Origin of the sequence: Cryptosporangium minutisporangium, assembly GCF_039536245.1 — a bacterium.
GTDB lineage: Bacteria > Actinomycetota > Actinomycetes > Mycobacteriales > Cryptosporangiaceae > Cryptosporangium > Cryptosporangium minutisporangium.
Genome location: NZ_BAAAYN010000066.1, coordinates 1 through 92,399 on the forward strand (window position 1 = coordinate 1; position 92,399 = coordinate 92,399).

At 69.8% G+C, this 92,399-nt stretch carries 69 protein-coding genes, 1 tRNA gene and 2 pseudogenes; 25 read left to right on the forward strand and 47 right to left on the reverse strand.

Features of this window, described 5'->3' with window-relative positions:
• The first annotated feature begins 104 nt into the window (after positions 1-104).
• On the forward strand, positions 105-2,219 hold the full coding sequence (locus ABEB28_RS38835; RefSeq protein ID WP_345733306.1) for a hypothetical protein: 2,115 nt from the start codon (positions 105-107) through the stop codon (positions 2,217-2,219).
• A 697-nt stretch (positions 2,220-2,916) separates the two neighbouring features.
• Here ABEB28_RS38835 and ABEB28_RS38840 read toward each other — a convergent pair.
• The 4 genes from ABEB28_RS38840 to mfd form a co-directional block, all read right to left on the reverse strand.
• Positions 2,917-4,806, reverse strand: a complete 1,890-nt coding sequence (locus tag ABEB28_RS38840) for an FHA domain-containing protein (RefSeq protein WP_345733307.1) — start codon at positions 4,804-4,806, stop codon at positions 2,917-2,919.
• Complete coding sequence (locus tag ABEB28_RS38845) at positions 4,803-5,246, reverse strand: hypothetical protein (protein WP_345733308.1); 444 nt, start codon at positions 5,244-5,246, stop codon at positions 4,803-4,805. Before ABEB28_RS38845 ends, ABEB28_RS38840 begins: the two co-directional genes overlap by 4 nt.
• A gap of 28 nt (positions 5,247-5,274) precedes the next feature.
• Positions 5,275-7,017 carry a hypothetical protein gene (locus ABEB28_RS38850; RefSeq protein WP_376981160.1) on the reverse strand — a complete coding sequence of 581 codons (1,743 nt, stop codon included), beginning with the start codon at positions 7,015-7,017 and terminating at the stop codon, positions 5,275-5,277.
• Between the two features lie 249 nt (positions 7,018-7,266).
• Positions 7,267-10,899, reverse strand: coding sequence for a transcription-repair coupling factor (gene mfd, locus ABEB28_RS38855; protein ID WP_345733309.1), 3,633 nt, complete (start codon positions 10,897-10,899; stop codon positions 7,267-7,269).
• A 417-nt stretch (positions 10,900-11,316) separates the two neighbouring features.
• Here mfd and ABEB28_RS38860 point away from each other — a divergent pair, with 417 nt between their 5' ends.
• The 3 genes from ABEB28_RS38860 (at position 11,317) to ABEB28_RS38870 (ending at position 17,150) form a co-directional block, all read left to right on the forward strand.
• On the forward strand, positions 11,317-13,047 hold the full coding sequence (locus ABEB28_RS38860) for an ABC-2 transporter permease (RefSeq protein WP_345733310.1): 1,731 nt from the start codon (positions 11,317-11,319) through the stop codon (positions 13,045-13,047).
• 103 nt (positions 13,048-13,150) lie between these two features.
• Positions 13,151-15,964, forward strand: coding sequence for a phosphoenolpyruvate carboxylase (gene ppc / locus ABEB28_RS38865; RefSeq protein WP_376981158.1), 2,814 nt, complete (start codon positions 13,151-13,153; stop codon positions 15,962-15,964).
• Positions 15,965-16,238: 274 nt separating this feature from the next.
• Positions 16,239-17,150 carry an aldo/keto reductase gene (locus tag ABEB28_RS38870; protein ID WP_345733311.1) on the forward strand — a complete coding sequence of 304 codons (912 nt, stop codon included), beginning with the start codon at positions 16,239-16,241 and terminating at the stop codon, positions 17,148-17,150.
• 42 nt (positions 17,151-17,192) lie between these two features.
• Here ABEB28_RS38870 and ABEB28_RS38875 read toward each other — a convergent pair whose 3' ends face one another.
• Together ABEB28_RS38875 and ABEB28_RS38880 are read right to left on the reverse strand one after the other, a co-directional pair.
• Complete coding sequence (locus ABEB28_RS38875; protein ID WP_345733312.1) at positions 17,193-17,762, reverse strand: YveK family protein; 570 nt, start codon at positions 17,760-17,762, stop codon at positions 17,193-17,195.
• Complete coding sequence (locus ABEB28_RS38880; RefSeq protein WP_345733313.1) at positions 17,759-18,916, reverse strand: hypothetical protein; 1,158 nt, start codon at positions 18,914-18,916, stop codon at positions 17,759-17,761. Before ABEB28_RS38880 ends, ABEB28_RS38875 begins: the two co-directional genes overlap by 4 nt.
• Positions 18,917-19,288: 372 nt before the next feature.
• On the opposite strand from ABEB28_RS38880, the gene ABEB28_RS38885 reads away from it, so the two are divergent.
• Positions 19,289-20,827 (forward strand): sugar transferase, encoded by a 1,539-nt coding sequence (locus tag ABEB28_RS38885; protein WP_345733314.1) that lies wholly within the window; start codon positions 19,289-19,291, stop codon positions 20,825-20,827.
• A 74-nt stretch (positions 20,828-20,901) separates the two neighbouring features.
• Here ABEB28_RS38885 and ABEB28_RS38890 read toward each other — a convergent pair whose 3' ends face one another.
• Positions 20,902-21,696, reverse strand: a complete 795-nt coding sequence (locus ABEB28_RS38890; RefSeq protein ID WP_345733315.1) for a hypothetical protein — start codon at positions 21,694-21,696, stop codon at positions 20,902-20,904.
• A gap of 80 nt (positions 21,697-21,776) precedes the next feature.
• Between ABEB28_RS38890 and ABEB28_RS38895 the strand changes: the two genes are divergently transcribed.
• On the forward strand, positions 21,777-22,673 hold the full coding sequence (locus ABEB28_RS38895; RefSeq protein WP_345733316.1) for a phosphotransferase: 897 nt from the start codon (positions 21,777-21,779) through the stop codon (positions 22,671-22,673).
• Between the two features lie 3 nt (positions 22,674-22,676).
• Here the strand turns inward: ABEB28_RS38895 and ABEB28_RS38900 are convergent, their stop codons facing one another.
• Positions 22,677-23,822: a glycosyltransferase family 4 protein gene (locus ABEB28_RS38900; protein ID WP_345733317.1), complete on the reverse strand. Its 1,146-nt coding sequence runs from the start codon at positions 23,820-23,822 to the stop codon at positions 22,677-22,679.
• A gap of 173 nt (positions 23,823-23,995) precedes the next feature.
• Between ABEB28_RS38900 and ABEB28_RS38905 the strand changes: the two genes are divergently transcribed.
• The 5 genes from ABEB28_RS38905 to ABEB28_RS38925 all read left to right on the forward strand — a co-directional run bounded on the left by ABEB28_RS38905 (position 23,996) and on the right by ABEB28_RS38925 (position 32,504).
• Positions 23,996-26,374, forward strand: coding sequence for a glycosyltransferase (locus ABEB28_RS38905; RefSeq protein ID WP_345733318.1), 2,379 nt, complete (start codon positions 23,996-23,998; stop codon positions 26,372-26,374).
• Complete coding sequence (locus ABEB28_RS38910) at positions 26,371-27,831, forward strand: O-antigen ligase family protein (protein WP_345733319.1); 1,461 nt, start codon at positions 26,371-26,373, stop codon at positions 27,829-27,831. The genes ABEB28_RS38905 and ABEB28_RS38910 overlap by 4 nt, the downstream gene beginning before the upstream one ends.
• Positions 27,828-29,606 (forward strand): oligosaccharide flippase family protein, encoded by a 1,779-nt coding sequence (locus tag ABEB28_RS38915; protein WP_345733320.1) that lies wholly within the window; start codon positions 27,828-27,830, stop codon positions 29,604-29,606. The genes ABEB28_RS38910 and ABEB28_RS38915 overlap by 4 nt, the downstream gene beginning before the upstream one ends.
• A 74-nt stretch (positions 29,607-29,680) precedes the next feature.
• Entirely contained in the window at positions 29,681-30,598 is a 918-nt protein-coding gene (locus ABEB28_RS38920) for a sulfotransferase domain-containing protein (RefSeq protein ID WP_345733321.1), read from the forward strand.
• Positions 30,599-30,659: 61 nt separating this feature from the next.
• The gene (locus tag ABEB28_RS38925; protein WP_345733322.1) at positions 30,660-32,504 is read left to right on the forward strand and encodes an NHL repeat-containing protein; all 1,845 of its coding nucleotides are present in this window, start codon (positions 30,660-30,662) and stop codon (positions 32,502-32,504) included.
• A 44-nt stretch (positions 32,505-32,548) separates the two neighbouring features.
• Here the strand turns inward: ABEB28_RS38925 and ABEB28_RS38930 are convergent, their stop codons facing one another.
• From ABEB28_RS38930 to ABEB28_RS38970, 9 genes are all read right to left on the reverse strand, one after another.
• A complete protein-coding gene (locus ABEB28_RS38930; RefSeq protein WP_345733323.1) occupies positions 32,549-33,292 on the reverse strand; it encodes a 3'(2'),5'-bisphosphate nucleotidase CysQ in 744 nt (247 codons plus the stop codon).
• A 223-nt stretch (positions 33,293-33,515) separates the two neighbouring features.
• Positions 33,516-33,917 carry a hypothetical protein gene (locus ABEB28_RS38935; protein WP_345733324.1) on the reverse strand — a complete coding sequence of 134 codons (402 nt, stop codon included), beginning with the start codon at positions 33,915-33,917 and terminating at the stop codon, positions 33,516-33,518.
• Between the two features lie 93 nt (positions 33,918-34,010).
• Complete coding sequence (locus ABEB28_RS38940) at positions 34,011-34,781, reverse strand: RNA polymerase sigma factor (protein ID WP_345733325.1); 771 nt, start codon at positions 34,779-34,781, stop codon at positions 34,011-34,013.
• 11 nt (positions 34,782-34,792) lie between these two features.
• Positions 34,793-35,191 (reverse strand): hypothetical protein, encoded by a 399-nt coding sequence (locus tag ABEB28_RS38945; RefSeq protein ID WP_345733326.1) that lies wholly within the window; start codon positions 35,189-35,191, stop codon positions 34,793-34,795.
• Positions 35,192-35,291: 100 nt separating this feature from the next.
• Positions 35,292-35,882, reverse strand: a complete 591-nt coding sequence (gene pth / locus ABEB28_RS38950; RefSeq protein WP_345733327.1) for an aminoacyl-tRNA hydrolase — start codon at positions 35,880-35,882, stop codon at positions 35,292-35,294.
• Between the two features lie 68 nt (positions 35,883-35,950).
• Positions 35,951-36,574 carry a 50S ribosomal protein L25/general stress protein Ctc gene (locus ABEB28_RS38955; RefSeq protein WP_345733328.1) on the reverse strand — a complete coding sequence of 208 codons (624 nt, stop codon included), beginning with the start codon at positions 36,572-36,574 and terminating at the stop codon, positions 35,951-35,953.
• Between the two features lie 565 nt (positions 36,575-37,139).
• On the reverse strand, positions 37,140-38,117 hold the full coding sequence (locus tag ABEB28_RS38960) for a ribose-phosphate diphosphokinase (protein WP_345733329.1): 978 nt from the start codon (positions 38,115-38,117) through the stop codon (positions 37,140-37,142).
• Between the two features lie 71 nt (positions 38,118-38,188).
• Entirely contained in the window at positions 38,189-39,688 is a 1,500-nt protein-coding gene (glmU, locus tag ABEB28_RS38965; RefSeq protein WP_345733330.1) for a bifunctional UDP-N-acetylglucosamine diphosphorylase/glucosamine-1-phosphate N-acetyltransferase GlmU, read from the reverse strand.
• A 181-nt stretch (positions 39,689-39,869) separates the two neighbouring features.
• Positions 39,870-39,941 (reverse strand) — tRNA-Gln (locus tag ABEB28_RS38970).
• Positions 39,942-40,233: 292 nt separating this feature from the next.
• Here ABEB28_RS38970 and ABEB28_RS38975 point away from each other — a divergent pair.
• Entirely contained in the window at positions 40,234-41,238 is a 1,005-nt protein-coding gene (locus ABEB28_RS38975; RefSeq protein ID WP_376981152.1) for an acyl-CoA desaturase, read from the forward strand.
• A 224-nt stretch (positions 41,239-41,462) separates the two neighbouring features.
• Positions 41,463-42,062, forward strand: a complete 600-nt coding sequence (locus ABEB28_RS38980; protein WP_345733372.1) for a TetR family transcriptional regulator — start codon at positions 41,463-41,465, stop codon at positions 42,060-42,062.
• Between the two features lie 45 nt (positions 42,063-42,107).
• Here the strand turns inward: ABEB28_RS38980 and ABEB28_RS38985 are convergent, their stop codons facing one another.
• From ABEB28_RS38985 to metG, 8 genes are all read right to left on the reverse strand, one after another.
• Entirely contained in the window at positions 42,108-42,590 is a 483-nt protein-coding gene (locus ABEB28_RS38985) for a hypothetical protein (protein WP_345733331.1), read from the reverse strand.
• Between the two features lie 112 nt (positions 42,591-42,702).
• Positions 42,703-44,553, reverse strand: a complete 1,851-nt coding sequence (locus ABEB28_RS38990; RefSeq protein WP_345733332.1) for an ABC-F family ATP-binding cassette domain-containing protein — start codon at positions 44,551-44,553, stop codon at positions 42,703-42,705.
• The gene (locus ABEB28_RS38995; RefSeq protein ID WP_345733333.1) at positions 44,553-45,533 is read right to left on the reverse strand and encodes a 4-(cytidine 5'-diphospho)-2-C-methyl-D-erythritol kinase; all 981 of its coding nucleotides are present in this window, start codon (positions 45,531-45,533) and stop codon (positions 44,553-44,555) included. Before ABEB28_RS38995 ends, ABEB28_RS38990 begins: the two co-directional genes overlap by 1 nt.
• 136 nt (positions 45,534-45,669) lie before the next feature.
• Positions 45,670-48,687 carry an FG-GAP-like repeat-containing protein gene (locus tag ABEB28_RS39000; protein WP_345733334.1) on the reverse strand — a complete coding sequence of 1,006 codons (3,018 nt, stop codon included), beginning with the start codon at positions 48,685-48,687 and terminating at the stop codon, positions 45,670-45,672.
• A 369-nt stretch (positions 48,688-49,056) separates the two neighbouring features.
• Positions 49,057-49,983, reverse strand: a complete 927-nt coding sequence (gene rsmA, locus ABEB28_RS39005; protein WP_345733335.1) for a 16S rRNA (adenine(1518)-N(6)/adenine(1519)-N(6))-dimethyltransferase RsmA — start codon at positions 49,981-49,983, stop codon at positions 49,057-49,059.
• A gap of 94 nt (positions 49,984-50,077) precedes the next feature.
• Entirely contained in the window at positions 50,078-51,070 is a 993-nt protein-coding gene (locus tag ABEB28_RS39010; RefSeq protein WP_345733336.1) for a resuscitation-promoting factor, read from the reverse strand.
• Between the two features lie 350 nt (positions 51,071-51,420).
• Positions 51,421-52,242, reverse strand: a complete 822-nt coding sequence (locus ABEB28_RS39015) for a TatD family hydrolase (protein WP_345733337.1) — start codon at positions 52,240-52,242, stop codon at positions 51,421-51,423.
• Complete coding sequence (gene metG / locus ABEB28_RS39020) at positions 52,239-54,029, reverse strand: methionine--tRNA ligase (protein ID WP_345733338.1); 1,791 nt, start codon at positions 54,027-54,029, stop codon at positions 52,239-52,241. The genes ABEB28_RS39015 and metG overlap by 4 nt, the downstream gene beginning before the upstream one ends.
• Positions 54,030-54,218: 189 nt before the next feature.
• On the opposite strand from metG, the gene ABEB28_RS39025 reads away from it, so the two are divergent.
• Positions 54,219-55,340: a hypothetical protein gene (locus tag ABEB28_RS39025; protein WP_345733339.1), complete on the forward strand. Its 1,122-nt coding sequence runs from the start codon at positions 54,219-54,221 to the stop codon at positions 55,338-55,340.
• A 10-nt stretch (positions 55,341-55,350) separates the two neighbouring features.
• On the opposite strand, the gene rsmI is transcribed toward ABEB28_RS39025, so the two are convergent.
• Both rsmI and ABEB28_RS39035 read right to left on the reverse strand, forming a co-directional pair.
• Positions 55,351-56,208, reverse strand: a complete 858-nt coding sequence (gene rsmI / locus ABEB28_RS39030; protein WP_345733340.1) for a 16S rRNA (cytidine(1402)-2'-O)-methyltransferase — start codon at positions 56,206-56,208, stop codon at positions 55,351-55,353.
• 20 nt (positions 56,209-56,228) lie between these two features.
• On the reverse strand, positions 56,229-57,410 hold the full coding sequence (locus ABEB28_RS39035) for an FAD-dependent oxidoreductase (protein WP_345733341.1): 1,182 nt from the start codon (positions 57,408-57,410) through the stop codon (positions 56,229-56,231).
• A 63-nt stretch (positions 57,411-57,473) separates the two neighbouring features.
• On the opposite strand from ABEB28_RS39035, the gene ABEB28_RS39040 reads away from it, so the two are divergent.
• Positions 57,474-57,941: a MarR family transcriptional regulator gene (locus tag ABEB28_RS39040; RefSeq protein ID WP_345733342.1), complete on the forward strand. Its 468-nt coding sequence runs from the start codon at positions 57,474-57,476 to the stop codon at positions 57,939-57,941.
• A 6-nt stretch (positions 57,942-57,947) separates the two neighbouring features.
• Here ABEB28_RS39040 and ABEB28_RS39045 read toward each other — a convergent pair whose 3' ends face one another.
• The 9 genes from ABEB28_RS39045 to ABEB28_RS39085 form a co-directional block, all read right to left on the reverse strand.
• Positions 57,948-58,889 (reverse strand): DUF6879 family protein, encoded by a 942-nt coding sequence (locus ABEB28_RS39045; protein ID WP_345733343.1) that lies wholly within the window; start codon positions 58,887-58,889, stop codon positions 57,948-57,950.
• Positions 58,890-59,433: 544 nt separating this feature from the next.
• Positions 59,434-60,183, reverse strand: a complete 750-nt coding sequence (locus ABEB28_RS39050; RefSeq protein ID WP_345733344.1) for an SCO2525 family SAM-dependent methyltransferase — start codon at positions 60,181-60,183, stop codon at positions 59,434-59,436.
• A gap of 180 nt (positions 60,184-60,363) precedes the next feature.
• Complete coding sequence (locus tag ABEB28_RS39055) at positions 60,364-61,335, reverse strand: SCO2521 family protein (protein WP_345733345.1); 972 nt, start codon at positions 61,333-61,335, stop codon at positions 60,364-60,366.
• 42 nt (positions 61,336-61,377) lie between these two features.
• Positions 61,378-62,349 (reverse strand): SCO2522 family protein, encoded by a 972-nt coding sequence (locus ABEB28_RS39060; protein ID WP_345733346.1) that lies wholly within the window; start codon positions 62,347-62,349, stop codon positions 61,378-61,380.
• On the reverse strand, positions 62,346-63,266 hold the full coding sequence (locus ABEB28_RS39065; RefSeq protein WP_345733347.1) for an SCO2523 family variant P-loop protein: 921 nt from the start codon (positions 63,264-63,266) through the stop codon (positions 62,346-62,348). The genes ABEB28_RS39060 and ABEB28_RS39065 overlap by 4 nt, the downstream gene beginning before the upstream one ends.
• A gap of 2 nt (positions 63,267-63,268) precedes the next feature.
• Complete coding sequence (locus ABEB28_RS39070; protein ID WP_345733348.1) at positions 63,269-65,113, reverse strand: SCO2524 family protein; 1,845 nt, start codon at positions 65,111-65,113, stop codon at positions 63,269-63,271.
• Between the two features lie 31 nt (positions 65,114-65,144).
• A complete protein-coding gene (locus ABEB28_RS39075) occupies positions 65,145-65,936 on the reverse strand; it encodes an SCO2525 family SAM-dependent methyltransferase (RefSeq protein WP_345733349.1) in 792 nt (263 codons plus the stop codon).
• 501 nt (positions 65,937-66,437) lie between these two features.
• Complete coding sequence (locus ABEB28_RS39080) at positions 66,438-66,968, reverse strand: GNAT family N-acetyltransferase (protein ID WP_345733350.1); 531 nt, start codon at positions 66,966-66,968, stop codon at positions 66,438-66,440.
• A gap of 203 nt (positions 66,969-67,171) precedes the next feature.
• Complete coding sequence (locus ABEB28_RS39085) at positions 67,172-67,672, reverse strand: MarR family winged helix-turn-helix transcriptional regulator (RefSeq protein WP_345733351.1); 501 nt, start codon at positions 67,670-67,672, stop codon at positions 67,172-67,174.
• Between the two features lie 88 nt (positions 67,673-67,760).
• On the opposite strand from ABEB28_RS39085, the gene ABEB28_RS39090 reads away from it, so the two are divergent.
• Entirely contained in the window at positions 67,761-68,264 is a 504-nt protein-coding gene (locus ABEB28_RS39090) for a methyltransferase family protein (RefSeq protein ID WP_345733352.1), read from the forward strand.
• On the opposite strand, the gene ABEB28_RS39095 is transcribed toward ABEB28_RS39090, so the two are convergent.
• Positions 68,261-68,662, reverse strand: coding sequence for a VOC family protein (locus ABEB28_RS39095; protein ID WP_345733353.1), 402 nt, complete (start codon positions 68,660-68,662; stop codon positions 68,261-68,263). The two genes, ABEB28_RS39090 and ABEB28_RS39095, sit on opposite strands and share 4 nt — an antisense overlap.
• 9 nt (positions 68,663-68,671) lie before the next feature.
• Positions 68,672-69,481: an SDR family NAD(P)-dependent oxidoreductase gene (locus tag ABEB28_RS39100; protein WP_345733354.1), complete on the reverse strand. Its 810-nt coding sequence runs from the start codon at positions 69,479-69,481 to the stop codon at positions 68,672-68,674.
• Positions 69,482-69,558: 77 nt separating this feature from the next.
• Here ABEB28_RS39100 and ABEB28_RS39105 point away from each other — a divergent pair, with 77 nt between their 5' ends.
• The gene (locus ABEB28_RS39105; protein WP_345733355.1) at positions 69,559-70,017 is read left to right on the forward strand and encodes a winged helix-turn-helix transcriptional regulator; all 459 of its coding nucleotides are present in this window, start codon (positions 69,559-69,561) and stop codon (positions 70,015-70,017) included.
• On the opposite strand, the gene ABEB28_RS39110 is transcribed toward ABEB28_RS39105, so the two are convergent.
• Both ABEB28_RS39110 and ABEB28_RS39115 read right to left on the reverse strand, forming a co-directional pair.
• On the reverse strand, positions 69,920-70,621 hold the full coding sequence (locus tag ABEB28_RS39110; protein WP_345733356.1) for a hypothetical protein: 702 nt from the start codon (positions 70,619-70,621) through the stop codon (positions 69,920-69,922). The genes ABEB28_RS39105 and ABEB28_RS39110 overlap by 98 nt on opposite strands.
• A 55-nt stretch (positions 70,622-70,676) precedes the next feature.
• Positions 70,677-71,264, reverse strand: a complete 588-nt coding sequence (locus ABEB28_RS39115) for a TetR/AcrR family transcriptional regulator (protein ID WP_345733357.1) — start codon at positions 71,262-71,264, stop codon at positions 70,677-70,679.
• 100 nt (positions 71,265-71,364) lie between these two features.
• Between ABEB28_RS39115 and ABEB28_RS39120 the strand changes: the two genes are divergently transcribed.
• Positions 71,365-71,922, forward strand: a complete 558-nt coding sequence (locus tag ABEB28_RS39120) for a dihydrofolate reductase family protein (protein ID WP_345733358.1) — start codon at positions 71,365-71,367, stop codon at positions 71,920-71,922.
• Between the two features lie 52 nt (positions 71,923-71,974).
• Here ABEB28_RS39120 and ABEB28_RS39125 read toward each other — a convergent pair whose 3' ends face one another.
• On the reverse strand, positions 71,975-72,610 hold the full coding sequence (locus ABEB28_RS39125; RefSeq protein WP_345733373.1) for a response regulator transcription factor: 636 nt from the start codon (positions 72,608-72,610) through the stop codon (positions 71,975-71,977).
• On the reverse strand, positions 72,610-74,538 hold the full coding sequence (locus ABEB28_RS39130) for a histidine kinase (protein WP_345733359.1): 1,929 nt from the start codon (positions 74,536-74,538) through the stop codon (positions 72,610-72,612). Before ABEB28_RS39130 ends, ABEB28_RS39125 begins: the two co-directional genes overlap by 1 nt.
• Positions 74,539-74,672: 134 nt before the next feature.
• Between ABEB28_RS39130 and ABEB28_RS39135 the strand changes: the two genes are divergently transcribed.
• Positions 74,673-75,254 (forward strand): hypothetical protein, encoded by a 582-nt coding sequence (locus ABEB28_RS39135; protein ID WP_345733360.1) that lies wholly within the window; start codon positions 74,673-74,675, stop codon positions 75,252-75,254.
• 548 nt (positions 75,255-75,802) lie between these two features.
• Positions 75,803-77,188 carry a hypothetical protein gene (locus tag ABEB28_RS39140; RefSeq protein WP_345733361.1) on the forward strand — a complete coding sequence of 462 codons (1,386 nt, stop codon included), beginning with the start codon at positions 75,803-75,805 and terminating at the stop codon, positions 77,186-77,188.
• Positions 77,189-77,921: 733 nt separating this feature from the next.
• On the opposite strand, the gene ABEB28_RS39145 is transcribed toward ABEB28_RS39140, so the two are convergent.
• The gene (locus ABEB28_RS39145) at positions 77,922-78,719 is read right to left on the reverse strand and encodes a helix-turn-helix domain-containing protein (RefSeq protein ID WP_345733362.1); all 798 of its coding nucleotides are present in this window, start codon (positions 78,717-78,719) and stop codon (positions 77,922-77,924) included.
• A 166-nt stretch (positions 78,720-78,885) separates the two neighbouring features.
• Positions 78,886-79,098: a hypothetical protein gene (locus ABEB28_RS39150; RefSeq protein ID WP_345733363.1), complete on the reverse strand. Its 213-nt coding sequence runs from the start codon at positions 79,096-79,098 to the stop codon at positions 78,886-78,888.
• A gap of 10 nt (positions 79,099-79,108) precedes the next feature.
• Here ABEB28_RS39150 and ABEB28_RS43295 point away from each other — a divergent pair.
• From ABEB28_RS43295 to ABEB28_RS39165, 3 genes and pseudogenes are all read left to right on the forward strand, one after another.
• Positions 79,109-79,420: pseudogene (locus ABEB28_RS43295) on the forward strand (histidine phosphatase family protein); the annotation flags it as partial.
• Between the two features lie 83 nt (positions 79,421-79,503).
• A complete protein-coding gene (locus tag ABEB28_RS39160; protein ID WP_345733376.1) occupies positions 79,504-79,641 on the forward strand; it encodes a hypothetical protein in 138 nt (45 codons plus the stop codon).
• A gap of 193 nt (positions 79,642-79,834) precedes the next feature.
• A pseudogene (locus ABEB28_RS39165) lies at positions 79,835-80,422 on the forward strand (phosphotransferase enzyme family protein); the annotation flags it as partial.
• Between the two features lie 24 nt (positions 80,423-80,446).
• On the opposite strand, the gene ABEB28_RS39170 reads toward ABEB28_RS39165, so the two are convergent.
• Positions 80,447-81,655: a hypothetical protein gene (locus tag ABEB28_RS39170; protein ID WP_345733364.1), complete on the reverse strand. Its 1,209-nt coding sequence runs from the start codon at positions 81,653-81,655 to the stop codon at positions 80,447-80,449.
• A 115-nt stretch (positions 81,656-81,770) separates the two neighbouring features.
• Between ABEB28_RS39170 and ABEB28_RS39175 the strand changes: the two genes are divergently transcribed.
• Both ABEB28_RS39175 and ABEB28_RS39180 read left to right on the forward strand, forming a co-directional pair.
• A complete protein-coding gene (locus ABEB28_RS39175) occupies positions 81,771-82,925 on the forward strand; it encodes a DNA cytosine methyltransferase (RefSeq protein WP_345733365.1) in 1,155 nt (384 codons plus the stop codon).
• A 24-nt stretch (positions 82,926-82,949) separates the two neighbouring features.
• Positions 82,950-83,453 (forward strand): very short patch repair endonuclease, encoded by a 504-nt coding sequence (locus tag ABEB28_RS39180; RefSeq protein WP_345733366.1) that lies wholly within the window; start codon positions 82,950-82,952, stop codon positions 83,451-83,453.
• Here the strand turns inward: ABEB28_RS39180 and ABEB28_RS39185 are convergent.
• Positions 83,383-88,785 (reverse strand): DEAD/DEAH box helicase, encoded by a 5,403-nt coding sequence (locus tag ABEB28_RS39185; RefSeq protein ID WP_345733367.1) that lies wholly within the window; start codon positions 88,783-88,785, stop codon positions 83,383-83,385. The two genes, ABEB28_RS39180 and ABEB28_RS39185, sit on opposite strands and share 71 nt — an antisense overlap.
• Positions 88,782-91,883 carry a hypothetical protein gene (locus ABEB28_RS39190; RefSeq protein ID WP_345733368.1) on the reverse strand — a complete coding sequence of 1,034 codons (3,102 nt, stop codon included), beginning with the start codon at positions 91,881-91,883 and terminating at the stop codon, positions 88,782-88,784. The genes ABEB28_RS39185 and ABEB28_RS39190 overlap by 4 nt, the downstream gene beginning before the upstream one ends.
• Positions 91,884-92,399: the final 516 nt, after the last annotated feature.

The window sequence follows — 92,399 nt, forward strand, 5'->3', positions numbered from 1 at the left end:
CTGGGTGCGACCGGCTGGGTGCGGGGCGTGGCCGGCGGGGCCGGGCGCGCGGGCGCGGTCGATGATGGAGCCGGGGTGTCGGACCGAGGCTCTATCGTCGGGGCATGGCGGAATCGAGCGGGTCTCCGGCCGGTGCGGCGGAACCTCCTGCGGACGACGGTGCGCGGCCCGGCCGGGCACCGCTCGCGGCCTTGCTGCGGCCGGGCGAGCGCCTGGGGTGGGTCTTCCGTGACCGCAACCTGTTCCGGCGTCCGTTCGGCCAGCCACCGCCGACGCCGGGCGAGGTACCGGCCGACGTTCTGGCCTCGGCCCGCGCCGCAAACCCGCACCTCGTCCGGAACATCGCAATCGCGCTTCCGGCGGCGCTGATCGTCAGTTTCCTCATCGTCTGCGGGCTGGCCCTGGCCTCCGGAGGCGACGGCGGCGGCCGGATCTTCCTGCTGATGCTGATCGTCGTCGCGCTGGTGTTCGGCGCCGCCGGTGGGCTGGTCTGGCTCGGTGCCCAGCGCGCTCGCGCCGCCGCCTCGCGTCCGACCGCGCTGGCCGCTGAGCAACGCGCCCGCTACGACCGCGAGCTGGCCGAATGGCACCGCCGCAAGGCCGAGTTCGACCACGCCGAACAGCAGCGCAGCGAGCAACTGCCGGAGTGGGCGCCCGCGATCCCGCCACCGCACACCCGCCGCATCGACGTGGTCGGCGGCACGCTGTGGGGGTGGGAGGGCCTGCTGACGGTGTTCGGCTCGTCCACACTGGCCAGTGGCGGTCGGCTCACCGTGCTCGACCTGACCGGCGAAGGTGTCTGCCGGGAACTCGCCGAGCTCGCCGCCGAGGCCGGTTTCAGCGCCGACGTCCAGCTGTTCCCGGACGATCTGCCCACCGCCGACGTCCTCGCCGGGCTCGACCAGCGGCAGTTCGTCGACGTCCTGGTCGAGGCCGTCCACGGTGGAGACGGCGAGACCGGCGGTACCGACCGGTACGGCCGGGCCGCCGACGACCGGGTGCTCGGCGCGGTCTGTGCCGCGCTCGCGCCCGGTGGTCTGACGGTGGCGCGGGTACTCGCGGCGCTGCGGGCGCTGCTGGGCGAACCCACGCGTGCCGACGACGGACTCGCCGACGAAGAGCGGCGGGCGATCACCGAGGAGCTGTTCAGCGCGGACTACCGGCGGGAGATCGGGCCGCGGCTGCGGCAGCTGGAGTCGCTTCTTCATCCGCTGGCACCGCTGGGCAGCGCGGCCCAACCCCGGCCGGTGACCCAGCTCAGCTGCATCGCGACGCTGAGCACCGGCAGCACGGCCCGGGACGAGGTGCTCGGCGACCTGGTCGTGCAGCGCCTGACCAGGGGTGTCGCCGGGGGTGACCGGACCGGCGGAGGGCCGCAGACGATCGTCGTCGTGGGGGCGGACGAGATCGCCCGCAGGCACCTGGAGCGCCTGTCCGACGTGTGCGAGCGGCGTGGGGTCCGGTTGGTGTACCTGTTCCGTCACCTGCGCGGGACGTCGCTCCAGGTGCTGGGCGCCGGGGCGGTCGGCGTGATGCGGCTCGGCAATCACCAGGAGGCCACCGAGGCGGCGGAGTTCATCGGACGACAGCAGCGGTTCGTGCTCACCCAGCTGACCCACCAACTCGGTGGCGCGGAGACGCACAGCACCGGTGAGTCGGAGACCCAGACCCGGGCCAGCGGCGGAGGAATGCCGTCGCTGCGGCGGCCGTGGCAGGCGCTCTCCGGGATGGTGGGGAGCAGCTCCCGTTCCTGGCGCACCACCGCCGGGCATGCCGAGGGCACGAACTGGAACAACGCCGAGACGTACCAGCGGGCGTCGGAGTTCGCGGTCGAGCCCCGGACGTTGCAAGGGCTGCCCGACTACGCGATGTTGCTGGTCACCGCCGGTCAGCAGGGGCCGTCGATCACCGCCGTCGAGTGCAATCCGGACATCGTGTCGCTGCCGCGGGTCGCGGCCGAGCCGCTGCCGCCGGGTACTGCCGGGGCACCGAGCCTGGCGGCGCCGCCACCCATCGCCCTACCGCACGCGGTGCAGCCGCCCTACGGGACGACAGCGGCACGCGGCGCTTCGCAGCCGCACCCTGCACCCGCGACACCACCCCCCGGCGGTTCGCAGCCGCACCCTGCACCCGCGACACCACCCCCCGGCGCTTCGCAGCCGCACCCCACGCCCCCGCCGCCGAGCTGGCCACACCAAGGCCCGCCGCCGCCCCGCTAACGCCGGCTGGCCACCGTTCGACTGGCGCTGGCCGACCACACCGGGTCCGCCACCGTTCAGCTGGCGCAGTTTGACGCCAAATCGGTCTCCACGGGAGCCCGTGGAGACCGATTTGGCGTCAAAGCGTGCGCATCCGAGCCGAGCTGCCGCCCCGCGGCGAGCCGCTCGACCTGGAGCCCGCCCCAGGGCGACGCTGACATCCGCGCCGCCGCCCGACGGCTAGGCGCTCGGCCCTGGAGCCCGCCCCAGGGCGACGCTGACATCCGCGCCGCCGCCCGACGGCTAGGCGCTCGGCCCTGGAGCCCGCCCCAGGGCGACGCTGACATCCGCGCCGCCGCCCGACGGCTAGGCGCTCGGCCCTGGAGCCCGCCCCAGGGCGACGCTGACATCCGCGCCGCCGCCCGACGGCTAGGCGCTCGGCCCTGGAGCCCGCCCCAGGGCGACGCTGACATCCGCGCCGCCGCCCGACGGCTAGGCGCTCGGCCCTGGAGCCCGCCCCAGGGCGACGCTGACATCCGCGCCGCCGCCCGCGGCTCGCCGCCGCTCTAACCTGGAGCCCGTCCAGGGCGACGCTGGCATCCGCGCGCAAGGCCGCCTCGACCTTTGTGTGGTCTCAAGGCCTTGCGCGCGGCTGTCAGCGTTGGTCTGGGCGGGCCGCCCACCGCGGCTGTCAGCGTCGTTCTGGTCGGGCCGCCCACTAAGGGTTGCGGTGGGACTCGTAGCGGAAGCCCCGGCGGCCGAAGACCACGCGGGTACCTGGCGTGAGCGTCACCTTGCGGTGTGCTTCGAGCCGCGTCCAGGACTCGCTGTTCGGCGGCGCGATGTGCGTCCCGTTCGCGGACGCCAGGTCGACCACGTTCACGTCCCAGCCGTCCAGCTCGATCCGAGCGTGGATGCGCGACACGACCCCCTTGGGATCGTCGATGCGCAGCGCTCGCGCCCGTCCCTGCAGCACCGCGTCGTCCCGCTCGGGCTCTCGGCCGACCACGTAGTCGGTGTCGAGCCGGAACGTCGCGCCGTCGTCGAGGACGAGCAGGCCCAGCGGTGGCCGCGGACCGGTCCGCGACACGTGCGTGAGCTGCGCCATCGAGATGCCGCAGACCGCGCAGTACGGCACCCGCGGGTCGTTGAAGTGGTCGTTCTTGCAGTAGATGCCCAGGACGATCGGGCGCGCGTCGGCTTCCTCGGCACCGTCCGCCGGCACCGGGCCGGGCGGCGGCTGCACGTCGGCAGGCGGGAGCGGCCCGGACGTCTGCGACCGCTCCGAGGCCTCCACCTGGTCACCGATGAGCAGGACCGCCTCGAACGGTGCCGCCGGGTCGAAGTCCCCCGCGCCCTGCGCTGCGGGCGGCGCGGACGCCGGATGCAGGGCCGGATCCGGGACCGGCTGCTCCGGCAGCACTGGGGCCGGACCCGTCGGCGTGTGCACCGGCCCGTCGTGCGGCGCGGGCGGCGGCTCGAACGGGGCCGGGGGCACTGGCCGGTCGTCGAACGACGGAACCGGGGGTGGCGGCGGCGGTGGCGGTGACTCGAACGACGCCGGCGGCGCGGGGGGCACCGGAGGCGCCGGCGGGGCCGAGGACGGCATCAATGGGTCGTCGGCCGGGGGCGCCGGGGGCGCGTACCCAGCCGGCGGCACGTCCCAGCCCCGCTGCACGGACGCCGCACCGCGCGACGGCGCGGACTCGGCCGGCTCCGACGACGGCTCGGACGAGAACGGCGGGGGCGGCGGGTCGTCCAGCAGCGACGCGGGCGGCAGCGGGCGAACCGCCGAGTCCGCCGCTCGCGGGTCGAAGGCCTCGGTGCGCTGCAGCGGGTCGCGGTCTTCCGGCTCCGGGTCGACCGGCGGCACCGACGCGAGCGGCGTCACCGGAGCGAGTGGCTCCACCGGCGGAACCGACGGCACGGGCGGCGAGGGCGGAACGGGCGGCGCCGGATCAACCGGCGGCGGCGCGGACGGCATCGCCGTCGTCGGCGGCACCGGGTCAGAAGGGGCAGACGGGGCAGGCACCGGCGATGCCTGCCGCACCGGGGCCACCGGGACCGCCGGAACGCCGGGCACGGACGGAGCCGGAGCAGCCGCCACCGCCGACGGCACGCCGAAGACGAACCCGCCCGCGCGCACCACACCGGCGTCCAGCCGCGACCACGGGTCGTGGCCCTGGACGCCCAGGGTGTCGAGCGCACCGCGGATCACCCGCGCCGGCGCCGGGATCATCCGGTCGACCCACGTCACCGCGTCCCGGCCGTCGAGCACCAGCTCGCCGTCGTCGGTCACGACGGAGACCTGGGCCGCGCCGTGCACGATCACCGCGATCCCGTCACCGACCGGCCCGAACGCCGCGAGCGGTGGGAAGTCGGAATCCTGCGCCGAGATCAACAGGCTCGCGAGACGCCGACCGAGGCGTCGCCCATCGCCACCGGCGGCCGACGCGATCGCGTCCAGCACCTCGGCGGTGCGGTCGTCGTCGCCTTCCGGTGCGGCGTAGAGCAGGACCAGGTCGCCGTAGCGAGCGAGCAGGCCGGAGCCGGCGACCGGCGCGAGCGCCCGGTCGTCCGGCTTCTCATCGGTGTTGCCTGTGGTCACACGAACCTCCCACCCCGGAACCGCCAGTGGATCGAGAACACCCGCATGGGGCCGTTCGCGAATACCCAGACTGCCACCCAGACCAGGATGAAGAGAATCCAGTACGAGAGTGACTGCAAGCCAGTGAGACCTTCGATACCCGGGACGGCGCCGACGAGCAGCAACGCCCAGATCAGCAGCCCCTCGTTCAGGAACGTCAGCAGGCCGAGCAGCGTCGGCCAGTCCTTCTCCCAGCGCCACTGCATGAGGAAGTGGTACAGCAGCTCCCAGAGCACACCGATCACCGTAACCGTGACCAAGACGGTGTACGCAATGCGGTACTTACCGCCGATACCGACGCCCAGCGGCAGCAGCGGCGTAACGAACAGCGTCACCAAGCCGCCGATGACGAGCGTGAACACGATCCGGCTCTGGATCCGACCCCACAGCGTGGGCAGCATTCTTAACTCCAGTCCTTATGTGTGAGGGTCAGATCTGCTGGTTCCGGGCCCACTTGAGCCACTGACCCACCGACCGGCCAGGGCCGATGCGCTTGCAGAACCCGCGCCGGGCCAGGTCGTCGGCGATCTCCTGGGCGGCCACCTGCAAGCCGAGGAACGTATCGACGCCCGGGAAGTACCCGCCCAGCGTCGGAGACCCGGACGCGTACATCCGTCCCTCGCCGTTGGCGGTACCGCGCAGCTCGAACGACCGCTCGACGTCGAGCCGGCCGACGGGGTTGCGTCCGACGCCGCTGTGGTCCATCAGGTCGGCCAACAGCCGGTGCTCCCGGACGTCTGCCTCCAGGCCGGTGCAGTCGATGATGAAGTCGGCCGAGATGTCGGTGACCTGCCCGTTCCCGAGCTTCACGCGGCTGACGGTCCGGCCGTCCGGCCCGATGCTCACGGCCTCGGCCGTGCCCTCCAGCGTGTGGTACCAGTTGCCCTGCCGACCGGCATCCATCTGGGCCTGCCAGCGCCGACGCCACGGGGTGTTGGTGCCGCCCATGTCCTTGTAAGCCTGGGCCCGCTCGGCGCCTTCCAGCTTGCGCATCTTCGCCTTGAGCTGTCCGCCCCAGACCGACTTCGGGTAGTTGAAGCCCTGGTAAGCGAAGCCGTTGCTGCCCGGCCGTCGCAGCCAGGCATTCTTGCCGTGCGGCCCGCGCACATAGGTGCGGAACAAGTGGACGATCTGCGTCTGCAGCCCGAACTTCTCCCGGTCGTCCATGAGCCGCTGTAGCACTCGGGAGGCGACGATGCCGCCGCCCCGGACGAGCACGGTACCCGGCCGGGACCTCAGGAACGTGTAGACGTGCTCGTGGTCCTCGTAGGCGTTGACCACGTGGTGGAAGTCCTGGTGCTTGGTGCGGAAATCCTGCAACTCGGGCAGGAACTTCAGGCCCGGGTAGCCGATCCCGACGTGCACGTACTGGGAGCGGTAGGCGACGCGCTTGGTCTGGGAGGCACCGTCGGGCGGCGTCAGGATCGTGAAGTAACCGCCACCGTGACGGCGGCGCACCATCCGCACCTGGCCTTTGACGAGCATGTCCCACCAGCGGATCCGCCTGGCCTCGCGCTCCAGGTTCTCGAACACCATCCCGGCGCGAGGCGTGTAGAAGTCCGCGAACGTCGGCTCGACCAGCACCTGCCACAGAGCCTTCGGCGACTTGTCCTTCCACGCCTCTTCGACCGCGTAGGACGGGAAGCCCCAGATGTTGTCCGGGCGGGACGCCGAGTCCGATCGGATGCGCTCCGGACGCGGAATCTGCGAGACCCGGGTGAGGTACTCGTACGTCTGCCACGGGTTGTCGATGTTGGACAGAATCCGGATGTTGTTCGTCGGAACCCCGGCGATCCGCAGGTAGTCCACGGTCACGAACGATCCGATACCGCCGCCGATGGTGACGAACGGGACGTCGACGATCGGGATGCCGGCGGCGGCCACGAGCTGGTCGGACCAGACGTCGGTCTGGATCATCTCCGGCGTGAGGTCACCGGCTCCTCCGCCGGCAACCGGGTAGCTCTGCTGCTGCGGCGCACCCTGGGCGGGGTACGACGGCTGGGCGGGGTACGACGGCTGCTGCGCCGGGTACGGCTGCTGGCTCGGCGGTGAGGTCGGGTACACGGACGTCGGCGGGAGCCCACGCTCACTTCCGACGGAAGGGCCCGCCGCATACCCAGGGCCAACACCACCGGCGTGGTTCGGCGTCTGACCGGGGTACGGACTGCTCATAACCCTCACCATCTCCTCGCAGCACAGGAACCACGACGGACGCCGTCCGCCGCGTCGGTGAGGTTAGGGGGTCCGGCCTCGCCCGCGTCGGGCTCTGACGCGAATGCGACTCACCCGTCGGGCGTGGCGTTCTGACCTGGAGCCCGCCCAGGGCGGCGCCGGCAGTCGAGCGCGAGGCTGTCTCGACCTTGCGGTGGTCTCAAGGCCTTGCGCGCGGCTGTCAGCGTTGTTCTGGGCGGGCCGCAGTTATCAGGTGCGGGCGGGCTCTAGGACCATGGCGTCGAGGAAGTCGGCGGCCCAATCCAGCAACGCCGTGTCGCGCAGTGGCTGCCCGCCGACTCGCGCCGTCGCCGGACGCGGCACCAGGACGACGTCGACCGCTTGCTTGTACATCGCGCCCGGGTAGAGCCGCTGCAGCCGCATGACCTTCGACTCCGCCAGCCGCAGCGGCGCGAACCGGACCTGACGCCCCTGCAGTGACACTTCGTTGATGTGCGCCGCCTTGGCCTTCACCCGGAACGCCGCCACCGCGAACAGGTTCTCCACCGGCTCCGGCGGGTTGCCGTACCGGTCGCGGATCTCTTCCCGGACCGCCGCCAGATCCTCGGCGGTGGTGATGCCGGCGAGCTTCCGGTAAGCCTCCAGCCGCAGGCGCTCGCCCGGGATGTAGTCGTGCGGCAGGTGCGCGTCGACCGGCAGATCGACCTTGACCTCGGACTCGATCTCGGTGCGCTCGCCCTTGTACTCGGCGACCGCTTCCCCGACCAACCGGACGTACAGGTCGAACCCGACGTTCGCGATGTGACCGGACTGTTCCCCGCCGAGCAGGTTGCCCGACCCGCGGATCTCCAGGTCCTTCATCGCCACCGCCATACCGGCGCCGAGGTCGGAGTTCTGGGCGATCGTCGCGAGCCGGTCGTGCGCGGTCTCGGTCAGCGGCCGCTCCGGCGGGTAGAGGAAGTACGCGTACGCGCGCTCGCGCCCACGTCCCACCCGGCCCCGGATCTGGTGCAGCTGGGAGAGGCCCAGCACGTCGGCCCGCTCGACGATCAGCGTGTTCGCGTTCGGGATGTCCAGACCGGACTCGACGATCGTGGTCGAGACGAGGACGTCGTACTCCTTGTCGTCGAACCCGAGCATCACGCGCTCCAGGGCGTCCTCGTTCATCTGGCCGTGCGCCACCGCGATCCGGGCCTCGGGCACCGCGTTCCGCAGCCGCGCCGCTGCCCGCTCGATCGACTCGACCCGGTTGTGCAGGTAGAACACCTGCCCCTCGCGGAGCAGCTCGCGGCGGATCGCGGCGCCGATCTGCCTCTCCTCGTACGGGCCGACGAACGTCAGCACCGGGTGCCGCTCCTCCGGCGGTGTGAGGATCGTCGACATCTCCCGGATGCCGGTCAGCGACATCTCCAGCGTCCGCGGGATCGGGGTCGCCGACATCGTCAGCACGTCGACCGCGGTGCGCATCTGCTTGAGCTGTTCCTTGTGCTCGACGCCGAAGCGCTGCTCCTCGTCGACGATGACCAGCCCGAGGTCCTTGAACCGGGTCGAGGGCTGCAGCAGCCGGTGCGTCCCGACCACGATGTCGACCTCCCCGGACGCCAGCTTCGCGACGGTCTCGGACGCCTCCGCGTCACTCTGGAACCGTGACAGCTGGGCCACCACGACCGGGAACTGGGACATCCGCTCGGAGAACGTCAAGAAGTGCTGCTTGGCCAGGATCGTGGTCGGCACCAGCACCGCGACCTGCTTGCCGTCCTGCACCGCCTTGAACGCCGCCCGGACCGCGATCTCGGTCTTGCCGTAGCCGACGTCGCCGCAGATCACCCGGTCCATCGGGTACGGCTTCTCCATGTCGGCCTTGACCTCGTTGATCGCGACGAGCTGGTCGGGCGTCTCCACGTAGGGGAACGCGTCCTCCAGTTCGCGCTGCCACGGGGTGTCGGCCGCGAACGCATGCCCCTTCGTGCTCGTGCGGGCCGCGTACAGCCGGATCAGCTCGCCGGCGATCTCCTTGACCGCCTTGCGCGCCCGTCCCTTGGCCTTCTGCCAGTCGGCGCCGCCCATCTTGTGCAGCGCCGGCGACTCGCCGCCGACGTACCGGGTGAGCTGCTCCAGCGAGTCGGTCGGCACGAACAGCCGATCGCCGGGCTGGCCACGCTTGCTCGGTGCGTACTCCAGAACGAGGTACTCACGCTCGCCGCCGTTGATCGTCCGCTTGATCATCTCGACGTAGCGGCCGACGCCGTGCTGCTCGTGCACCACGTAGTCGCCGGGCTGCAGCTGCAGCGGGTCGACCGCGTTCCGCCGCCGGGACGGCATCCGCCCACGCTCCCGGCCGGAGCCGGCCCGCGCACCGGTGAGGTCGGACTCGGTGAACACGATCAGCTCGGCGCTGTCGAGCAGGAACCCGCCGGCGAGCTGGCCGGTGGTGACCAGCACCGACCGTGCCTCCGGGGCGGCCGGGACGTCGGCGACCAGCTGGGCGCCCAGGTCGGCCTCGCGCAGCGTCTCGGCGGCTCGCTGCGCGGACCCAGGCCCCTCGAAGACCAGCACGGCCCGCCAGCCGTCGCCGACCCGGCGCCGCAGCTCCTCGACCGCCCGCGTGGTGTCGCCGCGGTACGTGTCGACCGGCTTCGCACCGAGCGTCAACGACTCCCGGGCTGCGCCCGGATCGTCGATGGTGGGGATGTGCACGTCGGTCGCGTCGTCCGCCGACAATTCATCGGACGACGGAGAGCCGACCGCCGTACCTCCGAACGGGGCCACCGTCCACCAGGGCAGGCCCCGGCCGGTCGCGGCCGAGCGGACCTCCGCCAGGCTGCGGAACGCGGCGGCGCCCAGATCGATCGGGGCTTCCCCGCCGCCTGCGGCCGCTGCCCAGGAGGCCGCCAGGAACTCCGCGCTGGTGGCGACCAGGTCGCGGGCGCGCGCCCGGATGCGCTCCGGGTCGCAGAGCAGGACGTGTGTCCCGGCCGGCAGCGTCTCGACCAGCAGTTCGAGTTCGCCGGAGCCCTCGAGCAGCGCCGGGGTCAGCGACTCCATGCCCTCTACCGGGATGCCGTCGGCGACCTTGTCGAGCATCTCGGCGAGCGCCGGGTGCTCCTTCGCGAGCTGGGATGCCCGCTCGCGGACCTCCGGGGTGAGCAGCAGCTCGCGGCAGGGCGGCGCCCAGAGCCCGTGCGCGGCGATCTCCAGGGACCGCTGGTCGGCGACCGCGAAGTAGCGGACCTCCTCGACCTCGTCGCCCCAGAACTCGACCCGGACCGGGTGCTCCTCGGTCGGCGGGAACACGTCGAGGATGCCGCCGCGGACTGCGAACTCGCCCCGCTTCTCGACCAGGTCGACCCGGGCGTAGGCGATACCGACCAATTGCTCGACGACGTCGTCGAGCGGAGCGGTGTCACCGGCCTGCAGCCCGACCGGCTCCAGGTCACCCAGCCCGGCCAACTGCGGCTGGAGCACGCTGCGTACCGGCGCGATGACGACGTCGAGCGGGCCGGTCGTGGGGTCGTCGGTGGACGGGTGCGCCAGCCGACGGAGCACGGCCAGCCGGCGGCCGATCGTGTCGGCGCGCGGCGAGAGCTTCTCGTGCGGCAGCGTCTCCCAGGCCGGGTAGACCGCGATCCGATCGGGGGGCAGCAGGCAGGTCAGCGCCGCGGCGAGGTCGTCGGCCTCCCGGCCGGTCGCGGTGACGGCGAGGACCGGGCCCGGACGGCCCGACTCGCCGCGGGCGGCGGCCAGTGCGGCCACGACGAACGGACGCAGCGACTCGGGTGCGGTGAGGTCGAGCTCCCCCGCCACATCGGCGGTGGCGCGCCGCGCGGCCTCGGCCAGGGCCGGGTCGGTGCGGGCAGCGTCGAGCAGACCACTGAGGCTCATCCGGATGCCTTCCACTTCACAGGCCGGCCGCCGAGCCCGGCACAGCCGGTCCGGCAGCGGCGAAACGCACGGGTGCGCACACCGAAGAGCCCCCAACCGAGCGCACGCGGGGGCGTGCGCGGACGGGAGCCGGTGGCCACGCACTCGCCAGACTACGCCGGAACACCGACAGAACGCCGCGCCCGCGGGGCTCTCCGGTGGCTCGCCGACCGAGTCCGGTGATGCGACTGTTCGCATCGCGCGATCAATTTTTGGCACTTCCTTCGCAAACTTCCGACGACCCGAGCGCAGAAAGTGCGCCCGATGTTCCCCAGCTCCCTGGGGAATTGCATGAAGCCCTGGATTTGCACCATCTTCGACTGGCGAGTTCCGCTACCGTCCCACCCACTCAAAGCCGCCATCAGGCAGGAGGACGGGATGGCGCTACCACCGGCGAGCCCGCGGAACCACCGTGGGCGGCACGCCCGCCCACGGGCCGTACCCGAGGTCGTGGACGCCGAGCTGGTCGAGCCGGACACGCCGTCGCTGGACGACACCACGGTCATCGACGTCGACGTGATCGACCTCCCCACCGACGCGGGTCACGCCGCCGACGGCCCGACCCCGCTGGTGACGACCGGTCGAGCGGCGGGTCGCTGGGTGAAGTGGTTGCGTGCGCGCGGCGAGGAGCCGCCGCCGAGTGCCCGGCCGACGCATCCCGTGCATCCCGGTCGGGCCGGCCGCCACGCCGCTCCGACTCCGCCGGAGACTCCACCGGAGGCCCCGGCTCCGCCGACGAAGGCGCCACCAGCGCCACCCGTCGCCTCGACCGCGCACACGGAGACCCTCGGCGCACGAGCGGAGACCCTCCGCGCACGTGCCGAGAACCGCGCCACCCGAGCCGAGGCCCGGCGCGCACCAGCAGAGGCCCCCGGCGCACCACCGCAGGGCGGCGTTGAGCCGACGGCTGCCGCGACGGCGTCTTCGGCGGCCCCACCGGCCGAAGACACGGCCGCGCCGACGCCTGTAACGGTCCGCCCTGCCGGGAAGCCCGCGCGGCCCACGGAGCCGACCACGACTCGGCTGCGTACGGTGCCGGCCCGAGAAGCGCCGGCGTCCGGCGTCGCCCGGGAGAACGAGCGGGCGAACGACGAGCCGCGGACGCGGACGCGGACGGCGGGGCGTACCGGCGGCGGTTGGCGGGCCTACCTGCGGGCCGGCCTGCTCGTGGGCGGCGCGCTCGGGATCCAACTGGCGTTCGTCCTGTCGTACGTGGGTGCGTGGAACACGCCGGTCGCCGACGGCTTGCCGGTCGCGATCGTGACGTCACCGTCGGTGGAGCAGTTCCAGGCGCGGATCGACCGGGACAGCGACGCGATCGGAACCCGTACCTTCACCGACCGCGGCGACGCGTTCGAGGCGCTCGGCGACCAGGACGTCCACGCGGTCTTCGTCTCCGGCCGCGACGGCTTGGAGCTGCACCTGGCCTCCGCGGCGAGCGGTACGGCCGCCGACACCCTGACCCAGCTCTACGGCGAGGTCTCCACCGCCACCGGCGCCCCGCTGGAGGTCTACGACGACTATCCGCTGCCGCCCACCGACGACCGGGGTATCGCCCCGTTCTACCTGGTCGTGGGCTGGGTGGTCGGTGGCTACCTGGTCTCCACGCTGCTCTCGTTCATCGCCGGGTCGTATCCGGAGCCCCGACGCGGACGGATCCGCGTGCTGGCGCTGCTGCTCTACTCGGTGCTGTCGGGCATCGGCGGCGCGGCGATAGTGGGGCCGATGCTCGGCATCTGGCAGGGCAACACGGTCGGACTCGCGGCGCTGGGCGTCCTGGTGGTGTTCGGCGCCTCGGTGACCGCGGCCGCGCTGTCGGCCTTGTTCGGCGCGGTCGGGACCGGGCTGACCTTCCTGCTGCTGGTGGTGCTCGGCAACCCGGGCTCGGGCGGGCCGTTCCCGCCGGGGTTGCTGCCCGAACCGTTCCACGACCTGCACACCTGGATGCTGACCGGCGCCGCGACGGACGCCACCCGCTCGATCGTCTACTTCGGCGGGCAGGGCGTGATCGGCGCTTACCTGGTGCTGCTGCTCTGGTGCGGGTTCGGCTCGGCGCTCTACCTGACGTCGAGCACCGTTCGGGGCTACCTCCGGCGTCCCACTACTTGATCGATGCGGCGGCGCGGGTCCGGCGTCAACTACCTAGGTTCTAAGCTGGGGTTACGCGGGACATCGAGGTCCCTGGAGTCCGACTCGAGCCCGGGGAGCCGTCATGCCCGACACGGAGGCCGTGCCCTCTGACCTGTGGGGTCTGGGCAACGTCAACAGCATCGCGTCCGACGACGCGAACCAGGCAGATCGCGAGCTGCGCGCCGACATCCGGCGGATGGGCAACCTGCTCGGCGAGACGCTGGTCCGCCAAGAAGGGCCCGACCTGCTGGAGCTCGTGGAGAAGGTGCGCGCGGCCGCCCGCACCGACGCCGCGGCCGCCGCCGACGCGCTGTCCGGCATCGACATCCCGACCGCCATCCGGTTGGTGCGCGCGTTCGCCACCTACTTCCACCTGGCGAACATCACCGAGCAGGCGCACCGCGGCCGCGAGCTGCGGCGCCGCCGGGCGACCCAGGGTGGCTGGCTGGACGGGGCCGCTCGCCTGATCAAGGCGCGCGGTCTGTCGTCCGAGGAGATCGCCGAGGGCGCCGCGCACCTGGCGATCCGGCCGGTGTTCACCGCGCACCCGACCGAGGCGGCGCGCCGCTCCACGCTGGCCAAGCTGCGCCGGGTCGCCGACCTGCTGGAGGCGGAGGCCACCGAGGCCGCGTTCTCCGGCATCTCGGCCGACGGCGCCGGAAACATGGTGACCCGGCGGACGAACCGGGAGCTCGCCGAGGTAGTCGACCTGCTCTGGCAGACCGACGAGCTGCGGTTGGAGAAGCCGGAGCCCACCGACGAGGCCCGCAACGCGATCTACTACCTCAACGACCTGCACGCCGACGCCGCGCCCGCGGTGCTCACCGAGCTGGCCGACACGCTGGCCGACCTGGGCGCGGAGATGCCGCCCACCGGCACGCCGCTGACGTTCGGCAGCTGGATCGGCGGTGACCGGGACGGAAACCCGTTCGTCTCGGCGCAGGTCACCCGCGACGTCCTGCGGCTGCAGCACGAGTACGGCATCCGGGACACCGACGCCGGCCTCGCCGCGCTGATCGAGGAGCTGTCCGTCTCCGACCAGGTCGTCGAGGTGTCGCAGGAGCTGCTGGACAGCGTCGCGGCAGACCTGGCGAACCTGCCGGAGCTCGAGCCGCGGTACCGCCGGGTCAACGCGGCCGAGCCGTACCGGCTGAAGATCCGGTGCATGCGGACGAAGCTCTCCAACACCCGGCAGCGGCTCGCCCGGAACACCCCGCACCAGCCTGGGCGCGACTACCTCGGCTCGCACGAGGTGGTCGCAGATCTGGAGCTGATGCGCCGGTCGCTGCTCGAGCACCGCGGGACGCTGATCGCGAACGGCACGCTCACCAAGCTGATCCGCACGGTCTCGGCGTTCGGGCTGCACCTGGCGACGCTCGACATCCGCGAACACTCCGGGGCGCACCATCGGGCGCTCGCGCAGTTCGTCGACAGGGTCGCCGAGCTCGACGTGCCCTACGCGGAGCTGACCCGCGAGGCCCGCACCGAGTACCTGGCCCGTGAGCTGGCCGGACGGCGTCCGCTGGCGGGCGCTTCCAGCCGGCTCGACGAGGCGGGCGCGAAGACGTTCGGGGTCTTCGGTGCGGTGCGGGAGATCCTCGACCAGTTCGGGCCCGAGGTGATCGAGTCGTACATCATCTCGATGACCGAAGGCGTCGACGACGTGCTCGCCGCGGCGGTGCTGGCCCGCGAAGCCGGCCTGATCGACGTCAACGGTGGCCTGGCGCGGATCGGCTTCGTGCCGCTGCTGGAGCAGGTCGCCGAGCTGAAGGCGGCCGGCGAGATCCTCGACCAGCTGCTGTCGATCCCCGCCTACCGGGCGATCGTCGCCGCCCGCGGGGACGTCCAGGAGGTCATGCTCGGCTACTCCGACTCGAACAAGGACGCCGGCATCACGTCCAGCCAATGGGAGATCCACCGGGCGCAGCGGGCGCTGCGGGACGTCGCCCAGCGGCACGGCGTCCGGCTGCGGCTGTTCCACGGCCGCGGCGGCACCGTCGGACGCGGCGGCGGCCCGACGCACGAGGCGATCCTCGCCCAGCCGTACGGGACGCTCGACGGCGCGATCAAGGTCACCGAGCAGGGCGAGGTGATCTCGGACAAGTACGCGGTGCCCGCGCTGGCCAGGGAGAACCTCGAGCTCACCGTCGCCGCCGTGCTGCAGGCGACGCTGCTGCACACCGAGCCCCGGCAGCCGCAGGCCGACCTCGACCGCTGGTCCGAGCTGATGGACCGGGTCGCCGCGCCGGCGCAGAAGGCCTACCGGGACCTGATCGGAGACCCGGATCTGCCCCGCTACTTCTGGGCGTCCACGCCGGCCGAGTTGCTGGGCGCGCTGAACATCGGGTCGCGGCCGGCGAAGCGTCCGGACACCGGGTCGGGGCTGGCCGGGCTGCGGGCGATCCCGTGGGTGTTCGGATGGACGCAGTCCCGGCAGATCGTGCCGGGCTGGTACGGGGTCGGTACCGGATTCGCCGCCGCCCGCGAGGCCGGGCTCGGCGACCTGCTGGCCGACGCGTACACCCGCTGGCATTTCTTCCGGACGTTCGTGTCGAACGTCGAGATGACGCTGGCGAAGACCGACCTGTCGATCGCTCGCCGCTACGTGGAGCGGCTGGTCGACCCGGGGCTGCGGCACATCTTCGACAAGATCGTCGCCGAGCACGACCGGAGCGTGGGCGAGATCCTGCGGATCACCGGCGAGCCGGCGCTGCTCGACGCCCAGCCGGTGTTGCAGCGGACGCTGGCCGTGCGCGACACGTACCTGCAGCCCCTGCACCACCTGCAGATCGAGCTGCTGGCGCGGTACCGCGCGAACGAGGACGACCCGCAGTTGCAGCGAGCGCTGCTGCTCACGATCAACGGCGTCGCCGCGGGCATGCGCAACACCGGCTGACGGGATAGCTGCAACGAATCGGGGTCCAAGCGGCGCTCGAATCCCGATTCGTCGTCGAGCCTTCCCACTGCGGACGCAAACCGCGTTGGCACGCGTACTATCGGCTCACCCGCATATGTCGCGCGGCAGACTCACCGTCGCCCGGCGTCCTCATCGTCGTGGTACTGCGGGGTCCGCTGCCGTTCGGTCAGCGTCGACCGCGCGGTCCCCCTCCTGTCCGAAATGCTGACGACACGTGAGCGTCGTCGGCCGGCAGCTAGGCGGAGGACTTGCCATGAAGGCGAGACGACTCGGCATCCAAGGGCCACAGATCAGCGCGGTCGGACTCGGCTGCGCCGGACTGAGCTGGGCCTACTCCGAATCGAGCCGGGACGACGACGTGTCGGTCGCGGTGATCCACTCCGCCCTCGACCACGGTGTGACGTTCTTCGACACCGCGGACAGCTACGGCGGAGGACACAACGAGGAACTCGTCGGGCGCGCGTTACGGCGGCACCGGCACGAAGTGACGCTCGCCAGCAAAGTGGGCCTGCGTCCCGGGCCGGGCGGCCTGCACCCGGACGGGCGGCCCGACCACATCGAGACCGCGATCGACGCGACCCTCTACCGGCTCGGCGACGACGTCGTCGACCTCTACTACCTGCACCAGGTGGACCCGGACGTCCCGCTCGCCGACACCTGGGGGGCGATGGCCTCGCTCGTCGAGAAGGGAAAGGTGCGCCACCTCGGGCTGTGCGAGGTGACGCCGGAGCAGGCCGCCGAGGCTCACTCGATCCATCCGGTCACCGCGATCCAGTCCGAGTTCTCGCTGTGGACCCGGGAGCCACTGGAGGCAGGCGTCCTCGACTGGTGCCGCGAGAACGACGCCACGTTCGTCCCGTTCGCACCGCTCGGACGTGGCTCCCTGACCGGTGCCGTGACCGCGACCCGAGCCCTGGCCGGAGACGCCGCCGAACCGCCGAACCGCGCGCTGGGTCTACTCCGCGAGGTGGCCGGCCGGCACTGGGCCACACCGGCGCAGGTCGCTCTGGCCTGGGTGCTGGCGCAGGGTGAGCACGTCGTACCGATCCCGGGGACAAAACACCGCCGGTACCTGCAGGAGAACGTCGGTGCGGCGCGGATCGAACTGACCCCGGAGGACCTCGACGACCTCGCGACCGCCCCGGTCGTCGCCACCGTCCGCTGACGCACGCGGCGTCCGCTGACGCACCAGCCTCTGCTTACGCGGTCAGGCCGGTGCGTAGGCACCCGTCGTGCGGGGCCTGGGGCGGAGGTAGCCGAGCGCGAGCACCGCGAGCACACCCAGGCAGAGCGCTCCCGCGCCGCCCACCAGGTACAGCAGCCGACGCGGCGGTCCGCTCGGCGCGACCGGCACGACCGCGGGCACGATCAGGTCGGCGATCACCTGCGGATCGTCGACGCTCTGCCGCACTCCCGCGCGTGCGAGCGCGTTCGCGACCTCGGCGCCGCCGTCGGCGTCGGGGCCGATGACGCTGATCCGCAGACTCACGGTGGCGGGTTGCTGGACCACACGAGCGCTCTTGGCGACGGCGCCCGGGCGGAGGCCCAGCGTGGCCGCGACGGTGTCGAGCGTCGCCGGGGCGGACAGGTACGCGACGTACCGGCTGGCCGCGAGCGTGAGGTCGTCCGAGCCGACCTCGGCGGTGTCCCGCGGCGAGAGGCTCAGGACGGCGGTGCTGGTGTAGGTGTCCGGCTGCGCGTGCACGTAGCCGATCGACGTCGCGGCGAGGCACAGGACGAGCGCGACCACGAGCGCGAGCGGGGAACCGCGGTTCATCGTGCGATCGCCTCCTCCAGCTCCCGGTCTGCGGCGTCCGGCTCGGCGGGCACCGGCGGAGGGGGCGTCGTGCGGCGGCGCCAGGCGAGCAGGCCGAGCCCGGCAACGAGCAGGACGCTCGCCGCGGTACCAGCCAGGACCGCAGGCGGGACCACCGGGCCGAACACCGGCGCCGGTCCGGGCGTCCGGACGATCGCCACCCGGCCGAGCGGGCTCGGCACCTGCTCCCCCGCCGCCAGCAGCGCGGTCCCGTCGTCGGTGTAGGTGACGGCCTCGCCCTGGGGCGCACGCCCGAGCGACACCCGCCGGGGCACGCCGGTCCGCAGCGCACGGGCGACGTCGCCGTCCGGAGCATCCCACTCCAGGGCCGCGCCGGGCGTCCGGAGCACGAAGCGGACGCCGTCCGGCGCGACCGCTCCGCCGGTCACCGCCAGCGCGCCGCCGCTACGCCCGGGCAACCAGGGACGCAGGTCCAGCGTCCCCACCCGACGCAGGGTGGTCACCGGGTCCAGCGGCAGGTCGGCTTCGTAGATCGCGGCGACCCCGGTCCGGTCCTTGCTGACCAGCACGATCTGGCCGGTGAGCGTCACCAGCAGCGCTTCGACGTCCTGCGCACCGTCCGGATAGCGCAGGTCGTACCGGCTCACCGCGTTGACCGCCGGGATCGGGTTGTCCCTGGTGACCGGCTGACCAGCGCGGGCGGAGTCGAGCGTCCGGCCCGGTACCCAGCGGTACAGCGACACCGCGCGTCGTTGGCTCGTGTTCCCACCGGTGTCGGCGAGCCACAGCGCACCGTCCGCGGCCAGGCCGAGGTCCTCCAGGTCCACCGACTTCTCACCGCTCGCCCGCAGCGTGGCCCGCGGGTCGTGAGCGGCCGGAAGCGTGAGGATCGTCTGCCGCACGGCGCGGCAACGGCTGTCCAGCTGCCAGACCGTGACCGGTGCGGTGTCGTTGACGACGTACAACGCTCCGCGGCTGGCCGCCATCCCGCTGATCTGGTCGAGACGGGGATCGGTGACGGTGCAGCGGGTCGTCGGCGTGCCGTACGTCGTCCGTGGACCGCTGTCGTCCGCGCGGGCGTACCCGGCGGCGGCTCCGACGAGCGCGAGCGTCGCGACGGCCGCCGCGGCACGGCGCGTCACCAGCAAACCCATCCGTGTCCTCCGCGCTCGTCGCTTCCGGGCGCGCGCCCGGAAGCGAGCGAATCGGCCACCACCGGCCGGACACGACCGGCCGGCGCGGATCGCGTCGGCTGCGGGCCGGGCACGCCCGGCAATCTCTGTGCGCACCGAGGTTACCGTCTTCAGCCGTTTAGTGTTGCCCCGTACCTAAAAGTCCAGTTATGCGTTTGACTGTCCAGGAAGTACTAGTTCGTGCCTAATTGCGAACTTTGCTGCACGACGGCGGCGGGCGGCGGGGCGACGCCCTTCCTGGTTCCCTCGCCGGACACGAGGGGGACGGATGATCGACCGGGGCGTCCGGAGTACTAGCTGTGCCGATGACCAGCAGCGACCGGGAGTCAAGAGATGACCGCCGAACAGGTCACCGACACCCTCGTACTACCCAGAATCCCCGAAGCGGTCCAAGCGGTGGCGCCGGCCGTTCCGGCCGACCGGCAGGACGCTCTGCGGCGCGCCGCGGTCGCCGCGTGTGACGCGGTAGCCGCAGTCGCCACGGCGACCGTGCTCGGTGGGCTCGTCGACGCGCTCCCGCTCCAGGAGGCGCTCGCGGTGCCGGCCGGCTGGACGCTCACGGCCTGGGCGGTCGGCGCCTACCACCGGCGACGGCTGAAGATCCGGCTGTGCGACGCGCGCGCGATCCTGCTGACGACCGTGACGCTGTGGGCGGTGGTGGGCGTTACGACCGCGATTCTGCCGGTAACCGGTGCGCAAGCGTTGACGCTGGTAGCCGTTCCGGTCACCGCGCTCGCGGTCGGCCTGGCGCGCACCGCGTTGACGCAGCTGACCCGCAGCGGCGGCGCGCTGGCGGCGGCGCCGGTGGTGCTCTACGGGCCGCAGGACGCGGTGCGGCGCTACTACGCCACGGCCGGGCGGGACGGCTCCGCGCCGCCGATCGCGGCGGCGTGCGTCACCGACCTCGGCCACGCCGAGTGGGACGACGTTCCGGGCTCGAGCGAACGGACGGCGGACCTGTCCGCCCTGACCGTGACCGGCGCGCGTGGCGGGCGGGGCCTGCTCGTGGTGGACGCGACCGCGCGGAACGGCGACGACCCCGCCCGGGCACTCGACGCCGTCGTGGACACCGTGCGGCGGACCGGCGCCGACACGGTCGTCGTGACCGGCGAGTGCGACCCGGACGCGCTCCGCGCGCTGTCCTGGCGGCTGGAGGAGCACGCGGTCGGCGTCGCCGTCACCCCGTTGTGGCCGGTCAGCCCGGAGCGGGTGACGGTCCGCGCCTACGGGGACGCGACGCTGGTCGAGGTCGCGCCGCCCCGGTACGACGGTGCCCGGTTGGCGCTGCGCGATCTCGTCGACCGGGTGATCGCCGCCGCAGCGCTGGTGTTGCTGTCGCCGGTGCTGCTCGGCGTCGCGACCGTGGTGAAGCTGACCAGCCCCGGGCCGGTGTTCTTCACCCAGCTCCGCACCGGTCAGGGCGGCCGACGATTCCGGCTGCTCAAGTTCCGCACGATGGTCGCGGACGCCGAGGCGCTGAAGGACGCGCTGTCCGGCGCGAACCAGTACACCGCCGGGACGCTGTTCAAGGTCCGGGACGATCCACGGATCACGCCGATCGGCACACTGCTGCGCGCACTGTCGCTCGACGAGCTGCCCCAGCTGGTGAACGTGGTGCGCGGCGAGATGGCGCTGGTCGGGCCGCGGCCGACCGCGACCCCACCGGAGCAGATGCGGCCCGACTACCGGCGGCGCACGCTGGTCAAGCCGGGGATGACCGGGCTCTGGCAGGTCAGCGGCCGGTCGAACCTGCCCTGGGAGGAAGCGGTCCGCCTCGACCTGCGGTACGTCGAGAACCGGTCGCTGGCGATGGACCTCGACATCGTCGCCAGGACCCTGCCGGCGGTGCTCTCCCGCGACGGCGCGTACTGAACCTTCACTCGGAAGTCAGGTCCTCGGCGACACCGAGGACCTGACTTCCCGACGGTCCGCGAACCCGGACGGGCTCAGCGGCTGCTGGGCGTGATCGAGCGGGTGATCACCGTCGCCGGGTCGAAGACGACGGTGTCCTCGTCCTCCAGCGACGGCATCTCGACGGTGTCCTCCAGCTCCTCCGGCGGAGCGGGGCGGGGCATCGTCGCGGTCGCCAGCACGGTGTCCGGCCCGGGTCGACGCATCGCCGGTGGCACGACCGGCACAGTGGCCGGCGGGTACCGGCGCCGCACGTACCACCGCACTCCCCAAGCGGCGAGCGTCCCGACGACCAACGCCCCGAGCGCCGCCCCGGCGAGCAGCGGGCTCTCGCTCGGCCCCGCCGGGCTCGTCGGCACCGTCGCCTCCGCGAGCATCCGCGCGGCGAGCACCGGGTCGGCCGACGCCCGCTCCACCACCAGCGCCGCGATCCGGTTCGCCGCCTCCGCCGCCACGGCCGCCGACCGGCCGGAGACCGCGATCGCCACGTTGGCGGTGGTGGCGGGCATCGTGACGTTCAGACCGCTCTGCAGCTCGGTGGAGGGAACACCCACGACGGCAGCCGCCTGTCGCACCACGTACGGCGACGCCGCGTAGGCGACGTACCGCGGCACCATCAACGTCACCGACGTCGCGCTGACCGGCCGCTCGCCGACCGGAACGAACGCGATGACCGCCTGGGCCGACCACGTCACCGGCCTGGTGACGACGTGCGCAGCCGCCCCGCCCAGGACCGCGAGCGCGGTCACCAGGAAGAACAGCCAGCCACGGAGCAGGAGCGGGGGGCGCTGCCCAGCAGGTGCAGGTGCCGGGGGGTCGAGGGTGGTCAAGAGAGATCCTTCCGAGATCGGTACCGGTTTTGCGGCTTTTAGGTAGTTTGACTCATCTTCGTCCCTTAGGCTGCCGACCCGTGACACCCTTCGTGCCGTCCAGTGCCACGGCGTCGCATCCGCACCCGGAACTCCCGCCGGCCCTTCGGTCCCTGCTGGCCGACGTCGGCGTGCCACCGGACGCGCTGACGACCGCGGGATTCGTCGGCCCCCGGCGGCCGGTGCACCGCCTGCTCGGCGGTGGGCTGGTGGTCGAGGTCGCGTCGACCGACGCCGGTCGGCTGCGGCTCCAGCGCGAACTCTGGGGACGCGAGTGGGCGCGGCAGGTCGGCGTCCGGACCGTCCCGATACTCGGCGCCGACCGGAGCGGTGGCTGGATGGTCGCGGAGTGGTGGCGGCCGGCCCCACCGGCCGGAGCGGCGTTCCTGGACGACGCGGTCGCGACCGCGCTGCAGATCGCCGGCTCCCCGCCACCGGCGCCGGGGCCGCCCCCGGCGCACTGGAGGTCACCCCGGCGAACGGCACCGATCCGACTCGTCCGCGGGTTGCTGGGCGGCGTACCGACGCGCCTCTGGCTGGCAGCGCGACGAGCCGCGGCCACGCTGCCGAGCGTCCCGGTCGCGCACGGCGACTTCTATCACCGCAACGCGCTCTGGTGCCCGGAGCGCGGCGGCGTCCACGTCGTCGACTGGGAGTACCTCGGCCCCGGGCGCAAGCACGGCGACCTGCTCCGGCTCTGGACGCTGCTGCCGGACCGCGCCGACCGGGACGCGCTCCTGCACCGGATCCTCGACCTCACACCGCCCGACGAGCACCGCGAGGTAGGAACGCTGGCGCTCTACCTCGCGCTGCGGCTGCTCGGCGAGAACGTCAAGGGCAGCCCGGCCGACCGGCACCGGGCCGACCTCGAACACGCCCGGTCGATCCAGCCGGAGGCCCGTGCCGTCGCACTGGCCCTGGACGCCTGGCCGGAGTGACCCTCAGGTGCTGACCTCCGCCTGCGGGCGGCGTCCGCGGAGCAGCTCGCCGTAGAGGTCGAGCAGCCGCGCCGACGAGTCGTCGCCGATCGTCAGCGCCGCACGCCGCCGCCCGGCGTCCGCCGCCGCACGGGCCGTCTCCTGGTCGCTGAAGACCGTGACGACCGCCCCGGCGAGCGCCTCCGGGTCCTCCGGCGGGACGATCCAGCCGGTGCCGGGCGGCACCGACTCGGCCATCCCGTCCACCGCGGTGACGACCACCGGCCGGCCGAGCGCCATCGCCTCCAGCGGCACCAGCGACATGCCCTCCCAGCGGGACGGGCAGACCACGACGTCGGACGCGTAGAGCCAGCTCAGCGCGATCGGACGGTCGACCGGACCGGTGAAGTGCACGCCCTCGGCGCCGGCCTGCTGCGCTGCCGCCTCCAGCGCCGACCGGGTCGGACCGTCCCCGACCAGCACCAATCGCGCACCGGGTACCGCCGCCCGCACCGCCGGCCAGGCGTCGATCAACACGTCCTGGCCCTTCTGCCTGGCCAGCCGCGCGGTGCAGACCGCGACCGGGACGCCGGGCTCCACCCCGAGCGCCTCCCGGACCTCCGGGCGCGGCCTGGCCCGGATCGGCTCGACCGCGGTCGGCAGCACCGCGTTCGGCAGCACCTCCATCCGGCCCTGCAGACCGTGTGCGATGCCGGTGTCCCGCTCCGCCGCACTGACGCAGATGACGACGTCGGTCCAGCGCATCGAGTACCGCTCCCAGCCGAGCACGGCATGCCGCAGGGCGCCGTCCACCGCCTGGAACGACCAGGCGTGCGGACTGAAGACGGTCGGCACTCGCCCGCGGAGCACGGACCGGCCGATCAGCCCCGCCTTGGCGCAGTGCAGATGGACGACGTCCGGCCGGACCTCCTCGAAGATCCGGCGGAACGCACTCGCCTCGGCCAGCATGCCCACCCCGGGCCCCCGGGCGGCCCGCCAGGTGACGACGTCCGCGCCGCGGGCACCGGCGAGCGCCGCGAGCCGCCCGCCGGGGCACGCGACGGTCACGTGCACGCCGTGCTTGGCCTGGTACTCGACATAGTCCGCGACGCAGTGGGCCAGACCGGTGTTGACCGCATGGGACACGTGCAGAACCTGGACGGACGACACTAATAACCCTCCAGCACATAAAGGCTTCGTTCTTGCTTTTATCGTTGTAAAGAGACTAAAACGACCCAGGCGACCAGTGAGCGTGCCACAGCCGAAGCCACCGATGCGAGCCACGCCACGCCGAGCCGGGCCGATCCCCCACCGCCGCCGGCCTACCGGGAGGACAACCACCGATGGCGCATTCCGCGATCACCCCACCGCTGAAGGCCCTGGTCGTCACGCCCAGCGGCGTGCTCGGAGGTGCGGAGTCGTGGCTGCTGTCGATGCTCGACCACACCGAACGGCTGCGATCCCGGGTGGTGATGCTGGAGGACGGGCCGCTGCGGGCCGAGCTGGCCCGCCGCGACGTCCCCGTGCTGGTGCGGCCGGTCGGGCGCACCGCCGCCGCGATCGCCGGCGGCGCCGGCTGGCTCGCCCGGGTACTGCGGGACCTCGATCCGGACGTGGTCGTCGGGAACGGGGTGAAGGCCCAGTGCGTGGTGGCGCCGGCCGCGCTGGCCGTCGGTGTGCCGTCGGTCTGGGTCAAGCACGACTACAGCTACGACCGGCGCCTGGCCCCGTGGTTGGCGAAGGCGTCCGGCCGGGTGATCGCGACCGCCGACGACGTCGCCGTAGCCGCTCGTCGTGCGGACACGGTGACGATCACCCCGCCGCGCCCGCAGGAACCGGAGCCGAGGGATCACGCCCTACGGGTGCTCCGGGCGCTGAACGTGCCGGCTGGTGAGCGGCTGCTGCTGGCGATGCCGGTCCGGTTCGTGCCGTACAAGGGCGTCGACACCGCGATCAGGGCCCTCGCCGAGCCGCAGGCCGCCGCGTGGGACCTGCTCGCGGTCGGCCCGGACGACCCCAGCCGCCCAGACGAGCGGGACCGGCTGGCCGCACTCGCCGCCGACTGGGGTGTCGCCGACCGGGTCCACCTCCGGCAGAACGTCCCGACCGTGGGTCGTCTGCTCGCCGGCGTGGACGCGGTCGCGGTGCTCACCCGCCCGGACGGCCCGCGCACGCCCGGCCGGGAGGGCTTCGGCCTGACCGCGCTCGAGGCCCAGCTGGCGGGCGTGCCGGTGATCGCGATCGACGACGGTGGGCCGGTTGCGCGGCGGATCGGCCCGCAGCCGATGAAGCGTGCGGCCGGGCTCCTGGTGCCGCCGGCCGATCCGACCGCCGTCGCGGCTGCGCTGGCGGCCCTGACCGAGGCGGAGGTCCGGGCCGCGCTCGGCGCCGAAGGCCACCGGCGGTCGGCGCACCATCCGGACGCGGCAACGCAGGCCGCCCGGTTCGCCGCGCTGCTGGCCGAGGTCGCGCGTCGGCCGGGCGCCGGGCTCCGCCGGGTCGACGCCCCGGCGATCAGCGTCGTCAGCCCGGTACTCGACGAAGCGCCGGTGATCGACGAACTGATCGGAATGCTCTCGGCGCAGCTCGGCCCGGACGACGAGTACGTGCTGGTCGACGGCGGATCCACGGACGGCACCGCGGAACGCATCGCGTCCTGGCACGACTGGGACCCACGGATCCGGCTGGTGCGCCACGGCGGCGGCACCATCGGCTACAGCCGCAACTGCGGGGTGTCCGCCGCACAGCACGAGTTCATCGCGTGCACGGACGCCGGCTGCACACCGTCGGCGAGCTGGCTGGAGGGGTTCCGGGCGGCCGCCGCGGAGACCACAGCGGCGGCTCGGCGGCACGGCGAGAACCCGGCCGAGTTCCCGATCGGGCTGTACGTCGGCGTGTACTCCGCCGCGGTGCGGCCCGGGCGCTGGTTCGAGTCGGCGATGGCGGCGATGAACTGGCCTGACCCGGTCGAGCTGCGGCGCCGGACCGCGCTGCGCGCGCTCTACGGCCGGCTGTTCGGCCGGTCGTTCTCCGCTACCCGCGTCGACGGCCGGTCGGTCGGGTTCACCCGGGACGTCTGGCGGGCCGCCGGCGGGTTCCCGGAGCACCTGCGGACGGCCGAGGACGAGGCGTACGGCCGTGCCGTGCGGGACGCCGGTGCCCGCACCGCGCTCACTCTGGACGCCGCTGTCACGTGGCACCAGCGACCGAGCATCGGCGCGGCGTTCGCGCAGTTCCGCGGGTACGGCCGGGGTGGTGGCACCGGGCGGTCCGGGGCGCTGCTGCGGCGGGACGCGATCCGCTTCGGCGGCTACCTCGGGGCGGCGGCCGCGATCACCCGGGGCGGGAAGCCCGGCCGCGTGCTGGCGGCGGCCGGCGCCGCCGCGTACTTCTCGTTGCCGGTCGCGCGGGTGCTGCGACGCGGGCAGTCTCCGCTGGTCCTGCCGCTGGTGCCGGTGGCTGCGCTGCTCAAGGACGGCGCCAAGCTGGTCGGCACGGCCGAGGCACTGCTGACCGGGCTCAGCGGGCGCATGCGTCGACGCGCGGCCGGACGTCCCGCGGCCGACGAACCGCGCGGGCCCGGCACGGCCACGCGGACGCCCGAGCAGCCTCCCGGCTACCGGCCCCGGCACCGCGCCGACGGCCGGTCGGGCGTCGCGTCGGTGAGACCGCTCGCCGGCGAGCCGGTGACGGCGGGACGATCCATCGAGGCGGAGACATGACCGCACCGCCCGCGCAGCACCGAACCGTTCCGGCTCGTTCCTCCGCTCGCACTCCCCGCGGCGACCTGGTGCCGGTCTGGGCGGTGGCGCTCGTGTTTGCGGGCCCGGCCGTGGGCAACCGCCTGATCCCCGGCGGCGCGGGACTCCAGGTCATCCACGTCGTCTGCGTCACGGCGATCGCCGTGACCGCGCTCTGGGCACTCGCCGGACGCCTTCCGGTCCGGGCCGCGCTGCGCCGCCGCGAGATCCGCCCGCCGCTCTGGTTCGGAGCCGGGCTGGTCGCCGTAGCCGGTGCCTCCACGCTCCTCGCCGCGAACCCGCTCCGTGGGCTGAAGGTCACCACCACCTACGCCGCCGGATGGCTGCTGCTCGTGGCGGTGCTGCTGGTCGCGACGTCCCCCGGCCGCTTGCGGACGCTCGTCGGCACCGCGGTCGTCGGCTCGCTGACCGTCACCCTCCCGATCCTGAGCCAGGCCGAGCGCCTGAAGCCGGTCTACGGCGGCGCGGTGGTCCGGAACCGGGCGCAGTCGATCTTCGCCGACCCGAACCAGTTCGGGTGTTACGCCGCGTTGATCGTCCTGCTCGCGCTCGGCTGGTTCCTCGCGGCACCGCACCGGTGGGAGCGGGTGCTCGCCCTCGCCGGTGGGGCGGGTGCGGCGGCCGCGCTCGTACTGTCATTGAGCCGCGGGGCCTGGCTCGGTACCGCGGCCGGACTCGTCGTCGCGGCGATGCTCCACCCCGCCGTGCGGCGCGCGCTGCTCACCGCGGCGGCGCTCGGTGCGACGCTGATCGCGTCCGGGATCATGTTCAGCCTCACCGCTCCCACGGAACTCCGGGGTGGCCCGGCGGCCCAGGTCGTCGAGGTCGTGGTGGACCGGATCGCGGTGATCGACGACCGCGCCGCCAACCCGCACGACGTCCGACCGATCACCTGGCGCGAGGCGGTGCGTCAGTTCGGTGCGCATCCGGTGCTGGGTAACGGGCCCGGCTCGTTCAGCCGGCTCGCCGCGGAGTCACCGTCGGTCATCCAGTTCGCGCCGCGGCTGCACGCGCACAACGCGCTGCTGCACCTCGGCGCCGAGACCGGCGTCATGGGGCTGTTCGCCGGGGTGGCGTTCGTCGGCAGCTGCGGCCTCGCCGCGCTGATCGCGGCCCGCCGCCTCCGGCGCGCCACACCCACCCGCGGCCGGGAGGACGCGCTCGACGCAACCGCGTCCGGCCCCGCGCCTCCGGCCGAGGTGGCGTCGTCCCCGGCGGACGGGGCGCGTCCGGCAGACGCTGCGGGTCTGGCGTGCACCGCCGCGGGGCGGGCGCTGGGGCTGGTCGCCGGAGCGACCGGCGCACTCGTCGCGCTCTCCGTGCACCTGATGGTCGACTACCCGATCCGCAACCCGGTGCTGATGATCACCGCGTGGACGGTCACCGGCCTGTTGCTGGCCGCCGGGGCCGACCGGTGACCGCCACGCCCACCCGGCAGCCGACCGCTACCGAGCACGCCCGGCACAGCGCCGAGCTCCGTGGCGTCGCCCGCGCAGGCACGATCAGCCTGGTCGGATCCGCGACCTCCGCGCTGCTCGGCTTCGTCCTGGTCGTCCAGGTGAGCCGCGGCCTCGGCGCGGCCGGGGCCGGTGCGTTCTCGGTGGTCGTCGCCGTCGCGATGATGCTCGCCGTCGCCGGCCGGTTCGGTACCGACACCGCGCTGGTCCGGATGGCTCCGCGGCTGCGCGCGCTCGGACGTACCCGCGACATCGACGCCGCCGCGGTGGCCGCGCTGGCCCCGGTGTTCGTCGGCACCACGCTCCTCGCGGCGACGGCCTGGTGGGCGGCGCCGCTCCTCGTCGACCTCGTGTTCGAGCAGCCGACGCCGCCCGGAGCGGTCTGGCTGATCCGGGTCGGCGTGACCACCGTGCCGCTCGCGGCGACCGGCTACGTCGCGCTCGCCGTGACCCGCGGCCTGGGCAGCATCGTGCCGCTGACGATGGTGGAGAGCATCACCAAGCCGGTCCTGCGGTGCGTGTTCGTCGCGGTGGCCGTGGCGGTCGCGCACCAGCGGTGGCCGGACGCGGAACTCTCGGCCGCACCGGTGCTCTGGACCACCGTGGCGTGGGCGGTACCGACGCTGCTCGGCGGCGTCTGGTCGGCGATCCTCGCGCACCGCGCCCTTCGAGCGGTCCGCGCCGAGCCGGACGCGATCCCGGGCGACGCGGACGCCATCCCGGGCGGCACCGGGGACGGCGGCGCAGCGAGTCCCAGCGGGGTCGCGGCTACCTGGCGGGAGCTGTGGCGATTCGCGACGCCACGCGCCGCCGCGTCCGCCTGTGAGATCGCCGGCATGCACGCCGGCATCATCCTGGTCAGCGCCCTCGCCGGGGTGACCGAGGCCGGGGTCTACAACGCCGCGCTGCGCCTCGCTCTCGCCGGGACGCTGGCCCTGCAGGCACTTCGGCTCGCGATCGCCCCCACGCTCGCCCGCCTCCTCACGGTCGGCGACACGGCAGGCGTCGAGCACCTCCACCGCACCGCCGCGGTCTGGATCACCGTCGTGTCGTTCCCGCTCTACCTGGTCTTCGCGGTCTGGCCCAGCGAGGTACTGCGGCTGTTCGGCCCTGGCTTCTCGGTCGGCGGGCCGGCGCTGGCGCTCCTGGCCGCGGGCACGCTGGTCAACCTCGCCACCGGCCCGGTCTCCACGCTGCTCTTGATGAGCGGTCGGTCCACGCTCACGCTCGCCGTCACCGCGACGTCGCTGACCTGCGGTATCGCGCTCGCAGTAGTGCTGATACCGCGGTACGGCGTCACCGGGGCGGCGATCGCCAAGGCGGCGGCCGTCGTCGGCGAGAACGTCGCGATCACGCTGATCGTCCGCCGGACGGTCGGCGTCCGGACGCTCTCCCGCCCCCTGCTCCGGGCCACCGCCGCCGGGGCCGTGTGTTTCGTCGTCCCGGCCCTGATCTACGACGTGGCGACCGGACACGCCGTGCCCGACTTCCGGGCCGCGGTGATCCTCGTCCTGCTCGGCAGCGTGGGCTACCTGGTCCTGCTCCGGCGCTGGCGGGGCGAGTTCGCGCTCGCGGACCTCGCCGCCGCCCTGCCGACCCACCGACTGCGGCTGCCCGGCAGCCGCCTCCACCGCTCCGCTGGGCGACGCCGCCCGGTCGAGCCGCACGACCCGGCCGAGCCGCCACCGCGCCGGACCGATCCCCCTCCGTCCGATGCGAGCAAGGAGTACCGATGAGCCCTCTTCAACCTCCGGGCAGCCCTCAACTCGAGCAACCTCGGCGGTCACCGGTCGGAAAGAGTTCATTGAGCATGCTTCGCCACGTCGAGGTGCCGGATCCGCTGCGTGCCGCCAAGCGCCGGGTGCCGCGCCCGGTGAAGCGGGTGGTCCGCCGCGCGGTGCGACGCTACGGCGAGCACACCGCCGACCAGCGCACGCTGCCGGACTTCCTGATCATCGGCACGAAGCGCGGGGGCACCACCTCGGTCTGGAACTGGCTGGTCCGCCACCCGAACGTCGCACCGATGTTCCCGGCGCTCCAGCAGATCAAGAGCCCGCACTACTTCGACATCCACTACAGCCGCGGCGAGCGCTGGTACCGCTCGCACTTCCCGAGCCGCGCCGCGCTCGACCGGGCGGCCCAACGCACCGGCATCCGACCGCTGACCGGCGAGGCGAGCCCTTACTACCTGTTCCACCCGCTGGTGCCGGAGCGGGTTCAGCACACCGTCCCCAAGGCACGGCTGGTGGTGCTGCTCCGCAACCCGGTCGACCGGGCCTACTCCAACTACTGGGAGCGGCGCGGCTCGGCTGCCGAGTGCCTGCCCACGTTCGAGGCCGCGATCGACGCCGAGGAGGGGCGGCTACGCGGCGAGACCGAGCGGATCCTGACCGATCCGAACTACTACTCGTACCACCACGACTGGCACAGCTACCTGGCTCGCGGCCGGTACGTCGAGCAGGTGGCCCGGTGGCTCGACCGGTTCGGCCGTGACCAGCTGCTGATCATGCCGTTCGAGGACCTCCGGAAGAACCCGAGCGGCGCCTACCGGACGCTGCAGGAGTTCCTCAGCCTGCCGGTCGTCGAGCCACCGCGGCTGGCCCACCACAACAAGCTTCCGGCTCCGCCGATGGCCACGGCGACCAGGGCGCGACTCGTCGAGTACTACCGCCCGTACAACGCCCGCCTGGCCGAGCTGCTCGGCGTGTCCTTCGACTGGGATCGCTGAGCCGACCGAAGGCCCGTTCGCCGCCGGTCGGTTCCGACCGGCGTTCGTCCCGAGGAGAAACGTGCGTCCTCCCTCCGATCCTGGCGGTCGCCAGGACCGTCATCAGACCCCCGACCCTTCCCACCGCCGACGTCGGCTCAGCCGTGGCGCGACCGCGATCGCGCTGCTCGGCACCGCGATCGGACTGATACCGGCCACACCGGCGGCGGCGACCCGAGCCGACCGGGTACCCACCGCGGGTACGGCGTCCACCAAGGTTTTCACCGCGGACGCTCAGCCGACGTGGCAGACGAACGGGACGGTGTGGGCGGTCACCCACGTCGCCGGTGTCGTCTACATCGGCGGCAGCTTCTCGACCGTCCGGCCGCCCGGTGCGGCACCCGGAACCCGCGAGGTGGCCCGGGACAACCTGGCTGCCTTCGACGCCCGGACCGGGAACCTGCTGCCGCTCTCCCACCGCTTCGCCTCGCCCCGGCACGCGTTCAGCGACTCCAAGCCGGATGTCACCTGCGACGTCGACTGGGACGCCCAGGTCTACACCTGCGACACGATCTACCGGATCAAGGCCTCACCGGACGGATCGACGATCTACGTGGCCGGTGACTTCACCACCGTGGACGGCCAGGCCCGGAGCAAAATCGCGGCGTTCCCGACCGCGAACGCCGCCCGGGTCAACCCGCCGCTCGACCGCCGCTTCGCCCCGCGCGGCATCAACTCCCGGGTGCGTGCGCTGGCGGTCGGTCCGCGGACGGTCTACGCCGGTGGGCTGTTCACCCAGGCCGGCGGCGCCGCCCGGGAGCGGGTCGCCGCGTTCGACCGGCGTACCGGCGCCGTGACCACGTTCAACGCCAGCGCGGACGGCGAGGTCATCGCGATGTCGCTGTCCGCGGACTACTCGCGGCTGGTCGTCGGCGGCAACTACAACACGCTCAACGGCGTCGCTCAGCATGCGCTCGGAGCGGTCAGTCCGAGCACCGGCCGGAGCACCGCGTGGGCGTGGCGCGGCGTCCCCCGGACGTCGTACATCACCGACATGGCCGTGGACAGCAACGCTGTCTACCTGACGGCCAACGGCGAGGGGACGTGGGACGGGCGGGCCGCCGTCGATCCGCGGACCGGTCGGCTGAAGTGGTTCGACAGTTGCCTCGGCGCAAGCTGGGCGGCGGCACTCCACGGCGACCTGCTCTACACGGGTTCGCACGCGCACAACTGCAACGACACCGATGGTGGCTTCCCCGAGCAGGCCACCGACCAGGCGGAGCCGCGCTACTACCGGCTGCTGGCGCAGACCACCCGCGGTAACAGCACGACGATCCAGTACTGGTTCCCGTCGACGAACGGCGGTGACCCGAACATTCCGGCGACCCGTTCGCCGTCGAAGCTGGGCCCACGCGCGATGGCCAGCGACGGCCGGTCGCTCTGGGTCGGTGGTCAGTTCACGACCGTCAACAACGTGCCGCAGCAGGGCCTGACCCGGTTCACGCTCACCGCGCGGTCGAAGCCACCGGCGACGCCCGCCGCGCCGACCCTGCAGAACAGTGGACAGAGCCAGGTGACGGTCACCTGGCGTGGGGTCGAGGACCTCGACGACCCGGTCGTCACCTACCAGGTCTACCGCGGTTCGACGTTGGTGTACCGAGGCCGCGCGTCGGCGAAGCCGTGGGAGACGTCGAAGAGTTATTCGTTCACCGACCGCGGACTGACCGCAGGCACGACGGTTCGGTACACGGTCCGCGCGGTGGACGGACGCGGCACCGCAGGCGCGTTCTCGCCGGCGGCGACCGCCACCGTCGGCCGGAGCGTCGACGAGGGCAACGGCAACGGCTGGTCCGACCCGTGGGGCAACGGCTGGGGAGAGCAGGACAACGCCTGGTCCGACACGGACTGGAGCTGGGGCGGCTGGTAACGCTGCAGAGCGACGGGGCCCGGCATCTGCCGGGCCCCGTTCGTTTACTTGGACGCTTCGATGGCCGACAGCATCTGTTCCGCGAGTTCGGGACGGCAGATCAGCAGGTCGGGCTGGTACGGGTTGGCGTTGTTGTACGACAGCGGGGATCCGTCCACCCGGGACGTGTGCAGACCCCCGGCACGAGCCACCACCACCGGCGCGGCCGAGTCCCACTCGTACTGCCCGCCGTCGTGCAGGTACGCCTCGGCCTGGCCGCGGACGACCGCCATCGCCTTCGCCCCGGCCGACCCCATCAGCAGCAGCTCCGCGCCGAGCTTCTCGGCGACCGCCTCGGCGTACGCGGGCGGCCTGCTGCGGCTCACCAGGATCCGCGGCTGCGGCGCCGCCGGACGCAACTGGGGAGGCTGCTCGCTGGTGAGCGTGGGCCCTAGGCCGGGCAGCGCGACCGCGCCGGCCACCAGGTCGCCGTCCTCCCAGAGCGCGACGTGGATCGCCCAGTCGTCCCGATCGAGCTCCGAGTACTCGCGCGTGCCATCGAGCGGGTCGACGATCCAGACCCGCCGGGCCGACAGCCGGACCGAGTCGTCCGCGCCCTCCTCGGAGAGCACCGCGTCGGCCGGCCGGAGCTTGGCCAGTGCCGCGGTGAGGAAGTCGTGGGACCGTCGGTCGCCGTCGGCCTTCAGCCGGCTCGCCGGCCCCGGCTTACGGGTGCGCAGCCGGAGCAGGATCACGCCGGCGTGCGTGGCCAGCAACCGTGCTAACTCGACGTCGGAATCGCACGTCATCCGTACCGCGAGGGTATCCGGGAAATCGGGCTCGGAGAGAGTCACCGGACCCTCCGCTCAGTCGGCCGGGCTGCCGTAACCACCTGTGTTACCCCCTGCCCCGGGTGCCGTCTGTTCGACACCACGTCGCTCGCAGCCCCGAGGCTAATGGGTGACGACGGTCCTGAACACCGGGACCGGTGCGGGGTGCCCCTCCCCCGGACGGACGACGTTCTCGATTCGGTCACAGCCGGACCCACGACGTCTGCAACGGCTTCGCCTGCGGCGACCGAAGCGGCCGTAGCACCAGGCTGAACAGGCCGGTGGGGACGTCGAACTCGGCGTGTCCGTCGTCGTCGGTGGTGACGGTGAACGTGGCGCCGGTACAGCGCACCTCGGCGGACGCCCGCTGGGCGGGCAGGACCTCCAAGCTCACCCGCCGTCCGTTGCCGCGATCGCTGACCCGGAGGTCGGCGCCGCCGTTCCGGTGGCCGAACCGCATCGTCCGGACGGTCGGGTCGGCTGCGGCCCGGCGATCGTGGTCGAGGACCGAGTCGAACATCAGGTCGGCGACGAGCGTCTCGACCGGACGGGCGTCGAACGCGCGACGTGCGGCGGCGCGCACCGACTCGGGGACGACGTTCACGGGCCCTCCTTCATCCACCCGGACGTCCCACGGCCGGGCCTCCCCCTCAGCGGCGTGGGCCCTACGCAACGGTTCCGGTGACACTGCTACCTCCTAGGAAGAGCCGGCAGTCGCCGGATTGATACCCGTGCCTTCGACGATTCCCCGCAGCTTCTCCAGACACCGGCCGCGCGTGGGGCCGATGCTCCCGATCGGGATGTCCAACGCGGCGGAGATCTCGTCGTAGCTGGGCGCCGGATCGAGCAGCAGCAGTTGCAGGAGTTCGCGGCAGCGGGGGGTGAGCCGTCCGAACGCGCTCCGCATCTCGGCCTCCTGTTCGGCGGCGAGCAGGGCGGCGTCCGCCTCGGGCGTCGCCAGCCGGAGCCGGTCGGTGGCCGGGTCGAGCTCTTCGCCGGAGAGCACCGTGCGCTTCGCCCGGCCGAGCAGCCGGAGGCACTCCCGCCGTGCGGTGGTGGCGAGCCAGGCGCCCACCCGGCTGGGATCGCTGAGCCGGTCGATGTTCTCCACCAGCCGCAGCCAGGTCGTCTGGCTGACGTCGCCGGCGTCCCCGGAGCTCAGCCGGTGGTTGCGGGCGACGGTCCAGATCAGGCCGCCGTACGCATCGACCAGCGCGTCCCAGGCGCTGCGGTCCCCACCGGCGGCGGCGCTCACCAGCATCGCGGCTTCCTCGGGAGCCAGGTTCGCCCGACGACTGCCGGCCGGGCGGTGGCCGATCGCGGGACCCGCCTCGGACTCGTCGACCTCGGTCTCCGGCTCGTTCACCAGGTCGGTGAGGCCGGACACCTCGTCGGGTTCGAGCTGGGGTAGTTCGGCGGTGTCCGGTAGCGCGGCCAGTCCGATCCGCGGTACCGAAGCGCTCGCCATCGGGTCCGGCGTCATCGGGCCTGGCCACCGGCGTCGGCGGACTGGTAGCCCGCGGCCGGCTGGAAGCCCGGAGCCATCCGGACGACGCCACCGTCGGCGAAGGCGGCCTCGCGGCGGCGTCGACGCTCTTCGCGCACCCAGGCGTCGACCTCGGAGCGCGCGGTGTGCAGGATCCACTCGTCGACCTGGGCCGTCGGCTGCTCGACCGGGTGCAGGGCCGGGTCCTTCACGTGGGCGAGCGCCCGGACGGTCGGCCATCGCTCGGCCATCCGGAGCCAGGTGAGCTGCGAGACGACAGCCGCCTCAGTGCACTCGAGGCCGGCGGTGGTCGCGAGGCCCCAGATGGTGTCCATGTGCTGGTCGACGAGCGCGTCCCACAACTGGTCGACCCCACCCACATCACCCGACATACCGGACAATATACGCGTGTCGACGCATGGCGCGCCCGGGCGCTGCGCACTTCGGCGCGGTATAGCCCGCCGAAGTGCACACCGCTCGGACGGTGACGAGCTACTTGGCGTGAAAGGTGTTCTGCACGGCCGCGAGGTCGGCGCCTAGCAGCGCCTCTACGGCGTCGGCCGCCGTGTCGACCAGGAACGGCAGATCCTTGCGTTCGACCGCGCTGAAGTCGCGGAGGACGAAGTCGGCCGGGTCCTGCCTGCCGGGCGGCCTACCGATCCCCACCCGGACTCGCAGGTAGTCGCGGGTTCCCAGCGACGTGGAGATCGAGCGCAGGCCGTTGTGACCGTTGTCGCCGCCACCGCGCTTGAGCCGGACCGCGTCGAACGGGATGTCGAGCTCGTCGTGGACGACGATCGTCCGCCCCGGCGGGATGCGGTAGTAACTCCGCAGCCCCGCGACCGGGCCGCCGGACTCGTTCATGTACGAGAGCGGCTTGGCCAGCACGACCCGGTGACCACCGAGCCGCCCCTCGACCACCTCGGCGCGGGACTTGTGCTTGGTGAAGCGGCCACCGATCCGCTCGGCGAGTAGGTCGACGACCATCTGGCCGACGTTGTGCCGGTTACCGGCGTACTTCGGGCCGGGGTTGCCCAGTCCGACGACGAGCCACGGGCCGTCGTCGCCCGAGTTGGGGGCCACGGGGTCCCTCCCTCATGAGTCCGGCCGGAACCCCGAAGTACGGGTTCCGGCCGGTCAGCTGGTGACGATCAGACGTCAGCGGTCTGCTTCTCGTCCCGCTCGATGCCCGCCTCGGCCTCAGCGGCCTCCATCTCGGCCTCCGCCTGGGCGGCGCTCTGCTGAGCGACGACACCGACGACGCCGGCCTCGGGGTCGGTCACCAGCGTGACGCCCTGGGGCAACGCGATGTCCTTGGCGAGCAGGTGACGGCCGATCTCCAGGCCGTCGATGTCGACCTCGACGCCGTCCGGGATGTTGGTGGCCTCGGCCTCGACCGTGAGCGTGGTGAGGTCCTGGTTGACCAGGCCGCCGCGCTGCACCTGGCCGGTGAGGACGAGCGCCAGCTCGACGGTGACCTTCTCGCCCTTGCGGACGAGCAGCAGGTCGACGTGGTCGATCGTCATCTTCAGCGGGTCGCGCTGGACGGCCTTGGGGAGCGCCAGCTCCTTGCCGCCGTCGATCTCGATCGTCAGCAGGGTGTTCGCACCGTGCTTGATCGCGTTGGTGAACTCACGGGCCGGCAGCGCGATGTGCCGAGGGGCCTGGCCGTGCCCGTACAGCACGGCGGGGATCTTTCCGGCCCGGCGCGTGCGGCGTGCGCCGCCCTTGCCGAACTCAGTGCGCGGCTCGGCGGCGATTCGGACCTCGGACACGACTTAACTCCTCGAACGCAAGCGTGAATATCGATTGACGTTGGGCGAGGGGCCGTGTCGTGGGCACCGCAGACGACGCGAGAAATATTCAGCGCGTCGATCACGGAGCCTGCGACACAGCCCCCTCGCCGGGCAACCTCGCCATCCTATCTTGCCCGGCCGGTACAACACGAACCGGTCCCCTGGAAGCCTACAAGCTGTACAGACTCCCGCATACCCGGGCAGATAGGGTTATCCAGCACATCTCATGTGCATCGAGGGTTACCAAGGGCCCCGGGGCCCTCACCCCCAGCGTGCGCAACCCGAGCCGAATCCGCAAATGCGCTGGACGCTGCGCGGCACAACGTCGCCCAGGACGCAGTTGCCGTTGAAGCGCCGCCAAGCGCGTCGCTAAACGTCGACCTGACGCAGTGGTCGTTGAAGCGCCGCCAGGCGCGCGCAGTTGCTCGAACCTGGAGCCCGCCCAGGACGAGGCTGGCAGTCGAGCGCGAGGCCGCCTCGACCTTTGCTCTGGTCTCAAGGCCTCGCGCTCGCCTGTCAGGCTCGCCCCTGGTCGGGCCGCCCACTAAGAGGCGCCGCCGAAGAGGGAGGTTACGGAGCCGTCGTCGAAAACCTCGCGGATCGCGCGGGCGATCAACGGGGCGATCGACAGCACGGTCAGCTTGTCGAGCTCCTTCTCCGGCGGGATCGGCAGCGTGTTGGTGAGGATCACCTCGCTGATCGGTCCGTTCTTCAGCCGCTCGGTGGCCGGGTCGGAGAGCACGCCGTGCGTGGCCGCGACGACGACGTCCGCCGCGCCCTCCGCCTTCAGCGCGTCGGCGGCCTTCGCGATCGTGCCGCCGGTGTCGATCATGTCGTCGACGAGAATGCAGGTGCGTCCCCGGACCTCACCGACGACCCGGTTCATGACGACCTGGTTCGGCACCAGCGGATCACGGGTCTTGTGGATGAACGCCAGCGGCGTGCCGCCGAGGATGTCCGTCCACCGCTCGGCGACCCGGACCCGTCCCGAGTCCGGGGCGACGACGGTCAACTCGCGGCCCGCGTACCGGTCCTTGACGTAGTTCGCCAGGAGCGACAGCGCGAACAGGTGGTCGACCGGTCCGTCGAAGAAGCCCTGGATCTGGGCGGTGTGCAGGTCAACCGTGAGGATCCGGTCGGCGCCCGCGGTCTTGAGCAGGTCGGCGACCAGGCGGGCGGAGATCGGCTCGCGCCCCTGGTGCTTCTTGTCCTGCCGCGAGTACGGGTAGAACGGCACGACGACGGTGACTCGCTTCGCCGAACCGCGCTTCGCGGCGTCCAGCATGAGCAGAAGCTCCATCAGGTGCTGGTTCACCGGCGCGCACATGCTCTGGATGATGAAGGCGTCCGACCCGCGGACCGATTCCTGGAACCGCACGAACAGCTCGCCGGAGGCGAACTCGAGCGCCCGAGTAGGCGTCACCACGGTCTCCAAGTCAACCGCGATCTCCGCGGCCAGCTCGGGGGCCGCCCGACCACTCAGGAGCACCAAGCTCTTCCGGCTCTTGGCGTGAATAGCCATCGGTTCTGCGTCGCTTTCAGTGCAGCCGGGCGGCAGAGGTCCGACCGGTTCGGCATGGGGGGAACTGAGTGTCACTGCCCAGAGCCGGGGATGTCGGTTGTGGCAGGAGGAATCGACCCCTCGACGGTACCCTCCCCACCTGCGACGCGCCGAGCAGCCGCCGCCGCGTCGGCGGCGGCTGTACCGGGCCGACGTCGCTCGACCCACCCCTCGATGTTGCGCTGACGAGCGCGGGCCACCGCCATCGCCCCCGGCGGAACGTCCTCGGTGATGACCGAGCCGGCCGCTGTATACGCACCGTCACCGACTGACACCGGAGCGACAAACATGTTGTCGCTTCCGGTCCGGCAGTGGTCACCGATCGTGGTGTGGTGTTTTTTCACACCGTCGTAGTTGACGAAGACACTCGCCGCGCCGATGTTCGAGTGCTCGCCGATCGTGGCGTCACCCACATAGGTGAGATGGGGCACCTTCGAACCTTCGCCGATCTGTGCGTTCTTCGTCTCGACGTAGGTGCCGACCTTCGCCTTGCGGGCCAGCACCGACCCCGGGCGCAGGTACGCGTAGGGCCCCACCGAGGCTTCCGGCCCGATCTGTGCCTGCAACGCGTGGGCACGCACGACGGTCGCACCCTCGCCCACTCGCGTGTCGACCAGCGTGGTGTCCGGCCCGACCTCGGCCCGGTCCTCGATCACCGTCGCTCCGCGGAGCTGGACGTTCGGGTGCACGACGACGTCCCGCCCGAGGACGACGTCGACGTCGAACCAGACGCTGGCGGGGTCGATCACGGTGGCGCCCGCGCGCATCGCGGCGGTCACCAGCCGGTCGCGCAGCAGCGCCCGGAGGCCGGCGAGCTCTACCCGGTCGTTGCAGCCGAGGGTCTCCCGGTAGTCGGGCGCGACCATCGCGGCGACCGGGTGCCCCTCCTCGACGAGCAGGCCCAGCACGTCGGTCAGGTACTCCTGGCCCTGGTCGTTGTCGGTGGTCAGCCGGTCGAGCATGGCCCGCAGGTGCTTGGCGTCGAACGCGAACATGCCGGAGTTGATCTCGGCGATCGTGCGCTCTTCCGGGGTGGCGTCGCGGTGTTCGACGATGCGCCGCACGCGACCCTCGGCGTCCCGGACGATGCGGCCCAGCCCGGTGGGGTCGGGCACGGAGGCCGTGAGCACGGTGGCCGCATTGCCTGCTTCGACGTGAGTGGTGACCAGTGCCTGCAGCGTCTCCGCGGTGAGCAGCGGGGTGTCGCCGTTGAGGACGACGACCGGCCCGTCGAGGTCGGGGAGTTCAGCGAGCGCGCACCGGACCGCGTGGCCGGTGCCGAGCTGCTGGTCCTGCACGGCCGGCACGATGCGGTCGTTCAGGCCGGTCACGTGGGCGGCGACACGTTCGCGCTGGAAGCCGACGACGACCGCCAGGTGCGCGGGCTCGAGCCGGCCGGCGGCCGCGAGCACATGGCCTACCAGGCTGCGTCCGCACAGCTCGTGGAGGACCTTGGGGGTGTCGGACTTCATCCGGGTGCCTTCGCCTGCGGCGAGGACCACGACGGCAGCCGGGCGGGCCGGGCTCGTCACAACGGTCTCCTGGGTATTCGGCGGCTGTGAGAAGTAGGTACTGCTGCGGTCACGAGGACCAGGGTCCGCGCGTTCATCCGTTACCCGGCGCGCACGCGCTCAGCCGCATGCTAGCCAGCGGGCGTGGGGAGCGGATGACCGGCGGCGCCCTCCGAATGGGGCGCATACCGCTAGAAAAGGGCTCGGCCGCCAGGATTCGAACCCGGACAAGCGACACCAAAAGACGCTGTGCTGCCTATTACACCACGGCCGAAGGCATCTCGATTCTTCCACAGCACGCGCCGGAGGGCTGGCGGTATCCCACCGCGCGGGTCGCCAGGGCCGTCCGCGGGGCGGGGCGACCCGTCCGCAAGGCTGAGGTGACACCAGCCGTTGGGCGAGGAACCGAATCAGTCGTGCGAGATTGGCAAGTTCGACTGGACACTTGCCAAACTTACGGGGGCGTAGGTTACGCTTCCGTAAGCGTCGGTTGCTCACTGCCGAGCGGACGACGTACGCACCGCAAGTTTGATGCTGCTGTACTTCCTGACTGAGGGGAAAGGCCATTGACTCCGACGACCGCAGCGGCCACCGAGGTGGCCTCATCTCCGGCTCCGGAGGGGACCGAGGCCGCCGCCGGGGCGAAGCGTTCCGGTCAGCGTCCGCTCATTTTCGGGCGTAAGGGCAACATCGAGATCGCGTTCCTGTGGTTCTTCGTGGTGGTGCCGTTCGTGGCGCTCATCGCGGCGGTGCCGTGGGCCTGGGGCTGGGGCCTCACCTGGGTCGACGTCGCCATCTTCGCGGTCTTCTACGTCATCACCGGGTTCGGCGTGACGGTCGGCTTCCACCGCTACCTCACGCACGGCGCGTTCAAGGCCAAGCGCTGGCTCCGGATCGCACTGACGATCGCCGGCACCATGTCGGTCGAGGGTGCACCGATCCGCTGGGTCGCCGACCACCGTCGGCACCACCAGTACAGCGACCAGGAGGGTGACCCGCACTCGCCGTGGCGTTTCGGCGAGTCGACCAAGGGCCTGATCAAGGGCCTGGTCTGGGCGCACGTCGGGTGGCTGTTCGAGCGCGACAACTCCAACGCGCGTCGCTTCGCCCCGGACCTGATCCGCGACCCGGACATCCGCCGGATCCAGAAGAACTTCGTGCCGATCATGCTGTTCTCGCTGTTCGGCCCGGCCCTGATCGGTGGTCTGGTGACCTGGTCCTGGTGGGGCGCGGTGACCGCGTACTTCTGGGCTTCGCTGGTCCGGATCGCGCTGGTGCACCACGTCACCTGGGCCGTGAACTCGGTCTGCCACGTGGTGGGCGAGCAGCCGTACCGGTCGAACGACAAGGCGCACAACTACTGGCCGCTGGCGATCCTGAGCTTCGGCGAGTCGTGGCACAACTCCCACCACGCCGACCCGACCTGCGCGCGGCACGGTGTCGACAAGGGGCAGATCGACTTGTCGGCCCGGCTGATCTGGCTGTTCGAGAAGGCGGGCTGGGCGTGGGACGTCCGCTGGCCGAAGCGCGAGCGGTTCGAGGCCCGGCGCGTCGAGAAGGTCGCCGCGTAACACCGCACTCCCCCGACGGCCGCCGCGAGTTCGCTCGCGGCGGCCGTCGGGTGCTTCCGCCAGTCAGTGCGGCATATGGACGCTACGCAGCGCGGCGAAGCGTCCATATGCCGTTACTGTCACTCACCAACGGCGGGCAACCGTCCGTTCGACTCGCTTCGCGCGGCTGACAGGATGTTCGAGTGAGCGACGACCACGAACGCAGGCGCGGCGCCCGGGTCCGGATGACCGGCAAGGAACGACGCGAACAGCTACTGACGATCGCCCGCAAGCTCTTCGCCGACCGCGGTTTCGAGGCCACGTCGATCGAGGAAATCGCGACTCGCGCCAGCGTCAGCAAGCCGGTGGTCTACGAGCATTTCGGCGGCAAGGAAGGGCTGTACGCGGTCGTCGTCGACCGCGAGATGCGGCACCTGCTCGACAGCATCACCAACGCGCTGACCGGTGGGCACCCGCGGATCCTGCTGGAGCAGGCCGCCTTGGCCCTGCTCACCTACATCGAGGACGAGACGGACGGCTTCCGCATCCTGATCCGCGATTCGCCCGTCGCTACCTCGGCCGGCACGTTCTCCAGCCTGATCAGCGACATCGCCAGCCAGGCCGAGTACATCCTGGCCGCTGAGTTCAAGAGCCGCGGCTACGAGAGCAAGCTCGCGGGCCTCTACTCCCAAGCCCTCGTCGGCATGGTGGCGCTGACCGGGCAGTGGTGGCTCGATGCGCGGAAGCCGAACAAGGAGGACGTCGCCGCCCACCTGGTGAACCTCGCCTGGAACGGGCTGTCCAACCTGGAGGCCAAGCCGCGCATCCGCGGCAAGGAGAGCTGACGCAGAAGGCCGGCCCCGAAGGGCCGGCCTCGAGGCGAGCGGTGGTCAGTGCGCGGCGCCGACCGGCTCCTTCGACGACGAGTCCGCGGACGACGGGCGGCGAACCGCCGACGAGGTGGAGACGCCGGCGTAGAGCGCCGCGGTGAACCACAGCGTGCCGATCGTGTACATCACGCAGACGCTGGTCACCGTGAACGCGAGGAAGTTGTCGCCGTTCCGGATGAAGATCAGGCCGATCGTGCCGACCACCCAGAGGAACGGCCCGAGCACCGAGTTGACCTTGGCGTCGATGTTGCGCCCGGCCAGCGCCGCCAGCAGCGCAATGCCGCCGACGACGATCCAGAACACACCGGCCGCCGGGTTGGCGGTCATCAGACCCCAGACCTTCTCACCCTCGCCGTCGGTGAACGAGCCGCCAGACGTCTGGGCCAGTGCGGTGGCGCCGTAGGCGACGGACGCCGCGCCGGTGACGATCGTCAGGCCCCGGTACAGGCCACGAAGCGGATGGTCGACCGGTAGGTGGGACATGTGGGGGGCCTCCCTGTTCTGCGGCCGGACGCGGTCGTCGGCCAGATTCTGCCCGAACTCATCGGCTAACTGCCGACCAGGTGTCGACAATCGGTGGAATCAGTGCGGCGGATCACACGTGTTCGGAGAGCTGCAACCATGATTCCTCAGCGGCCTCTCGCTCGGCTTGCAGACCGCGGAGCTCGGCGTCCAACTCGGCGACCTTCGCGAAGTCGGTGGCGTGCTCGGCCAGCTTGCCGTGCAACTTCTTCTCCCGCTCCTCCAGCTTGGCGATCTGCCGTTCGAGTCGGCTGAGCTCCTTCTTCGCCGCCCGCTGGTCGGCTGCGGACAGCCCCGGCTCGTCCGACGACGTCCCCGGGTCCACGCTCGCCGCACCTGGCTCCGCAGCGCCTCCGCCGGGCGTGCCGGTCGCACCCGTGCCGACGCGGCGCCCTCCGCCGGAGGTGAAAACGGCCCGGCGTTCGAGGTACTCCTCGATGCCGCCGGACATCATCCGCAGCGCGCCGTCGCCGAGCAGCGCCCAGACCTGGTCGGTGACGCGTTCGACCAGGTAGCGGTCGTGGCTGACCACGATCAGCGTGCCCGGCCAGGAGTCGAGCAGGTCCTCCAGGGCCTGGAGGGTATCGATGTCGAGGTCGTTGGTCGGCTCGTCGAGCAGGAGGACGTTCGGCCCCGCCATCAGCAGGCGCAGCAGCTGCAGGCGCCGACGTTCACCTCCGGAGAGGTCGCCGACCGGTGTCCACTGCCGCGCGGACGAGAACCCGAACATCTCCGCCAGCTGGGAGGCCGTGAGATCGCGGTCGCCCACGGTCAGGCGCCGCGCCACCTCCTCGACCGCCTCCAGCACCCGGAGCGTCGGTGACAGCTCGGCGACCTCCTGGGACAGGTAGGCCGCCTTCACCGTCTTGCCGACCTTCACCTCGCCCGAGTCGGGCTGACCGGCGCCGGCCAGCAGGCGGAGCAGCGTCGTTTTGCCCGCGCCGTTGACGCCGACCAGCGCGAACCGGTCGCCGGGACCGATCCGCCAGGTCACCCGGTCGAGGATCGTCCGTTCGCCGAACCGCAGTGTGGCGTCCTCGACGTCGTACACCTGTTTGCCGATCCGGGTGCCGGCCAGCCGCTTGAGCTGGACGGTGTCGCGCGGATCGGGGACGTCGGCGATCAGCGCGTTGGCAGCCTCGATCCGGAACTTCGGTTTGCTCGTCCGGGCCGGCGCGCCACGCCGCAGCCAGGCGAGCTCCTTGCGCATGAGGTTCTGCCGACGCTCTTCGGTGGCCTGTGCCTGCCTGGTGCGCTCGGCTCTGGCCAGCACCCACGCGGCGTACCCACCCTCGTACTGCTCGACCCGGCCGTCGGTGACCTCCCAGGTGCGGGTGCAGACCGCGTCCAGGAACCACCGGTCGTGGGTGACGACCAGCAGCCCTCCGCGCCGTCCGACCAGGTAGTCGGCGAGCCAGGCCACGCCCTCGACGTCGAGGTGGTTGGTCGGCTCGTCGAGGACCAGCAGGTCGGTGTCGCGGACCAGCAGCGCTGCCAGCGCGACCCGGCGGCGTTCACCACCCGACAACGACCGCACCGGGGCGTCCAGACCGATCGTGTGCAGGCCGAGGCCGTCCAGGACGGTCCGGATCCGCGCGTCGCCCGCCCATTCGTGCTCGGCGCCGAAGGCGTCGGGCAGCCAGGCCGAGCCGATCACGACATCGTGCACCAGCGCCTTGTCGGGGAAGATCACCGACTGCGTCAGGTGACCCAGGCGGAGACCGCCGCGGTGGGTGACCCGTCCGGAGTTCGGCTCCTCCGCCTTCGTGAGGACGCGCAGCAGCGTCGACTTCCCCGCGCCGTTGAGGCCGACGACGCCGATCCGCTCGGCCTCCCCCAACCCCAGCGACACCTGGTCGAGCAGCGTCCGGGTGCCGTGGCTGACGCTGACGTTCTCCAGGTTGACCTGATTGACGGTGGCCATCAGTCCTCCACCGTCAGGCGCGCGCCGTCGACCGAGCCGTGCGCGACCAGAACCGCACTGACACCCGGCACCGCTGCGGCGCGCAGCCGGTCGGCGATCTGGGCCGAGTGGTCGGCGTCGACGGCGAGGAATGCGCAGGTGGGGCCGGACCCGGAGACGATGCCGGCGAGGGCACCGGCGGCGGTGCCTGCGGTCAGTACGTCCGCGAGCTCGGGACGGAGCGAGAGCGTCGCGGCCTGCAGGTCGTTGCAGAGCGCGTCGGCGAGCGCGGCGGGATCCGGGTCGTCGAGCGCCTTGATCACCGCCGCCGGGTCGGACGCGTCGGCGTCGGTGCCGCGCAGCCGGTCGGTCTCGGCGTACACGGCGGGCGTGGACAGGCCTTTCCCGGCGACCGCGAGCACCCAGTGCCGTCGGTACGGGTGGGTCAGCGGAGTGAGCCGCTCGCCGCGACCGGTGCCCAGCGCGTCACCACCGTGCAGCGCGAACGGAACGTCCGAGCCCAGGTCGGCGGCGATCGTGTGCAGCCGCTCGGCCGGTGTGGCGAGGTTCCACAGTGCGTCGCCGGCCACCAGCGCGGCCGCAGCGTCGGCGGAGCCACCGGCCATGCCACCCGCCACCGGGATGCCCTTGCGCAGGCGGATGGTGACCGCGGGCTCGACCTTCGCCGCGTCGGCCAGCGCGTAGAGCGCCCGCACGGCGAGGTTGCGCGCGTCGGTGGGGACGCCGTCGGTGCGGATGCCGTCGGTCGGGGCACCCTCGGCCGACAGGTCGACAGCGGGCTCGTCGAGGATCAGTCGGACGCCTGGCGGACCCGGCTCCAGCGTGAGCTCGTCGGAGAGTGACACCGCGTGGAAGACGGTCGCCAGATCGTGGAAGTTGTCGTCGCGCAATGGCCCGACACCCAGATGCAGATTGATCTTGGCCGGGACCCGAACGCGAACCACGGAACGGGACTGAACGGTCAGCGGATACTCCTCCATCGAACGGGCGTGCGTGCTCAGGCTACCGGTCCCTGGAGTACCGCCGGTCCCTGGCGGCCCCGCCTGTGGACACAGAACGGGGCCCACCCCGGCTGGGTGGGCCCCGTTACTGTTTGTTACGGACTAGCGGGTCGCCTTAGCTGGTCGCGGACTCACCCGTGACCGGCATCGCGCCGTTCGCGTTGAACGTCACGGTCGGCTTGCCGCGGAAGTGCCAGGTTCCCTTGCTCGGCCGGTACACGGCGTAGTCGGACGCGCCGTCACCGTCGAAGTCACCGGCGAGCGGGATGTCGCCGGAAGCGCCGTACTGGACGTTCGCGCCCCCGTGCAGGTACCAGGTGCCGTTCGACGGACGGAACACCATGCGGTCGGCATCGCCGTCGCCGTTCCAGTCACCCCGGACCGGGATGTCGCCACGCTGGCCGTACTTGACGCTGGCTGCGCCCCGCACGTACCAGGTGCCGTTGGACGGACGGAACACGGCGATCTCGTCCGTGCCGTCACCGTTGTAGTCGGCGGCGGCCGGAACGTCACCCACGGTGCCGTGCTGCACACCGGCAGCCGGTCCGCCCTGGTAGTACCAGGTGCCGTTCGACGGGCGGAAGACCGCGATGTCGGCCTGGCCATCGCCGGTGAAGTCACCCGACACCGGGATGTCCGTGGAGCGACCGAACGCGACCGACGGCCCGTCCTCGATCATCCAGGTGTTGCCCCGGACGACGGTCTTGTCGAACTCCGGGTCCTCGTCGAAGTTGCCGACGACGAACCGGTCGCCCGTCTGACCGAAGTTGTCCGAGCCGCCCTGCCAGGCGAAGACGCCGTTGCGGTAGGTCGCGATGTCCGTCCGCCCGCTGGCGTCGTAGTCACCCCACGCGACGTCGGTCGGCTCCGGCTCTTCGCCCTCGTCGACCGTCAGCGTCGCGATCCGCGAGTACTCGAAGTTGCCGGCCGCGTCGGTGATCCGCACCTGGTAGAAGGTGTTGTCGTCAGCGCCGGTCACGTTCGACCGGGTGTACGACGCACTGGTCGCACCCGGGATGTTGCTGAACGAGTTCTCCGCACCCGTGGTGCTGCGCTGCCACTGGTAGCTCAGCGGCGGGCTGACCGGAGCGGTCGCCGACACGCTGAACGTGACGTCGTCGCCCTCGTCAGCGGTCTGGTCCTGCGGCTGGGTGTTGATCACCGGGCCGCCGGTGACCTCGAGCGTCACCGCGTTGGTCGTGACCGTTCCCAGCGTGTTGGTGAGAATGGCCCGGAACTGGGTGTTGTTCAGCGCCTGCGGCGCGTCGACCACGGTGAGCGTCGACGACGACGCGCCGGTCACCACCGTGAGGTTCGACCCCGACACGTTCGCCCAGCTGCCGTTCGCCGAAGCGCGGGTCTGCCACTGCACGGTCGGGTTCGGCGTACCCGTGAAGGCCACGGTGAACGTGGTGTTGTCCGCCCCGGTGAAGACCCGCTCGCTCAGCGGCTGCGTGGTGATCGTCGGGAAGTTCGTGATCGCCAACGTGGCCGGCGACGTCATCGCCGTCCCGGCGACGTTCGTACCCACGGCACGGTACTGCGTCCCGTGCTGGGCAGCGCTGACGTTGAGCACCGTGAGCGTCGAATCGGTGCTGGTGGTGAGCACCTGGTTCAGCGTTCCGGGTCCGGTGGCGACCGTTGCCCAGTCCGAGGCGCCCGGCGCCCGGCTTTCCCACCGGATGGTCACCGGCGCGGTGCCGGTGAAGTCAGCGTCGAACGTCTGCGAGTTGCCGACTGCGACGGTGCCACCGCCACCCACTAGCACCGTGAGCGGGTTGAACACCGGGGCTACCGGCGGCACGACCTGCGCGAGGCGCCAGCTGGCGACGTCGTACCGGGTCTCCCCGACGACGGTCCGGGTGGTGCCCGCACCGACGACTGCGCCGCCCGCCGTGAACGTGATCGGCTCGGCGCTCACGCTTCCGGCATAACCGAAGTCGATCCCGCGGAGACGAACCGTGCCGCCCGCGCCGAACGTGGTGTCCGGAGAGCCGCCCAGGTAGAACCGGAAAATTTCGCCGCTGCCGCCGCAGTCGTTCGTCAGCCAGTACCGCGAGCTGTTCGACGCGAGTTCCGGCTGGCCCGACGAGCAGTTGCTCTGCAACGTGGTCGGCGAGATGCCGCCGCCACCCCAGTTCTCGTCGATCGTGCCATTGGCGTTGACCCGGGCGAGGAAGAGGCTCGTACCGGCCCGGCCGGAGATCACGACCTTGCCGGCAGAGTCTGCGGCTTCGATCGCGTCGCCGAGCGCCTCGTTCGTCCAGGAGCGACCGCCGGTCTCGAAGGCGGTCTCCAACGCGGTGGACTGACCGACCGGGTTCCCGCCGGTGCCACCGAACGTGGTGAGTGGCGTGCCGGCGGTCTCGGGGCCGCCAGTGGTGCCCGCCACGGCGAACACGACCGACTGGCTGTCCGCGCCCGCCGAACCGGCGATCTGCGCCGTTCCGACGATGTTGTTGGAGGTGGCCAGGACCGCGATGCCACCGATCGACAGGGCGCCGGTGCCGAGCCCGGTCGGCAGGGTGGCGATACCACCCGTGCCGAAGGTGTCGAACGCACCGGCCGAGGTCACCCGCATGATCCGGGCATCCCGATCGCCGGCGGTGCTGACCGCCTGAGTGGCGATCACCAGGCTGGTGCCGCTCATCTCGACGTCGACCACGGTGAAGCCGGCTTCGTAGCTGGCTCCGAGGCCCGACGCGCGGGTGGCGACGCCGAGGGTGCCGAAGCCGCCCACCGCGGCTCCCGCAGCGTCCAGCGCGGCGATGATGACGTTCGTGCCACTGCGGCCGACGACGTAAAGCCGACCGCCGCCGTTCGAGTCGTAGACCAGGTGCGACACGGTCGTATTGGCCGGCAGGTTGGCGACCGTCACCGCGCCGTTGGTGCCCCAGGCGGTGTCTCGGTCGCCAGCCGCGGTGAACCGGGTCAGCGTGACCGGTCGTGGGTCGACCCCACCCTGCCGCTGCCCTAGGACGTAACGCTCGTCACCGGCGAGACCTCCCGCTTCGAATGCGACCGCATCGATGCCGAGGACGTCGGTGTAACCGCCGAGTGCCGTCCGGTCCGCGCCCCCGTATGTCGGATCGGCGATGTAGTCGACAGCTCCTGCGGGTGGACTGGCAAGCATCGCAGCAACGGTGCCAACTGTGGCAGCGGCCGCGACCGCGGGTGCTCGCCATCGGGACGCACGACGTGCGTGTACCCCCATGCTGTTTCCCCCCAAGGTCGTGTAACCCCCCTCCCGACGATGATCGGGAGTTCTCGTCGCACGCTAGCACTATCCGGACATAAGTGACTTATAGGATTCTCACGCCACGCATATCCGTCTACCGGAGAGCCGCGAGCCGACGCGAATGACCTCTGCGCGCCTTGGAGAGCGTCGTTAATCCAGATCAACGCCGTTTACACGACGTCCACAGTGCGACCCCTGAGAGGCGTTGCACGATTGCGTCTGCTGGAGGGGAGAAAAGTGTGCAGCGCCCGGCGGCGACGCGACTCAGCGCGCGGCGGCGATCCGGGTAAAGGTCGCGACGTCGATCGTCTCGCCGCGCGCGGTCGGATCCACCCCGGCGGCCCGCAAAGCCGCCTCCGCGCGCACCGCTCCCCCGGCCCAACCGGCCAGCGCCGCCCGCAGTGTCTTGCGCCGCTGCGCGAACGCCGCGTCGACCACAGCGAACGTGTCCTTGCGCGACGCACCGACCGGCGGATCGCGCCGTTCCAGCCGGACCAGCCCGGAATCCACATTGGGAACGGGCCAGAACACGGCCCGCGGCACGGCGCCGGCCTTGGTTACCGCGCAGTACCACGCTGCCTTCGCGCTCGGGACACCGTAGGTCCGCGAGCCGGGCGGGGCAGCCAGCCGGTCGGCGACCTCGGCCTGCACCATCACCAGCCCGGTGCGCAGCGTCGGCACGGTCTCCAGGAGGTGCAGGACGACCGGCACGGCCACGTTGTAGGGCAGGTTGGCCACGAGCGCGGTGGGCCCGTCGACGCCACGCGCCCCCTCGGCCGCCGACCCGGCCGGAACCGTCGCCGGACGGCTGCCGACGACACGCCGAGCGGCGTCGGCCAGCTCCTCGCACGACACCGTCATCGCATCGGCGGTCAGTACTTCCAGGTGCGCTGCCCGCGACGCCAGCCGCTCGGCGACGGTGCCCGGTAGCGCGCCGGCCAGCACCGGATCGATCTCCACCGCCACCACCCCGGCGGCGGCTCCCAGCAGGCCGAGCGTCAACGACCCGAGTCCTGGGCCGACCTCCAGCACCACGTCGTCCGGGCCGACTCCGGCGGTGCGGACGATGCGCCGGATCGTGTTCGGATCGTGCAGGAAGTTCTGGCCGAGCGTCTTGGTCGGACGCACACCGAGCCGCGAGGCCAGCGCACGAACCTCCGCCGGCCCGAGCAACCCGTCATCGCTGGACACCCGAGGAACCCTACCTACCGGCAGGCGCTGTGCGTTTCGGCGACCTATGGCCTGCCAAAACGCACAGCGCCTGCCGGATCGGAGGACGCGGGGCTCAGCTGAAGAGGCGCGAGCCGCAGACCGGCCACTGCCCGGCGCCGGCCGCGTTGTACAGCTTGATCGCGCGGTAGGTCTGCTCCGCAGGGCTCGCCTGGCTGGGCAGACCGGTGCCGCCCACGCGCTGCCACGTCGAGACGCTGAACTGATAGAGCCCGTGGTAGGTGCCACCCGCGGAGACCACGGAAGCACGACCGCCGGACTCGCACTGCGCCAGCGCCGCCCAGTTCAGCCCGTTACCGCCGCTGGGGTACGCCTTGGTGCCCTTCGCGACCACGGTCGGCTTGGCGGCGGTCAGCACGGTCTTGGAGACCACCTGCTGCGTCGTGAGCTTGCCGTCCGTGTAGACGGACCGGACGACGCGGCGCTCCTTCCCGGAGCGTCCCTGAGTCACCACGCGCTTCTCGCCGGAGAACATGCTCGCGTCCTTACGCGTCGTTACCGGCGCCGCGATCGTCACGGTCTTGGTCGCGGTCTTCGTCGTGATCCGCTGCACCGTGACCTTCTGGCCGGTGGCCAGGATGGTGGCGACCGCCGGGATCGCCCGGTCGTCCACGTCGAGCGAGAGGCCCTGCTCGACGAGCAGCTCCTCCACGGTCGCCGCGTAGGTGGTGGGGGTGGTCGTCCGGCCGTCCGCCTTCAGACTCACCTGCTTCTGCGTGCGGACGCTGAGCGCCGCGCCGTCGAGCGGCAGGCGCGAGCGGCGGGACGCGGAGAGCTTGATGTCACGGCGGCCCATGCTGAGCTCGTCGAGCGCCTCCTCGACGGTCGGCGCGGTGACCCAGACTTCCTGCGTCGTGCCGTCGACCGTGACCTTCAATTTCCGGGCCCGGTCGACCTCGATCGTGTCCCCGCGACGGACCTCGGCATCAACGGCGGGGATCACTTCGTCGCGGTCACTGAGTTCGACCCCTGCGGAAGCCAGCACACCCCGGACGTCGTCCGCGTGGGTGTGGACCGTTCGCTGTTCTCCGTCGACACGGAGGGTCACCGCACGATCAGTGGCTACCCAGGCACCTCCTCCCGCGAGTAACGCCGCGACAGAGGCGATCTTGATTCCGGTAGCGACTTTGGACGTGCGCGGCGAGCGTTGAAACACCCGACTCCAGACCTCAACGGACCCGGGCAGGACGGTGATTCGTCGTGCTGTCCATCCCGGCTGCGTGGGTCGCTAGATGCTCCCTGGCGACCCGACGGGCCACCGTACGTGCCCGTTCGCCACGCTGCCACCCGACCATCTCGGCACGTTCGGGACATCCAGGCCCCACAGCATCCGATTTGTAGCGCGCTCCGACGCCGGTTTCGTGGACTTCCTCACGCCCGCCGAGCCGCGCCGGACCGCTATCCCCAGGGCCCGAAGACGCGTTCCCCGGTGGCCCAGAGCGCGGCGGACAACTCGTCGATGTCGTCGCCACGGACCTCGGCCAACGCCCGCACGATCAGTGGAATCAAGTACGGAGCGTTAGGACGTCCGCGATACGGCATCGGCGTCAGGAACGGACCGTCGGTCTCCACCAGCAGGAGGTCCCGTGGCGCCACCGCAGCGGCGTCCCGCAGGTTCTGCGCGTTCTTGAACGTCAACGTGCCGGCGAAGCTCATCACGTACCCGGCGTCGGCACAGCGGCGGGCCATCGCCTCGTCGCCCGAGTAGCAGTGGAAAACGACCTTCTCCGGCGCTCCTTCCGAGGAGAGCACTCGGAAAACGTCCTCGTGGGCGTCCCGGTCGTGGATCACCAGCGCCTTGCCGGACCGCTTCGCGATCGCGATGTGTGCCCGGAACGACTCCTCCTGCGCCGCTATCCCCTCCGGACCGGTCCGGTAGAAGTCCAGGCCGGTCTCCCCGATGCCACGAACCTCGGGCCGCGACGCCAGCTTCTCGATCTCCGCGAGAGCGCCGTCGAGGTCCTCCAACGCGGGCACGTCGTTGGGGTGGATCGCCACCGTGGCGGCCACCCCCGGATGCGCGGCCGCGAGGTCGGCGGCCCAGGTCGAGGACGGTACGTCGCACCCCACCTGGACGACCCGGGTGACGCCCACCGCCGCGGCCCTGGCGAGGGCCGCGGCGGGGTCACCACCCTGGACGTCGAGGTGGGTGTGGCTGTCGAGCACCGGAACCGCGAGCGGCTCGGGATCGGGAGGCGCTTCCCCCGAACGACCGCTCACGAATCCCCCAGCCGCGCCAACTCTTCCTCCACGATCGACTCGTCGAGCTTCTTGAACACCGGCTTCGGGGGCGCGAGCGGACGCCCGACCTCGATCGGCCGGGACACCCAGCGGGCGGACGCGGCCGCGTAGTCGCCACTGATCACCGGGTAGTCCGGTCCGCCCTCCTCGGAAACCTCGCGGACCTCAGGCGAACCCGACCAGACGCCGGTCTCACCGAGCAGCTCGTGCACCTTCTGGGCGGAGTGCGGCAGGAACGGCGTCAGCAGGGCCTTGCAGTCGTCGACGACCTGGAGTGCGGTGTACAGGACCGTGTCCCGACGCTCGTGGGTAGAAGGATCCTTCAACGTCCACGGCGCCTGGTCGGAGAGGTACTTGTTCGCGTCGCCGACCACCCGCATCGCCTCGCCGATCGCCGCCTTGAACCGGGACCGCTCGAGCAGCGCTCCCACCGACGCGAACGCAGCCTTCGACGAGTCGAGCAGCGCAGCGTCGGCCTCGGTGAGCGTCCCGGGGGTGGGCACCGCACCGACGTTCTTGGCCGCCAGCGAGATCGACCGGTTGACCAGGTTGCCCCAGCCGGCGACCAGCTCGTCGTTGTTGCGGCGCCGGAACTCCGTCCAGGTGAAGTCCGTGTCCTGGTTCTCCGGACCGGCCGCCGCGATGAAGTACCGCAGCGCGTCGGCGTCGTACCGGGACAGGAAGTCGTTGACGTAGATGACCACCCGCCGGGACGAGGAGAACTTCTTGCCCTCCATCGTGAGGAACTCGCTGGAGACCACCTCGGTCGGCAGCTCCAGCGTCCCGAACTCGCCCGGCGAACCACCGCGCGACCCACGACCGTCGTAACCGAGCAGCTCCGCCGGCCAGATCTGGGAGTGGAACGTGATGTTGTCCTTGCCCATGAAGTAGAACGAGGACGCCTCGGGGTTGCACCACCAAGACTTCCACGCGTCCGGCTCCCCCGAGCGGCGCGCCCACTCGACCGACGCCGAGAGGTACCCGATCACCGCGTCGAACCAGACGTAGAGCCGCTTGCTGGGGTTGTTCTCCCAACCGGGCAGCGGCACCGGCACGCCCCAGTCGATGTCCCGCGTCATCGCCCGCGGCTTGATGTCGTCGAGCAGGTTCAGCGAGAACTTGAGGACGTTCGGCCGCCAGTCGGTGCGGGTCTGCAACCAGGACCCGAGCGCCTCGGCCAGCGCCGGCAGGTCCAGGAAGAAGTGCTCGGTCTCGACGAACTGCGGCGTCTCCCCGTTGATCTTCGAGCGCGGGTCGATCAGGTCGGTGGGGTCGAGCTGGTTGCCGCAGTTGTCGCACTGGTCGCCGCGGGCGCTCGGGTAGCCGCAGATCGGGCAGGTGCCCTCGATGAAGCGGTCGGGCAGCGTCCGGCCGGTCGACGGGCTGATCGCGCCCTTCGTTGCTTTGGGGATCAGGTACCCGTTGCGGTGCAGGGTCTTGAACAGCTCCTGGGCCACCGCGTAGTGGTTGCGCGTCGTGGTCCGGGTGAACAGGTCGTAGGAGAGCCCGAGTCCGGTCAGGTCGTCCACGATCACCCGGTTGTAGCGGTCGGCGAGCTCGCGCGGCGACACGCCCTCCTGCTCGGCCTGCACCAGGATCGGCGTCCCATGCTCGTCCGTCCCGGAGACCATCAGGACCTTGTTGCCCGCCATGCGCTGGTACCGGCTGAAGACGTCGGACGGGACGCCGAATCCGGAGACGTGGCCGATGTGCCGCGGACCGTTGGCATAGGGCCACGCGACCGCGGTGAGGATGTGACGGGTCATGGGGACAAGCCTAGGCCCCGTCCGTCGATGGGCTCACCCTCGCCGGGCGCGCTCGGCGCACCCATGCGCCGGGCGCGTGCCTAGGCCGTCAGTGGGGAACCGTTTTCCCGCGCCGCGGGGTGCGCATGCGCCACGCCGACAAACGGAACTATCCGTCATAACGGGCGAGGTGCGCGCTCCAATGGATCCGTGGGCACCAGCAACGACACAACGACGGACATTCGGACGGCCGAGACGGCGTCGGCTCTGTCCACCGAGGTACCGACGTTCGCCGGTTCACCCTCGTCGGCCGCCGCCGACGAGCCGGTCCTGTTCGAGTGGGACGCTCCGGTCTCCGGCGCTCACCCGCCGGCTGCGAACGCGTCCCGCGCGGACCCCTCCGACACCGACGAACTCCTGGTGGACGAGGGACGAGCCGCGCCGCACGAGATGGAGGGCGCGGAGCCGCTCCCCCTGGACCTGCCCGACCCGGCGGCACCACCGGCGCGGCCCGACCCGGAGCCCTCGCTGGTGCTCTACCGATCCGCCCCGCGGACTGGCGCGGACCGCTGGGTGGACGCCGGGCTCGCGCTGCTGCTCCGGGACCGCGTCCGCGCCGACGGAACACGCACCGGCGGAGCCGCCGGGCAGCACTGGCCCGCTCGGCACAGCATCGCCGGGGTGTCCGGCCTACCCGGGAACGTCGGCGGCGTGCTCGGTGCGCATCGCCGGGCGGTCGGCGAGCGGGCCACCCAGCCCTCGATCCGCCGCGGGGCCGCACACGGGAGCCAGGAGACGACGCCCCCGGCACCTCCCGCCACCCCGAGCCATGCCGGTCTGCGCCACCCCGCGGCCGGACTCGTGCCTGCGCTGGCTCTCGGTCTGCTGGCGGCGTTCTTCGGCTGGGTGAGCGCGGCGCCATTCTGGCTGGCGAACGGGGTGGGAGCCGAGGGCACCGCGACCGTTACCCACTGTCGGCAGCAGGCGCTCGGCGACCGCTGCACCGGACGCTTCGTCGCTGACGACGGAACGTTCACCCGGATCGTCCGGCTCGCCGATCTGGATCCGTCCGACCGGGCGACCGGCAGCACCGTCGATGCTCGGATGCTGCCGGGTGGGAACGTCGCTTACGCCGGGCCAGCCGCCGGTCTGCACCTGCGGTGGATGCTGGGCTTCCTCGGGGTGCTGGCGTGCGGTGTCGGCGTCGGTGCGGCCACCGGAGTGCAGCGGCTGCGCCGCGAGGGCCCCCGCAAGGTCGGTGTCCTCTGGGCGCTGTCGCTCGGTGGCCCCGCCGTCCTCGCGCTGATCACTCTGGTCGCCGCGCTCCTGTGACCCGGCCGAATCAGCTCTCGCTCCGCTTCGCCGCCTGCACCGCGTCGTAAACGACGCTGCGGGAGACGCCGACCGCGGTGGCGACCGCGCGCATCGCCTCCTTGCGCGGCACGCCGCCGGCCTCGGCGAGCGCCACCCGGCGGGCGAGTTCGGCGGCGTCGGGTGCGTCCTCGGCCCGGGGCGGCGGGGCCCCGGCGATCACGACCGTGATCTCGCCGAGCAGCCCGTCCTTCGCCCAGTCGGCGAGTTCGCCGAGCGTCCCCCGGCGGACCTCCTCGTGCGTCTTGGTCAACTCCCGGCAGACCGCGGCGTCCCGGTCGGCACCGAACGCCGCCACGGCGTCGGCGAGTGAGGACCCGATGCGCTTGGGCGACTCGAAGAACACCATCGTGCGTGGTTCGCTCGCGAGCGCCGCGTACGTGCTCCGCCGCTTGCCCGGCTCCCGGGGCGGGAAGCCCTCGAAGCAGAACCGAGCGCTCGGCAGGCCGGACAGCGTGATCGCGGTGGTCACCGCCGACGGGCCGGGCAGGACGCTCACCGGGATGTCGGCCGCGATCGCCGCGGCGACCAGCCGGTACCCGGGATCCGAGACGCTGGGCATGCCGCCGTCCGTGACCAGCAGGACGGTGGCGCCGGCGACAGCCCGGTCCCGCAGGCCGTCGGTCTGCCGCTGCTCGGTGACGTCGTCGTAGCGGACGATCTGCCCGCCGACGGTCACTCCGAGGTCGGACGCGAGCCGCCGCGCCCGCCGAGTGTCCTCGGCCGCGATCACGTCCGCGGTCGCCAGCGCGTCCTTCAGCCGATCGGTCGCGTCACCCGGGTTACCCAACGGCACACCAGCGAGGACCACCCTGCCCTGAGCACTCACCGCACAAGTATCCCGGTCGGTTACGCGGCGGGTGTATCCCAGTCGACGTGGTAGCGGTACATCCAGTCGTTGTTCATCGAACGCGACGCCAGTCGCAGGAACACCGGCATCATCGCGTCCCGCAGCACTCGCCCCACCGGCCCGGCGGCCTTCATCGAGCTGGTCCTTGCGCCGGCCGCCACGACCCGCTCCACCCGCGGCCGGCGCAGCGCGACGTAGGTGGCGAACGCGTCCGCGACGTCGGGCAGGTCCCGCAGGCACTTGGCGAGCACCACCGCGTCCTCGATCGCCATCGACGCCCCCTGCCCGGACGACGGTGCCGTCGCGTGTGCGGCGTCCCCGGCCAGGACCACTCGCCCGCGGTACCAGTTCGGCACCGCGCGGAGGTCGTACGTGGCCCAGCCGGTCATGGGGTTCGTGCTCGCCTCGATCAACGCGACGGCCGGCGAGCGATCTCCGGCGAAGAGGTCGAGCAGCCGTTGCCGCCACGCGTCACCCGTGGCGATCTCGGCGAGTTCCGCCGCCGTCGGCGGGGTGGGATACGGCGGGTTGGCGAACCACCACACCTCGCCGTTCGGCGCCGGTACGTAGCCGAAGAACGCGCGCTTGCCGAAGACCATCGTGAACGTTCCCGGCTCGGCGTCGACCTCCACACCGCGGGCGTAGCCACCGGTGTTCAGTACCGGCACGTACCGCGGAGCCGGTGCGTCCGGGTCGATGACGGTCCGGGTCAACGAGTGCAGGCCGTCGCACCCGACCAGGAGGTCGCCCTGCGCCTCGCTCCCGTCCGCGAAGCGGGCTCGGACGCCGTCCGGCGTCTGCTCGACGCCGACCAGGCTCTTGCCGTACTCGACCGGCACGCCCCGCCGCACCGCCTCGTCGCGAAGCGCCCGGTACAGGTCGGCACGGCGGATCGTCCGGCTCGTCGCGCCCTCGGCCCCGTGCGCCATCCGGCCGAGCACCCGGCCGGTTCCGCTGCGCATCACCATCCGGGGCGTCGGGAACGCGGCGGCCTCGACCGGCTCGGCCGCCCCGAGAACGCGCAGAGCGTCCATTCCGTTGCCGGCGAACGTGAGGAACAGCCCGACGTCGTCCGCGACGTCCGGATGCCGCTCGTAGATCGTCGCGTCCAGACCGGCGCGGCGGAGCGCGATCGCGGCCGCCGCGCCGGCGACGCCACCACCGATGACAAGCGCATGCATGACCGTCTCCGTCCGTGGAAGTATTTCGTTCGGCCAAACTAAACATAAAGTACGATGTCAAGCGTGGCCTCCGAACGCGAGACGCTGATCGCGCAGCTGGACATGGCGGGACGGGCGCTCAGCACGGTGGCGGTCATGTTCCACACGGCGCTCGCCGAACTCTCCGGGCTGAGCGCCACCGAGCAGAAGGCGCTGGATCTGATCGAGCGGTTCGGCCCGCTCACCGCCGGCGATCTCGCTCAGCGCTCGGGCCTCGCGCCCGCCTCGGTCACCGGCCTGTTGAGCCGTCTGGAGAAGAAGGGGTTCGCACGGCGCATCCCCAACCCGGAGGACCGGCGCAGCGTCCTGGTCGAGATCGTCCGCGGCCGCCTGGATGCGATCGGACCGCACTTCGTCGAGTTGCTGCGGCCGTTGCACCAGCTCTACGACACGTTCAGCGACGAGGAGCTGCGCGCGATCTTGCGCTACCTGACCGAGGCGGCGAGGCTCCAGCAGGAGGTCACCGGACGGCTCCCGAGGGCCGACAGATGAGCGGCCTCACGCGCTCAGGACGAGGTACTCCTCCAGGGATTTGCCCAGCGACCAGAGGTACTCGAAATCGGCCGCCCGCTTCCTGAGCTGACCGATGTCGAGCACCAACTTGGTGTTGAGGATCGCCGGCACCGCATGGTTCACCCGGCTCGACGAGGCCACGGTCTCGTAGCTGACGTCGCCGTCGAAGATGATGAAGTCGCGCAGGTCCATGTGGGACTGGTTGATGCGGTGGTAGTCGAGCACCCGAAGGTCGATACCGGCGGCCCGCTGCATCGTGCAGATGTCCCGGAATCCTTCGTCGGTGACCATGTCGGGCTTGTCGAAGATGAAGATGCGCCGCACCGTCACGCCGCGCTGCCGGGCGTCCTGTTGAGCCTGGAGGTACCGGCGCCCGAGCGCGCTCTGCCAGAAGCCGTTCCCGAAACTGTCACCGCCGGCGTCCACCGTCGCGAAGCTGGTGGCGTCGATGTGGGAGCGCGTGCAGTCGGTCAAGCCGATCAGCCAGTCCCGGTCCTCACCCTCGTAGGTGGCCTCGCCGGCAGCCAGCGCCTTCAAGAAGGACGACGTGCGAGTGATTTCGTTCTGCGCGAACTCGTAGACGAGATCGGGCTCGCCCGGCTTGATCAGGATCGCGTGCCGGACCATCTGGGTGACCGCGTCGGAACGCGCCGCACTCTCCTCCAGCATTCCCAGCAGACGCGACGACTCGGTGATCCGCGTGAATGCGCGATGGACCACCTCGTGAATGTTCTGCTCGTGGTCGATCTGCCGCTCTTCGATCGCCCGTAATCGCCCATCCAGCTCCATCAGGAACTGGACGACCAGCACGACGCCGCCGAGGAAGACCGAGAGTGTCAGCGCGGTCAGTGCGGCCTGATCCGGTGCGCCCGATCCGCGCGCATTGGTCAAGCTCGTCAGTCCGTAGGTCAGTCCGCCGATCGCCAACGAAATAACGATGCGCCAAGCAATTCGCGCGTTGCTTCCCCCCATGCGACGACTCGTCCCCCCGCTCATCCGCACTCCCCTACTGATTCCTGCGGCATCACATCCAGGTGCCTGACCGGAGCCACCGCGGATCGGTCGCACACTCGGTCGGCCTGCGCCCGCCGGACCAGGGCGGATACGCGGCCCACGCCGGCCGCCGGCAGTCTCCCAGCGCGCTCCGCGGCCGGCGAGCCGATCGTGTCCGGCCGCGCCCGGTGATCGGCGACACGGTGCGTCATCGAATTTGTAATCGGCGTGGAATGTCGCAGCAGCCCGGTGTGTACCTCGTCAAGTACCAGCACTCTCGCCCCCGGTCCAGTCACAGCCGGCTATGGCTCGCCGACGTTCCCGCCAAAAACGTAGTTGATGCGGTTCGCGATTTCGCGGGGAAGACGGAAACCTTCGGCCACACTTCGCTGAGTGATCTACCCGACCACCGCACCGTCCACATTAATTCGGCTGAGAATCACCGGCACCGTCTGCTCCACCAGTCAGAAACAGGTCACTACACCTTCTTCCGGCCGACGGCGAGGATCATGCCGTCATAACCCTCGCGGAGCGATCCGTCCTCGGTGGCCGCCGGCTCGTAGTGCACGCTCAGCCCCTCCACCACCGGCGAGAGCAGGCGGGTGATGTCATCCCGGTCCACCCGTACCGCCGGGAAGGGCTTGCCTGCCACCTGATAACCCCGCGAGTTCTCCATGAATGCACTGGCCAACGGCGCCCCTGGCTTGAGTAGCGTCAGGAAACGCTCCAGGGCGAGTTTGAACTCTTCCCAGTCGGCCGAGATCGACTCCGCTACGAAGAACATCGTCCCGATGTCGTACTGCACCTCCGGCTCGAACGTGTAGAGGTCACGGAGGAGGACCGACCCGGCCCGACGAAACGCGGCTCGCGGATCCATGATTCGGCGATAGATTGCGTTCTCGCACAAAACTTGCCAAAAAGGATCCCACGATCGATCGTAGAAACACAACTGTCCGGCAATCCATCGCACGTTCGATACGGAGCGGTCCAGCAACGTCAACTTCTCGACGAAGGGAAGCATCGTGAAAGCCGGATACAAATTGGCGCCGGTTCCGAGATCGACACCGATCGCGCCCGGGCGCGGCGGGTGGGCGGTGAAATGGTCGCGCGTCGCGATGATGAAGTTTCGGTCGTCCCCGCGCAGCGTCCGGTAGTTGTGCCGGAGATAGCTTTTCGCATCGAAATCGTTCCAGTTGACTTCTTCATTGCGCGGCTGGCCGGCATCCATCAGCACTCCCCCGGATCTACGGCGGCAGATGCTCGACAGCACTTCCCAGAAATCCCGCTGCCAACCTTTACAGCGTAGATGGTGGATGACCACCGCTGAGTGAAAATTCCGTGATCAGGTGAATCACGTCAATGGCGCGGTGAGACGAAAGCGCATTGTTGTGAACAGCGAGACACATTTCTACTCGCCGACGGCTCGGGGCTCCGCCCGGCTACCCAGCCCGCGCAACAGAGTGATCGTGTGCATCGCTAGCTGATCGCGGATACGAGCGACCTGCGTGTCCCACTGCCGGCTGAACCCCGATGCGCGCTCCAGGCTTTCCCAGTACGGCGTCAGCTGGTCGTCCAACCGGGCCGTCGGCATCCACAGGTGCAGCAGGTGATCCACGATCGGCTGCAGCTTCGCCAACGCCTGGTCGTCGATGCCCTGATCGAGGCGGCTTCGGTCGACGTAGGTCTTCAACGCGGTGAGCAACCAGTCGTGCCTGGCCACGACCGCGGCGAAATCACCGGCCTGGTCCGGCGTCAGGGAGGAGGATCGTATCCGGAGCACTCGCAGCGATCCGTCTTGCAGGCCGAACGCGACGCGATCCTCACCGCCGTCCTCGGTGAGCTGCAGTACCCAGCGGAGTTGGGTCCGCGCGCCCCGGATCGCGCGCGGGCGTCGCGCCGCCGGTAGCTTCTGCCCCTCTCTCAGGAGCGAACGCTGCACCTCGTCCATGAGCCGCTCCGCGATACCACCCAGGTACAGTCCGGAGCCCGCCGCCGCGGTCAGGAAGCCATCGGCGATCGCGTCCGGCCGGGTCTTACCGATGGTCTCCACGATGCCCGGACGAGTCAGGTAGTACGCCCAGGGCCGGCGTCGGTCGGATTCGCTCCGGACCACCTCGACCATCGCCGACGATTGAAGAATTCGCTCCCCGCTGATCGAGGCGCGGCTCGCGACGGCGCCCACCACCCGGGGTCGGCCGCCGGACGAGGTCACGAGACGACAATCGACGCCGACGAAGGCGTCCGGGGAGACGACGTAGGGCACGGGCCGTTCGAAAGCGCGTACCGACTCACCGACCCGCTGCAAGGCGAGCGCTTGCCTGGCCACCCTCGACGGTACGGATGTCGGGTACTGGGCCAGCCCGGTGTGGATCTCGCTCATGGCCAGCATGTGGAGCCCCCTGTCGACGCGCCACCGGGCGCACTACGCACTGAGCGGTCCGCCTCCGAGAAACACGTAACTGATTCGTTCGATGATCTCGCGGGGCAGCGCGAGTTGTTCGTTTTCGGCACGCCCGTCGACGTCGCGGAGGACGGCGGGGTCCACCTCGACCTGTCCCAGTATCGTCCGCACCGCGTGCTCAGTAGCCAGGAATCGATTGGTCATCACCGACAGCGTGCGATAAGCGCTGAAGGGGTCGGCGCGCTCGTTCAGACGCACAACGGGGGGTACGTCGTCCCAGCTGTCCGGCCAGGACGCCGGAGCATCGGCGAGCGCCGTCACCGGCTTTCCCTCGAAGCGCAGGACGCCCAGCCGGAGTAGTTGCCAGACCGCGGCCAGGTAGGCGCACGACCATTTCTCCGCCCCGGTGTCGCCGCTCCACAATTCGATGTCCATGAACACCGAGTGATTCCGCGCGGCGTTCTCGGTCGGCGGCTGCCACGCCTTACCCGCCTGCATCGCCTCGAGCCCGGTCGACGGTGATCTCATGCCGTTCGAGAGCCAGCCGACCTCGGTGACCGGTGGGCGGGAGCCGTTGGTTCCGGCAGGTGGCTCGGCGACCAACCGGGACCGCACCAGCGGAGCCAGCGGCACACCGCCCGCCTCGGCGCACGCTGATTCCCGCGCGATGTAGTCGATGGTGAGGCCGGCTTCGGCCGCGGCGTCGATCACCGCGGGCAGGACCGCCCCCGGCGGGAACGATCGCCGGAAGTAGTCGTCGACGAGGAAACACGTACTCACTCGCGGGCGCTTCTGGCCGGCCGTCAGCTCTTCGGTCCCGAGCTTCACCCACGGCGCCAGCCGACGGAAGTACGCCGTCAAGTCGGTCTGCCCGGGTGCGAAGTCCTCCATGTACAAGTGGCCGACCTCGATGGACACATGCGACAGCGGCACCGAGGCAACGGGACGGAGCGCACCAGCCGCTTCGCTGTGGGTGGCTTTGACCGGGCTCACAAGCCCTCCCAGGAGGCCGTGTCGAGCAGCTTCTTGGCGAGCGAGGCGAACGCCTGCGTCGTCTCCAGGTTGGCGACCTTACGATTCGCGACGTCCTCGTCGAGAATCAGCTGCTCGCGCCACTGCAGGACCGGATCGAGGGGAACGGTACCGAGCCGCGCGGTCTGTCCGAGACGCTGCTTGCTCGCCAGGTCGGCGAGTTGGCGGTCGGTGTTGTGCAACCAGGCGATCTGCGGCGGTTGGAGCCCACGAACAGACGGCGAGTCCGGATCGACATAGGCGGTCCGGACGAATCGCAGCCCGTTCTGCAGCTTCTTCGCCTCGTGCCCGAGGGCCACGCCGTTGTCCAGGATCCCGCCGACGCCGTACACCAGGCCGTTCGCGGCGATGATGTGCTGCCGCGTCCAGCGATGGAAGACCAGCCACCGAACGATCGCGGAACCGAGCTCCGGCGCTCGCGTCGCCTCCAGGACGATGTCCGTCGCGAACGAGCGCCCCGCGCTCAAATCCACCAGGCAGAGGTCGAACTCCTCGTCCAGGCGCGCGAGCAGGCGAACACAACGCTCGATCGCCGCCGGGGTGGCCGCGAACTCGCCTCCCCCCTCGTCACCCGGGAACAACACCAGCTCACCCGCGCTCCGGGGACGCGCCTCCCGGATCTCCTCCCGATCCGAGTCGTTCCAGACGTCGACCTCCAGCGGGGTGGCACCGGTCTCGTGGAGGCAGCTGTGGAGACCCCCCGCCTGCGCGCCGCGGGCGAGGCCGTGGATCTGGAAGATCGCCCCGGCGGTCGGCGATCCGAAATCGAAGTCCAGGTAACACGCGTCGGCGCCTTGCAGCGCAGCGCGATAGGCGATGTTGGCGCTGGTGACGGAGCGGCCGGTGCCGCCTTTGTCGGAGGTCGCGAATACCAACACGGCTAGATCCTTCCCGCGTCCAGGCGGGCGACCTCCAGCTCGTTCAATGCACGCAACACGTCGTTGGCCAGGACGGCAGCGGTCGCCGGACGCTCGGACACGAGGACGCGGGCGCGGCGTAGATTCTCCCGCATCGCGTGCATCGTCGCCTGGATCTTGGTGTTGGCCTGCGCCGAACTCCGCTCCTGCTCCTGGTCGAAGAGCTGCTCTGCCTCGCCCAACACGGCCCAGGCATGCTCCACGAGCGGATCGCTGGAGAGCGGCCGGCCCTCGAAGAGCTTCGACAAAGCGACCAGGGATTCCACGATGCGCTCGGTGAAGTACCACGACGGCCGCTCGTGCCGAGGCAGCGACTCCTCGAGCGGGAAGACCTCGGCCGGCTGGTCCCAGAGTGATTTGCCGGGGCCTTTGCGTAGCCGTCGACGGAGCAGGTAGGTCCAGACCTCCTCGGCCAGGTCGAGCAGATCCCGGCGAAGCTCCTGGCTGCGGGCCAGGGCGGCCACGGCCACGGTCCGCTTCAGCAGCATCGCGGCGTAGTCGGAGACGATCCAGGTCAGCTGCTGGGGGCCGGACAGCTCGCTCCCGACCAGCCGCAGCTGCAGGCCCGGCGAGTGCAGCGCGACCGCCGGGTCGTTGGCCACCGCACGCCGGGTGATCCGGCCACGGCTCGCCAGCTCGTTCAGCACCTGCAGGATCTTGCTCAGCTCCGCGTCGGTGGCACGGCGACGGTCGAGGTCCTCGGAGACCAGCGACGTCATGAGCAACGTGAAGTAGTCGGACTCCTCCGCGTCGCTCGTGCGCCACGGCATGTCCTCCAGCGGCCAGCGCCCGGTGCCGAACGTGGCGAGCGTCGCCCAGTACCGCCGCACGAGGTCGTACCGCACCTGGAGCGCCGCCGCGAGCCGCTGCTGCTCCTCGTTCAGCAGGCGCAGGACGCGGGTCCGCTCGGTGGTGAGATCGAGGATTCCGGCGAGCGCGTTCACCGTGAAGTACAACGACGGCCGGTCCGGGGCGACCCCGCCGAACTGCGGTCCGATGTCCTCGCTGGTCTCGATCTTCGGTGCGTCCTTGATGACGCTCCACGACCAACCGCACTCGAACAGGCGGTTCGGGTTGTCCAGGTCGGACTCGACCTGACCGGAACCGATCGAGAGGTCGCGGAGACCCGCGCGCACCTCTTCGAGCGAAGCTTGCAGATCCTCGATGACGACCTGGTCGGGTTGATTGCGCTGGTTGGCCGTGCGGATCAGGATCCGGCCCGGCTCCTCGGTGGTCCGGAACACGTTCACCGTGAAGCTCCGCAGCAGGCCGACCATCGCGGCGGTCAATCGCCTACTCGCCAGGTGCTCGAGGGCGTCGATGTCCTTGAGGATGTCGTCCCGCGTCACCTTGCTGCGGAAGATGCGGACGAAGCCCAGCGTCGCCAGTGTCAGCGTCAGGGACACCGAGAACGACTCGACGATCGGGAGCGCACGTTGCTCGGGACTGACCAGCTCCGGGTTGTCGTGCGGGCCGAAGTACGAGTCGCCGGAGAAGATCGGTGCACCGTTGTCGTCCACATAGTTGGTCATGTACTCGGTGAGCACTCCGACCAGACGTCGCGGAATCTCGATGTTGTCGCCGAGCAGAGCCAGCGCCTGGACCGATTCCCGCGCGGTCTGGTCCGGCTGGTCCAGCTTCAAGCTCTTGACCTCGGACGCGGGGTACATCAGGCAGAGCAACTGCTCCGCATCGCTGACCGAGTTGCCGCCGACGCGGCCGCCCCACTGCCACGTGCCGTCGACGACCGTCACACGGGCGGTGGCTTCCCAGATGTCCAACAGGTGTTGACGCGGTTGAGCTTTCATCCTCGAGTCAGCACCTCCGAGCGCCGAACCGTCACTTAGCTCGACCCGTCGCGACGATCATCGCGTCGTGTCCGTCCCGCAGTGCCCCGTCATCGGCGCCGTAGGGCACCCGCACGATGTCCAGGTCGAGGGCGATGCGATCGAACGCCAGTCGGACGATGTCCTCATCGACCGGGCAGGCGGGGAACAGCACGCCGTCGACCTTGTAGCCGTGAGACTTCTCCATGAACGCGGCAGCGAACGGAGCGCTGGGCCGCAAGGAACGGATGAACCTCTCCAACGCGGCTTTGAACTCTGCTTCGTCGGTGGACATGGACTCCGCTACGAAGAACATCGTACCGATGTCGTACTTCGCGGGCGGAAGATCGAACAGGTCGCCCTGGATCACTTCGGCTTTCGCGGCAAAATCGCGCTTGGGGTGTGATACTTGCGCATAATGTCCGATAGGACTCATCCGGTCCCAGAACCGCAGCCAATTGTCGTCGAACCCGCCCTGCTGGCCGTTCAACCAGGCCACGTTCGCCGCGCCACGCTCGAAAAGGTGCACGTTCGCCACGAAGGGCAACATCATGAGCGCCGGGTACAGATTGGCACCGGATCCGACATCTACCGCCGTAGCGTTCGGCGACAGCAGGGTCTGACCGACGGAACGCTCGAAGAAGCCGGTGCAGTGCTCAATTATCTTGCCGTCGTCGTGCCGGACGGTGCGATAGTTGTCGTCGATATACGGCTCGGGATGGAAGCTATCCCAGTCAACATCAGCATTCAGTGTCCACCCGTCGAGCGATAGGTCGCCCGAGACACCGAGGGTGGTCTCGGCCACCGGAAGCGAGCTAGGGAAGGGCTCCAGAGCGACACCGCTGGTGTGATTCACCTTCGCAGTGAGTACTCTCGAACGTCCCGCAGACTCTGCGAGATCAAGAGTTTTTACAACATCGTTACCCGACACTTAAATCTCCAGGGACACAGTCGCGACCGACAGCACGCGAAGCGGCGCGCCAGTATCGCATGCACGGGCATCGGCACGTGCACCGCCTCCACAGAGGACAGGATGCCGCCCGGGCGCGTGAACGACAGTGCCGCAGCTAACTGCCGATTTGTTTGAATAACGTCAGTAGCGCTGGGCATATCGGCGCTAAGCGTAGATCCTCCCCTCGATGATCCCCAACAGCATCATCGTCTTCCTTGGAGAGGATATGACGCATTTCGACGCGTCAAACAGGCCGTCCGAGACACCTCGGTAACATCCCGACGCAGCGATCCGCCTCGCCATCGTCGCCGGGCGGCACCTACCGGGCCGCCGCCCGCATCCCTGGCACGGCGCTCATCCCACTCTGGACGGTTCGGAACGTGTGTTGGTCAGACGTAACTTCATGAGGAGCCGGTCCTCGCCCTCACCGAAGTGATTCCGGAGCTTCCCGACTTGTTCGTAGCCGAGCTTCTCGTAGAGACGAAGAGCAGTGGTATTGGCCGGATCGACGGTCAGCACGGGTTGCTCCAAACCTTTCCCAGCGAGAAAGGCTTCGGCCTCGGCCGTCAGATTGCTTCCTATTCCCCGTCGTTGGTGATCCGGGTGAACACCCAGCGAAAGAATCCATCCGCGCGGTTCGACGTCTTGGCCGACCACGGCAATGATGTAGCCAACCACCTCTCGTGCACGTTCGGCCACCAGGAAACCCCCTGCGAAGATGTCCAGCGCCTGGACGAAAAAGAATTGGGGATACAGGTCGTGGCCCGAAAATGCTGCGCTGTCGACCCTTCCGACCGAGGGAAGGTCGTCGCGGTCGCATCGGCGGATAACGTACTCCGGCGGAAGCGGTGGAAGACTCGGAACCGACTGGTCTACGTGTGCCACTCTCTGCTCTTCTCCTCACGGCTGGAGCGGTGCGGAAATCGGCGGAGTACAAGATGCTACCCGTGACCAACGTGGAGGGTGCCAATTCCGCCTCATTCGGTTCTCTTGGGGCAGCGGTGACACGCGTTTCTGAATCGCGTCGAACATCGACTCGTCGGATTGCAGTGTCGCGATGTCCTCGTTCTAGGAGCGCGCTTTTCGTGCTAGTCCCGCTGGGCGCGGGCCGCCCGTAGCGGGGTGTCCAGCCCGGCGGCCACCCGACCGGCCAGCGTGGCGAGCGTCCTCAGTTCGTCCTCGGTGAGCATCGAGAACCACTCGGCCACTGCCGCGTGGTCGGCGGTGTCGCGGCCTCGCCAGTACTCCGCATTCTTCTCGGTCGTGGCCAAACGCCGCCGCCGCCGGTCCGCCGGATCGGACTCGCTGGTCAGCCATCCTTTCCGTTCCAGCGACGCGACGAGCTGGGCGACGTTCTGATGTGTCGTCCCCAGCGCCGCGGCCGCTTCGCCGAGTGTCGGCGTGCCGAGTGCGCTGACCGCGGTGAGCAGCGCCGCCTGCTGCGACGTCACGCCGTCGGCACGCAGCCGGGCGTCCATCAGGTAGCGCAGACGCTGCGCGGCCAGCAGCAGCGTACGGAAGGCCCGGACCGACGGCGGGAGGCCTGCGCCGGTCCCGATCTCGAAGGGCGACTGTGCATCAGAAGGCATTGGTAATATATTACCTATCTAGCCGCGATGGCTCGTAGAGGGGCGTCTCCCATGATCGGCCTTCCCCCGCACGCACGGCCCGGTCGTCATGCGTAGCCGCGCTGCCGCCGCCGGCAGCGCACTGTTCTTCGCTCTCGCCCCTGGCACGGTCGCCGGCCTGGCGCCCTGGGCACTCACCGGCTGGGACGCGGGCGCGGCCCCGATCGCGGTGCGGTGGCTCGGCGCCATCCTCGTCGTAGCCGGCGCAGCGGTCCTGCTGCAGGCGTTCGCACGCTTCGTCCGTGAAGGCCTGGGTACGCCTGCCCCGGTGGCGCCCACGGCACACCTGGTCGTCGGCGGGCTCTACCGATACGTGCGCAATCCGATGTACCTCGCGGTCGTGGCGACGATCCTGGGCCAGGCGCTGCTCCTGTGGCGTCCGGTATTGGTGGCGTACGCGGCGGTGGTGGCTGCGACGACCGCCGCGTTCGTGCGGGGTTACGAGGAGCCGACGCTCCGGCGCCAGTTCGGTGGCGACTACGACGCGTACCGAGCCGCCGTACCCGGCTGGTGGCCCCGCCGCACGCCCTGGCCCGGCTCCACCGGCAGCTAGCGCGGGTCGGGGCCCAGCAGGTCCCAGCGGTTGCCGGCGATGTCCACGAAGACCACCACGCGCCCGTACGGCTCGTCCCGCGGCTCACCGACGAACTCCACGCCGGCCGCGCACATGCGTTCGTAGTGCGCGTCGAAGTCGTCGACCCGGAGGAAGAAGCCGACGCGTCCGGCCACCTGGTCGCCGATCGCGGCGGCCTGCCGCTCGCCGTCGGCCTGCGCGAGCAGGATGCCGGTCCGTGCACCGGGTGGCCGGACCACCACCCAACGCTTCGGGCGGCCGCCGTGGGTCATCACGGCCGGTGAGTCCTCGACCAGTTCGAAGCCGAGCACCGTGGTGAAGAACTCGATCGCCGGGTCGTACTGCTCGACGACGATCGTGAAGGACTCGATGTGCACGTCCGCAGCCTACGACCGCGCCGCAGCCAGGATCTCCTCGGTGAGATCCATCAGCCGCTCGGCCTCCGCCGGATCGAGCGTCGGCAGTGTCAGCGGAAGCCGCCGCCCGCGGTCCACCGCGATCAGCGGCTCCGACGGCGGATCCTCGACGAAGTGCTGGATCGGCCCGATCGCCTTCTCGACCGGCTGCGCCGCTACCGCCGCCGTGACCGCCAACAGCCCACGCAGTACCCGGGGCAGCGCGCTGCGGTCGCCGCTACGGGTGAACCCGGGGTGGTACAGCACGTACCGGGCTCGGCTCCCGGCTCGGGCGGCGAATCCGACGCCGAGCAGGTCGTTCGCCCGGCCTGCCTGGAGCTGAGCGCGGACCATCGAGTACCGCCCGGTGAGCTGTGGGTCGTCCCAGTTGACCGAGCCTCTCGTCACCCCGACCCCGGCGACGTTCACGATCACCGGCGACGACGACCGCTCCAGCGCCGGGGCAAGGCCGAAGCTGAGCAGATACCGGCTGAGGTAGTACAGCGCGAACGTCCGCTCCAGGCCCTCAGCCGTCTCGATCCGCTCCGGCGCGACCGCGTTGGCGAACAGCGCGAGCGCGTCCACCACTTCGCACCGGGCGGAGATCTCGTCGATGGCCAGCCGTGTCTCGGCCACGCTGGACAGGTCGACCGGCAGGAACTCGACGAGGCCACCGGCGAGCGACTCGCCACGCTGCCGGTTTCGTCCGAGCACGACGACTCGGTCGCCGCGCTTCGCCCGTTCCAGAGTCAATGCGCGGCCCATTCCGTTGGTGCCGCCGCCAATTACCACTGTGCGCATGCCGTCCTCCACCACCGGGGTTCCGTGATGGACTCGATCCTGCGGGGATGCTTCGGCGACCGGAAGAAGGCACTTCGATGTCCACTGCGAACACCGGTGTGCGCGCCGTGCTGCCCAGTCCGGTGCCCTCGGACGAGTACGAGCAGTGCCCGGTCACCGACGTGGCGCGTCGACTGGGTGACAAGTGGACCCTGCTCGTGCTGGTGCTGCTCGGTCAGCGGCCGTACCGGTTCAACGAACTGCACCGAACGATCGACGGGCTCAGCCAGCGCATGCTCACCCGGACGCTGCGCACCCTGGAGACCGACGGGCTGGTTGACCGCGAAGTCTTCCCGACGCTACCGCCGACGGTGGAGTACCGCCTGACGCCGCTCGGCACGACGCTGCTCGGGCCGATCTCCGCCCTCGCCGACTGGGCGGTCGCCCACCACGCCGACCTCACCGCGGCCCGGGAGCGCGCAGCCGGTGATCGGCGTCCGCAGACCGACTCCGACCCCACCGCAACGGCGGCGCGGGAAGTCCGTCGGACTCCCTGAGAATCGACGCGGTCAGCGCCATCAGGTCGACGATCGAGTGCGCTTGGATCGCCAGCACATTTTCGCGGCCAGCGCCGATACCGAACCCACACTTCGCTCTGCGCACCCGCGGCAACAGCCAGTCGGCGTGCGGGCGATCGACGGCGGCGAAAACGATCGGGTTGTACGACCAGGCGTCGTCGCCCATATGGCCACGACAGCTCGCCGCCGGAATGCAGCCGATCGCGGCCAGGGCGAAGGAGAGGCCCGCTACCCCGACCTCCAGCCCGCCGAGGTGCAGCGAGGTGAGGTCCACCTGCTCGGCGAGAAGCGCGACGGCCGCCTCGTCGTCCGCATCGGTGGACGGGTCGTGGGTCTCCAGGACGCGCGCGAGCCGATCGAACTGCTGCGCATTCGGCGAGAGGACGTCGAGCGCCGCGACGGCCGCCTGCTCACTCGCGGCCACGGCGGCGGCGTCCTCGCGGGTCACGTCGTAGAGGGACCAGACGCCGCGGAAGTATCCGATGCCCTCGCCGAGCATTTCTTCCTTCGCCGGCATCCAGTACTGCGCGGCGGCGGGCAGCTCGGGCACGATCCCGGCTTCGACGTCGACGTGCGGTATCACCCGCCAATGATCCACGACCGACGGGCCCTGGAGTCAGCTGGTGCGATCGGTGCGGTCAGCGCGTCGAGATAGCGCCGAGGGCCGCGTCGATGGCGTCGTCGAGCCGACTGGGGTCTCGCTCCGCCCGGGCGACGACGTGCAGGCCTTGCAGCAAGGCGAGCAGCATCCGGGCGTGGGCACCACAGTCGACATCGCCGCGGATCTCGCCCGCCCGTTGAGCCGTGGTCAGCGCCTTCTCGATTCCCGATTCCAGCGCACCGAAGGCCCGCTGCACGATGCGACCGGCATCCTCGTCGGCGGGAAGCACCTCCGTGGACGTGTTGCCGAGCATGCAGCCACGGCCCGGGGTGGAGCGAGCGCCCTCGAGCGCGTCGGTCAGCAATTGGCGCACGCCGGAGAGCGCCGACCCGTCCGTCCGGAGCTCTGCCGCCTCGCGCGCCTCCTCGGCGTAGGTCTCGAGGGCCCGCAGGAACAGTGCGTGCTTGCCGCCGAAGGCCGCGTGGAGACTCCCGGGCAGGACACCTAGCTCGTCCTTGAGGTCGCGCATCGACGTGCCGGCATAACCGCGCCGCCAGAAGACCTCCTTGGCGTGGCTGATGACCTCGGTGTCGTCGAACGAACGCGGTCGACCGGTGACTGCCATGACGCGATGCTAGGCCACTTCTTGACCACTCGTCCAAGAAGGGAGTAGCTTCCGGAGCACTTCTTGGTCAGATGGCCAAAAATTAGCCTCGGAGGACCTCGTGGGACGACTCTTTCTGCACATCAACGTGTCGCTGGACGGCTATGTCAACGACGCCGCCGGCGCGATCGACTGGCACTTCGCGGATGAAGAGTTCCAGCGGTACATCGACGACCTCCTCACCGACATCGGCGGGATGGTGTTCGGCCGGGTGGCGTTCGAGGAGTTGGCGGGCTACTGGCCGCACGCCGGGGCGGAAGCGTCGCCGACCCAGGTACGCCGCATGCACGAGTTGCCGAAGCACGTGCTCTCGCGCAGCCTCCGCAGCAGCGACTGGCACAACTCCCACGTCCTCGGCGACGACCCGGCCGAGGCCATCACTCGGCTGAAGCAGCAGAGCGGCCAGGACCTAGCGCTCTTCGCCGGCGGCCGAGCGGCCAGCGCCGCGGCCGGACTGGGCGTCGTCGACGAGTACCGCCTGGTCGTCAATCCGGTGCTGCTCGGCGGCGGCACCCGCCTGTTCGACGGCCCTTACGCCAGGACCGAGCTGCGCCTGACCCGGACGCGGCAGTTCGAATCGGGCGCGCTCCTGCTCGTGTACGAGCCCGCAGCCGCCTAGCGCTGCACCCTGCGTCGGCGCAGCACGGTATGGCATTTCGCGGGACCGGTCGTCACGCCCGAAGGAACGTCAGCACGGCCCGGACCCGACGGTGTTCGCGGTCGTCGGGTGCCAGGTCGAGCTTCGTGAAGATCGACCGGATGTGTGCCTCCACCGTCTTCACTGCGAGATGCATCTCGGCCGCGACCGCCGCGTTCGACAGTCCCTGGGCCATCAGCGCGAGCACCGCGCGCTCCCGCTCGGTCAGCTCATCCAACGGGTCGCGTTCTCGCCGCCGGGCGACCAACCTCGTGACGAGTTCGGGGTCGATCACCGTTTGTCCGCGCGCTATTCGGCGCACGTCGGCGCCGAATGCCGCAAGGTCGGAGACGCGGTCCTTGAGCAGGTATCCGACTCCGCCGTCGAACTCGGTCAGCAGCCGCAGCGCGTGGTGCACCTCGACGTACTGCGACAACAGCATCAGGCCGACGCCCGGCGCGAACGCTCGGATCGCTGCGGCTGCCTCGAGTCCCTCCGCGGAGAAACCTGGCGGCATGCGCAAATCGATTATCGCGACGTCGGGCGGCTCCCGCCGCACCAGATCGATCAACGTCACGCCGTCCCCGGTCTGTCCCGCCACGGTGAACCCGGTCTCGCGGAGAATCCGTGCCATCCCCTCGCGGAGCAGTACCGCGTCGTCGGCGAGCATCACGCGCACGGGATCACCGTCCGCAGCGTGGTACCGGAGACGTCACTGTCGATGACCAGCCGCGCGTCGAGCGTCGCGAGACGGTCGCCGAGTCCCTCGAGCCCGCTTCCCGGGCGGACCGCGGCGCCCCCGCAGCCGTCATCGGCGATCTCGAGTGCCAGCCCGACATCGGTGAGTTCCGCTCGCAGACGGACGAGTGTCGCTCCGGTGTGCTTGGCCACGTTGGTCAGCCCTTCGCTCACGACGTAGTACGCGGTGGCCTCGATCTCCGGTGACAGCCGGTGTCCTACCGAGACGGTCGCCCGGACCGGCACGGCCGAACGATCGGCGAGATGGCCGAGAGCCGCCTCCAAGCCGTCCTGCGTCAGGACGGCCGGGTGCAACCCGCGCGCAGTTTCCCGGAGTTCCGCGGTGGCTTCGAGCAGTTGCGCACGGGCGGCCTCGGCCCGAGCGGTCAGTTCGGTGCTCCCGACGGCTTCCGCGAGACGGACCACGCCGCCCAGTTCCAGTGCGACCGCCACGAGTCGCTGCTGGACGCCGTCGTGCAGGTTGCGTTCCAAGCGCCGGCGGGTGGCGTCGCCGGCGACGACGAGGCGCTGGGCGGTCGCCCTCAACTCCAGGATCAAGCCGGCCTGCGCGGCGAGATCCCCGACCAGCTGCTTCTCGGCGGCCGAGAGCGCGTCGCCCGGAGCCTTGCGAACGGTCACGGCTCCGAGGAATCGGCCGTCGTGCACGACGGGTACGGCGCTCAGATCGGTCAGCGTCCGCGTCTCCGACGACAATGCGGACGCCGGCCACGCGGACACCGCTCGCAGCGCCTCCCGCGATCCCGTCCACAACACCACCTCACGGGCACCGACGCCGTCCGCGATCGTTGTGCAGACTCCCCCGAGGAGCCGTTCCGCCGGTGCGGCGAGATGCGCCGACAACCGGGCGAGCGCTTCGTACGGGGTGGCCCGGTAGCCGTAAACCAGGCGATCAGCCAACTGCTGAGCGCGCCGCCGCACTGGTTCGAACGCCACTGCGACGATGCCAGTCGCGATCAGGGAGAGGAGGGTGCCGCGCCCCTCCACGAGGTGGCCGAAACCGAGGACGACCGTCACGTAACCCAGTGAAACGGCGAAGGCCATCGCGCCGAAGACCAACGTCCGGTTGATCACCGGGTCGATGTCGTAGAGGCGGTACTTGAGGATCGCCGCGCCCGCCACCACCGCGGCGATCGGCACCGAGAGGACGCCCGGCAGCGGGGAGCGCCACACCAGCAGGCCACCGACCATGACGAGAGCCGTCGCGGCAACTGCGAAGACGAACCAGCGGAGCTGGCGATTCTCGTCCCCGTGCGTCCGGCGGAGGCGAGCGATCACGCACCCGACTGCGACCAGCTGGAAGAGCAAGTAGGCGACGGGGCGCGCGACCGAGTAGAACGTCGTCGCCTCGTCCGCACCCGGGACATCGAGCGGGTGCGGCGCCACGAGCCCGGTGCGGGCGTACTCGACCGGCCAGAGCGCCGACACCGCGGCGAGCACGACTCCGATCGCGGCGAGCACCCCGACGACCGGTCGCCACCCTGGCGACGGCAGCCGCCCAGTCGGGAAGCACATCAGCGTGAAACAGGTGAACATCAGGACGATCGGTAGCGGCCAGACGCCCAGCCACCCCACCCAGGAGGCACCCGGCAGCGGCCCCGGGTGAAGACCGTACTCGCGGCCGGCGAACATCCCCGCGTGCGCGACTCCGGTGATGACAAATAGCCAGCCTTCACGGTTCGCCGGCCGCCGCCGGACCACGTAGAGCCCGACCGCGGTGAACGACACGGCGATCAGCCCGTTGTGCACGTTCCCCACGTGGATGCCGAGCGCGAACCCGCCCACGACCAGCCCGAACGTGACGGCGCCGATCGCCGGGCCGAGCATCGCGGTCCGCGTCATAGGCGCATGGTCGCAGAGCGGACGCCGAGGCGGATCAGTGCTGACCCTCGGACACCGAAGGGCCTGCTCTGGTCCGTCCACCGCGCCGAACGGCGAAGGTCGAGACGACTGATCGACCACGCCAAGGAGTCGCCATGAGGTCCGTCCCCGGGTCGCCCCTCGACCGTCTGCTCACCGCATCCCTGATCGTCGCGCCGGTGCTCTACCTCGTCGCCGACAGCCTGTACGCCGTGTCGGGCTGGGACGATCCGACGGCCGCGGTCTTCCACATCCTCGGCACCACCTTCTACACGGTCGTGCTCCTGCGTGTCCTGACGTGGACCGACGGAGCCCTCGCCGTGGCACTGCTGATCGTCGGCGTGCTCGGGGTGGCCGGGAACGTCGGTTACGGGTTCAACACGATCCACGTGTCCCTCGGCGACACCGACCTCGTCGACGCGTCGGGCGTTGCCGTGCTGATCAAGCCGCTCGGCCTGTTCTTCCCGCTGACCCTGCTCCTCATCGCCGTCGCGCTCCGTGGTGCCCGAGCAGCCTGGATCGTCGCGCTGGTGGCCGTGGCCGCGCTGGTGTGGCCGGTCGCGCACATCGCGAACGTCGGATGGCTCGCTGTGCTGGTGAACGTCGCACTAGTGGCAGCGTTCGGAGCACTCGCGGTGACTGGCGCCCCGGTCGGTCGCCGAGCAGCAGTGCCGGTCGAAGCGACGCCCGCGGCGTAGCGCTTCCGCTCACAGAAAGAGGCCGGTCTCCCATGAGGGAAAACCGGCCTCTGACCTGAACAGACTTGGTGGAGCTGAGGGGATTCGGACCCCTGACCCCCTCGATGCGAACGAGGTGTCGCCGTTCTAATGTGTACTGGCCAATGTGGTGGATCATCATTAAACTCCAGGTCAGAGGCCATGTATTCATGCTGACTGATGTCAGCCTGTGGCCATTGATGGTTCTGGGTCCACGGTCAACCACGGTCAAGAAGGGAGGGCGGCGGCATGGGGTACTCGCGAAAGCGGTTAACCGGCAAGGGCAAGGCTCGGTACACGGCTTACTACTGGGACATCAAGGGCAACGAGCGGTCGGCCGGAACGTTCGGCAGTGAGAAGGAGGCCGACAAGGCGTGGCAGAAGGCTGAAACCGAGATCGCGGCGGGGAAGGTCGGCGACCGTCGGCGCGGCCGGCAGACGCTTCGCCACTACGTCGATCGTCGAAGCTCTGCCCGATCGAATGCCCGTATGCCTCCCCACGCAGGATTCGGCGCAGGTAATCTTCCTATGTGTCCGAAATTGATGGCTTCGAGCGCGTTCCCTCCCACCTTTGGCGATACGCGAAGGACCAGGCATTCCTGGGCGAGGCGGCACAGGAGACTAAGCGCTTCCTTGAAGAGTTAGCGCTTGACGGCAGTATCGACGTCCATCTCGTACAGGCGCGCGCCAAAACGCTAGCATCGTATACGGACAAGTCCTTAAAGAGGAAGAAGGACGGGACGGCTAGATATGCCGACCCCAGCACACAGATTCACGACTGCGTGGCCGCCCGCGTGATCGTCTATACCCTAAGGGCACGCAACGACCTTGCCGAGCTTATCGTGACCCGCTGCGATTGGCGGGAGCGACGGAACCCCGGAGACTTCAAGCACAACGGGTACGACAGCGAGCACATCGTCATCTCCGGTATCAGAGACTCGGAGGTCCGACGACGCTACAAGGCACTCACCGACTATCTCGGAAAATATCAAGCGCTGGAAATCCAACTCCGCAGCGTGGCGGGCCACGCCTGGGCTGAGTACGAGCACGACATTCGCTATAAGTCTGGCGCCTACCGCGAGTTGGCCGACGACGACCGGGGACTGGTCGACAAATACTTCATCGAGGCCGGCGGCATGCGTCGGTATATGGACGAGATCTTCGATAAAATCGAGGAGCTGATCCGGCCGCACGGCGCCGTACCGACCGATGAGTCTGTGATCGATCTAGACGAGCCGAGCCCAGAGACGCTCAATTCGAACCCACTGGACGCAGCAGCGCTTGGCGCATTGATCGCCAACCGTTTCCCAGGAGACGAGCCGGGAGATTCCCTGCTTCAGGCGCTAATCCTCGATCAGTTGAGCGCACTTGAGGTCACGACGATCGGCCAGCTGGAGGCAGCGCTTTCCGACATTGAGGAAGGCCATGTCGCGAAACTGATGGATTATCCCACTACTACAACCGGGCTCCGAAAGTTGGACGACGAGCTCCTTGCCATTTTCCGCGATCGCTACGTCGAGACCGCTGAGGGCGAAGACCGGCAGCAACTCCTCCGTTTGCGACTGCGCCGTGTGCGCGGCCGTTTTACTATTTACTCTCTGGAGGGCCTCGAGGAAACCCAACGGCCTGTGGCCGCCGCGCGAGCCGTGCGCGATTTGGCAAAGTTTGTGGCGGAGCGCGAGGGTCTGGCCGCAGCCACTGTCACGGGCGCTGTCGGAATGAGCCCCGATGATATCACCCCCGGATATTTTCCCAAGGAGGTGAGCACCTCGGCCGGTTCAGTGTACGTCGCGACGAATTTGACCCGGTCATATGCCGAGGACCTGATGCGCCAACTGCTATCAAGAGTTCCAGGCTCAGGGATTCGGATCCGGCGGGCGGGTGATCTTCTCTTCGAAACGCCATCGAAAGGCTAGCGACAGATCAGCCGCAAGAAGGCTTCAGTGAAGTCGTTCAGCAGCAGATGACCGAGCAGATGCTCGGACGTGGACTGGCCATCGCGGGACGAACCTGTAATGCCGAAAGATCCGATTGGCCACTTCGCTCGCAGCGTCCAGTTGCTCACTCGCCGCCCGTGCCGCCCAGCCTTATCGGCCTGGCATCAGGCCGCAGGCTTGCCCCGGCCATAGGCCGCGCGCGAAGCATCCATAGCCGCATACGTTTCTTCGATTGGCCGGTTCAGCGCCTCAATGCCTTTACTAGAGAGTGCCCAGAGCCTCCGCGTCACGTCGTGCTCTAGCCAGCCGAGCCTTTTGCCCACCTTTGTTGGGTCCCAGCCGCAGTCGTGCCGCCAAACTGATATCCCTTCACTCTGGCGGCGGATCCTCGCCTCTTCCTCGGTCAATTGAACGCGGTCTTCTACTCCGAGATATAGTGCATTACGCGTTATTGGCCGACGACTGTCACATAGCACAAGCAGCGCCTGGCGGAAAAGGTAGTTCCTGCGGTCACCGGACATAGTTCAGATCTCCGATCAATGTATCACCTATGGCATGGCCGGCTCGTCGCGCCAGGCGTCGCCGACACCCCAATCGAGTGGGGGAACTTCACCCGCCGCCGTCCTGCGTTGACGACTGAGACAGTTCCGTGCGTGGGAAAGTCCAATGGAAGTCGCCTGCGGACCGGTCTTGGCGTAGATTGACGTCGGCTCTATTCGAACTCATCGAACCAGTGGTCAAAGTACCACGGATCTCCAACGGGAACTCTAACGGCGTCGTCATAGAGGGCGGCGTACGCTCGGTTGGTGTCTTTACCCGTCAGTTTGAGCAACCAGGCGCCCACATCGACGAGATTGGCGGGATTGTCTCCCTCACCAAAGACGAATGCGCTGTAACCGTCTTCAACAATCAGATAGAGCATGATCGCGTCTAGCGGACACCTGGCGATGCGAACGGATTCCTCCTTTGGTGCAGCCAGCCGATTCCGAACTGCTGTCGCGACCGCCAGCACCTGATAGCAGAATTCGTAGTCGTACCGCGTCAGCCAGCGCTTTGGTAGGTACCGATCGAGCCAGGCACTACCACCGAGTTCGCCTAGATGGGATCCCCGCGGACGCGAACTTAGCGCAGCTATGTCCTGCTTGAGTTGCTCCTCGATCAAGAGTTGGTAGCCGAGAGCAAAGATCCGCGCTTGGGGATCACCATGGACCGCTGCCATCTGGGGCGAGTACACATCCCATTCCAAGACCCGCTCCCAGTTTGTATCGGTGCCGGTACCCGCGCTGCTGACATCGTCAGCCAGCGCCGGCAGGCTTTGCCAACGCAGAGCGCGACACACGCCGCGGATCTTGTCTACGCGGATCGCTTTACCTAGCTCATACCGGCGCCACGACTCGCTCCCAACCCCCGCCGCCAGTGCCGCCTGCTCGATCGTCAGCCCTAGCTCCAAACGTCGACCGCGGATCGCAGCACCCAGTTCCTCACTACTCTCCCGCGACGATGGTGTCATCCAAAGCCTCACTATGCCTCACTGATGCCTCACAACTTGAAGTAGAACACAGGGGTCCCGAGCCTGCAACATGTTCGCGCTGGTCAACGCGTCGCCAGCTGGTCGGGCGCGTGGCACGCGACAGCGCCTAAGCAACTGCTGCGGGTGCTGTTAGCCCGGTGATAGATCACCGCGCGTACTTGCCTGCCGCATACAGGCGGCGGAAGAACCAACTCCGGCCCAGTGCCGCGGCACGGCGGGCGTCCTCGACCAGCCGCTGAATCTGGGCCTCGGTCATCCCGGCCCGGGCGTGGGACTCCTGGTAGGTGGCGATGATCCGGTCGGCGTCCGGATGCATCCCGTAGCCGAACAGCGCTTGCATGTGAGCCTCGGTCACCACCTGCCCCGCCATGCTACTGGCCAACCGCCTGGCGGCCGAGCATCGCGACCGGCCGTTCCACGCCGTTTACGGCACGCCTCGCAAACGGGTGCAGGACACAGTCGCTGCCATCGCCGTCGCGCTTCCAGTCAGCCCGATCATCCTCGACGATCTCCGCGGCCCCGACCACGGCCAAGCCGATGGCCAGCCCTGGAGCGAGATGAAGACCGCGTTCGGTGGCCCGCCCCAACACCGGCCCGACGAGCCGTACGCACCCGGTGCCGAGCCGTGGAACCAGTACCTCGCCCGAACACAAAGCATCCTCCGCCAACTGCTCGACAAGCACGTTTGCCACCGCATCCACGTCGTGGCGCACGCGAGACCACGGAAGCCGTTCACACGCTGTTACTGCACATACCCCCAGATGTGCGGGTCGCCATTGGATACGTCACCGACCACACCGGCATCAGCCGCTGGCAGCGCCACGTCAACCGCTTCGACCGCGAGACCTGGATGCTCACCGCACACAACGACACGCGGCATCTGGTGGAGCCGTGCCCGTAACCACGCCCGCCGCCAAACTCCTCGATCTCTGCCGCCAACTGGTCGATCCCACCGCTCAGCCGGTCGCGCTTCCCGGCCACGACGGCACCGCCGTCTTACGGGCATCGACCAGCGACGGCGAGGTCATCGTCAAGCTGCACCGCAGTCCCGAGCGCCACCGCAGGAGGTCCACGCCTACCGGAACTGGACAGCCGCGTTGGGCGCACACGCGCCCGAGTTGGTCGCTGTCAGCACCGACCAGCCGGCGATCGTCGTCACGGCGTATTCGGGACTCCAACTGAGCGAAGCCCGAATCGAACGCAGCCAGGAAGTCGGCGCGTACCGCCAAGCAGGTGAGCTCCTACGCCAGTTCCACGGCGCGGGGCCGCCATGGCACGAGCCGGACTTGACGGTCTGGCTCGCAGAACGAGGAGAGTACTGGTTAAGCCGGGGCCTTGACATCCTCACCGCCGCCGAGGTCGCGGACGTCCGCGCGCATCTCCAGGAGCTGACCGGGCTTGGTCCAATCCCCCCCGTGCCATGCCATCTCGACTTCATGCCGCGCAACCTGCTGGTCCGGCCCGACGGTGAAGTCGGCGTCATCGACTTCGAGCACTCGCGATACGACCTCGCGGCACGCGACCTTGTCCGCCTCGCGAGCCGCATCTGGGCCAGCCGTCCGGACCTCGAAGCCGCCTTCCTCGCTGGCTACGGCGCACTCGATGATCGTGATGGTCAAATCATCGCCCACTGCACACCGTTGGACTCGGTCACAGGATTCATCCGTGGCGCAGCTTCGTAGGCCAAAACCAATACGCAATCGCCACTATTCCGTCAACGTCGACAGATCATTAGTCCATTCTTCGGTGATTTCCTGAACGGGAGCAAGCCGATCGGAAAAGTGTTGATGGCGCCGCATCTTTGAGGTACGGCCGAAGCGGAACTCCCAACTTCCGGTAGCCGAGAATAGGCACGTGGCGACGACATCGAACGCCTCTACCGGATAGAAGCGTGAGGCCGGATCACCCTTCGATGCGCGGGTCTTCTGCACCTCAACCTTATATCGACCACTCGCGGTAGCGTTGGGGCTCGCGTTCTTACATTCGATCCGGATCTGTTCACCAGATTTCAGCATCACATCGAAGTCGTGCATCGCGTCGATATCCAGGCGATGCACGTGTTCCACCGCGGGATGGTTGTGAAGCTGCTGCTCTAGGTGGTGCTCAGCGACCCCGCCCCGTACCGCAACCGCGAGCCGGTTCCGACCACTGATGATGTCTAGGATCTGCTGGCTCGACAGATCGAACTGCTTTTCGAGGACGTGGCGCCATCCGGGCTCATTCGCGAGCGGCCGATCGGCCATCGCTCTCGCAGCCGCAAATCGCAGCGCCTGGTCAAGGCCGAGGGAGGTGGCGCGACGCTCCAGCCGAGCATAATCAATAAAGCGACTCGGAGTAAAAGCGACGACAGTCTCTAGACTTGTCGGCGAACGCGCCTCTTGCCGTCTCGTTCCGCCACGATTGATCTTTTCCCATACGTACCAACTCGTTTGGTGGCCACGATCGATCTCGGCCACCTTCGCGTAGAATGAGATCCCCATCGGAAGCGGATCCCACAAGGACGCATCAAGTCCGAGAAGCACACCACCGACAGTGTCGATACCGACGATCATCGTCACGTCAACGCCAGCGATGTCACGACTCACCGGATGCTCGCGTTTCCAGCTTTCTTCGGAGCCATAGCGAAGCTGGCCGCGCACCTCATCGTCTGGCCGGTTCGGGATCTGGTTGCGCGTCATCCGGAATGGATAGACGAGCATCCCGATCCGCTCGTCGGAGTCCAGCTGGACGCCGAGATAGACCGGTGCACGGCGCGGATCGCTGGCGTAGAGCACTCGCCCGCCGGACGCCTCGACCGCATCGATGAGGAACTGGTGCAAGTCGGCTCTCGTACCGCTCACCGTGTAGACCTCACCGAAGGCGCGCCCGGCGATCTCCCTGTCGTCCACAGGCCTCCAATCGATGATGACCTTCACAAGCTGCGGTACTAGCGTGGCAGGTCGGCGACCTGGGGCGCTCGGGTTGGACGATACTGGTCGGGCATCCGTCTCCTAGAGGCGGTAGCTTGGCTACTGACATACGAGGTGATGTGTGAGCGAACATCTTCCGGTGGTGAGCCTGTTCTCAGGGGCAGGAGGGCTCGACTTGGCAGTCGAGCGAGCCGACGCAGAGCCCCTTGCGCCCGCTGATCTCGGGAGTGGTCTCCTCCGTGTCGTCTCCGCAACGGACCACAGCGAACAAGCTCTCGACACCCTGGTCGCGAATTTCTCGCATTCCAAGACGATTCCCGGCGACATCCGGGAGATCGACACCGAGCAGATTCTCGCCACCGGTGGATTGCGAAGCGGCGAGCCTGTTCTGGTTGTCGGAGGCCCGCCCTGTACGCCGTTTAGCAAGTCGGGCTTCTGGCTAGAGCAGAAGAGAGAGAGCCTCGACCCAAACGCCTCCCTCCTTGACGAGTACGTCCGGGTCGTACGGGAAAGCCGACCCGAAGCGTTCATTCTTGAGAACGTTCAGGGCCTTACGTACAAAACTCACGAAGCTCAGTTCCAGCGCCTCCTCAAAGGACTGGCCGAGCTAGGGTACAACCCGCAATGGAAGGTCCTACTGGCTGCTGACTTCGGGGTACCCCAGCTGCGCCGCCGAGTCTTCGTCGTCGGTCGGCGCGACGGCGGCAAGTTCGAGTTCCCGGAGCCCACTCACTCGGGTTGGAGCGAGCGCGACCGGAGGATCGATCCGACGAAGCTTCCCCATGTCACGGCGGCGGAGGCATTTGCCGAACTGCCTCACCTCGCAAGCGTCTCCGACGATGAGATCGTTGACGGCCAGTTCGGCGAGTTGGCGGCAGAAGTCCCTCCCGGCCAGAACTATCTCTGGCACACCGAGCGATACGGCGGCCGCAACGTGTTCAAGTGGCGTAGCCGCTACTGGACGTTTCTCCTCCGGCTCGATCCGGACAGGCCATCAACCACACTTCAGGCTCAACCGGGCCCATGGGTGGGGCCGTTCCATTGGGAGAATGTCACCACTGATGACGGGGCGAAGCGTGCGCGGAGGCTGCGCGCGAACGAGATTCTCCGCCTGATGTCGTTTCCTGACGAGTTCAAAATTGCCGGGACGCGCGCGGACATTCAGCGTCAGCTGGGTAACGCCGTGCCGGTCGAACTCGGTAAGGCGGTTGTCCGGGCACTCATGGAGCAGCTCGGCTACATCAGAGAGCCCGTACGCAAGGTCTCGTCGCTCTGATGATGGCAGCCGTAGGCTGAGCGAGTGTCGCTCCCTGCCCCGCCTGCGTCGTCGCCCGCCGTCCGGAAGGTCATGCAAGGCAACCGCAAGGTCGGCACGCGCCCTGAGGTAGCTCTGCGGTCGGAGTTGCACCGCCGCGGGCTGCGGTTCCGCAAGAACGCGCCGATCCGTACGCCGCTGCGACTCGTGCGGCCCGACGTCGTCTTCACTCGGCGGCGCCTGGCGGTGTTCGTGGACGGCTGCTTTTGGCACCGCTGCCCGCAGCACGGCACATCACCCCGAACGAACAGCCCGTACTGGTCGACCAAGCTCGACCGCAACGTAGCTCGCGACATCGCTACCGACGAAGTTCTCCGAGCGGCGGGCTGGTCGGTAGTCCACGTCTGGGAGCATGTGCCCGCCGTCCAGGCCGCCGACGTCGTCGCGGCTTACCTCGCCGACACCGACGACCGCGGACCTATGTCCCCATCAGGTCCGCGATCAGCAGACCCGGACGTCGGAGAAGCTCAAACGACGTCGTCTCCTTAACGCCGGGATACCGCGCCCGCACCGCAGTCACGCGCTCGTTGATCGAGTCAGCCTCCCGATCCTCGAACGGGTGCAGGATCGCCAACGAGGATCCGCGACGACCGTTGATTACTGGAACCTGCGTCTCGGCGTCCTCCTCGACCATGAATCCCGAGAAGTCCTTGGCGAACGCCTCCGCAGCGTTCCAGTCCCGCGTCCGCTGACGGGCAACATCCATCGGTCGACCACGCATGAGGTCGAGCAGGTCCGCTGCCATCCGCCAGTCGAGCAACGGGTGCCATGGGCTGTTCCCGTAGTCGCGCAGGCAGCGGTGGCAACTGGAGTCACAGGGAGCACCGCCATGCGACTCCAGCTTTCCTACGAATACGTCTGCCTCCTCAAGGAGGTCGTCGAACAGGTCAGCGAGACGCCGGGCATAGCCGGCGCCGTTCTCCAGGCTGTCAGCGACGAAAACCTCGCCGACCAACTCGCCGTCCCGGACTCGCGGGTAGACGCCGATCTCGATTTCGTCCGAGCCGATATCCAGCCACTTCACTGCGGTGTCCCGAAGCAGGTAGCCGAGGGATGCCCATGCGCCCCGCCCGGCCGGGGTGGTCGGACGAATACGCAGCCCGTCCGGCATCCGGTTGACGCCGAATACCAAGACGTCTGTCCTCCTGCGCGCCGCGATCGCCACATTTTCCTTCTTGACGTCATCAAGACGAACATTGCTCAGCTTGGCCAGCCTCTTCCTCGCGTCGTCCGCGAGCAGGCCGACCTCGACCACGCCGGCCTCGTTCCACTGGCCTCCGGCTTTGCCCGTGAACGCAGCGGTGGCGAACGAATACAGCCGTCCGCCGTTGTCGTTGACGGCCAAGATTTCGCCGTTCACAGCCCGTACCAGCGCGTTGTTGTCACGAGGCGTGTACTCGCTGCTCGGCAGGGCGGCGCGGGGCTGGGCGGCCCTTGCGGTCGGCTCGCTGAGCTGCTCATAGTCGCGGGGCCGGAATGACGAGCGGAAACCGGTCGGCTCAATCAAGTCGATGACGGCGAAGCCTTCCTCGCTACCGCAATACGGACAGCTGCTGACCTTCTCATCATTTGTGACACCCAGGCAATCACGGCACAGACCGGCTCGCGAGGAAAGCCCGAGCGCGGCCTCCGCGCCCTGGTCAATCCACTTTCCGCCACCGAACTGCCGGAAGTCAACCAGGCCGACGGCTGTGTGCACTGCCTTGTCTTTCACAACCTCGCTGCCGGGTGCGAACTCGGAGATCGCCAGGCTGGCGTCACGGTCGAGGGTCCTCGCCTCGTCGCTGCCGAACGACTTCTTACTGCGCCGGGGATCCTCCGTGTAGAGGAGTCGGACCTGGGTCGGGAAACCGAACATCGGCAGCAAACCGGCCTGCGCCAGCGCCTCGGAGAGGTCCAGCACCCGCGCGGAGGCCGCAACTTCATCGATCTGGGTTACCAAAGACGTGCAGGCCCAGTCCGTGAGGTCGGCAGAAGTCAAACCCGGCACCTCGGCCGCGGTCAGCAGGACAGCCGCTACCGTCGCCCACTCGTCGCGGCCAGCGGCCAGCAGCCTGCCGACGAAGAGCCGCAGCTCCTCGGACGACTGCCACATCTCCACGGTGCCGAACTGACCGTGCACGCTTCGTCCGCCACCGAAGTCAACGACAGTCTGTTCGGCCTCGCGGAAGACGCGGGTCAGCACCTCAGCGGTGAACGCTCGCTGGACGATCGGCTCCGATCGCATGTCGAGGAACGGCTGCGGCGGTTGGTCGCCGGTAATCGCCGCCGGGTGGGCAAAGTAGTGCTCGTCGTGGCTTCGCGCACCACGGCACACGGTGAACGCAACCGATAGGTGGTCTCCACGACGCCCTGCCCGGCCGACGCGCTGCTGGTAGTTGAAGCGCTGCGGCGGCATGTTGGCCATGACAACGCCGCGCAGCGCACCGATATCGACTCCGGCCTCCATCGTGGTCGTGACCGAGAGCACGTCGATGCCGTCGACCCGTTCGATCTCGTTCTCGTCGAGGAAAACGTCCTGGAAGCGCGCCTGGCGGCCCTGGCCTTCCAGCGGATCGGTCTGACCCGTCAGCTCCTCACAGTGCAGCCGGCTGATGCCACCGGGCTGCTGTGTCAGCCAGTGGTAGTAGTCCTGGTCAACGACCAGTGAATCGGCCGCGCCGATCGCGGGCTGGTGGCAGGCCGTACAGATGCCCGCGCTCGGGTGGAGATGCTTGGAGCGACAGTTTCCGCAACGCCAGACGATGCTCGTCGCCGGGCGGGTCAGCAGCACCTGGTCCGGTGCGATCCGAAACGCGGAGCTCTCGTTCACCCCCAGCCGCCGGCCGAGCTCCTCCAGCAGCCCTCCACCGTCCGGCGCGCCGTGCTTCTTCGCGACCGCTTCCGCGTAGTCTTTGGCGTCCTTCGGCCAGTCGGTGTTCTTCTCGCTGGTCCAAATCGTGCGGCGACGCCGACCGAGCAACCGGATCACTGACGAGGCGAACTGCTGCGCGGTCTCGTCCTTCAGCGGCCCGACCGCCGTGATCGGCGCCACTGGAATGGCGTGGGCGATGCCGAGGGCCTCGATGTCCCGATCGCCGCCAGCGAACACCGTGCGAACGATCTGCGTGCCCAGCTCCGCACGAAGGTTCTTAAGGAAGCTCCGTCCCTCGGAGTCAAGCGCGGACTCCCGGTCGGCGACCTGGTCGGTCTTCCAGCTGTACAGCTGCGTCCAGTGGAACTCGTCACTCGACTGCATGCTCCAGGCCGGACCCGCCGGATTGACACCGCGCTGCACGAGCCGGGGTTCGACCTGAGCGCGGAAATGCTCGAGGCTCGGCGTGCCGTTAAGGGTGATGCGAACTGCAGCAAGCGCCTCCTGGTCGTCCTCATCCAGCGGATCGCCCGCCCGGACCAGAGCTGCAGCACTCTCAGCGGCCCGGCTCAGCGACTTGAGCCGCTTGCGGAACTCGGCCATCTCGTCGCTTTTCTCGCCGGCGAGATACCGCTCCAGCAGCGCCCCATCACCCGACGATTCCTCGAGCGTCTCCACGACCAGCGCGCGGACCAGGTCGAGGTAGTGCGCCAGCTCGAGGTTCGCCGACACCCGCGCCGCGCCCTGCCGACTGTCGGAGAAGACGACCAGCCGGGATTCGAGGCCGCGTCGCAGCGCACCGGTCAGCACCTGGTTCGCGCGGTCGAAACCGACACCCTGCGTGCGGATCGGTGACCGGGAGCGCCGAGCGCTCTCGACGACCCCCGCGTCCCGCGACTGGACCTCCCAGTCGTCGCCGCACGACGGGCACCGGGTGGGCATCGGCGGCATCCGGTCCTCGGCGCCATCGGCCTTGACCCGGTATAGGTACCCGGTCTGGCCGCTCCTCGGGTTCGGCGCGATATGCCCGGTGCCCGGGTTGAATGCGGCCTTGACGAACGACATCTGGTACTGGGGGTCCTTGGCGTCGTCAGGCAGCTTGGTGCCCTTGCGCTTCCATCCCTCGGTGACGACCAGTGAACGACCAGTCGGCCAGTACACGCGGTAGCCACCGGCGTTGCGTCCGCTGGTTACCCGATCGGGCAGGTCGTCGAGGGAAGCCATTGCGGAAACCAGGAACTCGCGGTCCGCGGCGCGGGCGAGATAACCGCCGAGGAAGCTCTCGCCGCAGGACTGGCAGTACAGCAACTCGAGCACCCTAGCGCCGCACTCGCACGACAGCCGCGGCGTCGAATAGAGCTTTCCCAGCCGCCGCTCACCGTCACGGTACTCGTCGGGAACAACGCGGCACGTGGGATCGCTGCATGCCCAGAGGCCCTGGAGCGTGCGGAGGAACAAGTGGCCCCGCAGCCGGGCGCTGGGTTCCTGCTTGCAAGCCCGCTGCTGCTCGAGCAGCCCGGTCAGCCGGTCAAACGCCGTCCGCGCGCGATCGGGCTCGAGGTTCGGGAACGCCTTAGCCGCCACCTCGCCGACCGGCCCCGGCCGCAACGTCCCGTCGTCCGCGGTGAGGGCGTTGGTCAGCGTCCGCTGGATCGTGCCGTCGGGTGGCAGCACCGACAGGTCGACGGCTTCGGCCAGCAGGCCGTCTGCCAGCTCGCCCAAGTCGTCGGCGCCCGCAGGAACCGTGTGCTCACTCCGGATGAACCGGAACGTCGACGGGTCGGTGCGAGCGAAGAACTGACGGAGGAACGTCCGGCCTTCGAGGTCGTCCTGAATGCTGGCCGAGGTGCCGATGATGCGCAGCTGATCCGGCCGGCGGTCCAGCCCGAGCGCCGCGCACAGCCGCCGAAGCAGGTACGCCACCTCGGTGCCCGCCGTACCGCGGTACATGTGCAGCTCGTCGACCACCAGGCTGAAGACATGCTCTGGAGAGGCCGCGATCCACTGCCGAGTCGATTCGATCATCGACGCCTCGTCCGACCGACCGAGCGCGATCGACAGCATGCTGTAGTTCGTGATCAGGATGTCGGGCACCTTGTGCTGCATGTCCCAGCGGGACCGCATCTCCGCACCGTCCAGCGACGGCAAGAAGTACCGAGCCTCTTCCTTGATCCTTCCGTCAGCGATGCCCTGCCGCAGGCCGCGGTGTCGACGGGCCGCGTCGGCCAACAGCAGCCGGAGCTTCTCCACTCGGTCGGGCTTCGCGCTGAGCACCGTGCCGGGAACCTGCGTCCGCCCCGTATAGCGCCCGAAGTAGAACCGGTGGCCGGGACGATGAGTGTCGAACCACGCGCGGGCTCCTGCGGAGTCCAGCGCTGTCCGCAGACGCACCATCTGGTCTTCGACCAGGGCGTTCATCGGATACAACAGAAGCGCGCGCATGGCCGCCCGACGACCGGACTCGTGCCGCCGCTGCGGCTGATAGACGCCGCCGCGCCGTTCCCACCAGGCGGTGGGTTGCGGCGTCGGCTGCGGCGCCCAGCCTGCCGACTCTTTCACCAGCCGCGCCACTACCGGCAGCAGGAACGATTCGGTCTTGCCCGAGCCGGTGCCGGTCCCGACAACGACGTCGTGCCCGTCCAGCGAGTCGCGGAGCGATTGCTCCTGATGGGCATAAGGCTTATCGATCGGCAGCAGCCCAGCCTGCACCAGAGCAGCGGCCTCGGGAATCCCGAGATCAGCGAAGATCGCCGCAGTCGTGTTGGCCGAGTACGCGTAGCCGGGCATCAGTTCCACATAGGGCTCGGCGAAGACGGTCCCCCGCTGCGAGAGCAACGCCCGCCGCTCTCCCGCGACGTGCTTGTCCCGCAGCTCGTAGGCGGTCTCGTAATACCTTTGGAACGCCTCTTCGAGGTAGCCCTGAACACTGTCGATGGTGAGGGGCGTCTTCTCGTCCTGGTCCGTCACCGTTCCACCCTCATCCCGCCGTCGCTACCGAGTTCCTGGCCTAACAATCGCGCTATGCGGTCAGCCGTCGAATAGTCCACGTTCTCGTAGACGATTACCTCGGTGGCCACTCCCCCATCGCGTCGCCGCATGCGGGCGCGCGCCGCGGGCAGCCCGCTTCGTAAGGTCAGCGCCCGCCCAACCATGGCTGGCAGCGGTACGTCGACCGGCGTGAACAGCTGCCGCGCCGACGCATGATGCGCGAGCAGCGCACGCTGACCGATGTCGGCTCTCGCCATCCACTCCCCGGTCAGCGAGTCGACCTGGACAAGCGCGCCGTCCGTGGCGCACCGCCACGCGAACGTCCGCGGTGCGTGTGGTGGGCGGTAGAGGTACAGGCCCCGCACCCGATCGTCCTCACGCTGCGCCCAGACCCAACTGCCGTGCCGCAGCACACGACGGCGGTAGTCGAACGCTGGAGACGCGGACAGGTGCAGGTTGTGCTCCCGGGTCTGCTCGAGAGTCGGGAGCATGGACAGCAGCTGATCCGCCACACAGCCCTGCATCGTCACCCCGACTCGGCCGAGCGCGCTCCGGATCGCGCCTCGTTCCGCCGGGTCGATCTCGACATAGACGATGGTCGGGCCGCTTGGGCGGCCACCGGCCACCACCGGAGTGACCGAGTGCACGAGCATCCCGGCAGCGGCATCGCCGAGCACCGGGTCGTCTGCGTCGCTCAGCCGGTCGAGCAGCTGCTCAGTACGTCCGCCGGTCAGCACGTAGAGCCCTGCGGCGCGTGGGAGCGCAACCAGGCCGGCCGCAGCAACGGCTACCTGTCCACGACCGAAGTCGCGCTCGACATGGCCGAGATCGGCGAGTGTGCGCAGCACCGCCCGCCACCGATCCGCAAGATCGGCATAGCCATAGCGGCCGCACAGCCAGGCCCACGTGCGCGCAAACAGCGCCTCGGACACAAAGCCGTTTTCCCGCTCACCGAGCCAGTTCAGGACGTCGTCGAACGGGTTCACCTCGATCCGGCCCGGGATCACATCAGGACGAACCACCACCTCGGTCTTCGATTCCTGGCCGGCCCGGCCAGGAATCGGCTGCACGCGGATCGACTTACCAAGGGCATCACGGACACGCGGGTCCAGCCCCGGTTGGCGCAGGAGCGCGTGTACGACGTCACCGGCCAGATCTGGGCGCGGCCGGGACGGCAGGTTCCCGCCCGGCATCACGGCCCCGGGCGGCAGCGAAACGATCTTCATCGCTCGGCCTCCCGGGCTCCGAACCAGGAAAGCAACCGGGTCGTCAACGGTCTGCCGGATCGCGTCCGGCACGTCGACGACGTTTGGCGCGATACCCATCTCGCGCAGCCAGGCGGGGGTTGTTGGCCACACCTGCCGCAGCTCTCCGTTGCCGGTCAACACGAGGCATTCCGCGGCGGTGCCCTGGCGGACAACCGCCAACGGCTCGGCCATAGCCACACCGCGGAGCACCGCGCCGGACAGTGCCACTGCGGCACCCGAATCACGCGTCGCGGAGGAGAAGAGATAGTTGTTCAAAGCGGAGCAGACCCGGATCTCCACACGAGCCTGCGGCGCAGCGTCCTGAATGCGGTCGGCAATCCTGAAAGTGACCGACTGACCAGCGTCCGTGGTCACCTGGTGGGCACCGGGGTCGAGGAACAGGTCCGCCAACCGGACGCGGTCTTCGCCCGGCGGCACCTCATGCGGCCGCCCGTCGAGGACGATCGACGCCACGCCCGGCGGGATGATGAGATCCGGCTCTCCGCCCGACACATAGGCGTTTCCCCCGACTGAGAGTCCGCCCTCGAACGTCATCGCCGGACCGGCAGCGAAGCGCACCGCAGTCAACCCGAGCGCACGCAGGCGGTTCGTCTGAGCGCGGGTCAGGTGCACGTCCCTCCACCACAGCCAGCCGTCCACCTTGCTCGGCGCCGAGGGCTCGGACAGGCCTGCCGCCCGGAGCGCGGCCGCCTGGCTCTCCGGCGCCAGGATCCGCACGACCGTCTCATCGCCGATCGATCGGCACTGCAGCCAGCCGTCGACGTCGGGGCTGCGGCGAAGCACGTACGGGTAATCGCCACCGAGCTGCACGGTGATATCGGCGGTCAGGTGATGCTCCACGCCGGCACGGAGCAGCTGCGGCTCGGACGCGCCCGGCATGATCAGCCGCACCGAGTCCGAGCCATCGACGACCTGTCGATCGCCCTCGCCGAGGTCGAATTCCATCCCAACCCACTCTGGCAAGATCTCGACAGCGCCGCTGAACTCGTCGGTCCAGTCGTCCCAGTGCAGCAGACCGAGCGGCGCCGCGCGCCTGAATCCGGGCCGCGGGCCATCCCGATGCCAGCGCGTGGTCTCGTTCGCCAGCACGCGCTCGAGAATCGCCACCGTCCCTTCGTCCCGGAACAGCCGATCGCGAAGTTCGACGCCAACCGCGCCTCGGTAGAACAACCATCCGAACAACTCACCCACAGAGGGATTCGTGCACCGACCGGCGTCCCGAGCAGCAAGGAATTGCTCTAGCATCAACCTGTCCGAAAAGCGAATCACGCCCTGACTCCGGGCCCACCCCTGATAGGGGAAATGCTCATCGGGTTTAGCAGTCGGACGGCCATAGCGAGCGCCTGGCCCCTCCAGCCACGCGTTCCAGGATTGCCAGAGAAACGGCACGTCTTCGTCGTAGCCGAGCGGGATCACGGCTTCCGGTGCAAGACCCAGGAGTTCGTTGAGCCGTGGATAGACACCGTTGCCACGCCCTGCTGGCTCATCGGTGACGGCCAGCACCGTCATCGCCAAATGTGACACGAACCGTGGCCGACCAGCGAACCCTCGCCGCTTCCACTCCCTGGCATCGCGTGCGGCCGCTCCGAACGGCGCCTCTCTCACCCGGTCGCGGAAGGCGACAGAGAATGCGACGACGGCATCACCCGCAGGTAATCCCGAAATCTCGGACAGGAGATCTTGATCGACAAAGAGGTAGAGCGGACGACCAGCTGAGTTCTCGTCCAAACGATCGAGAAATGCCTCGTTCCAGCCATCCAGATTCATGTCCACCCCCGCGCTCGCGCCACGCCACACGACCCCGCCCACTGCCACCCCCTTCAGGCCGAGAGCGTAACGGCGGCGTACGACATTTCTTGCGTCCCCGGCCCCGGGTAGGTTCGGCCCGCACCGACCGAAGTTAAGTGGAGATCCCTATCAACGGGTTGCCGGAACAGCCAGCTGGCTCCAGAGTGCGCGTTGGGCGCTTTCATCTGCTCGGCGCTGGTCGAGCCAGGCGTATGCACTGAAGCTGCTCATCGACCACGCACCGCTGCCTCTCGGAGGCAATCAAGCACCGCGCAAAGGATCCATTTGGGGTGGGCAACGGGCGGAGGCAGTCAAGATGGTCCCCTTCCGGACCAGGACGACAGGGCTGCAAGCCGTGGCCCGCTGGTGGGTGCTTGGCGAGGACTGCCGGTCAACGGCGCACTTGGAGACGCGACCGGTTGTAGGGGGAGAGGTACGCCTCATCGGCGTACCTCCCCCCAATCAGGCGAGACTCGCGCCGAAGCGTCGGTGGATCGACATCGGCGCGGCCGGTCTGGGCCTGACCCGCTTCGGCGG

Coding starts and splice junctions, on each gene's coding strand:
- metG (WP_345733338.1), bottom strand. CDS start 54,029: ATGACCCGTCACATCCTCACCGCGGTCGCGTGGCCCTATGCCAACGGT.
- ABEB28_RS38880 (WP_345733313.1), bottom strand. CDS start 18,916: ATGGGTTTGCTGGTGACGCGCCGTGCCGCGGCGGCCGTCGCGACGCTC.
- ABEB28_RS39085 (WP_345733351.1), bottom strand. CDS start 67,672: ATGCCTTCTGATGCACAGTCGCCCTTCGAGATCGGGACCGGCGCAGGC.
- mfd (WP_345733309.1), bottom strand. CDS start 10,899: ATGAGCCTCAGTGGTCTGCTCGACGCTGCCCGCACCGACCCGGCCCTG.
- ABEB28_RS39035 (WP_345733341.1), bottom strand. CDS start 57,410: ATGCATGCGCTTGTCATCGGTGGTGGCGTCGCCGGCGCGGCGGCCGCG.
- ABEB28_RS38995 (WP_345733333.1), bottom strand. CDS start 45,533: ATGGAGGAGTATCCGCTGACCGTTCAGTCCCGTTCCGTGGTTCGCGTT.
- ABEB28_RS38940 (WP_345733325.1), bottom strand. CDS start 34,781: ATGGCGAGCGCTTCGGTACCGCGGATCGGACTGGCCGCGCTACCGGAC.
- ABEB28_RS38835 (WP_345733306.1), top strand. CDS start 105: ATGGCGGAATCGAGCGGGTCTCCGGCCGGTGCGGCGGAACCTCCTGCG.
- ABEB28_RS38960 (WP_345733329.1), bottom strand. CDS start 38,117: ATGGCTATTCACGCCAAGAGCCGGAAGAGCTTGGTGCTCCTGAGTGGT.
- ABEB28_RS38945 (WP_345733326.1), bottom strand. CDS start 35,191: ATGTCGGGTGATGTGGGTGGGGTCGACCAGTTGTGGGACGCGCTCGTC.
- ABEB28_RS38985 (WP_345733331.1), bottom strand. CDS start 42,590: ATGTCCCACCTACCGGTCGACCATCCGCTTCGTGGCCTGTACCGGGGC.
- ABEB28_RS38980 (WP_345733372.1), top strand. CDS start 41,463: ATGACCGGCAAGGAACGACGCGAACAGCTACTGACGATCGCCCGCAAG.
- ABEB28_RS38875 (WP_345733312.1), bottom strand. CDS start 17,762: ATGAACCGCGGTTCCCCGCTCGCGCTCGTGGTCGCGCTCGTCCTGTGC.
- ABEB28_RS38850 (WP_376981160.1), bottom strand. CDS start 7,017: ATGAGCAGTCCGTACCCCGGTCAGACGCCGAACCACGCCGGTGGTGTT.
- ABEB28_RS38905 (WP_345733318.1), top strand. CDS start 23,996: ATGGCGCATTCCGCGATCACCCCACCGCTGAAGGCCCTGGTCGTCACG.
- ABEB28_RS38920 (WP_345733321.1), top strand. CDS start 29,681: ATGCTTCGCCACGTCGAGGTGCCGGATCCGCTGCGTGCCGCCAAGCGC.
- ABEB28_RS39125 (WP_345733373.1), bottom strand. CDS start 72,610: ATGCTCGCCGACGACGCGGTACTGCTCCGCGAGGGGATGGCACGGATT.
- ppc (WP_376981158.1), top strand. CDS start 13,151: ATGCCCGACACGGAGGCCGTGCCCTCTGACCTGTGGGGTCTGGGCAAC.
- ABEB28_RS39090 (WP_345733352.1), top strand. CDS start 67,761: ATGCGTAGCCGCGCTGCCGCCGCCGGCAGCGCACTGTTCTTCGCTCTC.
- ABEB28_RS39000 (WP_345733334.1), bottom strand. CDS start 48,687: ATGCTTGCCAGTCCACCCGCAGGAGCTGTCGACTACATCGCCGATCCG.
- ABEB28_RS38885 (WP_345733314.1), top strand. CDS start 19,289: ATGACCGCCGAACAGGTCACCGACACCCTCGTACTACCCAGAATCCCC.
- ABEB28_RS39055 (WP_345733345.1), bottom strand. CDS start 61,335: ATGAGCGAGATCCACACCGGGCTGGCCCAGTACCCGACATCCGTACCG.
- ABEB28_RS39135 (WP_345733360.1), top strand. CDS start 74,673: ATGAGGTCCGTCCCCGGGTCGCCCCTCGACCGTCTGCTCACCGCATCC.
- ABEB28_RS39115 (WP_345733357.1), bottom strand. CDS start 71,264: ATGGCAGTCACCGGTCGACCGCGTTCGTTCGACGACACCGAGGTCATC.
- ABEB28_RS38860 (WP_345733310.1), top strand. CDS start 11,317: ATGGCGCTACCACCGGCGAGCCCGCGGAACCACCGTGGGCGGCACGCC.
- ABEB28_RS38990 (WP_345733332.1), bottom strand. CDS start 44,553: ATGGCCACCGTCAATCAGGTCAACCTGGAGAACGTCAGCGTCAGCCAC.
- ABEB28_RS38870 (WP_345733311.1), top strand. CDS start 16,239: ATGAAGGCGAGACGACTCGGCATCCAAGGGCCACAGATCAGCGCGGTC.
- ABEB28_RS38910 (WP_345733319.1), top strand. CDS start 26,371: ATGACCGCACCGCCCGCGCAGCACCGAACCGTTCCGGCTCGTTCCTCC.
- ABEB28_RS39050 (WP_345733344.1), bottom strand. CDS start 60,183: ATGGATGCCGGCCAGCCGCGCAATGAAGAAGTCAACTGGAACGATTTC.
- ABEB28_RS38930 (WP_345733323.1), bottom strand. CDS start 33,292: ATGACGTGCGATTCCGACGTCGAGTTAGCACGGTTGCTGGCCACGCAC.
- ABEB28_RS38845 (WP_345733308.1), bottom strand. CDS start 5,246: ATGCTGCCCACGCTGTGGGGTCGGATCCAGAGCCGGATCGTGTTCACG.
- ABEB28_RS39145 (WP_345733362.1), bottom strand. CDS start 78,719: ATGACACCATCGTCGCGGGAGAGTAGTGAGGAACTGGGTGCTGCGATC.
- ABEB28_RS39100 (WP_345733354.1), bottom strand. CDS start 69,481: ATGCGCACAGTGGTAATTGGCGGCGGCACCAACGGAATGGGCCGCGCA.
- ABEB28_RS39130 (WP_345733359.1), bottom strand. CDS start 74,538: ATGACGCGGACCGCGATGCTCGGCCCGGCGATCGGCGCCGTCACGTTC.
- ABEB28_RS39070 (WP_345733348.1), bottom strand. CDS start 65,113: ATGAAAGCTCAACCGCGTCAACACCTGTTGGACATCTGGGAAGCCACC.
- ABEB28_RS39105 (WP_345733355.1), top strand. CDS start 69,559: ATGTCCACTGCGAACACCGGTGTGCGCGCCGTGCTGCCCAGTCCGGTG.